The organism is Pseudomonas sp. TWI628 (genome assembly GCF_039673865.1).
In the GTDB taxonomy this organism is placed as follows: Bacteria; Pseudomonadota; Gammaproteobacteria; order Pseudomonadales; family Pseudomonadaceae; genus Aquipseudomonas.
The window spans coordinates 112,290-222,102 of sequence record NZ_JBDJMM010000001.1 but is presented as its reverse complement, the minus strand read 5'-3'; the positions used below and the strand labels follow the sequence as shown (position 1 = coordinate 222,102).

Sequence of the window (109,813 nt, the reverse complement as noted above, 5' to 3'; positions counted from 1 at the left end):
CGCACCAGTTTCCGCTCGGCATGCCGATGAGCGAAGCCCGCCGTCATGCCTTGCTGGCACGGGCCGCCGAGCTTGGCGCGTTGATCATCGAAGATGACTACGACTGCGAATTCCGCTACCAGGGCCCGGCCGCCGATGCCCTGCAGCGCCTCGACCGGCAAGGGCTGGTGGCGTATGTCGGGACCTTTTCCAAGACCTTGCTGCCGGAATTGCGCCTGGGCTACGCGGTGCTGCCCCCGGCGGTGCTCAGCGCCGCCTGCGTGGCCAAGCACCTGAGCGACTGGCACAGCCCGACCTTGCTGCAGTGGGCGTTGGCGCGGTTCATTGGCGAGGGCCACCTGAACAAGCACATCCGCCGCTGCCACGACATCTACAGCGGCCGCCGCGAGCGCATCCTGGCGCGGCTGGACGGCGACCTGGCCCCCTGGTTCAGCGCCGTGCCCGCCAGTGCCGGGTTCCACCTGAGCGCGCTGGCGCGGCCTGGGGTGGATGTCGAGCTGCTGGCCAACCTCGCCCGGAAGGTGGAGGTCGGCCTGTACTCACTGGCGCCGTTCTTCAGCGAAGCGCCCGTGCGCCCGGGGTTGCTGCTGGGGTTCGGCGCCATCGAGCTGCTGGATATCGACCCGGCGCTGGACCGGGTCCGCGATACCTTGCAACGCCTCAGTTGACCAGCGCCGCCTGGCCAGCCTGCCGTGGCCGGGCGATGGCCGTTGCATAGCCGCGCGGGGCGAAACAGGCGGTCACCAGCAACATCGCCAGCACGGTGACGGTCAGTAGCGTCCAGGATGCCTGGAAATCACCGCTGACATCGCGCAACCAGCCGGTGATGTACGGGATGATACCGGTGATGATGAAGCCGATGCCCTGCACGAAGGCGGCCAGGCTGCCGGCTTCAGCAGGCGTCTTCAGGTGCTCCAGGGTCAAGGTCAGGCTCAGGCTGAAGCAGGCGCCCAGGCCAAAGCCGATCATCGCTACCCACACACCCATGGCCAGCGTCGGAGCCAGCAGCAGGCCGAGGAAGCCCGCCAGCTGGATCGACAGCGCCAGCCACAAGCCCGGACGACGGTCGGCAAAGCCGCGCAGCAACAGCGGCAGGCCCAGTGCCCCGCAAACCTGGAAGACGGTCATCAGGCCGACCAGGTCGCCACCGCCCTGTGCCGTGCCACCGTGTTCCAGGTGGTAGGCCGGCAGCCACGCGACCATGCTGGTATAGCCGCCATTGATCAGGCCGAAGTACAGCGCCAGCAACCAGGCCCGGCGCGTGCCGAACCAGTGCCCACCGGTGGCGCCTGCCAGCTTTGGCGCGCGCTCCCGCGGGCGCAGCGCAGCCCAGGCCAGCACCGCCAGTACCGCCGGGATCGCCCACAAGCCAAGCCCGGCCTGCCAGTGGCCGAAGTGCCCGCTGATATGCGGGCCGAGCACCGCCGCCAGGCCGCCACCAGTCATCAACGCCGCCGAGTACAGGCCCATGGTCCCGGCCAGGCGGCTGGGGAACCAGCGATTGACCAGGCCTGGCATCATGCCCTGCACCACCGCCACGCCCAGCCCGGCCAGCACCGCGCTGGCGATCAGTGCCCAGGCGCTGTCCAGTTGCAGCCGCCACAGGCAGGCCAGGGCAATGGCACTCAGGCCGCCGAGCATGCCGCCGTGTTCACTGATCCAGCGCCGCAGCCAGGGCTGCAGCAACGGCACCAGGCCCATGCACAGCACCGGCAACGCCGTCAGCAATGCCGCCTGCTGGTAGCCCAGCCCGGTGCTGGCGCGCATCGGCTCGAGCAACGGGCCGATACTGGTCAGGATCGGCCTCAGGTTCAGTGCCAGCAAGATCACCAGTAACAGGTTCAACGCCCCTCTCATCACGAATCGATACTCCCAAAGCTTGACCCGGCCATTATCCTGTCCAGGCAGTCAGGGTAGAAATGAAGAGATTGGATGCAGGTCAGTGGCCACCTTAATGGCCCGATTGGCCTCCCGGCAAAGCGCGCGATTGGCTATCGGGCCAATGCGCGGTGGGCGCTAAGGTAGTGCCACGTCCACCACACATTCCCTGGAGCACAACCATGCACAACCGTATCGAATGGGCCAAACACTCGCCGGAAGCCTACAAGGCCATGGTCGGTCTGGAGCAGGCCCTGGCCAAGAGCGGCCTGGAAAACTCACTGCTGGAGCTGGTGCGCCTGCGGGCTTCGCAGATCAACGGCTGCGCCTACTGCGTGAACATGCATGCCAATGATGCGCGCAAGGCCGGCGAGACCGAGGCACGCTTGCAGACTTTGTGCGTCTGGCAGGAGACCCATTACTTCACCCCGCGTGAGCGTGCTGCGCTGGCCTGGGTGGAGTGCCTGACCCGTCTGCCCGAGCGTGGCGCCCCGCAAGGGGAATATGAAGCGCTGCAGCAGCACTTCGAGCCGGCCGAGGTGGCCAACCTGACCTTGGCCATTGCCACCATCAATGCCTGGAACCGCTTTGGCGTAGGGTTTGCCATGGTGCCGGCGTGATCGGTGGACGATCCAGACCGTAGAACTTTGGCGCCTGTGAGACCGAGCGCCGCTCGATCTCGCAGGCGCTGCAAACCACAGACTGTCCGCCAATCAAACCACAATCCGCCGCCGGGCCAGGCAGGCGTACCCCATCCCCAGCACGCCAAGCAACAACACCCCCAGCAGCCCCACCAGCTCGCTGCTGTAGCGCGCCACCAACGCCGGGAACCCGGTGACCTCGCGGTAGACCCGCACATCCGCCTCGCCACCGGCAAAACTGACCTCAATGCCGCCCTGGCGAATCTGCGTATAGTCGGCGTCGAAATACACCCAGACCTTGCACGCCCCGCCTCGCTCGATGGCCGGTATCTCCACCTGCGCCGTGGCCGCCTCGTAAAGGGTGTCGTTGCCCGCCCCATCGCGCACCTGCACCAGGCCCTTGGCCGGCAGGCGGATCTTCACCTCGCGCGCGTCATTGGCACCACGGTTGTGCAGCTCAATGAGCAAACCGGTGCGGTGGTCGACCAACCCGGCCTCGAAAGGTTTGGCAAACAGCTGCACGTAGGGTGCCTGGGCCAGTTCGATCAGCTTGTCGACCTGATACGGACTCAACGCACCGCCGCTGATGCTGTTGATGCGCGGTTGCAATTGCTCGTACTTGAGCTGCTCGTTGGCCTTGCCGATACGCTCGCTGAACTGGCTGGGGTAGGTGAGGTAGGCGTAGGTCAGAGTCGCCTCGAGCCGTGACGGGGCCTTGAGCAGCAAATAAGCCGTCAGCATGACCATCAGGCCAAGCAGAAGGGCGACCAGGCGTTTGCCGACTTTGTCCCAACTCAACGGTGCAATTCCTTCTGTTACGGCACGGAAGATCGAAGCGGCGCAAAGGGTGCCAAGTTCAGCGCTGCCAGGCAAGCGCTCAACGGCTCAACAACTGCGGCAGCGACGCCATCAGCATGGCCACCCCCGAGGCCGTGAGCAAACCCAGTACCACGCGGCGAAACGCCAGTTCGCTGATACCCAGGTACACCCGGGTCCCCAGCAGCGCTGGTAGCGCCATGGCCAGCAGCACCACGCCGAACGCGGGCAGCATGTCGCGGGTCACCACCCCGGTGCCAAGGTAGGTGAGCATGGTCACCAGCAGCATCGACAGGTTGAAGTTCTGGATCACCGCACGCTGGGTATCACGCTCGAAGCCGCGCAAGGTACACCACAGTGTAGGCACTGTGCCGGTAAAACCGCCGATTCCGCCGAGCGCCCCGCCTACAAGCCCCACCGCGCCATCGGCCAGGCGGTTGCCCGGCAGCCTTGGCAGGCGCGGCGCCAGCAGCATCAGCGGGCACCACAGCACCAGCAACGTGCCGAACACCGCCTTGAACCAGAGCATGTCCAGGTACGGCAACACCCACACCCCCAGCGGGATGCCGGCCAGGCCGCCGAGCACGAATGGCCACAGCAGCGCCCAGCTGAAGCCGCGCCGTACGCTGAACACGGCGATGAGCTGCCCGGCGAGGCTGCCGAACACGGTCAGCGACGCCGCCAGGCGCGGTTCCAGGCCCCAGGCCCAGAACGACATGGCGACCATGCCGAAGGCAAAGCCGGATAGGCCCTGGACGAAACCGGCGACGATGGCGCCGAGGGCGATGAGATAGAAGGCATCCATGGGGCGATTCGAGCCTGGCGTGAGCGGCGTTCCACCTTGCCAGAGCCGCACGTGAATGTCTGCCTCAGATCCAGCTTGACCCAAACAAGGCGGTCGTTGACGATCAGCACTCCCCCATCAAGGACGAAGCGATGTTACGGATACTGGGCAGGGCCTCATCGATCAACGTGCGCAAGGTGCTGTGGGCCTGCGCTGAATTCAACATCCCCTTCACGCGCGAAGACTGGGGCAACGGCTTCCAGCCCACCGACGCGCCCGAGTTCCTCACGCTCAACCCCAACGCCATGGTCCCGGTGATCCAGGACGGCGACTTCACGCTGTGGGAATCCAACAGCATCATCCGTTACCTGGCCAACCGCTACGGCGACCCGTCCCTTTATCCCGCCGAGGCGCAAGCACGGGCCCGTGTCGATCAGTGGATCGACTGGCAGGCCTCGGACCTGAACCGGGCGTGGAACTACCCGTTCATGTCACTGGTGCGCCAGTCGCCTGCACACCAGGATGCCAAAGCCCTGGCTGCCGGTTGCGCCGAATGGGCCCGGTACATGGGCATCCTCGAGCAACAGCTGGCCAGGACTGGCACCTTCGTTGCCGGCGAGCACTTCACCTTGGCCGACATTCCTGTTGGCCTGTCGGTGCAGCGCTGGTTCGCCACACCGCTGAACCACCCTGGCCTGCCTGCCGTGAGCGCGTACTACGAACGCCTCAGCCAACGCCCGGGCTACCTGGCCCACGGGCGCAACGGCCTGCCTTGACCGGTAAACCCAATTCAGGCTCAGGAGAGGTTCATGACCTGATAATTCTGCCAGGTGTGTGGTGCAAGCCTGGGACTTAGACTCGCCAATGAGCATTTCCCCTCGCTGGAGCCTGCCGATGCGCAACGCCGCACTTGCTGCCCTGCATGCCCATACGCCAGATGTGGTGGCCAAATCCAGCCTCGACATGCCACTGATGGCCCTGCGCCTGTTGCGCTATCCGGATGATGCTCTGGCCCGCTGGCTGCGCACGCGCACCGAGGTGGACCTGCTGATGCGCACAGCCAGGGTGTTCGGCGCACGAGCGCTCAGGGTGGCCCCCGGGTCGCCGCTGCTGCCGGATACCAGCACCGTTGTCCGGCTCGACGGCCAGCAGCTCAAGCTGCATACCGCCGACGGCGACTCCACGTTGACCCTCATCGACAGCGCCGGCCGGCCACTGTGGGCTCAAAATGCCCAGGAGACTTGCACTACCGTCATGTACGAAGCGGCCAACGAAGGGGGGCGCCCGCGTGCAACATTCGAACAGGCAGCGGGTGATGTGTCGCGCCAGCGAGAACGTATTCACTATGCAACGATTGAAGCGGCCAGTCGAAGCCGCAACCTGGCAGGCAGCCCCATCGAACAGTTCGATAATGCTGGCGTGACCCACATCCGGTCGCGGTCATTGACCGATCAGGTGCTGGAAACACGGCGGTACCTGCTGCGTGCCGAGGCGGGCCTGCCAGACTGGGCAGGTGACAGTGAGAATGAGCTGGAGACCTCACCCTGGCTCATGACAGCTCGCCACGACGCCACGGGAGTCGTTCTGCAAAGCACCAATGCCGCCAACGTAACCACCTTGACGACCTATGACCTAAGCGGTGAGGTTTGCGAAGTGCTGCTGCGTGACGCCAAGGCGCAGGCAGTGGTGCTCAAGGATGTACAGCGCCGGGCTGATGGAAAGCTACTGTCACAGACGGCGGGCAACGACGTAGTCGATACCTATGCCTATTCACCCACCACGCATCGCCTGAATCGCCACCTGACGGCACGCCCGGCCAGCCATCGACAAGGCCAGCTGGTGATCTGCGACCTGCATTACCATCACGACCCGGTCGGCAACCTGCTATCGCTCGACGATCAAGGCGCCGACCCGCTGTGGTTCCGCAACCGGCAAGTCAGCGGCCTGCGTGAATTTGGCTATGACTCCTTGTACCGCCTGGCCAGCGCGACCGGCCGCGAGCGTGCGGCGGTCAGTGGCATCTGGTCCGCCGCATTCAGCGCTGCGGACCGCCAGGGCGGCAGGGTATGGATCCGGTACAGCGAGCGGTATGCGTACGATGACGGCGACAACCTGACAACCCTCGACCACAGCAGTGGCTGGCGTAGCCGCAAGCTGATCGTTTCCAGCCGGAGCAACCGGGCGTTACCGCAGGGCCACGATCTGCTGCCTGACACGGGTTTCCTCCCCGGCGGGCTGCAGAAACAATTGGCCGACGGCAGGCCGCTGGAATGGCTGGCAGACAACCAGCTGCGGCAGGTACGCCTGGTGGTCCGTGATGGCGGGGATGCAGACGACACCGAGCGCTACCACTACGCCGATGGCGGCACACGCACGCGCAAGGTCACCACGGCAACCACCGCGAGCGGCCGGCAAACAACGATCACGACCTATCTGGAGGGTTGCGAAATACGCCAGCGATGGCTCGACCGCCAGGCACTTGCGCAGAAGCACGTGGTCATCAGCGAAACCTCTGGCGCACGCTGGGTGCATGACCGCCTGAACGGTAAGGTTCATTTACGCTACGCCTTCAGCGACCACCTGGGCAGCGTGGGCGGCGAAACCGACCAAGACGGCAAGCTGGCCAACCGCGAGGAATACTCCCCCTTCGGCGAAACCACAGGCCTCGACGAAGCAGCGGAGGAAGTCGATGGCCTGACCCAGCGCACGGCGCGCTACTGCGCAAAGGAACTGGACGCTTCCGGTCTGTACTGCTACGGCTCGCGGTATTGCGAAAGAGGCCGCTGGGTCAGTGCGGACCCCGGAGGTACCGTTGATGGTATCAACCTGTATCGGATGGTCAGAAACAACCCATTACGCTATCGAGACGAAACCGGTTTGAATGCTCAGGAGGCAACGCCACCTGGGGCCCCGGGAAACTCGCCACCCAATGATCAGACATCCCTCCCAGACTGGCTTGACCCGACTCGTCCGGAGGTAGTGTTGAGCTTGCTTATCGTCGCTGGAACCCTTGCCTTACTGGGTTTTGTAAACGCCATTGTGCCTCCACTGAACTCACTCAAGTTCGCCTGGCGTGACGGCAATTCCCTGCGCGTGTCCGCAAGCCGTGTCAGGGCTGACCTTTCACGACAGCTCAGCACCCGTACGGGCATAGTGGATGCGATCGAGCTCACTTTCAGGGCACTTACCTTGGCCGCCATCATTTACACCGCTGTGCAAAGGTACGCTTATGGGAACATGACCGAAGCGGGCCGTGCTGGAGTGGTGACCGGCGCTCTCGCGATTGGAACGACTGCAATTCCCGGCTTGAACAGGCTGTACGGATACTGCCGCGACCCTGGAACCCGCAGAAGCCGCCGCCCGATACCCCCCTCGCTGGGCTCAGGCGCAAACTCAGGCCAGATGCCCGACAACCTTGCGATAGCAGAGCAACCGAACGGCAGTACCCATGGGCAGGTAAGCAGAGGACCTACAGGACACTTCTCAACGTCTTCGCACACCATTCTCACCATCGAAAACACTGAAAACACTGAAAACACTGAAAACACTGAAAACGCCGAATATTTTGAGCTTGCAACTCAAACAAGTTTTCTGCACGGCCCCGCCACAGCCACACAAAATGACGACGAGCGCGGACCTTTGCCCCCGCAACAGCCTTCGCACATTTCGCATAGTAGTTCGAGGCGAAGCAGAAGCCGGAGCAGAAGCCCATCCCCCCAGAGTCACAGTACCCGGCTCTAGAAGCCCAGGTCAAAACGCTCCCAACCGTCGATCTGCTTGCTGTTGTCCCGGTCCAGGTACTGCGAGCTGGAGTGGATGCCGCGTGCTGTCAGGGTCAAGCCATTCACCCCGGGAATGGGCTGGCAGGTGCTTTGCAGAAAGTCTTCAGCGCCCTACGCCACCACCCGCGCCCCCGGCACCACCGGCCGCGTCCGCCAGGCGATGGTCAGCACCAGCCCCAGCACCGCCATCCCAGCCCCGGCATACGACACCGCCGGATACCCCAGCCCCGCATTGATCACCGCGCCACCCAGCGCCGCGCCAATCGCGTTGCCCAGGTTGAACGCCCCGATGTTCACCGCCGACGCCAGGTTCGGCGCGTCCTTCGCGGCTTCCATCACGCGCATCTGCAGCGGCGGTACCAGGGCGAAGCTGGCGATGCCCCACACCAGGATCGCCACCGCGGTCGGCAGCGACCAGCCCAAGCTGGCCGGGAATACCAGCAGCACGGCGATCAACACCGCCAGCGACACCATCAAGGTCCGTTCGATCGAGCGGTCCGCCGCCTTGCCACCCCACATGTTGCCCAAGGTCAAACCGATGCCGAACAGCACCAGCATGGCCGTGATGAAGGTCGTCGACGCCTGGGCCTGGGCGTGGAGGATCGGCGCGATGTAGGTGAACACGGTGAACATCGCACTGGAGCCGACCACGGTCAGCGCCAGCGCCGACAATACCGGCCCCCGACCGAGCACGCGGATTTCGGCCAGCGCACCGCCACTTTTCGGCAGCGGCAGGTTGGGCAGCGCGAACCACAGGGAGACCATCGCCACCAGGCCCAGGCCGGCAATACCCCAGAATGCCGTGCGCCAGCCCAGCAGCTCACCGAACCAGGTAGCCAGCGGCACGCCGCCGATAGTCGCCAGGGTCAGCCCCATGAACATCGCCGCCACCGCGCCAGCCCGCTTCTCGGGTGGCACCACGCTGGCCGCGACCACCGAGCCGACGCCAAAGAACGCACCATGGTTAAGCGAGGTGACGATGCGAGCGACCATCAGGCTCTGATAATCGGTGGCCATCGCCGACAGCAAGTTGCCCAGGGTGAAGATCGCCATCAGCCCGATCAGCAGGTAGCGCCGCGGGATCTTGCCGGTGGCCAGGGTCATCAGTGGCGCGCCGAGCAGCACGCCGACCGCGTAGGCACTGACCAGCAGGCCTGCCGCCGGGATCGACACGCCGAGGTCGGCGGCAATACCGGGCAGCATGCCCATGGGGGCGAACTCGGTGACACCGATACCGAAGGCACCGATGGCCAGTGCCACGAGAGGGGGATTGATACGCATACAAGGCTCCTTATCTATGACGGCAATGCTACGATCAGGCTTTCGAATGCACTAGACCGGTTTTACGGCAACCACCTTTGCACTGGAGGCACAGATGGAATTCAACGGGCGCTCCGGGGAGATGGAGGTTTTTGCCAGGGTGGTGGATGCCGGCAGCCTGTCTGCCGCTGGCCGCGAGCTGGGCCTGACGCCCTCGGCGGTGAGCCGCATCATTGCCCGCGCCGAACAACGCCTGGGCACGCGCCTACTGCTGCGCACCACCCGGGCAATCACCCTGACCACCGAGGGCGAGGCGTACCTGCGCGGGGCGCGGCGCATCCTGGCCGACCTGCTGGAGGTCGAAGAAGCGATCACCGATCAGGGCGTACCACGCGGGCGCTTGCGGGTCAGCGCGGCGCTGGGGCATGGGCGGCAGACAGTGGTGCCGTTGCTGACGGCGTTCAGCGCGCTGTATCCGCAGGTGCTGGTGGACCTGACGCTGAGTGACGAAATCGCCGATATCCATGGCGGCCAGGCCGATGTGGCGCTGCGCTTTGGCCAGCTGCCGGACAGCTCGCTGAGTGCACGCTGCATCGGCCATACCGGCCAGGTGGTGGTCGCTTCGCCCGAGTACCTGGCACGCTGTGGCACGCCGCAGGTGCCGGAAGACCTGGCGCAGCACAACTGCCTGCGCTTCAACTTCCGGCGCGCAGCACCGGATTGGCCGTTTCGCCGGGCGGGGGAGGATTTTTCACTGAAGGTGACGGGGAATATCGAGTGCAGCAGTGGCGAGGCGCTGGCGCAACTGGCCAGGCTCGGGGCGGGAGTTGCCCGGATCGGGACCTTTACCGTAGCCGATGAGCTGAAGAACGGCCAGCTGGTGGCGCTGCTGGAGGACTACAACCCAGGTGACCGGGAGCCACTGCACGCGGTGTTCGTCGGCGGGCCGGCGATGCCGGCACGGGTGCGGGTGTTTGTGGATTTTCTGGTGGAGCATCACCAGGGCTGGCCACTGACTTCAGCCTGACACCGTCTTGCAAGAGCACCTCGGCAAGGCCGCGCCGACAAAGACCGCGTTATGCTTAGTCGCAACTCACCTTCAGGACCGAGCAAGATGCGCATTGCCATCCCCGACGACTACCAGGACGTCATCCGCACACTCGACTGCTTCAAGCGCCTGGCCGGGCATGAAGTGAGCGTGTTTCACGACAAGCAGCCTGCCTCGCTGGACGAGCTGGCCGCCCGCTTCGCCGATGCCGACGCCCTGGTCCTCACCCGCGAACGCACGCGCATCGATGCTGCCCTGCTCGATCGGCTGCCCAACCTCAAGCTGATCAGCCAGACCGGCAAGGTCGCGGGCCATCTGGACCTGGACGCCTGCACCGCCCGCGGCATCGTCGTTAGCGAGGGGCGCGGCTCGCCAGTGGCACCGGCGGAGCTTGCCTGGACGTTGATCCTGAATGCGCGGCGCCAGTTGGTGCCGGCGATCGAAGCGTTCAAGCAAGGCCAGTGGCAGGTCAACCTGGGCCAAGCGGTGGCCGGCCAAGTGCTGGGAATCTGGGGCTACGGCAAGATCGGCCAGCGACTCGCCCGCTACGCCCAGGCGTTCGAGATGCCCGTGCTGGTGTGGGGCAGTGAAGGCAGCCGGGCAGCGGCCGAGGCGGATGGGCACCGGGCAGCGGCATCACGCGAGGCATTTTTTGCCGAGGCGGACATCGTAAGCCTGAACCTGCGGTTGTCAGCGACAACGCGCCATGGGGTGACCTCCAACGACCTGTCGCGGATGAAACCTGATGCCCTGCTGGTGAATGTCAGCCGCGCCGAACTGATTGCACCCGGGGCCCTGCTGCAAGCGCTCGACGCCGGCAGGCCGGGCTTTGCGGCGGTGGATGTGTTCGAACAGGAGCCGATACTCGAGCCGCACCACCCCCTGCTCACCCACCCGCGGGTGCTGAGCACGCCGCACCTGGGCTATGTGGAGAAGAACGGCTACGAGCTGTACTTCGGCGATGCCTTCGACAACGTGGTGGCGTTTGCCCAAGGCACTGCGCAGAACGTCGCCAACCCGCAGGCGCTGACGGTGCGGCGCTGATCTGCGGGTTTACGCCCGGTCAGGCAAGGCCATATGCAACAACGGGAACGGCCGGCCTTCGCCGTCCAGCGGCGAACGCCCGGTCTGCACGAAGCCGTAGTGCAGGTAGAAGCCCACTGCCTGCGGATTCTGCTCGTTCACGTCGACACTCAAGGTATCGCGCGTGTTGCGGCAGAAATCCAGCAGCGCCCGGCCAATACCCTGACCACGCAGGTCGGGATCGATGAAGAGCATTTCAACGTGGTTTTCATTGAGCCCGATAAAGCCCAGCGGCTTGTCTTCAGGGTCGACAGCCACCCACAGCTCGACGGCATGCAGGTAGACGTCGCGCAATTGCGGCAGCAAGGCGTCGATGTCGGACGCTTGTAGAAAGTGATGAGTTGCGCGCACGGCGCGCAGCCAGATGTCGACCAGCCGAGGGTGATCGGCAGCGATAGCTTGGCGAATGATCATGGAATCATCCTGAATGTTCTGATGACGGATTATCGGTGCGCCTTGGCAAGGCGACCGTACTCATGTCGGCATCATGTATGCCCGCTTCGCGAATCAACGCCTGGGCGGTGCACGGCAGAACAGCCGGAAAGGTAGGAAGCGACTATGCTACCTACGCTTGCCGGCGAGGTAAAGACGGTTACGGAAGGATGGATGAGGTCGATGAAGGGATCGGTGCGGCACCTTCAGCGTGAAGACCGCCTGCTCACCCAGCAGTTGCCTGATGCAATAACGGGAATGTTCTGCAACATCCGACATGACATTGACCAGCACCAGGCGCACAGCGTGGCTGCCAGGGTAAAGGCAATCAAATTGTCGGCAATGGGCATGCGAATTCGGGCCTTGGCTGAGCTCGGGCGCAGATTCGCATGGCGTTAGCCTATGATGGTGGCTGGCCCACCGCCTTTCTCAGGACAGCCCATGCCCTACCCCATCGAACAGAAACTCGTCGTCGGCGTCGCCTCCAGCGCCCTGTTCGACCTGACCGTCTCCGACAATATCTACCAGGCCGAAGGCGTCGAAGCCTATCGCCTGCACCAGGAAGAAAACCTCGACGTGCCCTTCCCCAAGGGCGTGGCGTTCCCGTTCATCCGCCGCTTCCTGAGCATCAACAAGGCCTTCCCCGAGCAACTGCCGGTGGAAGTGGTGCTGCTCTCGCGCAACTCGCCGGAAACCGGGCTGCGGGTGTTCCGCTCGATCAACCATTACAACCTGGACATCACCCGCGCAGCGTTCATGTCCGGCCGCTCACCGTACGAATACATCCCGGCCTTCAATGCCTCGCTGTTCCTCAGCGCCCATGAAGGCGACGTGCAACGTGCGATCGACGCCGACTACCCGGCGGGCCTGGTGCTGCCGACGAAGATCTACGATGACGAGATCGACACCGAGCTGCGGGTGGCCTTCGACTTCGATGGCGTGATTGCCGATGACGAGGCGGAGAGCGTGTACAAGCAGCGCCTGAACCTGGATGAATTCCAGGCCCATGAGCGCGATCGCAAAGCCATCCCGCACCAGCCGGGGCCGCTGGCAGACCTGTACCGCAAGCTTTCGCTGATTCGCAAACTGGAAGACCGCAAGTTGGCGCAAGACCCAGCGTACCAGCGCATCCTGCGTATCGCGATCGTCACGGCACGCAATGCGCCGGCCCATGAGCGGGTGGTGACGACGCTGAAGAACTGGGGGGTTTCGCCGGATGAGTCGTTCTTCCTTGGCGGGATGCAGAAGGACCGCGTATTGCAGATTCTCAAGCCGCACATGTTCTTCGATGACCAGCGCAGCCACTTGTTCTCGGCCGCCGGGGATCTGCCGATGGTGCATGTGCCATTCGGGATCGCCAATAGAGTGCGGCCAGAAGTGATAACCGATGATTCGATTGCAGAGGAAAAACCCGAAGGCCGGTGCGCCCGGGATGCGTGAGCATTGGTGGGGCTGTGCGCTCGTGAATACGACCAAGCCTCGTTCAGGGTGACTGCCTAGGCATGCACTTCTCCACCAGCGTATCCCGGTTGGGATTGTTGGGGAGTGTCTTCAAACGATCGGGCTGGCAATGCTCATCGGACACCGCATAGTGAGAAGAGTCGTCGCCACAGGCCGCCAGCAAGGCAGCGATGAAAATCACAAGTACGGATTTGCGAATCATCTGCTCACTCACTCCATTGACGGGCGGAGGTTTGGCAAAAGCAAAGACGTTTGCCAAAAGCTTAGCGCGTCACAGGGCGAGTTCAATGCCAGACTGGTACTCATTTCACTCGCGTGAGGTACTGCATGAGCCTGATACCCAACCTCAATGGCCAAGCCAATGTCCTGATAGTCGGCGCCAGCCATGGCATCGGCCTGGCGCTGTGTAGGGCCTTGCTGGCGTGTGAGGAGGTGGCCAGGCTCTGGGCCGTGTCGCGCAACGCCAAAGGCAATGACGACCTGGCAGAACTCACCCGGCAACACGGCGAGCGCCTGGTGCTGATGGATTGCGACGCGCGTGACGAACGAGCGCTCGCGGCACTGGCAACCGAACTCGGGCATGCCTGCGATCACCTGCACCTGGTCATCAGCACCTTGGGCATCCTCCACCAGGGCGGTGCCAAGGCAGAGAAAACATTGGCACAGCTGGACCTGGTCGGCCTGCAGGCAAGCTTCGCGACCAATGCCTTCGCACCGATATTGCTGCTCAAGCACCTGTTGCCGTTGTTGCGCAAGGAGCCCGCCACCTTTGCCGCGCTGTCCGCCAGAGTGGGGTCGATCGGCGATAACCGCCTGGGCGGTTGGTACAGTTATCGGGCCAGCAAGGCGGCGCTGAACCAGTTGCTGCACACCGCCAGTATCGAGCTGAGGCGCCTGAACCCGGCCGCCTCGGTACTGGCGCTGCACCCCGGGACCACTGACACAGCGCTGTCGCGGCCGTTTCAGGGGAATGTGCCAGCGGGCAAGCTGTTTGACCCAGCGTTCGCCGCGCAATGCGTCATCGCGCAAGTGGGGCGGTTGGGGCCTGCGGACAGTGGAGGGTTCTGGGCCTGGGATGGCCAAACCATTGAATGGTAAGCCCCTCGCCAACCGTCAGTGCGCGCTGGAAAGGGGCAAACGCTTCGCCAGTCATCTGGTCTTTTCCATCGGCTGGTAGACCAGCCCGGCAAACTCACCCACATCCCCGGCCAATTCGAAGCCGTAGCTCAGATATGCGGCCACGGAGGGTAAGGAAGCCCTGACGGTCACGACCTGGCTTCTGGCGTGCTTCAGTGCCTCATTCATCAGCCGCGCGCCCACGCCCCGGCGTTGCCATGCGGGCGCCACAAACAGCATGGCTACGTGACGGCCTTCCTTGAGTTCGACCAGGCCGCAGATGTAGCCATCCGCTTCACAGAGCAAGATCAGGTTGTCGCCTTCCATACGTTCGCTGAACGCGCGCTCGGCAGCCACTGCAGCGAACGTCTGCGCGACCTGCTCCGGCAGCGATGGCGCCACTGCCTGCGTGAATGCCTCCAGACACAGGGCGCTGGCGCGGGGCAAGTCTGCGTGGGTCAGTTTGCGTATATGCATGCTTGTCATCTCGGCAGCCGGCTTGTCAGTCGATTAACTCGACATAACTGGACTCGCCGCCTCCCTGCGCACCGGACAACCAACCCCAGACGAAGTGCAGCGTTGTGCGCCCATTAGTGTCCTCGCCCACCTCGCCACGCGACCAGCCAGCAAGCAGCTCACCTTCGGTGGTGATGCACTGAAAAAGCAGTTCGAAGGTATGGGTGCCGGTTACCCGACCGACCTGATTGCCCAGGCGGATGCGGCCGCCTTGGTAAGTGCTGGTGATGGCTTCGCCGTCGACAAAATAGCGGAATACCGTACCGCTACCCGATAACCCCTGGCTGTTGCTGGCGACGGTGAAGCGACGGTTGTGCAAACGCGCGTACAGATAAGAAGAGCTATCCATGACCCTCGTGCCTTCACGTGACATTCCATTTCAGACAACCGAACCCTATCTGAACCGCGTGGCTATTACCATCCGACCGTCCGGACACATTGACCTGTCCCCTCGTCATGAAATGAAAAATCGCTGACGTGCGATGAGAAGTGGCCGCTGCCACTGCTGCCTTAAAGTCGGTGCACAACAAAACCGTGCCCGCAATCCCGAGAGCAGCCATGAGCAGATCCACCCGAAAGAGCGAGACCGCGCGCCCCTCCCCGCGCGCGCACAAGCAGGCCGATCGCCCGGACACCACTCAGCAGCAGGCGTTGATCGGCGCCGCTGCCAACCACACCCCAGCGGCCAACCCGCTGGTCAGCATGCGCCCGGCCGACCTGGCCAGCTGGGCCGGCTGCCTGCTCAAGGCCGTGGGCAAATCGCCGCTCAAGGCGGGGGTTCATGCAGGTGGCTACCTGAATTCGCTGCGCAGCATCGCCAGTGGCCGCTCCTGCATCGCGCCAGACCCGAAGGACAAGCGCTTCACCGATCCAGCCTGGCAATCCAACGCCTTCCTGCGCGCACTGCTGCAGAGCTACCTGGCCGGCCAACGTGAGCTGACCGGCTTCATCGAGGCCAGCGACCTTGCCCCACAAGACAAGAGCCGCGCGCGGTTCATCGCAGCATTGCTGGCCGATGCCCTGGCACCGAGCAACTCACCGCTGACCAACCCGGCAGCGCTGCGCAAGCTGGTGGACACCGGCGGCATGAGCCTGGCCAGGGGCGTGGGCCAATTCGGCCATGACATCCTGAACAACCGCGGCCTCCCGAGGCAGGTCGACAGCGCGCCGTTCAAGGTTGGGGAAAACATCGCCACGGCCAAAGGCGAAGTGGTGTTTCGCAACGAGATGTTCGAGCTGCTGCAGTTCGCCCCCACCACTGAAAGGGTCTATGCCCGGCCTCTGGTGATGTCGCCGCCGCAGATCAACAAGTACTACGCCATCGACCTGTCGCCGGAAAAAAGCCTGATCAAGTGGATTCAGGACAGCGGCGTCAGCCTGTTCGTCATCAGTTGGCGCAACCCCAGCCGCGAGCATCGCGACTGGGGCCTGGCCGACTACGCGCTGTGCCTGGACCAGGCGGTGGACGTGGCGCGCAGCATCACCCGCAGCCCGGATGTGAACATGTGGGGTTCCTGCTCGGGTGGCATCACCCTGGCGGCCTACCTGGGTTGGCTGGCGGCCCGTGGCGAAGGCCACAAGGTCGCCAATACCTGCTGGGCCGTGTGCGTGCTCGACATGCCCTCGGCGCTGGACGACACCGACCTGGGGCTGTTCAACACGCCGTCGGCGCTGCGCGCGGCCAAGGCCAGCTCCCGGCGCAAAGGCGTGCTCAGCGGCCAGGACATGGCCCGCATGTTCGCCTGGATGCGCCCGAACGACCTGATCTGGAGCTACTGGGTCAACAATTACCTGCTGGGCAACAAACCGCCGGCTTTCGATATCCTGGCCTGGAACAACGACACCACGCGGCTACCGGCCCAGCTGCACGCTGACTACCTCGACCTGATTCAGCAGAACCCTTACGTCAACCCGGGTGCCCTGGAGATTGCCGGCGAGTCGATCGACATGCGCCAGGTGCAGGTAGGCGCCTATGTGGTTGGCGGCACCACCGACCACATCACCCCCTGGCAGGGCTGCTACGGCACCGCCCGGCTGTTTGGCGAAGATGCTACGTACGTGCTGTCCAATGCGGGGCACCTGCAGAGCCTGGTGAACCCACCGGGCAACCCCAAGTCGTTCTATTACGCGGCACCGGCCACTGCCGAGGCGCCTGAAGCCTGGCTGCAGAACGCCGGTGAGCGCCAGCAAGGCAGCTGGTGGCCGCACTGGCGCGAATGGATCGGGCAGCGCTCGGGCGACAGCCGGGTGGCGCCGAAGAAGCTTGGTTCGCGCAATTACCGGCCCTTGGGCCCCGCACCTGGTACCTATGTCATGGCGCGTTGAGTCATCAGTTTCCAGGCCTGCGCTGGGCCTGTGGCAGGCCCCCCTGCCAGAGGCCAGGCCCGTAGTCCGTACCTACCAGAACGTATCAGCAAAAAAGCCCAGCATAAGCTGGGCTCTTGGGTACGCTAAGGTTGGTACCGCATCGAAGCTGTCAAATCATCGATCGTTCTTCGAAGAGGACTCGACGGCGTTGGATAGTCCTCTGGAATTGTGATCACCTGGAGTGGTTCGTGAGATGGCAGTGGATTTGGCCAAACCACGAGTGTCCTTGGAGTGCGCAATACCCGAGGTGGTGGTTCCGTGACCCTTGTCACTGTTGCGCGAGCTCCCGTAATGGTTACCGCTTACACCATGGTCGCGTGTGGCCTTGCCAGCGTGATCGCTTTCAGCGCTCTTGCCGTTTCCGCTGGCCCCGCCCATACCACCTGCATGCCCACTTCCATGTCCGCCGCCATTCCCGCCACCGTTACCACCTCCACCGCCATGACCACCACCGCCGCCACCGCCACCGCCACCGCCACCACCTTTGGCATAGGCGGAACCAATAGGTGAGATATCTGCGGGCACGAATGCAGTCATCCCGAGTGCCAATGCGCAGGCAAAGACAGCAACCAGGGGTTTTCTCATTGTTATTCGCCTCCAGAGGCGCGTGGGGGAGCTTAAGTGCTTATCAGACCGAGAGCAGGCACTTAAGTTCTTGAATCCCGACAGAATGCTGGCTACCTCAGATGCATTGCCTTCGCGAGTAAGTTGACTATTCTGTGGTGGGATAAAAAATCAAGGAATGCTCCCATGAGAAGGAAGTTGAATGTCGCCGTAGCCCTCTCTCTGGCACTGGTTGCAAGCCCGATGTTGCTGGCAGACCCCGGAAAAGGGAAAGGCCACGACAAGGGTGGGCAACACGCAAACCAGGGCCATCAGGGCAACAGCAACGACTGGCACAATGGGCCTTCCGTTGACTTGGGCGGGGTGCGCGTCATCCTCAATGACAATCGTGATTACTGGAATCCAGGCCCTTCTTTACCGCCAGGTATCCAGAAGAATCTGGCACGCGGCAAACCTCTCCCACCTGGGATCGCCAAGAAGCTGGACAGCCGTTTAATCGGCCGACTTCCCCGTTACGATGGCTATGAGTGGCAACAAGCCGGAACTGACCTGCTGCTTGTGGCAGTTACCTCAGGTCTGATCTATGAGGTGCTGCATAACGTTCTGGACTAAGCCCCCATCGCCAGCCCTATCAAGAGCCACGCCACATGCCTCCCGTTCATGACGCCGCCCAGGTTTCATGGAGATGGCGCCACAGAACGCGATCTCCCTGAAGGCTGAACAATGCCGTCGAGAGCCGTGTCTTTGCGTCCTGGCCGGGCAGAAGGTGTGTCTCTTGATAGCGGACCACTGCGCCCTCCGGCCATTGCGCCAAGGTTTCCAACCCGGAGAGCTCGATGGTCAACCCCGGCTGGCTACCTGCACGCATTGCGAACAAGGTGGCTACATCCTGCCGGCAAATCTGCAAGCCGGTAGGCGTGATCATGGAGAAGTCTGGCGTGAAGCGCTCGATCATTGCCTGCACCTGGCCCTCCCCTCTGGCGAAGAGCGCCTCGATCAGTACGTGCAGGTCTATGACTTCTTGTAGATAAGGATTCATGGCGTTTCAGTCCTGGTTCGATAGCCGATTATGAATGATTCCCCGGAAGGCTGTAGGGACTGCAATCATCAGTGAACCTTCGTGGCTGGGGGCGTCGCTCTGGGAGATGCTGCGGGCGTCACCGTGGTCGATGCTGAAGGAATAGCGTCGGGCGTGACTGGCCGTTCATTCGCCTGGAGCAACGAGAATGGCACCTACGCTCAGCGCTACGCCGCTGGTCACAAGCAACCGGTGATGAGCGGCTGCTCTCGACCCAGCTGCCCTTCGTGGAGGACAGCTATCGGCCAGAAGTGGACGCTTCTAACTGTTTGTACGGATGGAGCCCTGGAACACCAAGACCTATTCACTCACCAATTGAATGACCGTTTTGCCCTTGCTGCGACCTCCTGCGACCTGGCGAAATGCCTCGTTAACCTCTGCCAGCGCAAAGTGCTGCTGATCGACTCGAATGGTCAGCTGCCCGGCATTGGCCAACAAAGCCGCCTCGCACAGGATGTCCCCATGGTGGTCGCGCCCCGTGCCGGTGAGCAACGGCGTCAGGGTGAACACGCCCGAGTAGGTGGCGCTTTTGAACGATAGCGGCGCGAGGCTGTGCTGGCCCCAGCCGAGGCAACTCAGTACGTGTCCGGTATAAGGCTTCACGGCCTGGAAGGACGCATCCAGCGTGCTGCCACCCACGGTGTCATAAACGATGTCGAACCCCTCACCGGCCGTGTACTGCTCGACATAGGCCTCCACGCTTTGCGTCTGGTAGTCGATTGCCGTGGCGCCCAGCGAGCGAATGAAGTCGAGATTCGCCGCCGAACCGGTGGCGTAGACTTCGGCACCGCGCGCCTTGGCCAGTTGCACCGCGACTTGGCCGACCCCTCCCGCACCGCCATGGATCAGCACCCGCTGGCCGGCATGGACATTGGCGCGATCCACCAAGCCTTCCCAGGCGGTGATGAAGACCAAAGGCAAAGCGGCGGCCTCACGCATGCTGAGCACATGTGGCTTTGCCGCAATCAATCGGGCATCCACGGCGATGTACTCGGCCATGGTGCCTTGAGCACCGCCGATCCCGCCGGCCATGCCGAAGACCTCCTGGCCGGGCGTGAAGCCCTCGACCGCCGCGCCCAGCTCGACGACCGTGCCGGCCAGGTCCAGACCGAGCACCGCCGGCAGTGCCTGGCGGGCGTGTGTTCCCGCGCCAGTGGCGATCTTGGTATCGAGCGGGTTGACCCCCGCGGCGTGAACCTTGACCAAGACCTGCCCCTTACCAGGAACAGGGCGAGCCATGTGGCGGACGGCCAGCGGGGCCTGGGCGGACTCGGCGATAGCGGCAAGCATGGTCTGATTCATGACGGGCACCTCTGAATGAATGGACGCTTACAGGTTGCCCCGTCTTATCCATTCTGATAAGAAACTAAATTCGCATATCACTCATTCCTCAAAGAGGCCTAATGCCGATAGACCTGTTCGACAGCATGCGCATCTTCGTGCGGGTCGTGGAGCGTGGCTCGTTCTCGGCGGTCGCGCGCGAACTGAGCATGGGGCAGCCTGCGGTGAGCAAGCAGATCCGTGCGCTGGAGCAGTATCTGGGCGGGCCAGTGTTCGCCCGCAGCACCCGGCTTCTGGCCCTGACCGACCAGGGGCAAGGCTTTTACAGGCACTGCCAGGAAATTCTCGGCCAGCTCGACAGCGCCACCCGCAGCTTCGCCAGTGGCCAAGAGCAAATTGCCGGTCCCCTGCGAATCGCCGCACCGGTCAGCTACGGAAGGTTGTGCATAGCGCCACTGCTTGGGACCTTTCTACAGCGCCATCCCGATGTGCGGATCGACCTGCGCCTGAGCGATCACAATGAGGATCTGCTCAAGGAAAACATCGACCTGGCGATCCGCATCGGGGTGGTCAAGAGCGAGGGGCTGGTGGCCGTCTCTCTGGGCACCAGCACGCGGCGGGTCTATGCCGCGCCCATCTATCTGGATCGCCACGGCCTGCCAGGCGAGCCCGCCGACCTTGCAAACCACAACTGCATCGCCTTCACCCTGCTGGAGCATTACGATCGCTGGCACTTCACCTGCGGTGCGCAAGCGCTCGATGTCGCCATCAAGGGCAACGTCACCAGCAACAGCAGCGAGGCCATACGTGGGATGGTTCTGAGCGGCCTGGGCGTTTCCCTCTCTCCGGAATGGCTGTTCGCAGCAGACGTCCAGCAGGGCAACGTGCGCAGCGTGCTCGACGATTACCAGACCACCGCGCTGCCAGTCAGCGCCGTGTTCAGCCGCGAGCGACGACGCTCGGCTCGGACGATGGCGTTCGTCGATTTTCTCCGGGAGCATTTGTAGCTGCTCCCAAGCGGGACGAAGGCCCGCGCGCGCTGCCGTAACAGGCAGACCTGTTAGGTCTCATGCCGTGTTCTGCTGCAGCCATTCCCTCGGGCTTGCGCCCACCTTGCGACGAAAGGTGCGGGCCAGCGCAGACGGACTTTCGTAGCCCGAAAATCTAGATAACTTGTCGTCCTCTAAACGTTCAACCCCGGTTATCAGCGTCCACTGTCGAGCCGAGGCGTTTCTCGGCATGTCAGCTATCTGTCGTCGCGCTCACTTGCCCCCAAGGTTCGCCCGAGCCCATTGCTCAGCTGTGGTTACTGGAATCGACTGCTGTTCGTTGAAGGTTCCCGCTTTAGGCCATGCCACACCTCTGCCCTGTGCGAATACCGCACGGTACTTTTTGATGTGATGGGTGGGGTCTTTTCGCAGCTCATCCATCAGGTACGGAACAGTCCACACGTTAGTTTTGAACGGACGACCCAGCGCATGTTCGAGGATGTTCGCGACTTGTCCATACGACACCGTGTCACCTGAGAGATAGACAATTTCGTTGCGCAAGCGAGGTTCGAAGAAGACGATTTCCGCCGTGAGAGCCCCGATGTCGTCTGGTGTGGTGAGCGTCACGCTGTTCTCAAGACTGCCGAGAGCGTTAACGGTGTCATTGTCGAAGTCGACGACCTCAAAAACGGGCTCGAAAAGGAAGCTGGTGAACATGCCCGTCGAGATAATTACCCATTCGGTTTTGTCTTGCGCGCGAAGCGCCTCGCGTACATCGAGTTGAGAATCGAAAAGATCTTGGGGGCTGCCCCGACCGATCACTTCGAAATCCACGCCAAACTGCCACGGGAAGTAGCGCTTCACGCCCGACCTTAGCGCTGCTGTCGCCAGTTTCATGGGAGTTTCTCGACCCGCGACCATGCCGGCACAGCCTATGACAGTATCGAACCGGGCGAACACTTCAGCTAGCTGTTCAATTGAATCGTTCACCAGATCCGCAGCGACCATCTGAATGCCCAGCCCACGAAGCTCGTCGATTTCGGCCTTTTTCTCCGGGGTCTGGGTGTTGATGGTCGACTCCCGGAGAAGAACGCTGATTTGGGAACCAGGTGCGCGTTTGGCCACCCGCGCGAGATTGCGCAAAACCGGGAGACCAAGTTCCCCAGCGCCGAGAACAAGGATGGATTGAGGGGCAAGCGGGGTTGCTTCGGTCATGATTTCTCCTGAGGCGTAATGCCTATAACATGAGCGAATGCTGGCATGATCAGGCAGTACTCGTAAGAAGGCACACGTGTGATACCTAGGAGGAATAAATGACCAATCAGGACGCTCTGAGCCAGGCAGAAGCTATCTGCCAAACGCTCCGAGAAGATGATGATGGCGTCAGGCGGGAAGTCCTCGCTCACGCGGGTAGCCGATGGTCATTGGGCATCCTGCATGCCTTGGGCGTGTACGGCACGATGCGCCACGCCGAGATAAAAAGGCAGATGACTGGGGTGACTCAGCGAATGCTGACCAAGACGCTACGCGCCATGGAGCGAGATGGATTACTGCTTAGACGGGAGTTCGGGGAAATTCCGCCGCGCGTCGAATACGCGTTGACGCCGTTGGGTATGGAACTGTTGGTTCGGATGTCCCCCGTTTGGATGTGGGTGGTCGAAAACGCCGAGGAATTCCGCAAGGCGCGTCGCGCTTTCGACAGTCAGGATGACAAGAGACCCGCCTGGCAAATCCCCACCCCGGCGCGCTTTAATCCAGAGTAATCGATAGCGCGCACTTCTCGTTCAGGTCAGCAGCACTCGATCTGACCTCGCCAAAATCGAACGCCCGCTTTTGGCCTACAGCCGCCCTTCGCGGAGGGCAGCTATGGGTCGATTGCGGTCACTCGCGAGCGGCAGCTGTCAACCCATTGCGGACCGTCCAGCCTAGGAGATGTTTCAGTAGGCTCACGAACTTCCCGGCACATTCCAAGCAATCAGGCCGTTCGAGCATCGCCCCCACAGTTGTTTCCCTGAAAGGCTCCATTGCAGTTGCTTAATTCCACTGCATTTGGCGTCGCCGGTTTTCAGTATCAGCGATCGCCCGCTTTGCAGGTTCCATAGCACTACCGCATCTTCAGGTCCGCCGGTGCCCATTGCCAGCAGTCGACCGTCTGGCGACCCCACTGCGGTATCCAGTGAGTCCTGCCCCGGGAGTGTAAGCGAATAGCGAATCTTGCCACTGGCTATGTCGACAACATGCAGGCCAGGCTTTCGCCGTTGGCCCTCGATCAACACGAAGCCGACGGCAATCCATCCACCTTTGGCCGAACCAAATGGCTCCGGCGTCCACTGCGCCATGCCGCTGTCATCACGCAAGTCGACCTCACCAAAACGCCGAGGCAGCTTCACCACGCGCAGGACATGACCCGTTTTGCCGTCGATTTCGGTGAGCCCGTAAAGGTCTTCAACCCATGCGGTGGGCATCAATCCATCCCAATGTACGGGTTTGATCTGGCTGTTGGTCCGCGATGGCCCCTTCATGATGTCCTGGCGTGGGGAGGCATAGCGCAGCGTATACGTCCATACGCTGCCATCGCCAGCGGGTTGCGCAACCGGCTCCCACATTTCCAGCGTATCCCGATTGCCGCGATAGTTGTGGCGGTAAGTCAGCGGTACGCCATCTCCGTCATGCACGTAGTCGATGTAGTCGTAGCCCAGCCGGTCGGGTGTGTCGTAGGCCACTGGGTGGGTGGCCACCGTTGTGCTTTTCGCGTCAAAACGAATGACCAGACCTTCCAATGCCAGGTACGCCGAAGCCCCACTGACATCACGGGCCAATTGCGACTTGCTGTAACTCCCCGCAGACGTCCAGACCTCGTGCGGCTCGCCACCCGTGGCTGGCGACCAGTAAAGCAGTGCGCGTGGGTAGTCGCGGTATAGCAAAACGCTGTCATCGGCCAATACGGTGAATTTGTCCGTGCTGCGCGCAGCGAGCACGGCGGCTGCCTGGAGTATCTGCGCTTGGCTGTCCGGAAGGGTGAGTTTGGGCTCGCTAACCAGCGGAGGTTGTGTTGCAGGCGCGCGCCACTGTTCCGGCTTTGCTCCCAGTTGCAGATTGGCCTTGGGCAGTGCACTCAACGCGTCGTAGACCGGGCTGAATAGTTCCTGAGGCACACTTTGCCGATGCAACCGATCTGGGGCGGTAGGGCTGAAAATATCCAGTTTGACCAGTTCTCGCAGCCGGCCGGTGAAGTTGGCCTTAGGGTTGGGGAACTCGTCGACTCGCGTCAGGTAGACTGCGCTGGCAGGCTGCCCAAAAACAGCGTCAAGTTGCTTCACGTTGGCGACGAGGACACTTGTACTCCGCCCAAGTGCGCCTTGAGTGCGTCGCACGCTACCGTGCCAGTGCTTATATTGCTCCGTCAAAGGCGCCATGCTCTCGTTGCCGGATTGAAAGCGTAAAGTCCTTTCGATGCGCGCAACATGATCGGGTATTTCGGAACTGGCCAACGCCCCGTCGCGGACATCCTGCTGCAGCTTGGGTAGAACGACCTGAGCGACCAGGTTCTTCACCAAGTCGGGTCGACGCGACAGCAGTACCTCGCCCCACTCGTCGCTAAGGCGCGACAACGGCTGTTGAGCTACCTCGTCGTCCACGGGGCCAAGTTGCCTCAAGGCCGCAGCGACTATCGGCATAACCTGGGTGTATGGCAGGTACACGACGATTTCTACACTTGCAAGCCTGCGCCCGTCTTTGGCTAATTCGAGCGACTGCAAAGCCGAGGGCAGCGCACGTTCCAGGTCTTCGGCGGCAGGCGGACGGATCTGCCATCCCTGTGGTAACGCTGCCGCATGGTTTGAACCACCGCAGCCGATTGCTGCAATGCACACTACGTGCTTCCAGAAATTTGTCAGTTTCATGGAGATTGCCTCCTTGGCAGTATGGCGCTACGGGCTCGCTCCGTGTTGAGACTGCTCAGCCGAAGAAAGGAACCGGTTAGAAGAATGGAATTAACGTGGCAACTGCCGCACCGGCTTGAACTAAGAGCATTACCAAGAGCCATTTTGGCTCCCGCCGGATAAACCAGTAAACCGCGTTCAATATCATTGAAATCAGGTTGGTGAGCCCCAGGGTGGCGAGCGCAAGGATGCTCGAGATCTTGACAGGGGAAGTGGTTGGCGATTGCATCACGTAGACCGCCAGGATCGTGCCCACGATTACGATCGTGATCGAAAGGCCAGCGACCGTGCGGGTAAATCGTAATGCGTCGTCGGGCGTCATGCCGTGGAATATCCTTCTATGATCGGGCTTGGGACATCACTGCCAACTGGTCTATTCTGCGACGTTGACATAAGGGTTCACAAGGACGTCCATGATTCCTGTCGATATGCCGCTCATGTTGCTCGGCTACATGATCTACATCTTTTCCGAGGTATTTCTCTGGCTTTTCATCGCTGGCCTGATCGCCCTCCTGATTCCGCGAAGCCGTCGTTATATGGTGGAGCGGCGCTGGAGGTTCGGTTTGTTGCTGATGTTGCTGGCAGCCGGCAGTGTGCCTTACATCGAGTCCACCAACAGCCTCTGGCAGGATTGGCGTTCGCACAATCCCCGCCTCGAACACGAGGAAGTGCTCGGTGATTTGGTGCTTCCAGCCGGGACGCGAGTCCATCTGCAAAACCTGGAGCCTTTCAACGACCTGTCCGGCGATCCCGTGCCCTATGGCATGCAGAGCCTGGATCATGCTGATTTCGACCGCACGGCAGGTCACATCATGGGCATGCCTGTGCGTCGTCTGAAACTGGCGCAGGGCCATGGATTCGCGACGGTCGAGACCCTGTCGGCCCATGACCTGGCAGGATGGAAATGTGAGCCTGGGGAGATCGAGTTCGACTTTCCGTTCGGTGCTCATTTCAATTTTTCCGAATGGAAGATGAGTCGATGCACGCTGGCGCCAGGTACAGACCTGGGCGGCATCGTCTGGCCTGGACCGGTGACGGTATCCAGCAATACCACTAGTTGGGAGGCTAGGTCCGAGGAGAGCCCGGTCAAGGTACTGGGGATCGAATTGCGCTCACTGATCATGGTTCTGGATCGCCCATATGGGGATGGGCACTGGTGGCGAGGCTACGCAAACCAGCCCTTCACCTTCGGTGCTATTCACTATCCGGCCGATGTCCAGGTCAGCTGTGATCAGGGCCAGATGCAATTTAGCCTGCCACTGGGCGTGCAAGCCCTGGATCAACGCAGCAAAACGTTCATAGAGGGCGGGCAGACAGTGGTGCAGAGCATGGCCGGTATGGTGCTAGGAGTACGTACCAACGGCTCTATGGGTGTTTATTTTCCTGACGAACTCATAGTGCGCTGAGGCTGAATGAATTCATGCGGGTCGCAGAAGTACCTCCGTTTTATGCAGCACTCACTGGCAGCTTTGGGTCGTTAGCCGCTGGCCCTGACAGGCAAAAACTTTTTTTCCTTTCAGTGCATCTGGTCCGGTCGTTCGCGGGTATTGCTTATGGGTGGCCTATGACTGCCCAGCCAAATGTCTTGTCAGGAGCACTACCCATGAGCCTCAAACCCTCCGCCTGCCTGCTCGCCTGCTGCCTCGCCCTGGCGCTGCAACCCGCTCACGCACAATCCGCGCTGCCAGAGGCGGTCAAGGTCCCCGATGGCCATCGCGTCTTGCTCGAGACCGTGGGCGTCGGCGAGATCACTTATGAGTGCCGCGACAAAGCCAACACCCCCGGGCAAACCGAATGGACCTTCGTCGGCCCCAAGGCCGTTCTCAATGACCGCGCAGGCAAACAAGTGGGCGACTACTTCGGCCCGCCCGCCACCTGGCAAGCCAAGGACGGATCGAAAGTCACCGGCATCCAGCTGGCGGTGGCACCTGCAGACAAGGGGGCCATACCCTATCAACTGGTCAAGGCCAATCCGGCCGAAGGCAACGGCGCCATGCAGGGAGTCAGCTATATCCAGCGCCTGGCCACCCGCGGCGGCGTGGCGCCGGCAAGCGACTGCACGGCGCAGAACAAAGGTGCCAAGCAGGTTGTCCAGTACCAGGCCGACTATGTGTTCTGGACAGCCAAGTAAGACGCACTTGAGCAGACACCTTGCAATTGTTCATCTACGCTCGTTGGCAAGCCCCCGGCTGGATGGCCGGGGTACCTTGCATGACTCAAGGAAGCTGCACACGTTGAACTCGCCTGTCGCTCCCTTCGACTTTCACCGCTGCCTGCAGGCCTGCGCACAGGGCGACCGGCGCGCCCTGCAGGCGCTTTACGACCACGAAGGCGCGCGCCTGCTGGGCGTTGCCCGGCGCATCGCGCGTGACCACGCTAACGCGGAAGACATCGTCCACGATGCTTTTATTCGCATCTGGACCCGCGCCGCCAGTTTCGACCCTGCGCGCGGCTCGGCGCGCGGCTGGATCTACAGCATCACTCGCCACCTGGCACTCAATTCGATCCGCGATTCACGCCGTGAAACGGTGCTGGACGAAGCCGATATGGAGACGACGCCTGCATTGCACGGGGGATTGGATGAAATTGACCTCTGGTCTGGTTCGGCGAAGATCTACCGTTGCCTCGAAAAACTGCAGCCTGCACCGCAGCGTTGCATCCTGCACGCCTATGTGGACGGCTGCAGCCACGCCGAGATCGCCGGGCTGCTTGGGGCCCCATTGGGCACTGTCAAAGCCTGGATCAAGCGCAGCCTGAAGGCATTGCGGGAGTGCCTGGAATGAAGCCGGATACCGCCGAGGAAGTGGACAGCCTCGCCGGCGAGTATGTGCTGGGAACCTTGTCGCCACAGCAACATGCCACAGTCATTGAGCGCCTGGGCAGCGATCCGGCTTTGCGCGCCGCCGTGGATGCCTGGGAGGCACGTTTGCTGGAGCTGACCGCGCTGGCTGCGCCGCAACCAGCAAGCGCTCGCCTGTGGGGCCGTATCCAGCGCAGCCTGAGTGAGCTGGCCGCACCCGCCGTACAACAGCGAGTCAAATGGTGGCGACGCCTCGGCCTGTGGCAAGGGCTGAGTGCTGCGGGGCTGGCTGCAAGCGCGGTCCTGGCCTTTACATTGCTTACTGCGCCCGCGCCCACCACTCAATTCGTGGTGGTACTGGTGGCACCGAGCAGCCAGACCGCCGGCTGGGTGGTGCAGACCAGCGACAGCCGCATGATCGAGTTGATTCCGCTTGGCCACGATGTTGTCCCCGAAGGCATGGCCCTTCAGTTCTGGACCAAGGGAGAACAGTGGCGCGCACCAGTTTCACTGGGCCTGGTCAAGCCCGGAGAGCCCTATCGTGTCCCGCTGCAGAGCCTACCACCGCTGGAGGCCAACCAGTTGTTCGAGCTTACACTGGAGAAATCCAGCGGTTCACCTACCGGGCTGCCGACGGGGCCGGTTAAGTTCATTGGCCGCGCGGTAAAAGTGATTTGACCAAAAAGGTCTGCAACCACTGACCGCCATGGGTCGAAAGCAGCCGGTCCTGAATGGCCGCTATCGATCCAAAGCGGACTTTTTACGCCAATTCACGCTGCTAGGTCCGCAGCCAATAGTAGAGGTCGTACTTCGATTGCATATGTTGAGAATGTTGGTTGCCGGACTCGGCATCTGGGATATCAACTCGGCGAGCCCAGAGAGGGAACCACTCGCCATCCCGCACATCGCCATGGCTAGCCACTCGCACATTCTTCGACATGCCTCGCTCGCAGGCACCGAATTGGAAGAAGTTCACCTGCGCCTCAATCAAACTACATCTATTCGGGCCACCTTTCTGGTGAGGGTAGTAGAGTTGGAAGACGTCATCCTCCCAGAAACAAATTGGGCAGATTTCGTATGACCCTGGGGGGGCCTCGAAGACTCCATATCCGCAGCATGGGCAGGTAAACATCAAATCTCACTTATCGATGGCCGTATATTTTTGCTCGATTTTAGCCACATGCCAAACGACTGCAATGGGGCGACAGCGGTCTCTCATCAATTCCAGAAACCAGTGTCCAAGGGGGATGCATCCAACACAGGTTTACGCGTTTAGCGATGTCAGGCGTGCTCACGTCGGAAGATGCTTACATCGCTGGCGGTTGCTATGACCAAGGTCAGTCCTGAGTACGAGAAACCGAAGGCTCTCAACTCGCTCTCTATGGCCAATTTATGAAAGTTCGATGGGCGGTTGTAACGTGCGCCGTACAACCAGGAACCTGGTTCAACCAATAGCAGATGATGATCGGGCCAATCCAGACAGACGGTTTCGGTGACCCACCCATCTACAGTACCTGATGCGAGGCCACCACCACTCATACCGGACATGCGAATTGACTTGCCCGAAAGCGGACCTATGCCTTGGCACTCCAGATAGCGGTCAGTTCTCGGCTCTTCCGAATAATCCCTCGCAATCTTCTCCCCGCGCACGCAATCAATGACACCTCGGCCAGAGCTGGAAACTATGAGGAGATGTTCAGACTCACGACTGAAGCCGACTTCCATCAAGCCCGCAACGGCAAATGTAGCCGTACGTATCCACGGAGAGGGGACCACCACAGACCGCTCCCGGATAGCCGTGCGCAATGAGTCGAGGTGAGTTGTCTGCATGAATCGAATTCCCAAAACGGAGGGTTGCCACTGACACCTCGGTACGTACTTCGGTTGCAGTCAAGCCATGACGGGGACGACACCAACCACTCAATGGCTCGGATAGTCAATCAAACAACCCGGCGTGTGAGCCGGGCTCATAGCCATCAATCACAAGGACCTTCGAGATTTCACAGTCCGGATAGATCCACCTGCCCCAGTTTGCCACAACCCACTCCCTGCTGAGACCCAGGCATCCTGCATGGCTCTCCGCAGGCAGCATTATCAGCGGTAGGCCGGCTTTGTACCCAGTGGTAACCATCAGCCCAAAGCGACGATCCTCCTCCAGTGTTTCAAAAACCATGAAATCCACAACCTCTTCATACGGGTATAAACCCTTGGCTCCGAATACGGTTCCGCGAGCTCACCACAATGTTGGCCAGAAGCAAAAAGCTTCCTCGAACAGGCCTGATACATAGATGCAACCGGGTTCCGATGTTCAAAAGCAGCTAGTCAGTGTGGGCGAGTCCATACATAGGAGCGGATTTATCCGCGATGCACCGCGCGGGCGGCGCTCGATCTCATAGGCGCTGAGTATTTCGCGGCGAACACATCCGAGCACCGCACAAAACCCAAGGCATGCACCGTCAGGTCGTGAGCTACCGCTATCGCTCCAAAGCGCACATCGATACAACGTCAACTCAGATCCAGACGTCATTCACCGCCGTTCGCTCCCCTCCTTCATGACCGGTGTTCAAAACGCCTCGTGGCTCGATCATCATCAGTTTCGTTTCCGCCTGTGCCGCCGTTCTATGTTCTACCCCCCGTGGCACGACATAGAGCTCACCCGGCTGCACATACACGCAGCCCTCTGGCAGATCGATACGCAAGGTGCCTTCAAGCACCAGAAACGCTTCGTCGGTCTCGGGGTGCGAGTGCCAGATGAACTCCCCTTCTATGCGCACGACCTTGAATTGGTAGTCGTTCATTTCCGCGACCACCCTTGGGCTCCACTGTTGCTCGATCAGTGCAGCCTTGTGAGCCAAGTTCACAGGTTGCGATGGGTGTTGCGGGTGTAAGTCGGTCATGACAGATCCTCTGCTGTTAGAGCGATCAGCCTATCGAACGCAAAGCACGCGTCTCTTGTACGATCCTGCAAGTCAGCGGGCAGGCCGCAAGCGTTCCAGCCAGCGCAGCGGCGGCACGCCGTAGGTGCGAGTGAAGTGTCGGGTCATGTGGCTCTGGTCGTGGAAGCCTGCAGCGAGGGCGGCATCGACCAGGGTGAAGCCATCCAGGATCAGCCGGCGAAAACAGTCCAGCCGCCGTAGCGTGACAAAACGGTATGGGCTGGTGCCGTAAAGCGCCCGGAAGTCCCGAGACAAGCTCCATTGCTCACGCCCGCTGGCCTGTTCGAGCATTTCCAGTGTGATGCCGTGCTGAAGGTGCTCCATGATGAACGCCCTGGCGCGCTCGGCCGAGCGGTAGTCCAGGCGTTTGCGGCCACGTGGCTTGCCGCCGACTGCACGCAGCGCCATTGCCAAGTCATAGACGGCGTCCTGCTCCTCCAGTGTTTCCAGAGGATGATCCAGGGCCTGCACGAAGGCCTCGCTGGCGCGATAGAGGCGCGGGTCGCTGGACAGTCCGCCGGCAATGAAAGGCAACGGTTCGCCGCCGAGCACGTTCTGGATCAGCGAAGGGTCGATGTAGGCCATCCGGTAGCGAAAGCCGATATCCGTGCCGGCCATGCCGTCATGGACTTCGTCCGGGTGCAGCACCAGTGTGTTGCCCGGCACGCCGTGGCACAGCGCCCCCTTGTAGTGAAAGCTCTGCACGCCGGCAAGGGTTCGGCCTATCGAGTAGGTATCGTGCCGATGTGGGTCGTAGCCATGGCCGCCAAACCACGCCTCGATACGCTCCACGCTGCCGGGCGTGGCGCTGCGTATGACCCAGTCAGACGCGGATGACAGGTTTGCTTTTCGTTCCATGGATAGGCTTGCTGCCATTGCGCAATGTGGGTTGAGGGGGGCCATCCTATTGCAGATTTGCGTGGGCTCCCAATCCATTTCCGCTCGATGCCCGCCAGGGTCCGTCAGCCAGACGGTCATGGCGCATCGCCTTCAGAGGACTATCGTTGCTTGTCTGGGCAACGACTACCGATCGAGGTTAGCGCCATGAACACCAGTGACTTACTCGAACAGCTACTTCGGGCCGGGCAGAATTCACAAGCGCAACAAGGCAGCGGCGGCATGTCTTCGCAAGATGGCCTGGGCGGTTTGGGTGGTTTGCTGGGCGGCCTGCTTGGCGGCGGTAGCGCAACGGGCGGCGGCAATGGCCTTGGTGGTCTGCTGGGCGGCTTGTTGGGTGGCAGTAGTGGCAGCAGCGCTGGCGGCGCTTCCCAGGGGCGCGCCGCAGGTGGCATCAATTACGCGGCGCTGGCGTCATTGGGCATGATGGCGTTCCAGGCCTACCAAAGCTGGCAGCGCAACCAGGCGGCAGCCCCGCAACAGGCGGTGCGTACGGTCGATCAACTGTCCGGCCCCGAGGCCGAGGATCACAGCCATGCAATCTTGCGCGCACTGATTGCTGCTGCCAAAGCTGACGGGCGCATCGATGAGCAGGAAGAACAGTTGATCTACGCGCAAATCAAACGTCAGACCAGCGACCCACAATTGCAGCAATGGCTGGATGAAGAAGTCAGCAAGCCACTCGACGCGGCCGAGGTGGCGCAGTCAGCGAAAGACCCGGCCATGGCCGCGGAAATGTACCTGGCCAGCGTGATGCTGGTGGATGACCAGCAGGACGCTGAGCGGGCTTACCTTGATGAATTGGCCAGCGCGCTGCAGATTGACCCGGCGTTGCAGGTGCACCTGGAGCAGCAGGCCAAGGGGGCAGCCTGACGGGCAGACGCCCAGGCCCCAACGCCATCAAACTCGATGGCGCAGGGCCGAGCGCGACTGGGCTCAGTCCGCAGGCTGTTCCACTGCGGTTTCGGCGACCGGGGCCGGGGCCGCCGCTTTTGCCTTCGCACGGTCCTTGCGGCCTTTGCCACGCTGCCGCGAAGCCTGCTGCTTGGCATACAGCGCCTGGCCGGCGGTGACAACGCCTGCGGGCTGGCCATTCAAGTCCAGGCGCGGCGCACCTTCCACCATGCTTGCCCAGTAGCGGTTGCCCCGGCACCAGGTCGAAATGCCCAGCTTGAGCTGTTCAACGGTGATACCGAGCAGCTCCAGGTGTTGCTCGGCATCCTTGAAGATGCCCTCTTTGAGCGGCACCTTGGGGGCCGGGTTGACCGGGAAGGCCAACGGGAAATGCTTCTGCAGTGGCCAGATGGCTTCCACCGCCGGGTCCTGCTCACGCGCCTTGGCCTGCGGGGCGGGCTTGCGCTTGGCAGGGCGCGGGGTTTCGGCCTTTGCCTGCTGCTCTTTTTCAGACCGCAGGCGGTCACGTAACTCAGCTAGTTGTTCAAAACCCATCGTTAATTCACTGCTTCTACGTTGATTGCGTGGCGCAAGGATAAGCCATGCAGCGCTTGGTAGCAGCAGAAAGAGGATGAATCGCTGCTGATTTAGTCATCAGGCATGCCCACACGCCCGTTCAAGCGCCACCGCGAAAGCAACTGACGCCCCAGGCGGTGATCTTGAATGGCAAGTGATAGTGCGCCTGCGCATCGCCGATACCGAAGCGGTACACCAGTTCATCCAGAAAGGGTATTTCAGGCAGCTGCGCACCTGTCTCACGATAAAACCGGGCCACCTGCAAACGCACTTCATAGACGCCCACCCCGAATAGCGCGTTCAATTCAGCCAGCCCCGCCCACTGGCCGCGCGCATCGATGATGCCCTGCGCGATCGGCGCGCCGCCCGCTAACCCGATGCTCAGGCGCAGCCCTTGCGCGGCAAGCCCGCTGGCAATGTCGACAACATGCACCGAGACGCCACCGTTCATGCCCAGAAGCCCTGGTGAGCAACCGCGGCCTCTTCCTCAAGCACCGGGCCATGCACCTGCACGGTGCGCTGACCGCGGGCAAACACCTCGCGGCACGGCAGCGAAAAGGTGGGGTTTTCCGGGTGCGCACCGGTCAGCCCGAGCAGGGCGTGCTCCGACAACGCATAGACCACCCGGCCAATCCCGGTCCAGTACACCGCGCCAGCGCACATGCAGCAGGGCTCGGCGCTGGTGTACAGGGTGCAGCCGGCCAGTTGTTCCGGGGTCAGCCGCTTGGCGGCGAGCGCCGCTGCGACCAGCTCGGCATGCTGGGTCGGGTCGCCCTCCGGCGGCATGGAGTTGTTACCGGCGCTGGCGATGATCTGCCCTTGCGCATCGGCCACGAGGGCAGCGAATGGGTGGCGGCCGTCCTTGCGCGATTGCTCGGACAGGCGGATCGACTCGCGCAGCAGGGCCAGGTCCAACTCGGACAGGTCGGCGCCGGGGCGGGTGAACGTCATGGCTGTTACTCCTTGAACGGCAGTTGAAAGCGCGCCAGCTGGCGCGCCGGAAAATACAGGCTCACTGGGCCAGGGGGGTATCGATGGCGTCCTGGCTGCTGGGTTCGGGTTCACGGTTGAGCAGCAGGTTGAGCAGGATGGCGCTGACGGCGGCAAGGAAGATCCCGCTTTCCAGCACCAGCTTCAGCGGGCCGCTGACATGCTCGAACAGCGCCGGCATCGACATCGGCAACACCCCGATGCTGACCGACACCGCCACCACCAGGCCGTTGCGGGTGCCCTCGAAGCGCACGCGGGCCAGTTCCTGGATGCCCGCCACCGTGGTCATGCCGAACATCACGATGGCGCAGCCACCGAGCACAGGCGTCGGCACACTGGCGATCAGCGCGCCCAGTTTGGGGAACAGCCCCATCAACACCATGATGGCGCCCGCTGCGGCGACCACGAAGCGGCTCTTGACGCCGGAAAGCGCGATCAGGCCGGTGTTTTGCGTGAACGCGTTGTAAGGAAAGCTGTTGAACAGGCCCCCCAGCAGGGTCGACAGGCCATCGGCGCGGAACGCGTTGCCTAGGGTGCGCTGGTCGGTAGGCTTGCCGGTCAGCTTGCCAATGGCCAGGCAGTTGCCGGTGGTCTCGGCCATGATCACCAGCATCGCCAGCAGCATGATCAGCACCGGGGTGAAGGAGAACTGCGGCACGCCGAACGCCATCGGCGCGCTGAGCTCGAACCACGCGGCACCGGCTACCCGGCTGAAGTCGGTCATGCCAAAGGCCGCGGCCACCACGCTGCCGGCAATCAGCCCCAGGAGCACGCTGAGGTTGCCGATAAAGCCACGAAACCGTGCGTGGATCACCAGCGTCAGCGCCACCGTGGCCACGCCCAGCATCAGGTTGGCCGGCTTGCCGAAGTCCGCAGTACCTGGCTGCCCTCCCCCCAGCCAGATGGCCGCAGCCGGCATCAGCGAAATGCCGATGACGGTGATCAGGCTGCCGATCACCACTGGCGGGAAGAACCGCAGCAAACGGCTGAACAGCGGCGCGATGGCAATGGTGAGCGCACCGGCCGCGATCACCGCACCGAACACGTGAGGTAGCCCGAACGCCTTGCCGATCATGATCATCGGCGCCAAGGCAATGAACGAGCAGCCCTGGATCAACGGCAAGCGTGCGCCGAAACGCCATAGCCCGAGGGTTTGCAGCAAGGTGGCGACACCCGAGGTGAGCAGGTTGGCATTGATCAACGTCACCACCTGGGCCTGGGTCAGCCCCAGGGCGCTGCCCAAAATCAGTGGCACGGCAACGGCACCGGCGTACATCACCAGCACATGCTGCAGGCCGAAGGTGAACAGCTGCCGCGCAGGCAGTACTTCGTCCACGGGATGGATAACAGGTTGGCTCATGTCGTGAATCTCCTGAAGTGCGGCTCTTTTTATTGTTGAAGGCGCCCGGAGTGACATGCAGCGCAGGGACGCGTGGCAGCTGTCGCCGATGTCGAAGTGAAGATTCCTGTGAAAACACCGATGGAGCAAATGATTAACCATCGTTACTATCGATGGATCGAGCCGTGAACAGGATCAGGTGATGCGCTTTTCACTGGAGCAGTTGCAAGTGTTCGTCAGCGCTGTGCAGGCTGGCTCGTTTTCGGCCGCAGCGCGGCGACTGGGGCGCACCCAGTCGACGGTCAGCGCGGCCATCAGCAACCTGGAAACCGACCTGGGCGTGCAACTGTTCGACCGCTCCAGCCGCATCCCGGCATTGACCGCCGCAGGCCATAAACTGCTGCTGCGCGCCGAGGGCATCCTTGAGCGTTGCTATGCCCTGGAGGGCAGCGCCGACAGCCTGGCCGGCCAGGTGGAAGCCGCGCTGACCCTGGCGATCGAGGTGCCTTATGGGCCGCTGATACCGCCGTTCAAGGACTTTGACGCGGCGTTTCCTTTTGTTGACCTGCTGATCCGCCACCCGCTGCACGGCGATGTCAGCGAGATGATCCTCACCGGCGAGGCGGACCTGGGGGTGAGCTTCGCCCAGCCCCACTACCCGCCGGAGCTGGCCTTCCAGCAGTTGGGCAAGCTGATCATGACCCACGTCTGCCACCCAGGGTTCGCCCTGGCACGGCAGAGCCCGGTGAGCTTTGCCGACCTCAACGCCCATCGCCGGCTGGCCTTCTTCGCCCATGCCGACAAGCTGCCCAGCAGCGAATACCTGCGGGCCGGGCAGCTGTGGCGGGCGGAGAGTTACCTGGCGTTGGTAGAGATGGTGCGCGGCGGGCTTGGCTGGGCGACCCTGCCGCGCCAACTGGTGCAGCAAGAGCTGGACAGCGGGCAGCTGGTGGAGCTGCAACTGGAGGCCTACCCCCACACCGACTGGCTGGTGGGGGTAGACCTGTTGTGGCATCGCAAGCGCCAGCCTGGGCCGGCGGCGCGCTACCTGCGCGAGTGCCTGCAGCGCAGCAAGGTGTTCGAGCTGGACCGCATGGGCAGGTCCACCACCTTGTGAGCGGCGCCGCTTACGCCGCTTCCAGTTCGAGCTGCTGGCGCGGCTGGGCGCCGGAACGCTTGAGCATGGCGGCGGGGATCGCCAGGATCAGCAGGCCGCTGACGAACAGGCACAGGCCCAGCACATAGGTGCCATTGTTGATGTCGCCGGTCAGGGTCTCCGCCATCGCCGTGATCATCGAGCCGGTGAAGCCCGACAGGTTGCCGATGGCGTTGATCATGCCGATCCCCGCCGCCGCCGCGACACCCGACAACACCGTGCCCGGCAGCGTCCAGTAGATCGGCATCAGGCTCAGCACACCCGAGGCCGCCACCGTCAGGAACAGGATCGACAACGTCACGTCATGGGCGAACGCAGCGCTGAGGATCAGGCCGCAGCCACCGATGAACGCGGGAATCGCGGCATGCCAGCGACGCTCGCCGGTGCGGTTGGAGTGGCGTGCGTTGAGGAACATGGCAATGATCGCCACGCTGTAGGGAATGGCGGTCAGCAAGCCGATCTGCAGGGTGCTGGTCACGCCCGCGCTCTTGATGATCGACGGCATCCAGAAGGCCAGGCCATAGAAGCCAGTGTTGAAGGTCAGCAGGATCAGCACCAGCAACCACACCCGCGGGTTGAAGAACACCTCGCTCAAGCGCGAGACCTTGCCGTGCGCTTCCTGTTGCAGGTTGGCCTTGAGCAGTTGCTTCTGCGCCTCCGTCAGCCAGGCGGCCTTGTCGATGTTGTCGCACAGGCAGGTGAACACCACCACGGCCATGATCACCGAAGGCACGCCCTCGATCAGCAGCATCCACTGCCAGCCCGCCATTTCATGCCAGCCATCCAGGCGGGTCATCAGCCAGCCCGACAGCACGCCACCCAGGGTGAGGCTGACCGGCATCGCCATCAGAAAGCCCGACATCACCCGGCTTTGCCGATGGGTCGGGAACCAGTAGTTGAGGTAGAGGATCACGCCGGGGAAGAACCCGGCCTCGCAGATGCCCAGCAAAAAGCGCAGCACGTAGAACATGGTGCTGGACTCGATGTGGAAGAACCCGGCCAACGGCTGGGTGAACGCCACCGCCATCGAGATGATTGCCCAGCTCAGCATGATCCGTGCGATCCAGAAGCGCGCGCCATAGCGATGCAGCAGCAGGTTGCTGGGCACTTCGAACAGGAAGTAGCCCCAGAAGAACACGCTGGCACCAAGGGCATAGACGGTGTTGCTGAACTGCAGGTCGTCGAGCATGCTCAGCTTGGCAAAGCCGATATTGACCCGGTCAAGGTAGGCGGCGATGTAACACAGCAGCAGGATCGGCAGGATACGCAGGATGACCTTTCGGTAGGTGCGGTCTTCGAACGCCTGATCGTGGGTGGGGGCGACAGAGTGATGAGCCATGGCCAAGCCTCTTGGCATGTCGTGCATGCCTGATTGTTGTTATTGGAAGCCCACCGGGTGCATGCGCAGCCGGCGGGTGACTATCAGCAGCGGTAATCAGCGAATCGGGTCACGACTGGGCTGGCCATCGACCAGGCGCAGCAGCCCCAGCGGGTTGGCGTCGCGCAGCGCCTCGGGCAGCAACGCATCGGGGAAGTTCTGGTAGCACACCGGGCGCAGGAAACGGTCGATCGCCAGGCTGCCGACCGAGGTGCCACGGCTGTCGGAGGTGGCCGGGAACGGGCCGCCATGGACCATGGCGTCACACACCTCGACACCGGTCGGGTAGCCGTTGACCAGCACGCGGCCGGCCTTCTGCTCCAGCAACGCCACCAGTGGCGCAGCGTGCGCAAGGTCGCCTGGCTCGCCGATCAGCGTGGCGGTCAGTTGCCCGCCCAGCGCCTGTAGCGCAGCCAGCAACTGGGCCTGGTCGGCAAGCTCGACCACCACAGTGGCCGGGCCGAAGATTTCCTCCTGCAGCAGCGCTTCGCCAGCCAGCAGCAACTGCGCATCAGCCTGGAACAGCTGCGGCCAGGCCTGGTTGCCCTGTTGCTCGGCGCCGGCCAGCAGGCGCACGCCGGCCTGCGCCTTGAGCGTGGCCACGCCGTGGGCATAGCTGGCCAGGGTGCCGGCATTGAGCATGGTCTGTGGCGGCTGCTCGGCCATCTGCGCAGTGAGGTGCTCGACAAAGGCGCTGAAGGCTGGTGAACGCACCCCCAGCACCAGGCCCGGGTTGGTGCAGAACTGCCCACAGCCCAGCACCACCGAAGCCGTCAGTTCGCGGGCCACGGCCTCACCGCGCACGGCCAGCGCCCCGGGCAGCACCAGCACCGGGTTGATGCTGCTCATTTCGGCGAACACCGGGATCGGCTGCGGCCGCGCCGCCGCCATGTCGCACAGGGCACGGCCACCCTTGAGCGAACCGGTGAAGCCCACGGCCTGGATGGCCGGGTGCTTGACCAGCGCCTCGCCGACCCGGCCACCGTAGATCATGTTGAACACCCCGGCCGGCATCGCACAACGCTCGGCGGCGGCGACGATGGCCTCGGCCACCCACTGCGCCGTGGCCATGTGGCCGCTGTGGGCCTTGAACACCACCGGGCAGCCGGCGGCCAGCGCCGCGGCAGTGTCGCCACCGGCCGTGGAAAATGCCAAGGGGAAGTTGCTGGCACCGAACACCGCGACCGGCCCCAGCCCCATGCGGCACTGGCGGATGTCCAGGCGCGGCAGCGGGGTACGTTGGGGCTGCGCACGGTCGATGCGCGCACCGACAAAATCACCGCGGCGCAACACCGTGGCGAACAACCTCAGCTGGCCGCTGGTACGCGCCCGTTCGCCGTGGATTCGGGCTGGCGGCAAGGCTGTTTCCTGGCATACGGTAGCAATGAAGTCTTCACCCAAGGCATCGAGTGCATCGGCAATTGCGTCGAGAAACTCGGCGCGGCGGGCGGCGGGCAAGGCCCGGTACACAGGATAGGCAGCGGCAGCGGCCTGGGCTGCGGCATCGACTTCCTCGTCGCTGGCTTGGTAGAACGCGCCTGGCAGTGGCTGCCCGCTGCGCGCATCGACACTGTACAAGGCCGCCTGACCGGTGGCGCGGCGAACCCCGCCGATGAATTGCTGGCCTGCGTGGGGCGTCATGGATGATTCCTCGGCATTGCGAAAGACATGGGGGGCTAATCTAGGCGGCTCTGCGATGCTTTCCCAATGGCATTTATCGATCATCCGATAACGCCGCGTTATCGCTCCCCTTCCCCGCGGCCCGCGTGGGCCAGCAGGATTTCAGCGAACTCCAGCGCCGCCCCGCTCAACGGCTCGCCTTTGCGGGTGAGGATGCCGTAGTCCTGCGGCGCCAGGTGCAGCGGGGTGTCGAGGTTGACCAGCACGCCGCTGGCCAGGTGCGGCTCGACCATCGCCTGGGGCAACATGCCGATCATCGGCCCGCCCAGCAGCACCTTGAGGAAGGTCTGCATGGAGATGGTATCGATGGTGTTGCGCGGCACGGCCACGCCAGCCTCGGCGAAGGCCCGCTCCATGCGCCCACGAATGGGCGTGCCCTTGGGGTAGAGAATCCATGGCCACTCCAGCAGCTGCGGCAAGGTCACCGGCCCGGCAGCGCTGAGCGGGTGCTGATCGTTGACCACAAAGCAGAACGGTTCCGGCGCCAGCGGCTGGAAGTCGAAGCGCTGGTGCTGGGACACGTCGGTGAAGCGCGCCACGGCCAGGTGCAAGTGCTTGTCTTCGAGCATGGCCATCAGGTGGTCGCTGGTCTGCTCCACCACCTCGATCGCCAGCAGCGGCTTGCGCTGCTTGATCGCGACGATGGCATCGGGCAACGCCACGGCGGTGGCGGCGAAAATGCCGCCCACCTTCAACTGCCCGTGCCCGCCCTGGCGCAGGCTGTCGATCTGGTCGACGAAGTTGCGCGCATCGTTCAAGGCCACCTGGGCATAGCGCAGCACCTGCTCGCCAAGCGCCGTGGGCGGCATGCTGCGCGGCAGGCGTTCGAACAGGGCAAAACCGAGCAGGTGCTCGATTTCCTTGAGCATCTTGCTGATCGCCGGCTGGGTCAGGTTCATCTGCTGCGCCGCGACGTGCATGTTGTGCGTGCGCCCGAGGGTCTCGATCAGCAACAGATGGCGGAACTTGAGCCAGTTGCAAACGTGGGAAAAGGAAAGGTCCGACATGCAAGCCCCTGTCGCTGCGATAACCGCTTGTTATTGAATAGTGAGATTAAGCCATTGGAGTTTATCGCGCCGCTTGCCTAGCGTGCAGCTCTCACGTTCCGAGAGATTGCGATGCCATGCCGATGACCCTCACTCCCGCCAACACCTTGCCTGCGGACGGCCTGACCGGCACCCTGATCGGCCGCGCCTGGGCCCCCGGCGAGCCCGGCGGCCCCTCGCCGATCACCTTGCGCGCCGACGGGGTGTTCGACCTGTCCGAACGCTTCGCCACCCTCAGCCAGTTGCTGGAAAGCGAAGATCCGTTGCACGCCGTGCGCAGCACCCCGGGCCGCTTCCTGGGCAGCCTGGAAGCGTTGCTGGCCAACAGCGGTGAAGCGTTCGACGCCAACCAGCCCTACCTGCTCGCACCGGTTGACCTGCAGGTAATCAAGGCCGCAGGCGTGACCTTCGCCGCCAGCATGATCGAGCGGGTCATCGAAGAGCAGGCAGCCGGTGATGCCAGCAAGGCCGAGGCGGTGCGCGCCACCGTGCACTCGGTAATTGGTAACAACCTGCGCGCAGTGCGCCCCGGCTCACCACAGGCCATGGCCCTGAAGGCGCTGCTGATCGAACAAGGCATGTGGTCGCAATACCTGGAAGTGGGCATCGGGCCGGATGCCGAAGTGTTCACCAAGGCCCCGGTGCTGGCCGCCGTCGGCAGCGGCAGTGCGATTGGCGTGCACCCAGGCTCGGCATGGAACAACCCCGAGCCCGAGGTGGTGCTGGCGGTCGACAGCCGCGGGCGCATCCACGGCGCCACCTTGGGCAACGACGTCAACCTGCGCGACTTCGAAGGCCGCAGCGCGCTGTTGCTGAGCAAGGCCAAGGACAACAACGCCTCGTGCGCCGTCGGCCCGTTCATCCGCCTGTTCGACGACACCTTCGACCTGGACGCGGTGCGCCACTGCGTGGTCGACCTGGAGGTCCAGGGTGAGGACGGCTACCGCCTGGTCGGCAGCAGCTCGATGGACCAGATCAGCCGCGACCCTGAAGACCTGGTGCGCCAGACCCTCAACGCCAACCATCAATACCCCGACGGCTTCCTGCTGTTCCTTGGTACGCTGTTTGCCCCCATCGAGGACCGTGACCAGCCGGGCGCCGGGTTCACCCACAAACTGGGTGACCGGGTACGCATCGCCAGCCCCCTGCTCGGCCAGTTGCACAACCAGGTCACCACCAGCGACCAGGCAACGCCATGGACCTTTGGCCTTGGCGCGATGATGCGCAACCTGGCCGCCCGCGGCCTGCTGCATCGCTAAAACAACAAGAGAGCATGACATGACCGATACCGCGAAACGCCCGCTGCGCAGCCAGCAATGGTTCGACGACCCGAGCCACGCCGACATGACCGCGCTGTACGTCGAGCGCTACATGAACTACGGCCTGACCCGCGACGAACTGCAGTCGGGCCGGCCGATCATCGGCATTGCCCAGACCGGCAGCGACCTTACCCCCTGCAACCGCCACCACATCGAACTGGCCCAGCGGATCAAGGCCGGCATCCGCGATGCCGGCGGCATTCCCATGGAATTCCCGGTGCACCCGATTGCCGAGCAGAGCCGCCGCCCCACTGCCGCCCTGGACCGCAACCTGGCCTACCTGGGCCTGGTGGAAATCCTCCACGGCTACCCGCTGGACGGCGTGGTACTGACCACCGGCTGTGACAAGACCACCCCCGCCTGCCTGATGGCCGCCGCCACCACCGACCTGCCGGCCATCGTGCTGTCGGGCGGGCCGATGCTCGACGGCCATCACAAAGGCCAGCTGATTGGCTCGGGCACGGTGCTGTGGCACGCCCGCAACCTGATGGCTGCGGGTGAAATCGACTACGAAGGCTTCATGGAAATGACCACGGCCGCCTCGCCGTCGGTGGGCCACTGCAACACCATGGGCACGGCGCTGTCGATGAACGCCCTGGCCGAAGCCCTGGGCATGTCGCTGCCGGGCTGCGCCAGCATCCCGGCGCCCTACCGCGAACGTGGGCAGATGGCCTATGCGACCGGCAGGCGCATCTGCGAACTGGTGCTGCAGGACGTGCGCCCGTCCGCGATCATGACCCGCGAAGCCTTCGAAAACGCCATTGCCGTGGCCTCGGCACTGGGCGCCTCAAGCAACTGCCCGCCGCACCTGATTGCCATCGCCCGGCACATGGGCATCGAGCTGTCGCTGGACGACTGGCAGCGCATCGGCGAAGACGTGCCCTTGCTGGTCAACTGCATGCCAGCCGGCAAGTACCTGGGCGAAGGCTTCCACCGCGCCGGCGGCGTGCCTGCCGTGATGCATGAACTGCGCAAGGCCGGGCGCCTGCACGAGGCCTGCGCCACGGTCAGCGGCAAGACCATCGGCGAGGTGGTCAGCGATACGGTCACCAGCAACCGCGAGGTGATCCTGCCGTTCGACGCCCCGCTCAAGCACAGTGCAGGGTTCATCGTGCTCAGCGGCAACTTCTTCGACAGCGCGATCATGAAGATGTCGGTGGTCGGCGAAGCCTTCCGCAAGACCTACCTGGCCGAGCCCGGCAAGGAGAACAGCTTCGAGGCCCGCGCCATCGTGTTCGAGGGCCCGGAGGACTACCACGCGCGCATCGACGACCCGTCGCTGGACATCGACGAGCGTTGCATCCTGGTGATCCGCGGCGCCGGTACCGTGGGTTACCCAGGCAGCGCCGAAGTGGTCAACATGGCGCCCCCGGCCGCCCTGATCAAGCAAGGCATCGACTCGCTGCCCTGCCTGGGCGACGGCCGCCAGAGCGGCACCTCGGCCAGCCCGTCGATCCTCAACATGTCGCCGGAAGCGGCGGTCGGCGGCGGCCTGGCGCTGTTGCAGACCAACGACTGGCTGCGCGTGGACCTCAACCAGCGCCGCGTCGACCTGCTGGTGGACGATGAGGAAGTGGCCCGCCGCCGCGCCGCCTGGAAGCCGAATATCCCGGCCTCGCAGACGCCCTGGCAGGAACTCTACCGCCAGCTCGTGGGGCAGTTGTCCACCGGTGGCTGCCTGGAGCCGGCGACCCTGCACATGCGCGTGATCGCCCGGGAAGGCGGGATGCCGCGGCATTCGCACTAAGAGGGTTGCCGGAAGGGGCCACTGCGACATTTCATTTGCGGGTGTGTGATTTCTCTTGTTCAGTCTGCGTCACAAGCGCAACCCCCTCGCTGTCGTCCGGGGACTGATAACAAGGCCTTCCATGCAAACGCTGTTGAACGAGATTCTCGACGAAGTGCGCCCCTTGATCGGCAAGGGCAAAGTGGCTGACTACATCCCAGCGCTGGCCGACGTGCCAGCCAATCAGCTGGGCATTGCCGTCTATGGCAACGACGGCAGCCACTACTGCGCAGGCGACGCCCTGGTACCGTTTTCGGTGCAGAGTATTTCCAAGGTGTTCAGCCTGGTCCAGGCGATTGGCCACTCCGGTGAAGCCATCTGGGAGCGCCTGGGCCATGAGCCCTCCGGCCAGCCGTTCAACTCGCTGGTGCAGCTGGAGTTCGAGCGTGGGCGGCCGCGCAATCCGTTCATCAACGCCGGCGCGCTGGTGATCTGCGATATCAACCAGTCGCGCTTTGCCGCGCCCACCTTGTCGATGCGCGACTTTGTCCGCCGGTTGTCGGCCAACCCCCACATTGCGATCGATGCCCGCGTCGCCGATTCGGAATACCAGTTTCGCGCGCGCAACGCCGCCATGGCTTACCTGATGCAGTCGTTTGGCAACTTCCATAACGAAGTCGAGACGGTGCTGCGCAGCTACTTCAGTTATTGCGCGCTGCAAATGAGCTGCCTGGACCTGGCGCGAGCCTTCTGCTTCCTGGCCAACGACGGCTTCTGCAAGCACAGCGGTGAGCAGATCCTCAGCCGGCGCCAGACCCAGCAGGTGAACTCGATCATGGCCACCAGCGGGCTGTACGACGAGGCCGGCAATTTTGCCTACCGGGTCGGGTTGCCCGGCAAGAGCGGCGTGGGCGGCGGGATCGTGGCAATCGTGCCGGGGCAATTTACCGTGTGCGTGTGGTCGCCGGAGCTGAACGCGGCGGGCAACTCCCTGGCAGGGATGGCGGCGCTGGAGCTGCTCAGTTCACGGATCGGCTGGTCGGTGTTCTGATCAGGGCAAGGGGCGTTAAACGGTAGACAGGATGACCTCGAATGTCGTCCCCTGCTCCGCTGTTGACGCGACCTCAATCCTGCCGCCATGGCTGGCGACAATCTCGGCCGCGATGAACAGCCCCAGCCCAAGCCCGGCAGCTGAGCCCCTTTCGCCCTCCGCATAGCTGGAATACCTGCCTTCCGGCTTGAACAGATAAGGCATCACTTCTTCGGGAATGGGCGCCCCCGAGTTGTGTACGCTGACACGGGGAACACCGGCTTCATGGGCCAGGGAGACATGGATTGGAAGCGTCGCATCGCCATGGCGCAGGGCATTGCCAATCAGATTGGAAAACACCTGGGCCATCCGTTCTGGGTCAAACTGGCCAGTAATTGACGCGGCCTCCTTCAACACGATGCTCGCCTCAGGGGACGCCGCGCGCAGTTCGTCGATGACTGAACGACAGATCGCATTCAGTTCCACCTGCTGCGGGTGCACCGGAATGCCCGTACCCAGATTGCAGCGCGCCAGATCCAGCAGGTCGTTGACCATGTTGTTGGCCCGGCGAGCACTGTTGCAAACCTGGGACGCAAGCAGCTTCACCTTCTCACCTGAATCATCCTGGTGCAGGATCAGGTCGCCCGCCATGAGCACCGCGCCCAAGGGCGAGCGCAGGTCATGGCCAAGTACGGCCAATACCATTTTCCGGGTTGACTCCACAGCGGCACCGTAGGCTGCAACGGACTCGACCAGCGCCTGGTCTACCGCCTCGTTGAACCGGATCATGTCCTGAACGTGATGCGCATCGCGCAGGGTTTCTTGTGCCAGCCATAGAGAGAGAACACTGGAGCGCAACGCCCGGTATTCAGCGACCATCTGATCCATGGAAAACCCAGCAATCAAGCGAGTGACGGCATGGGACTGGGCTGCCGTGTCACTGGACTGCTGAGGGCCCCTGCCTTGCGCTTTCTCGGCCTGTTGATAAGGGGTTTGAGCAGTGCGCATGTCGGCGGCAACGGAACGCAGAATCTTCTCGGAATGGTTTCTGAGACCGGTTGAATCCTGCGTGGGCAAATCTGTCTCGACCGAACGTGCAAAATCTTCCCAAGCCTGGAGAATGCTCTCCATATCGCTCTCGATGAAGTCGTACAGTCTCATTGCGGCCCTCGTCCCATCTCCCACCAGACGTCAAACCAGACTAGACCAATGCGTGAAACGGGCAAAGAAACCGCTTGCACACTTTGCCTCTGCTTTGGAAACGACTTGTTATAAACCGCACCTCGTTGGCAAGCGCACCTGAGAGTCGCCGGCGTTGACGGTCAAACCAGGCCGCGCTTGATCTCGGCGATATGCTCCGGGCCGATGCCACAGCAGCCGCCGATCAGGCTCGCCCCACGCGCACGCCAGTCGCGGGCCCACACCAGGTAGCCCGGCGGGTCGAGGTCTTCACGCAGCTCATCCAGGCCATCGTTGGCGGTGGCTTCCTTCGGTTGCGGCGGGAAGGCATTGGCGTAGGCGCCGATGGCGATATCCGCCTGGCGGGCTTCGATCACCGAGCGCGCCACATCCAGCGCTGCACCGATGACTTCAGGCTGGCTGCAGTTGAACAGCACCGCCGCAACGCCCAGGCCTGCCACCGCCTCGATGGCATCGGCCACCGGCTCGCCGGAACGCAGGCGCGGCACGGCGTCGACGTCTTCGTCCTGTAAGGTGAACGACACCCAGAACGGCTTGCCGTCCGCTGGCAGATGGCTGTGAATGGCCCGCACCTCGGCGATGGCGCTTTGGGTCTCTGCCAGCCACAGGTCCACATGCGGCGCCAGCCCCTGCAACAGCGGCGTCAGCACCTCGGCCACCCGCTCCGGCTGGAACAGGTCTGGCCGGTAGGAACCGAACAGCGGCGGCAACGACCCCGCCACCTGCACCGGCTGCGCACTGGCATCGGCCGCCCGACGGGCCAGCTGGCCCGCCACCGTGGCCAGTTGCAGGCCCTCCTTGGCAAACCGCTCCTCGCCGATATGGAACGGCACCACCGCATAGCTGTTGCTGGTGATCACCTGCGCACCGGCGGTAATGAACGCCGCATGCACACCGACTACCGCCTCGGGGGCCTCACTCAGGGCCAGCGCCGACCATTCGGGCTGACGGAACGGCGCGCCGCTGCGCTGCAATTCCCGCCCCATGCCACCGTCCAGTACTACCATCGCTCGTTGTTTCATATAACTACTCTGAAGGTTCTTATGAATAAAATTCATTATGTAGGAATCATTTATAACTATTTAATACTCTAATCCAGTTTTGGCCAACTTTTCAGGTATTTACATGCGCGTCCCTGCCCTGCTTGGCGCGAGCCTCCTGTTGCTCGCTACCGCTACTCAAGCCTTTGCCGGCACTACCCTTGAGCGTGTCGAGACGAACAAGGAACTGGTAAACGTGCTGATGGAAAGCTACCCGCCGTTCTCGTTCCTCAACGCGCAGAACCAGCTCGACGGCTTTGATGTGGACGTGGCCAAGGCAGTGGCGCAGAAGCTCGGCGTCAAGCTGCGCCTGGAAACCCCCTCCTGGGACGTGATCGCCGCTGGCCGCTGGAGCGGGCGCTACGACATCTGCATCTGCTCGATGACCCCGAGCAAGGCCCGCGCCGAAGTGTTCGCCTTCCCGGTGGAGTACTACGCCTCGCCCGCCGTCATCGTGGTCAACGCCAAGGATGAGCGCATCCACACCGCCAAGGACCTGGACGGGCGCAAGGTCGGCCTGACCGCCGCCTCCAGCTACGAGAGCTACCTGAACAAGAACCTGGTGATCGAAGGCGCCGAAGACCGCCACATCGACTACCCGTTCGAGGCCGTGCAGATCGCCCCGTACGACACCGACAACGTCGCCTTCCAGGACCTGGGCCTGGGTGCAGGCGTGCGCCTGGATGCCATCCTCACCAACCTGGTGACCGCCAAGCCGCGCCTGGACCAGGACAACCGCTTCAAGCTGGCCGGCGCCCCGCTGTATGAAGAGCCGAACTCGGTGGCCATCGAAAAAGGCGACCCGGAGTGGGATGCCAAGGTGCGCCAGGTGTTCGCCGAGCTGAAGGCTGACGGCACGCTGGCGCAGATCTCGCAGAAATGGATCGGCGCCGACATCAGCAAATGAGCACCTTCCCCCCTGCCCCCAAACCCGTGGCTCGCGCCACGGTTGCCGGCTTGTTCGGCTTTCGCACCCGGCTGTACCTGACCTGGCTGGCACTGTTCGCCCTGTTTGTGGCGTTTTTCCTCAGCTTCGATTTGAAGTTCGCGATCATCCTGGAGAAGTTCCCCAACCTCGCCGGCTTCAAGCTCGGGCCCAACGGCTTTTTGCAGGGCGCGGCCCTGACCCTGTTCCTGTGCCTGTGCTCGATGGTGGTGTCGGTGGCGTTCGGCTTTGCCGCGGCGCTTGCGCGGCTGTCGAACAGCGCGGTGCTGGTGGGCATCGCCAGCTTCTACACCTCGTTCTTCCGCGGCACCCCGCTGCTGATCCAGATACTGCTCATCTACCTCGGGCTACCGCAGCTAGGCCTGGTACCCGGCGCCATCAGCGCCGGCATCATCGCGTTGTCGTTGAACTACGGTGCGTACCTGAGCGAGATCTTCCGCGCCGGCATCCTCGGCGTGGCCCGCGGCCAGCGCGAAGCGGCGCTGGCGCTGGGCATGCGGCCGGTGCAGATCTTCTGCAGCATCGTGCTGCCCCAGGCCATGCGGGTGATCATTCCGCCTACGGCCAACCAGTTCATCTCGATGCTCAAGGACTCGTCGCTGATCTCGGTGATGGGGGTTTGGGAGGTGATGTTCCTGGCGCAGTCGTATGGGCGCTCAAGCTACCGATACCTGGAGATGCTGACCACGGCGGCGGTGATCTACTGGGTGTTGTCGATCTTGCTGGAGCTGGTGCAGGCACGGCTTGAGCGACACTTCGGCAAGGCCTACCAGCGCTGACCTGCCCGCCCCACTCCCCCTGTAGGAGCGAATTTATCCGCGATGGGCCGCAAAGCGGCCCCAACAACCCAAACCCCAGCCCGCCCCCCTTCAATCAGTCTGAGGGCAGCGTCACGGCCCTTTCGAATCCCCTCTTGTCTCTTCAATAGAGATGCAGCCATATGCCATCCTGATCGCTCATCGACAAAGCCCCGTGCCCCCCCACCACCGGCCTTGTCGTTGCCCGGACACTCAGCAAAGGAAAGCCCTGCACATGATTGAAAACGACACCTTCAACCGGGTCGGTACCAACCACCAGATCTCCGCCAACGCCTACAACCTCATCCTCGGTGCCGTGCTGCTGTGGGGTTTTGCGGTGAATTGGTACCTGGTCACCACGGTACCGGCCGAGGTCATGCTGGCCATCCCCCAGATAGCGTTCCTCATTGGCTACTTCGTCCTGGCGATGTCCGGCGTCGCCCTTCTCTCCGCTTCGCAGGAGCCGATGTACAGCTTCCTCGGCTATAACCTGATCGTGTTGCCGGTCGGCCTGCTGCTGGTGGTGGTGCTGCCTGATTACTCGCACGAGATCATTGTCCAGGCGGTGCAGACCACCATCCTGCTCACGGCGGGGATGATGATACTGGGGACCTTGTTCCCGGCCTTCTTCAAACGGATCGAGTCGTCACTGTTCATTGCCCTGTTGGTGTCGATCCTTGTCGAGCTGGGCCAGGCGTTCTTTTTCGGCACCCACCTGGCGGCCATGGACTACATCGTCGCTGCAATCTTCTGCGGCTACATCGGCGTGGACTGGGGGCGTGCCAACCGGATCGAGCGCACCGTCGACAACGCGATTGACAGCGCTGCGGCGCTGTACCTGGACATTATCAACCTGTTCCTGCGCATTCTGCGGATCATGGCCAACAAGAAGTAACGAACGCCGAGCTGACTTATCAAGACGAAGCCAAGTGGGTACCCGGCCAGGTCACAGCCTGCGCTACGATCACGTCCTTCCCGTTGAACGTGAGTGCAGGCCCGCCATGGAGTTGATAGCCCAGCTTCAAGGCATCACTGACCCTGTGGCAAAAGGAGGCATCGTCGGGGCCGGTCAGCACGCGGTAAATCGGTAATCCATCTGGTGGTTGAGTCATTTGATCGGTCCTCGCGATAGTAGGTGTGTTTCGAGAGTACTGTTAACTATCGGGGCATGGCTACGCGCCTGATCATTTTGGGGACAGTCTTCGATACATGCTGTTACGTCTAACGGCCAAGAAAATCGGATTTAGCCCCTTTCTTGTAGGACGCTTCCCAAAGATACTGTCGACGCCTGTTTTCCGTTGCATACGCTAATAGTGGACTCTAGTCTCGGGACGTCGTTGTTATGCAACGACCGGGTTTAGCCGCCCGATATCGTCGGACACCACAGCCATGCAATACCGAGCAATCGGCATTAGCGCCTTTATGGTGGCTGTGCGTGGGGCACCTTCGGGTGCGCCGGGTGCCTGACGTCCCGGTCGGCTAACCCGCGTACAGCTGCCACCTATTCGTTTAGCCGCGGTTGGTGGTTGCTCTATTACGACAGGAGCCACACCATGCTGAAGATCGTTCCCGATCCGCCCCACAATCTCCACTCCCTCGAAGACACGCTGATGATGGCGGCTGACTACGCACTTTGCGCGGAAGTCGTTGCCCAGCAGGCGATGTTGATGCAGCCCAAGTCACCCGTGTCGTTGCTGATCATGACGTCAATGCACGAGCTCGAAACCCTGCGCAAATTGCTCGAATCCGCGCTGGTTCAAATCCAAAAACCAGCCGATCCGCAGACGCTGCATTAACTCGCATCATGATCCTGCCTGGTCTGACGCTTTCGTCTTCGGGTCCCCAGCTTGCGAGCGATTGGGCCAGCCCAGGCAGCTACAACTTCAGGGAGATCAACCAATGGCCACAGAAGAAACCAAATTCACAGTCGGCAAAACCACCTTCTACCAAGGTGATAACCAGACCCATCCCCTCTTCCGCATCGAACCCGGTATCCCTTGCCAAAGCGCCCGCGAACAGGCCTCTGAACTGATGGGCTACGTCCGCGACCTGACCATCGACGGCCTGATGGAAGACAAACCCCAGCTGCTCTGGGCCTCGCACTACCTCAGCGCCCTGGCCAAGGCTCTGCTCGACGATGCCGAACTGGGCATGATGAAAGATTGAAAGAGATTCGCCACCGGCACCGCCGCTTTCATTCATGTGGGAGCCGCGCTTGCCGGCGATGGGCCGCAAAGCGGCCCCAACAATCCAAGCCCCTGCTCCAACCTCCAGGAGAATTAGCCAATGCTCCAAATCAACACCCCGAGCTGTTCAAGCGACAATAGCTCCAGACCATCCCAACGATTGCTAACCGCCATCCCCGGGATACCCACCACCCAAGCCAAAGAACAAGCCTCGAAATTGCTGGACTGCGCCCGCTACCTCAACCACACCGGCGTCATGCTAGGTGACCACCGAAGGGTCGCTGCCTCCCACTACCTAAACATGATGGTTCGGGCCCTGTTTGATGAACTCGAACACAGCCGCCCCCACTCCCGAAGCCGAGCTGACCGGTAGTAACGCCAACCCAGTTCGGCCACAATCGGTCACTCAGTTCAAGCTGGGACGCACCGGATGCTCACCACCCTCGCCATCGGCAACTACCGCTCGATCAATCACCTTGTGTTGCCACTAGGCCAACTTAATCTGGTGACGGGTGCCAACGGCAGCGGTAAATCCAATCTCTACAAGGCCCTGCGCCTGCTCGCCGAAACCGCCCAGGGCGGCGTGATCGAAGCACTTGCCCGTGAAGGCGGACTGGATTCGACCTGGTGGGCCGGGCCTGAGATGAGTGCACGCATGAAGCGCGGTGAGGTGCCCATCCAAGGCCAGCATCCGAGCGACGTCAAACGCCTGCGCTTGGGTTTTGCCACCGAGGATTTCGGCTTTGCCATCTCGCTCGGCCTGCCGATTCCCCTGCCCTATCCCACTGCATTCATGCTCGATCCCGAGATCAAGTCTGAAGCCATCTGGGGTGCTGGAGCCTACCGCCCCTCTTCCTTGTTGGTAGAGCGCAAGAACGCCATGGTGCGTGCCCGGGAGGGCAACAGCTGGACGGTGCTCGATCAACATGCCGATAGTTGTGAGAGCTTCTTCAACATCGTCGGACGCCCCCGCCAAGCGCCAGAGATCGGCGAGCTGCGGGCGTTCATCAACAGCTGGCGGTTCTACGATCACTTCCGCATCGACCGCGATGCGCCCTGCCGCCAGCCCCAGCTGGGCACCCGCTCGCCAGTGCTGCACCACGATGGCCGCAACCTCACTTCGGCGCTGCAGACCATCATTGAGATAGGTGAGGTGGAAGACCTCGTGGCCGCGCTGGAGGATGCATTCCCCGGCAGCCGCCTGGAGATCGACGCGCAACCGGGCGGCCTGTTCAGCGTGAGGTTGCACCACCACAGGCTACTGCGACCGCTGGGCGGTGCCGAGTTGTCGGACGGGACCCTGCGCTATTTGTTGCTGATGGCCGCGCTGCTGACGCCACGGCCGCCATCGCTGATGGTGCTGAACGAGCCGGAGACCAGCCTGCATGCCGACCTGCTTCCGGCGCTGGCGCGGCTGATCATCCGCACTTCGCAACGTAGCCAAGTGTGGGTGGTGTCGCACAGCAGGCCGCTGATCGAGGAGCTGACGGCGTGTGAGGGGTGCAATGTGCTGGAGCTGGAGAAGCACCAAGGACAGACACAGTTACGGGGGGTTGGGTTGCTGGATGAGCCGTTGTGGCGGTGGGTGGAGTGAGCCATGGCGGTGGCCAAGGTCAGTCCAATCCACCTAGGAAACCAAAGACGTCAACTATAACTTCCCCAGAGTCCCTTTCCCATAGTGCCTCCGGGTTTTACCGCGACTGTGCCGGTTCGTATCTGTGCGACACAATGCTTCCGTAGACTACTCGACCAAAGCACAAGCCCCCGTGCTGTCCTTCTGTGCGGTCGCTTTAGCTTCGTCAAACGCCTTCACCTTGCCGGCCAGGATTCGGAACACGACGCCAGCAATTTTGTTTGCAAGGAGCGGAGGCACTGCGTTACCAACCTGATGAAACTGCTCTGTCCTGTTACCTTGGAAGTAATAGTTGTCCGGGAAGGTCTGTATACGTGCAGCTTCACGCACCGATAAACTACGGCACTGAGCAGGGTCGTAGTGGATAAAGTAATGCCCATCCTTGGAGATATGGCTGGTGATAGTGGTTGCTGGATGATTCTTTACCTGTACGCGGAAGCGATCACTGAATACCCCAGTTTCCCAGTTCTTGTGATTTGGTGCCAAACCTTCCAGATTGAATCCTTTGTGCCCTTTGGGTGAGAAGCCATGCAACTTGGCGTAAACGGCAGCAAACATGTAGCGACGTAGGTCACTTTCCATATGGCCACGCGCTTCGTGGTTTAACCAATATTTGAGTTTGCTATCTATGTACCAAGTATCTAGGGCCTTAATACCGGTTGCACCATCTATATGGGCTTCCGATCGCCTAACACGCCGCCCTCCAGCATTTTCGGGCGCCTTGAACTCGCTCTTGATCCTTCCCAGTTCATCCCACATATCCCTGGGAAGTCCAATCTGGCTCCGGAGATAGCTCACCACGTCATTGTCAATAACAGAAGCCCAGCTCTCCCTACTGTCCGGCACCTTGGTCAAACTGCTACGCAGTTTCGGCAAATCATCCAGGATCTGGCCTACAGTGACTCTCCCGCCATCCCCCTCGAGCATCACATGTCTCAGTTCGGCGGGTATGGAGTCTTCCGCGATCCCAAGCAGGATGACACGATGTCGAGCTTGCGGAATTCCATATTTCTCGGCTCGGATGATGAAATCCCTAGGGTCGATTTTGCTGACCTCATCATCAGGCCCAAAATGGGCACCTGTTACAAGTGAGTAGATGTGATAGCGCTTGCCTTCACCAACACCAAGCAAAGCCTTGTGAGGATTGGAGAGGTCTTTCAGGATACTGGAGAAAATCAGCTCGCCGTTAATCTTCGAAGACAGGATACCCTTCACGTTTTCCATCACGAAAACGGTTGGCTGCTTTTCCCGGATGATTCGCAAATATTCCTTATAGAGAAAGTGACGGTGATCTTCCTCCGCCTTGTAGTCTACCTTAGCCTGATTCCGCGCACGACCGACAACCGAATACGCCTGGCATGGTGGCCCGCCGATAAGCACCCAAGGGCGCTTTTCATCCAAGCCAGTGATGGGATCATCCAAGGCTTCATCCAGCTCCTTGTTTCCCTCAAGGCTGCCCAATTCAATGCACCTGGCTTCGCGTGCTGCTTCTTCCCAAAGCGGCAGGGTCTTTTCCGAGGGTGTGAACTCGATCCTCGAAGGGTCGTTGCAGTAGTCGTAGTACTCGTGCAGGCAGTCTTTCTTGTGTTTCCTGAGCAGACGGTAAAACGCTCTGAGACGAAGGGTTTTATGGGCTTTTTCATCCTTCTCTGCGGACACGACGATCTGGAAACATTCACCGTTGCCATATGAGGTAACGCCCTCTCCAAGCCCGCCCGGGCCGGCAAACAGGTCTACTACCTGAATCGGCTGAGCAAGTCTATCTGACAGCTCAACAGGTGTATCCTCAGTGAGGTCTAACGGCATCTGGTCTTGATTCATGGACATAGTCAGTAAGGAAGTCAGGTCTCGCATGATGGCGGGCATCCGGGGCATCAACACGTCACCAGAAATGAAGGTACGACGCATGCTACACCGGCAAGGCTTCAGATATCGCCTTCACCAAGAGGACCTTCCTGGGAAGCCTGATCTGGTGCTACCTCGCTATCGGGTCTGCATTTTTGTTCACGGTTGTTTCTGGCACAGGCATCCGGGGTGCCGCAATGCCACCACTCCACGTACCCGCCAAGATTTTTGGCAAGCTAAATTTGAACAGAACGTTTCACGCGACGCCAGGACAAAGCAGCAACTGCTAGCCCTTGGCTGGCGGGTCATCGAACTGTGGGAATGCGGCATTCGTGGCCCAGAGTCCGGTATGGACTGGCTCTTTGAAGCAATCCTCGATTGTAACCAAAAATGCCTGTCCTGGCCCGACATTCAAGCATAAGCGCCCTCACCAGCAGCCCATTCCTAGCCTCGTGCACTCTCGGCGCACTGCGCCCATATGAAAACGACTATCAATAACAGCAAACAAGCTGCGCTCGACATCATCCCATGCTTGACAATTTACAAACATTTTATAAATATTTCGGAAATGTTGTAGGAAAAAACTGAAAATTCAGAGGGTTCTATGGACGCAAAACGGGAAAAATTCATTCGCCTTGCTGAACAGAGGGTAAACAGATCACTGAATGACCTGAGGCTTATCGGAAACCTTTCGAACAGAAATGCCTACACCTTTACAGATGACGATGTAAAGAAGATTTTCAAGACGCTACAGAAAGAGCTTGATCAGGCAAAAGCTCGCTTCGCCGATGCGGATAACTCTTCAGGTGGCGACTTCAAGCTTTAAGCACGTCAGCAACTGGTTAACTGTACGGACACCTGAATATGAGCACACCAATACTTGAATTCCTGAAAAATGAGGCTGGCGAGCAAGAAGGCCTTTCAGATGCCGGGATCGAAACATTTCGTGACGATCCCTATGCTAGCTGCGCCAGGGAAGCAGGCCAAAACTCTAGGGACGCCGGCCTGAGTAACGGGGCACCAGTCCGCATGACTTTTGACCTCACTCAGGAGCCCTGCAGAAATCTCCCTTTTTACGACACCCTTGCGGCTGCATTGGATTGTTGCTATAGCCAGGCTCACACGGAAAAGGAGAAGGAATTTTTCAAGAACGCGTGTGCCGTCGCGTCCCAAGATACGATTCCTGTGCTCAGGATTTCAGACTACAACACCAAAGGATTGACTGGGCCTCCGGAAAAAATCGGCTCGGTTTTCAATTCTCTCCTCAAGTCTTCGGGAATCAGCACCAAGGACAGTGAGACCTCTGGTGGCTCCTACGGCATTGGGAAGAATGCAACATTTGCGGTTTCTGACCTGCAAACCGTGATGTATTCCACTCTCTACATCGGAGACCAAGGAAAACCATGTTTTGCCGCACAAGGTAAAGTCAAGCTGGTATCCCACCAAGATGAAAATGGCGTCTATCGTCGCGCAACTGGATATTGGGGATATCCAGACGGTTTTCGTGCAATTTCTGAACAATCTCTTGCACCAGCGTGCATGAAAAGATCAGAGATCGGCACCTCCATTCTCAGCGTCGGATTTCGAGACTCTCCGAAATGGGCAGAGCGAATGACCTACTCGCTCGTTTCAAACTTTTTCGTAGCGATTCAGAAAAACGAGATGGAGTTCGAGGTGGACTCCGGAAGAATAAAAATAAACAGCAACACACTTGAAGGCTTGTTATCTCGTCAAGACATCATGGACGCCGCAGATGAGTCAGGCCACCTGAGCGAACTCGAGTTCGCAAGACAGCTTTATCGCTGTTTGGTTTCAGAAGCTGCGACAGAGGAGATAATTGACATACCCGAACTAGGTAAACTCAATGTTCGAATATTGACCGAAGTTGACATGCCAAGACGCGTAGGCTTTGTTCGGAACGGAATGCTGATCACTGATAACCTTCGAAACTTTGGCCATGCATTCTCAAGCTCTCGTTTCTCCGGAGCTGATTTTATCGCACTAATCCAGCCCTGCGATGAAAGTTCTGGAAAACTCCTGAAAAAGCTAGAAAACCCTGCACACAATGCTTTTTCTGCAGAACGAATTTCTGCCCCGGAAATCAGACGCTCTGCTGAAAAGGCTATGCGTAGCTTAGGAAAAAAGCTACGACAAATGATCACGACATCAACCACGGTCCATGCAGAAGACTCATTGGTTCTGGATGAGCTTGGAAAATTTTTTGCCTATCATGGCAAATCAGAACCCGAAGCTGATCCGTTGGCTGAGAATGACCCTGAGACCTACACCTACTCGGCGACGCGGACGAACACTCAAAGGAGAAATATTCCCACTAAGGGAACTGAAGGTTACACGCATTCTGGAAATGGAGGCAATGGTGGACAACGAAGAGGCCGAGGCAATGTTGGCGGCGGCGGCGCAGAAAGGCCAATCAGACGAACTGCAGTCAACCTAGAGGACGTTCGAAACCGTTTGGGTGACACGACCAAAAGGAGGACTTTATATTTCAGCGCCCCAGTATCAGGGCGCTTGGAGCTAAAGATCCAAGCTACCGGCGTTAATACGCCAGAACCTTTGCACCCGAGCAAAGTAGAGGCGGCCATTATCAAGGACGGAAAAATACTAGTAGATGTCATAGAAGGAGAACGCAAGATTATCTCTATTGAATTTGGCGAAGCGTATGACGGCCCCATAGAAGTGGAAGCATTCAGTTCTGAAGAGGTGTCAGCCGAATGAGAATCACAGAAAAAACACGTTTCCCTCATCCGGTATTGAGCCCGAGCACAGGAGACTATGTCTCCGGCGAGTTCAGCATGGACATCCAAGTACAGGAGAACCGCTCCACTGGCTCTGTTACCCTAGAGCACGCTATCACGCTGACTGAGCCAAACATTCGCGCCCTAATAGAAAGCAATCAAGCTACAGTCGGTTGCTTCATAAAATGCGGCGATACATTCTTTACTAGCCTGAGGACCATGGCTTGGCCTACTGGTGTTTCTGACTTTAAACCCGGCTTACTATTGAATCGGGTTACATTTCAACCTATCATTTGGTTAAAATCAGACACAATCCAGTGGGATGCTGAAACCATCCACCCCGAGTTCGCCCCCCCTATTTCACTCAACACCGGTGAAATCTTAGCAGTTGGCGAACAACTTGTAATTAGTGTTGGGCAGGCAAAACTCAAGCCAATCGAGAGCATATTCAACCTCATCAAATCGGAAAAGCTCTCCGATGGCCAGATCAAGATTGAGCTAAACAGCAATCAGATATCCATCCAGGTTGACACGAAAACATTCAATAGCATTGCTCAGCTGAGAGAACAAAAAAACGGCAAGGCAATACTTTTGAATGCTATATACCTACCTGCAGTAATGGAAGTACTGGACATCCTCCGATGCGCAGACGAGTACGAGTCATTCCGCTGGCACCAACCATTCCTTGCAAAGTGTGACGACAAAGGAATTCGCATAGATGAAAGCATGTCCATATTCAATGCTGCGCAGTTGCTATTAGAGTATCCCGGCCGCAACCTTGGCGCACTAACAGGAGAATAACCCTTGACCGCCTCCCCCCTTAAATATGTTGCACAGTCGGTAGTCGATTCTCTTAGAGACAACATCACTACCAATAGAGACAGATATAGCCATGGTGATTTTCTTGTGCTGAGCGAGGAGAACGGCTGGGAGATTACTAGCGACAAAGTCAGAATTGATATTGAAGCGCTCCAATGTTTAGATGGGACTGCCGCGACCGCTGAGGCGGATATAGAAAACTCCCTAATCGTTTACAAAGCCATCGAGGGGATGACGCCCGCCCTAGCAAGGGAGGAAAGGGTCTGGGTGCGCCTTTGCCACATTGAATGCCTGCACTACGCCCGTGCACGCTGGGTAAAGAAGTCTGAGGGCGAAGATCTGGACAAGGCTGTAAAAGATCACTTCTTTGCGCAGGGCCGGACTGGAATTCGTGATGACAATGCCATCTCACGGCTTTGGTGGAATATGCACATCGCTACAATCGCAGAGCCAAACGCCCCAGAGGCAGCCCTTCGCTTGATACTTAAAACAGCAGATATTCGCCAGGCTATTGTTGAACGCCCAAACACTGCATCGAGAGAGCCACTTGTGCGGGCACTAGTTCGCGCAATGCATTTCAACCCTTGGATAACCTCAACAGAGGATTCATTTCGAGAGTTCATGAAAGAAATGAATAGAGATGCGGGAGGAATTCTCTTCGAAGCTATTAGCGATTCAGATGCGGATGCGGCTCTTGAGCAGTATGCAGAAAATGCTAAACGCCGCCTGATATCCTGACCCTACCCCATTGGATTTAAGCCACTCGCTGCCAACCAATAGTTCCTAGTCAACGATCGATATTAATTTTGCGATTACTTCTGCACCTAGCTCGCCGTGTCCTGATTTTTTAGGGAAGTGCAGTCTCACGGCGTTCGTGGTAACTTATTGATACATGTTCAACCGAGGTTTTTTCCAGGTCTGGCGCTTACTTTGCCTGGGAGCAGCTCCGACGCGAGGAACAAACGCTAGCCTCATAGATGCCCTTAAGACTTAAGAATGGTCTACCCTTGTGACGGATTACGCAGCATTCTACATTCATAGCCAGCATCCAATAACCCGTAAATCCTTCACAAACAAAAAAGCCACCCGAAGGTGGCTTAGCTTGTTTAAATCATGGTCGGGACGGATTGACTCGAACACTCACCCCCTTGCACCCCACGCAAGGCCAGCACCTGTAACCACATGATATAACAAGTCTTTCCGTCGTGTGCTCGCTGCAACGAAGCTCAACGGTGACGAACCGATCCGAACGAAGTCACTTCAAAAGTCACTGAGCATTGGTCTGAGCCGATGCCTTCCCAGCCGAAGGTTTCACCAGCTCATTTGTTTTCTGCTCGAGGCATTCCCGCTTTTTGTCGGGGTCAGAAATATTGTCGCATTCGCCAACTGCGTCGATCTGAACGCTTTCGGTCTTGATTTTCATCCACGTGCCGACACCGACGCCGATAGCGAGAACGACCAACAGAATTCTGAAGGGGACATCAACATCTCCTCAATTTTTTGGGCCCTTGAAGTTCCCACACCGTAGCGCACAGCGCAAGTCAATTTCCTCCACGGCGTTCTGCCGACCGTTTCACTTCATTCTATACGCCTACTCGCTGCGATGGCGAATTCCGTTAGGCACCGCCTCGCACGCCTGCCCAGCCACTCGACTTCGGCCAAGTGCTTCGCCGAGGCTTCCCGCCATCTGGTTAAGCTCTACAAGCAATTGGGTCTTGTCTCGCGCTGCTGGGCAAAGATGAGATCACAGGTAGCTCCCCTACCACGCTGCAGTCGATCGATTTGCTGCTGCAGCCCGACACCAGCAGCCCGATACCTAGATTGAATCCCTATCCCCCAAAGGGACCGTTATGAGGAGTTTGACGGAGTTGCTGATTTTTGACACGACTGATTGATTAAGACGCTAACTGTAACCCTCTAAAAGGTCAACAATCCCTTTTTTCTCAAAAAAACTGCACTTGCTGAATGGTTTCGTGACTCCCCATTCTGTGTGCAGCTTGGCGATGCAAATCAAATAAATAATACATGCGGGCAGCATTCGCGTAGCAATTGATATATATTTATCTTTCTCGCTAGCTGGCGCGCTCTCATCAATGAAGGCAAAGAGATTTCCAAAGCTTTTTATCGCATTAAAACAGATATCCCCATGTGTGTCGTCGAGCTCTTGAAATGACTCACTAGGATCATGTCCGTCTTCTCTGCGTTTGGAGAATTCTTTTTCGATGAATTCGAATGCCTTGAGGCCCGCCATGGTTTTTGATCCGTGCGTAACTTCGGCGCTTTTACACTCATCTAGGCAAAGGTTGATAAGATTAAAAAAAGAGCTTTCAAAAATCTGAATTCTAGCTACTAACTTCTGATCTTCAAAGCTCTTTTTTGCGTCCTCCGCCTGTTTTACGGCGACCGCAGTGGCCTTCCTTTGTAGTGCAAGAGTTTCAATTAGCAGTACTGTCGAAATAAAAGTCAGTATGGGGTTTATATTCCCCCCGATGAAGTCACCCATCGTCCCCAGACTGCCGCCGTTAAGTGGTTCATCTAAGAGATAAAAATAGATGAAATACAGGCAGCCTAGCAAGGTGCTTACTATGACTGTTATATTAACCTTCATTGGCAGGCTGGATTTTTTGAATCTGGTGAATGCGGAAATATTTCGTTGACTCATCGTTCAACGTCACACGTGTCACCTCGGCACGTAAAGGTATGAACTCATTGTCGGCTACGCCTCTCAAACTAGCAATTATATCTCGTTTGACTGATCGGGTGAGCGTCATCGAAGGGACGAAGCTGTATGAGTCCTCATCTAAATCAAAAATTAGCCTCCCTGTGCCTGTTCGGGCATTGAATCGACTAATGCCGACAACCAGAACCTCTTTCTCCGCACTTGGGATTTCTTCTTCCAAGTAACTTAGTGATTTTTGGTTGAACACTGCAAGCGGCGTCTGGCCCGCATAAAGTGTGGCCTTATATCCCTGATGCTTTATCGGCGTGTGAACTTCTTTAAGCGAAGTGGTGAGGCGATGTGTGATGTCTTCGCTGAAGTACATCTTGCGCGCTTTTGCTATTGCAGTGCGCCTAGTGATTTCTACATCATTTCCGGTTACTTGGTTGATCGTGTGCTTGAGTAATTGAAGGTAGCTTTTTGCACCTAGCGTTGTAATTTTCGAAACTGTTTCTGGTGAAGTAAAGGTGATTCTGAATCTTTGCTTGAAAGAGCCTTCGAAACTGGTTTTGAAACGATTCTTGAATCCCTTTGCTGCGGTGGACTTACTAATGAAACGCTCGTTGACGATGCCGTGTGTTGCAATGGCGATGGCCTCAGAGATTCCCTGCATTGAGCGGGCGCCGTAATACATGTCGAGACCGTCAAACTCATTTTCGTCTGAGTCATAGACGACCGAAAAATCAAAGTCCATTTAGCTCTATCTCTGTGCTGGCAGTGTTGCACGAAAAGTACCTAAACCGCCAAACCCTGTCCAGCGATGGCTTACGCTTTCAACTCATTTTCTAATAAGGAGGCGTGTGACCCTAGTGTCAAGTCTGGACCCTACTCATCCCGCTCAAAGGGATTTTCGTAAGTTTATCTACCTAGCGTGGAAACACCCTACCCCTTCCCGTACTACTCAAGCCCGCCGACATGCGCGGGCATGGAGAGCTATTGCTACGATCATCGACGACGTGTGGACCGACAAGATCACAATACACGGCCTGGGCTTTGTCTAGGTGCAGCTGCAGGGTGAGCAGCGCCTGCACCTGTGGCACCCAGAGCTGCCCCGCCGCAGCTGCTTTGAGCACTCGGCAATCCACGATCACCGCTTTGTTTCGTCTCGCGAGTGCTTACCGGCGAACAGATCTACCACCGCTATGAGCCTCTGCGCCATGCCGAAGGCGAGTTCGTGATGTACCTGCATGAAGGCAATCGCCAGCAGGGCGGCGGTCGACCATGGACGGCAGACGGCAGAGCCGACATGGTTCACCAAGGCACCGACCTGGTTTACGCGGGTGGCGAGTACCGGACAAGCGCGTATGACTACCACCGCACCGAGCCAGGCAGAGATGGCCGAGTCGCCATGATCATACAGACGCATATAGATGATTAGGCGTTGGCGCCTTTATACGGGTCCGGAAGGCTGACAGCGTGCTGCCGGACGGGACAATAAAGTAGGGAGTGAGCGTGCAATTCGCGTGTTGTGGTTGGCTTGCAGGAAGCGACGGGACGAAGAACGCAGGACTTGGCTCAACAGCAATCCGCTGTTAACCAAGCTCGAGGAGAAGTAAGCGAGCCGAAAGCCATACCCCATGACCTGGTAGGACCAATCGATTATTTTCGAAGAGTTGCCAGACCACCTGCGACGGATGAGCCTGTTCAAGGTGAACACCGACTGCCGAGAGCAGGAGGTATGCAAGCTGAGGTGGGATTGGGAAATTTATGTGCCCGAGCTGGACATAAGCGTCTTTCTTAGCGTGACCTTTCACTACTCCGGCGCGGAGCTTGGTCAGCTGATTGAGGCAGCAAACAAAGTTTCAACTACTGACTCCAGAGGGCCAGTGCTGACGATCTCGAAGTGGAGGACTGGAATGTGAAAAAGGCGAAGTCACTCGAAAGTCACTATGCCCAGAAACAACAAAGCCACCCGAAGGTGGCTTAGTTGTTTAAATAATGGTCGGGACGGAGTGATTCGAACACTCGACCCCTTGCACCCCATGCAAGTGCGCTACCGGGCTGCGCTACGCCCCGACTGGGCTTGAAGCATGTTCTCAATCTTGCCGAGAACGTTGAAGAATGTACCCTAACCTCCTGATAAATGAAACCTTTTTCTCAAAAAATTTCCACTCATCAGAAAAACCCCAGGTCACTTCTTCAACACCACCAACACATCCTCCAACTCGACAATCATCTGCCGAATCAACTGCTTGTACTGGCTCGATTCATCCTTCACCTCATCACTGGAGAGCCGCAACCGCGCCCCGCCAATGGTGAACCCCTGGTCATACAGCAGCGCGCGGATCTGGCGAATCATCAGCACATCCTGCCGCTGATAATACCGCCGGTTGCCCCGCCGCTTCACAGGGTTTAGCTGAGGAAACTCCTGCTCCCAATACCGCAGCACGTGTGGCTTTACGGCACACAACTCGCTCACTTCACCGATGGTGAAGTAGCGTTTGCCCGGTATGGGGGGCAGTTCGTCGTTATGGCTTGGTTCCAGCATAGGCCTCAACCCGGGCCTTCAACTTCTGCCCTGGACGAAAGGTGACGACGCGCCGTGCAGTGATCGGGATCTCTTCCCCAGTCTTGGGGTTGCGGCCCGGCCGCTGGCGTTTGTCGCGAAGGTCGAAGTTGCCGAAACCGGACAACTTGACCTGCTCGTTCTCTTCAAGTGCGTGCCGAATTTCTTCAAAAAACAGCTCGACCAGCTCCTTGGCCTCACGCTTGTTAAGCCCCAGCTCCTCGTACAGCCTTTCGGCCATCTCAGCTTTCGTCAGAGCACCCATGCCGTTATTTCCTTAACGTGGTGTTCAACCTTTGTTCGAGCGAGGTGAGGATGTTTTGCAGGGTAGTGTTCACCTCATCGTCGTTAAGAGTGCGCGATGGATGCTGCCAGGTCAAGCCAACGGCAAGGCTTTTTCTATCTGGATCAATGCCTTTACCTTGGTAGACATCAAACAGCCTGAGGTCTGTGAGCCATTCGCCTGCATTGTCACGAATTACTTCAAGCACGTCTTGAGACGCTACATCACGTCCTGCGATCAAGGCCAGGTCGCGACGGGTTTCCGGGAACTTGGAGAGTTCGCTGAATTTCGGCAGGCGGCCTTCGACCACATCACCCAACACCAGCTCGAAGACGAACACCGGGCGGTCCAGGTCCAGGGCTTTGGCAAGCTCTGGGTGGATGGCGCCGAGGTAGCCGACGTCCTTGCCGTCGCGCTGGATCACAGCGGTCTGGCCAGGATGCAGGGCTGGGTGCTTGCCGGCGGCGAAGGTGAAGTCGCTCAGGGCGCCGCTGTAGCCCAGCAGGGCTTCCACGTCGGCCTTGACGTCGAAGAAGTCGATGGTGTCGCGCCCGTTCGCCCAGCCTTCTGGCAGGCGGCTGCCGGTGACGACGCCGGCGATCATCGGCTGCTGCTGCAGGTTACCGAGCTGGCCGACGAAGCGCAGGCCGCTTTCGAACAGGCGCACGCGGTCTTGCTGGCGGTTGAGGTTGTGCTGCAGTGCCTTGACCAGGCCCGGCCACAACGAGGCGCGCATGGCGGCCATGTCGTTGGAGATCGGGTTGGCCAGCAGCAGCGGCTCGACGCCTGGGCTGAACAGCTCGAACAGCTTCGGGTCGATGAAGCTGTAGGTGATGGCTTCCTGGTAGCCGCGGGCGACCAGCAGGCGGCGCAGGTTTGGCAGCTCGCCGCGGGTTTCCGGGCGGGCTTGCGGCGCGAGGCGGGCTTGCGGGTAGCGCACGGGCAGGTTGTTGTAACCGTACAGGCGGGCCAGCTCTTCGATCAGGTCGACTTCCAGGCTGATATCGAAGCGGTGGCTTGGGACGTTTACCATCCACTGCCCTGCCCCATCTGGCTTGGTGGCCAGGCCGAGGTTGTTGAGCAACTGCTCGACCTGGGCCGGGTCCATCTCCATGCCGAGCATCTGGGTGATGCGGTCGGCGCGCAGGGTGACCGGGGCGACGTTTGGCAGGTGCTGCTCGCTGACGGCTTCGACGATCGGGCCGGCTTCGCCACCGACGATGTCGAGGATCAGCTGGGTGGCACGCTCCATGGCTTCGCGGGCCAGCTGCGAGTCGACGCCGCGCTCGTAGCGGTGCGAGGCATCGGTGTGCAGGCCGTAGGAACGGGCTTTACCGGCCACGGAGATCGGCTCGAAGAAGGCGCTTTCGAGGAACAGGTCGCGGGTTTTTTCGGTGTTCACACCGCTGTGCTCGCCACCCATGACGCCGGCGATGGCCAGGGCGCGGGTGTGGTCGGCGATCACCAGGGTGTCGCCACGCAGGGCCACTTCCTGGCCGTCGAGCAGGACCAGCTTCTCGCCCTCTTCGGCCATGCGCACGCGGATGCCGCCGTTGATTTCGGCGAGGTCGAAGGCGTGCATCGGCTGGCCGAGTTCGAGCATCACGTAGTTGGTGATGTCGACAGCGGCGTCGATGCTGCGCACGTCGCTGCGGCGCAGGCGCTCGACCATCCACAGCGGGGTCGGCTTGCTCAGGTCGACGTTGCGGATGACGCGGCCCAGGTAACGTGGGCAGGCAGCCGGGGCGCTGACTTCGACCGGGCGCACTTCGTCGTGGGCCGGGGCAACGGCGGGCACCACTGGGCGGGTGACCGGGGTGTCGTACAGGGCGCTGACGTCGCGGGCCAGGCCTGCGATGGACAGGCAGTCACCGCGGTTCGGGGTCAGGCCGATCTCGATGCTGGCGTCGTCCAGGCTCAGGTACTGGCGGATGTCGTCGCCCACCGGGGCGTCGGCAGCCAGTTCCAGCAGGCCGTCGTTTTCTTCGCTGATCTGCAGCTCGGCGGCCGAGCAGAGCATGCCGAACGATTCGACGCCGCGCAGCTTGGCCTTCTTGATCTTGAAGTCGCCTGGTAGCTCGGCGCCGATCATGGCGAACGGGATCTTGATGCCTGGGCGGGCGTTAGGCGCGCCGCACACGACCTGGAAGGTTTCCTGGCCGTTGCTCACCTGGCACACGCGCAGCTTGTCGGCGTCCGGGTGTTGTTCGGTGGCGAGGATCTCGCCCACGACGATGCCGCTGAACTGGCCGGCAGCGGGGGTCACGCTGTCGACTTCGAGGCCGGCCATGGACAGGCGGGCGACCAGTTCGTCACGGGAGACTTGCGGGTTTACCCAACCGCGCAGCCACTGTTCACTGAATTTCATGCTGTTCTCCTGGAAAAGTGCGTCGATTGGGCCTAGCGGAATTGCGCCAGGAACCGCAGGTCGTTATCGAAGAACAGACGCAAATCGTTGACGCCATAGCGCAGCATGGCCAGGCGCTCGGCGCCCATGCCGAAGGCGAAGCCCTGGAATTCTTCAGGGTCGATGCCAGACATGCGCAGCACGTTCGGGTGCACCATGCCGCAGCCCATGACTTCCAGCCAGCCGGTCTGCTTGCACACGCGGCAGCCCTTGCCGGAACACATCACGCACTGGATGTCGACTTCGGCGGACGGCTCGGTGAAGGGGAAGAACGACGGGCGGAAGCGCACGGCCAGTTCTTTTTCGAAGAACACGCGCAGGAATTCTTCGATGGTGCCCTTGAGGTCGGCGAAGTTGATGCCGCGGTCGATCAGCAGGCCTTCGACCTGGTGGAACATCGGCGAGTGGGTGATATCCGAGTCGCAGCGGTATACGCGGCCCGGGCAGACAATGCGGATTGGCGGCTGGGTGGACTCCATGGTCCGCACCTGCACCGGCGAGGTGTGGGTGCGCAGCAGCATGTTGGCATTGAAGTAGAAAGTGTCGTGCATCGCCCGGGCCGGGTGGTGGCCGGGGATGTTGAGCGCTTCGAAGTTGTGGTAGTCGTCTTCGACCTCAGGGCCTTCGGCGATGCCGTAGCCGATGTGGGTGAAGAACTGCTCGATGCGCTCGAGGGTACGGGTGATCGGGTGCAGCCCGCCGGTGGTCTGGCCACGGCCTGGCAGGGTCACGTCGATGCATTCGGCGGCCAGGCGAGCACTGAGCTCGGCCTCTTCAAAGGCTGCCTTGCGTGCGTTGAGCACGACGGTGACGCGCTCTTTGGCGTCGTTGATCAGCGCGCCGACTTTCGGGCGCTCATCGGCTGGCAGGTTGCCCAGGGTCTTCATCACCTGGGTCAGTTCGCCCTTCTTGCCGAGGTACTGAACCCGGATCTGTTCCAGGGTATTGATGTCTTCAGCGCGCTCGACGGCCTCTAGGGCTTGGGAGACCAGCGCATCCAGGTTTTCCATGTACAGACTCCAGATACGAAAATAGGGGAAGAGCTTTGAAGGCTCTTCCCCTATCGATGACGTTCAATGCCCGGCGCCGCAAGCGCCGCCGGGTGATTGTCGCGGGTACTTAAGCCAGAACGGCTTTAGCTTTCTCGACAATCGCAGCAAACGCCGCTTTTTCGTTCACTGCCAGATCGGCCAGAACCTTACGGTCGATTTCGATCGAAGCCTTTTTCAGGCCAGCAATCAGACGGCTGTAGGACAGACCGTTGGTGCGGGCACCGGCGTTGATACGAGCGATCCACAGTGCGCGGAACTGACGCTTCTTCTGGCGACGGTCGCGGTAGGCGTATTGGCCTGCCTTGATGACCGCTTGCTTGGCTACGCGGAATACGCGCGAGCGTGCACCGTAGTAACCTTTAGCCAGTTTCAGAATTTTCTTGTGACGCTTACGAGCGATGACGCCACGCTTAACACGAGCCATGAGTAACTTCCTCTATCTAAACCAGAATTAACGTACGCGCAGCATGCGCTCGACTTTTGCCACGTCAGACGGGTGCAGCAAGCTGGCACCGCGCAGTTGACGCTTACGCTTGGTCGACATTTTGGTCAGGATGTGGCTCTTGAAAGCGTGCTTGTGCTTGAAGCCCGAAGCTGTCTTCAGGAAGCGCTTCGCAGCACCGCTCTTGGTTTTCATTTTTGGCATGTTGAACTCCGCATTCGAAAAAAATTACACAATAATCATCAGGCCTGCCGTGCCCGGGAGATTACTTCTTCTTTTTGGGGGCGATGACCATCATAAGCTGGCGTCCTTCCATCTTCGGATGCTGCTCAACGGTGCCGTATTCGGCGAGGTCAGCTTCAACCCGCTTCAACAGCTCCATGCCCAGCTCCTGGTGGGCCATCTCACGGCCACGGAATCTCAGAGAGATCTTGGCCTTGTCCCCATCGGTAAGGAAACGTACCAGGTTGCGTAGTTTTACCTGGTAATCCCCATCCTCCGTCCCTGGACGAAACTTGATTTCTTTAATCTGAATCTGCTTCTGGTTTTTCTTGGCTTCGTTAGCCTGCTTCTTCTTCTCGAAGAGGTGCTTGCCGTAGTCCATGACCTTGCAGACAGGCGGTACCGCGTCTGCAGAAATTTCTACCAGATCCAGCTTCGCTTCATCAGCGATACGAAGCGCTTCATCAATCGAGACGATGCCAACCTGCTCGCCATCAGCGCCAATTAACCGAACCTCGCGGGCCGAGATATTCTCGTTGATCGGGGCCTTCGGTACAGCACGCTTATCGTTTCTCATTTCACGCTTAATAGTCATTACTCCGATTCTTGGCGACCACGCCGGGAAACCGCTTGTGTCAGGAGCTCAGCGAACTGGGCGACGGGCATGGAGCCCAGGTCTGCGCCTTCGCGAGTACGCACTGCAACGGTTCGTGTTTCGACTTCGCGATCCCCTATAACCAAAAGGTACGGGACCTTGAGCAAAGTATGCTCGCGGATTTTAAAGCCGATCTTCTCATTTCTCAAGTCCGACTTGGCACGGAAACCGCTACCGTTCAGAGCATTTTCCACCTCGAGGGCGAAATCGGCCTGTTTGTCGGTGATGTTCATGATCACCGCCTGGGTCGGTGCCAGCCACGCCGGGAACACGCCAGCGTAGTGTTCGATCAGCATGCCGATGAAGCGCTCGAACGAACCGAGGATCGCACGGTGCAGCATGACAGGGCGAACCCGGCTGTTATCTTCGGCGATATAGCTGGCATCCAGGCGCTCTGGCAGGTTCGGGTCGTACTGCAGGGTACCACACTGCCAGTTACGGCCGAGGCAGTCGCGCAGGGTGAACTCGATCTTCGGGCCGTAGAACGCGCCCTCGCCCGGCTGGTATTCCCACTCCAGGCCCGACTCGTTCAGGGCGTCGGCCAGTGCGCCTTCGGCGCGGTCCCACAGCTCTTCAGAGCCCACACGCTTGGCCGGACGGGTGGACAGCTTCATGGCGATGTCGGTGAAGCCGAAGTCCTTGTACACGTCCAGGGTCAGCTTGATGAAGTCGGCGGCTTCTTTCTTCACCTGTTCTTCGGTGCAGAAGATGTGCGCGTCGTCCTGCACGAAGCCACGCACGCGCATGATGCCGTGCAGGGCGCCGGATGGCTCGTTACGGTGGCAGGCACCGAACTCGGCCAGGCGCAGCGGCAGGTCGCGGTAGCTCTTAAGGCCCTGGTTGAACACCTGCACGTGGCACGGGCAGTTCATCGGCTTGACCGCGTAGTCACGGCTTTCCGACGAGGTGGTGAACATGTTTTCGGCGTAGTTCGACCAGTGGCCGGAACGCTCCCAGAGGATGCGGTCGACAACCTGCGGGGTCTTGATTTCCAGGTAGCCGTTGACGCGCTGAACCTGGCGCATGTACTGCTCGAGCACCTGGTACACGGTCCAGCCGTTGGCGTGCCAGAACACCATGCCCGGGGCTTCTTCCTGCAGGTGGAAGAGGTCGAGCTGCTTGCCGATCTTGCGGTGGTCGCGTTTTTCGGCTTCTTCGATGCGCTGGATGTAGGCGGCCAGCTGCTTCTTGTCAGCCCAGGCGGTGCCGTACACGCGTTGCAGCTGCTCGTTCTTGGCATCGCCGCGCCAGTAGGCGCCGGACAGCTTGGTCAGCTTGAATGCCTTGAGGAAGCGCGTGTTCGGCACGTGCGGGCCACGGCACATGTCGACGTATTCTTCGTGGTAGTACAGGCCCATGGCCTGCTCGTCCGGCATGTCTTCGACCAGGCGCAGCTTGTAGTCTTCGCCACGGGCCTTGAACACGTCGATGACTTCGGCGCGCGGGGTGACCTTCTTGACCACGTCGTAGTCTTTTTCGATCAGCTCCATCATGCGCTTTTCGATGGCGGCCATGTCTTCAGGGGTGAAGGGGCGCTCGTAGGCGATGTCGTAATAGAAGCCTTCGTCGATCACCGGGCCGATCACCATCTTGGCGGTCGGGTACAGCTGCTTCACTGCGTGGCCGACCAGGTGGGCACACGAGTGGCGGATGATCTCCAGTCCCTCTGCATCTTTAGGGGTGATGATCTGCAGGGTGGCGTCGTTGTGGATCAGGTCGCATGCATCGACCAGCTTGCCGTCGACCTTGCCGGCCACGGTGGCCTTGGCCAGGCCTGCGCCGATGGAAGCGGCGACGTCGGCGACGGATACGGCGTGATCAAACGAACGTTGACTGCCATCGGGAAGAGTAATAACGGGCATGGCGCCTCCTCTCCTAGTGGTGACCCCTACCAAAGGTCACGTGGGTTGGGATGAGCCAGTACAAGATCCGACCTGCCTTCCCATAAGGGAAGCCTGCCTCACAGTGGCAGAAGCCTTTCGGCTTGCCAGGGACGAACCAGAGTGACTGGAAAGAAAAAAGCTGCAAGCTGCAAGTGGCTAGCTGCAAGCCGAGCATGCTAGCACGCGGGTTGCGTGGCCCGTAGAAATATTTGGAAATTACGCCGCTTCGGTGAACTATCGCGGAAAAATCCCTATCAGACCTTGGGAAGCAACCTACTCTTTATTGAGACCTTAACCCAAGGAGTAACTGGTTATGCGAGTACCGTCTCTTCTGGCCCTGGCGGCCGCTGGCGCCCTGCTGCTGCCGATGGCTGCCAACGCTGGCAACTTCCCTGCCGGGAAGGAGGCCCACTACATGACCCAGTGCCAACAGGTGGCCAGCGGCCAGGGCGTTGACGCTGCGACCGCGAAAAAGCACTGCGACTGCGGTGCCCAGGCCATCAAAAAGAATTTCACCGACGCGGAGATTGCCGACCTGGACAGCACTGACGGCGTAGACGCCAAGCTGATGCAGAAGGCGCAAACCGTGGTGAAACAGACCTGCGCGCCGAAGAGCTGAAACCTTAAAGCCTGAGCAGGCCAGCCATTATTTGCCCTGGATCAATATCCTGCGAAGGTAAAAGGCGCTAGATGCGCAGAATTAGACTATGATGTCCCCCGTGCTCGTAGCCTCGGCCACATTGCACTACTGAAAAATTAAAATGTCTGGAGATTCACCCCATGTCCAATCGCCAAAACGGCACCGTCAAATGGTTCAATGATGAGAAAGGCTACGGCTTCATCACCCCAGCAGGCGGCGGCGACGACCTGTTCGTACACTTCAAAGCCATCGAATCCGACGGCTTCAAGAGCCTGAAAGAAGGCCAGGCTGTTACCTTCGTTGCCGAAAAAGGCCAGAAGGGTATGCAGGCTGCGCAGGTTCGTCCGGAGTAATTCGGGCAGCTGTAAAAAAACCCGCCACTTGTGGCGGGTTTTTTTATGGGCCTTTGCCGCGCCCCCCGCAGGAGCGCAGGCTTCAGGCGCTGGTCAACCGCAGTTGACGCGGGTCACCACACCCTGCTCGTCCACATTCAGGTTGAGGCGTTCGGAGCGGTATTCCAGAGTCACCACGTCGTGCGGCTTGAGAATGCGCGCCATCTGTGAACCACTGGCCTTGCGCGCCTGCTCCAGCAGGTCGGCACTGCCCGGCTTGCCGATGGCGAAGTCGGCACCGCTGGCTTCGCAGCGGCCGTCATTGCCGGCCGACGCCTCAGGCGCCTTGCTACCCCCTGAGTTACCGCCAGTGCTGCAACCAGCCAGGACAGCAGCCACCGCCAGGGTCGCCAGGAAAGCACGGGTACGGAACATGAATCCTCCTAAATCGATCTGGGAACTGCCTGATCCGACAGCTCCGCCAAGAGTTTGTTGCAAAACCGGGAAAGTCTGCCTGATCTGGCCTGCATGGGCCAAAGGCAATCGTGACCGAATTTTACCGCCCAACCGACGAGCCGCTTGGTTTGCGCCGCAAAGTCATGATTTACTTTAGGAAGTGAAGGCACAGTGCCTTCTTCGAACGCCAGGGTCCGGTGTTCGCCCCTTCGCCCCAGGCCCCCAGCGAGAGCCTCTCATGAGCAGCCACAGCATCGACGCCGATATCAAGGTCAAATGGGCCGAAGGCCAGAGTGCCTATAGCCCCAGCACGCCCGAAGAGTTGCTGTTGATCGCCATCGACCTGCTGGTGCGCGACCGCGGCGGCGAGGCGGCGCGCAGCTTCATCGACCAGGTGTTCGAGCGCTACGCGCCGCACACGGCTATTGCAATCGAGCCAGGCGCGCGCTGAGCAGGTCGAAAAAGCCCTGGGCGTCACCCTCGTTGACCCACAGCACATTGGCCGGCTGCTTGAGCACGCCGTACCAGTCGGCGAGGGTCTGGCCGAAGCTCGGGCCTTCGCGGCTGTCGACGCTCATGTGGATGCGCCGGCTGCTGAACAGTTCGGGCTTGAGCAGGTAGGCGATGACACTGGCGTCATGCACCGGGCCACCGGGCATGCCGTACAGGTCCATGTCGTGCTTGATGTACGCCTCGAGGATGTCGACCACCTTGTTGCTGGCCTGGTTGTTCAATGCGGCCAACTGCTTCAGGCGGGCGTCGCTGGTGAGCAGCTTGTGGGTGACGTCCAGCGGCAGGTAGGTCAGTTGCACACCGCTGGCCAGCACCACCTCGGCGGCATGGGGGTCGGCGTAAAGGTTGAATTCCGCCGCCGGGGTGATGTTGCCGCCATTGAAATGGGCGCCGCCCATGACCACCACTTCCTTGATGCCTTTGGCGATCTCTGGGCGCTGGATCAGCGCCAGGGCCAGGTTGGTCTGCGGGCCGAGCATGGCGATGGTGATGCTGTGGGGTTTGGCGTGGCTCAAGGTGTCGACCAGGTACTGCACGGCATTGCCTTCGGCCAAGGGCTTTTTCGGCTCGTGCACGGGCACGCCGGTGAGGCCTTCTTCGCCGTGGACGTCGGCGGCGTAGATGGGCGGGCGCACCAGGGGCCGCCCTGCCCCGGCGTACACCGGGATGTCTTCGCGCTTGGCCCACTCACAGGCCAGGCGGGCGTTGCGCGAGGTTTTTTCCAGGCGCACGTTGCCGGCCACGGTGGTGATGGCACGGATGTTGAGTTCTTCGGGGGAGGCCATGGCCAGGAACAGCGCGACCACGTCGTCGGCGCCGGGGTCGGTGTCGATGATCAGCTCACGCGGGGCGGCCTGGAGGGTGGTGGTGGTGGCTGCGGCCATGAGGGTCAGTCCTTGTAGCAGGGGCTTGAGCATGGGGGCACTCCTGTTGCCTCAGTGGTGTTTTCTGGGGCCGCTTTGCGGCCCAATCGCAGGCGCAGCCCTTGCCTTCAAAAGGTGACGCCGGATATCAGGGCAATGTTGCTGTACGGCTGGCACTCACCGGTGCGCACGATTGCCCGGGCGCTGCGCGACAGCACCTTGAAGTCCTCATGGCTCTGCCACTCGCGCTTGCCCAGCTTGCCTTTCAAGCGCTCGATCTCGACCAGCGCCGGCGGCACTACCTTCTGCATCTCTTCGGCCAGCACATGCCGCTCCACCTGCAGCTCGCTCAACACCGCGCGCAGCACGCTGGCAAAATCCGGTATCCCCGCCGTCAACGCCAGGTCGATCAGCTCGACACCGGGCGGCACCGGCAAGCCGGCATCGCCGATCACCAGGATGTCGCCATGCCCCATCCCGGCGATGGTCCGCGACAGGGCGACGTTGAGCAGCGTGGTCTTTTTCATGGGGTCAGCTCCGCCAGGTAAGGAATCGACGGCTGGGCTCCAGCACGGGTGACCGACAAGGCTGCGGCACGCTGGCCGAACGCGATGGCCTCGCCCTCCCCCTTGCCCTGCACCAGCGCAGCGGCAAAGCCGCCGATGAAGGTGTCGCCCGCCGCCGTGGTATCCAGCGGCTGCACCTGGGGCGCCGGGAAATGCTGGCTGCCGTCACGGCTGACGAACAGCGACCCTTGCGCGCCCAAGGTGATGATCACCTTGCCAGCGCCCAGCTGCAGCAGGCGCTCGCCTGCGCGGCGGGCACTGTCCAGATCATTGACCGGCTCGCCGGTCAACGCTTCGGCCTCGCTTTCATTGGGGGTGAGGTAGTCGATATGGGCGAACCAGTCCGCCGGCAACGGGCCGGTGGCCGGCGCCGGGTTGAGGATCACTTGCTTGCCCAGCTCGCGCCCTCTGGCCAGGGTCCAGGCCACGGTCTCGGCGGGCACCTCGAGCTGGCAGATGATCACTTCGGCTGCCTGCAGCAAGGCATCGAAACGCTGCACCGACGCGGGCGTGAGCAGCCCGTTGCCGCCCGGGATGATGACGATGCAGTTCTGGCTGGCAGCGTCCACGGTAATCAGCGCCACACCACTGGACACGCCCGGGCACACGCTGACCGCCTGGCAATCGATGCCTTCCACTTCCAGCGCCTGGCGCAACTGCTGCCCATAGGCATCATCGCCGACATTGCCCACCATCGCCACACTGCCCCCCAGGCGCGCCACCGCCACTGCCTGGTTGGCGCCTTTGCCGCCGGGCACGGTGAAAAAGCTCTCCCCGGCCAGTGTTTCGCCGGCCCGCGGTAGCCGCTGGGCGCGGGCCACCAGGTCCATATTGAGGCTGCCGACCACCACTACCTTGGCATGCATGGCTATTCCTTAGCGGTAATCATTGAACAGGTCCGGGCGCGGCCCGGTGGATTCGCGCAGCACGATGCGCGGGGCCACGATGCGCTGCTCAGCTGCATCGCCACGCGGCGTGGCGATGCGCGACAGCAGCAAGGCGGCAGCATTCTCGCCCAGCTCGCGAATCGACTGGCCGACCGTGGTCAGCGGCGGGTACACATAGCGGCTCAGTTCGATATCGTCGAAACCGATCACCGACAGCTCGCCCGGCACGTTGATGTTGCGCTCGGCAGCGGCGCGCAATACGCCGAAACCGATCATGTCGTTGCCGGCGAAGATCGCCGTCGGCCGCTCGCCATCAAGCAGCTGCGCGGCGGCAACATGGCCACCGGGGCTGGTGAAGTCGCAATGCAGCACACGGCCCGCCAGCACCTCGGCCTCGGCTTCAGCCATCGCCCGGCGGAAGCCGCTCAGGCGCAGCTGGGTAACGCCGGTTTCGGCCGGGCCGCCGATGTAGGCGATGTCGCGATGGCCCAGCTCCAGCAGATGGCGGGTCGCCAGGTAGGCACCCTGCTCGTGGTCGATACGCACCAGGTCGGCATCGACGCCTTCCAGTTCACGGTCGACGATGACCATCGGCGTGCGCACACAGGCCAGGCTCTGCAACAGGTCGGCATCCTCGCCCACCGACGCCACCACCAGGCCGTCGATGCGCTTTTCCAGCAGCACGCGCAGGTAGCTGCGCTGCTTCTTTGGGTTGTCGTCGGAGTTGCACAGGATCACGCAATAACCATTGCGCTCGCAGGCGTCCTCGATGCCGCGGGCCAGCTCGGCGAAGTACGGGTTGACGCTGTTGGGCACCAGCAGGCCGATGGTGGCCGTGCTGCGTGCCTTGAGCGAGCGCGCCACGGCGCTGGGCACGTAGTCGAGCTCCACGATGGCCGCTTCGACCTTGAGCCGTACCTGCTCGCTGACCGGGCGGGTCTTGTTCAAGACATGGGACACCGTGGTGTAGGAAATGCCCGCAAGGGCAGCGACGTCTTTGATGGTTGCCATGTTTTCAGTTCCGCCGGCCTGCACGCCGGCTGCGATAAGTGTCGAGCACCACAGCGATGACAATCACCGCCCCGGTGATGATGCGTTTGGTGGGTTCCGACGCGCCGATCTGCGCAAGGCCGGCAGCCAGTACGGAAATGATCAGCACGCCGAAGAAGGTACTGATGACCGAGCCGCGCCCGCCCATCAGGCTGGTACCGCCGATCACCACAGCGGCAATCACCTGCAGCTCCAGGCCGGACCCGGCATTGGGGTCGGCGGCTTCCAGGCGCGAGATCTGGAACAAGGCGGCCAGGCCGGCGAGCAGCCCCATCAGGGCGAACACCAGCACCTTGTACGGGCGCGGGTCGATACCGGCCAGGCGCACGGCCTCTTCGTTGGTGCCGATGCCGATCAGGTAACGGCCGAACACCGTGCGGGTCAGCACCAGCTGGGCCAGCACGATCACCAGCAAGGCAATGATGAAGGCCGGCGAGATGCCGAAGGCGAGCGGATTGGAGAACCAGGCGTAGGCATCGCCGATATAGGCGGTGCGCGAGTCGGTGAACTGGTAGGCCAGGCCGCGGGCCATCTCCAGCACGCCGAGCGAGACGATGAACGACGGGATGCGCCAGGCCACGGTGACGCCACCGGTAATGCTGCCGGCCAGGGCAGCGACCGCCATGCCAAGCAAGGCCGCGGGCAGCACGCCCCAGCCCCAGCCGAGGATCGCCACGCTGACCGTTGAGGCCGCCAGGGCCAGTACCGAGCCAACCGACAGGTCGATGCCGCCGATGATCAGCACGAAGGTCATGCCCACGGCCAGCACCATCAGGTCGGGGATCTGGTTGGCCAGGGTGCTGAAGGTGGCGTACGACCAGAAGTGGCTGCTCAGGAACGAGAACAGCACGATCATCGCCAGCAAGGCGCCAGCCAGGCCCAGGTAGGTGCCCAGGCCTAAGTAGGTACCGCTGCGGCGCACGGGGGCGCTGCTCGGGGTGTCGAGGGGTGTGGTCTTCATGCATCCATCCTGGGCGCTGCGTCATGCAGCAGGGCATCACGTTTCTGGTAGCCAGCGAAGGCAGCGGCCAGGAGCTGGTCCTGGCTCCAGTGCTCGCGGTCGAAGGTATCGATCAGGCGGCCGGCGGAGAGCACGGCGATGCGGTCGCAGATCAGCATCAGTTCACGCAGGTCGCTGGACACCACCACCAGGGCCTTGCCCTGGCGCGCCAGCTCGGCCAGCAGGCCATAGATGTCGAACTTGGCGCCAACGTCGATGCCGCGGGTGGGCTCGTCGAACAGCAGCACCTGGCAGTCGCGCTCCAGCCAGCGGCCGATCACCACTTTCTGCTGGTTGCCGCCAGACAGCTCGCCGACTGCCTGCGCCGGGCCGGCACTGCGGATGCGCATGGCGCTGATCTGGCGCTCGGCCAGGGCCTGTTCCGCCTCGCGGTCGAGCACCCCGGCGCGGGACACGGCGGGCAGGTTGCCCAGGGCGATGTTGGCGCTGATCGATTGGCTCAGCAGCAGGCCCTCGCCTTTGCGGTCCTCGGTAATCAGGGCAATACCGGCCTTTACCGCAGCCTTGGGCGAGTCGATGGTAACCGCCTTGAGCGGCTGGCCGATCTCGATGCTGCCGCTGTCGGCGCGGTCGGCGCCGTAGATCAGCCGCAGCAGCTCGGTGCGCCCGGCACCGATCAACCCGGAAATACCAAAGATCTCCCCTGCCCTGACCTGCAATGACACTTCGCGCACCTTGTCGCCGCGGCACAGCTTGTCGACCTTGAGCAACGGCGCGCCGATCGTGCGGCGGCCCAGGTCGATATGCTCGCCCAGTTCGCGGCCGACCATCAGGCTGACCAGCTCAGCACTGCTGTAGCGCTGGATCGGCTCGTCGCACACCAACTGGCCGTCGCGCAGCACAACGATGCGCTGGGCCACGCGCTGCAACTCTTCAAGGCGGTGGGAGATGTAGACGATGGTCACGCCGCGCTTGCGCAGGCGCTCGATCTGGGTGAACAGCAGCTCCACTTCGCGGGCGGTGAGCATTGCCGTGGGTTCGTCGAAGATCAGCACATGGCAGTCGCCGATCAGGTTGCGGGCGATCTCGACCATCTGCTGATGGCCGATGCCCAGCTCGCCGACCGGGGTGTCCGGGTCGATGGCGTCCAGGCCGACCTGGGCCATGGCCGCCGTGGCCAGCTGGCGCAGGCGCTTGTGGCTGATCCAGCCGAAGCGGCTGGGCAGGTTGTCGAGGAACAGGTTTTCCGCCACGGTCAGGGTCGGCAGCAGGTTGAGCTCCTGCATGACCATGCGCACACCGAGGCGTTCGGCCTCGCTGCGGCTGGCCGGCGCGTAGGCCTGGCCGCGGTAGGTCATGTGCCCGGTGGTGGGGGTTTCCAGGCCGCAAATGAGCTTGGACAGTGTGCTCTTGCCCGCCCCGTTCTCGCCGGTCAGCGCCAGCACTTCGCCGGCGCGCAGGGCCAGGTTGACCTCGGCCAGCACCGGCTGGGCGTAGCTCTTGCCCAGGCCGCTGGCGGCAAGCACCACTTCATTGGCCGATGCTGGCATGGCCATCTCTCCTGCTGGGGTCAGGGCTTGGTGACCAGCTTGACCGGGGTCTGGATGACATTTTCGGCGTCGACGTTGGGCTTCTCGCCCTTGACCATTTTCAATGCCGCCTCGATGCCGAACACCGCCTGTTGGCTGGCGGCCTGGTCGAGGGTGGCGAGCACGCGGCCATCCTTGAGCATCGGCTTGATGGCGTTGATGTTGTCGTAGCCCACCACTTGCACCTGGCCAGCCTTGCCGGCAGCGCGCACGGCCGAGACGGCGCCCAGGGCCATGCTGTCGTTGCCGGCCAGCAGCGCCTTGAGGTCAGGGTATTCGTTGAGCATGGACGCGGCGACGGCGTTGCCTTTGTCGATTTCCCAGTTGCCGGACTGCACCGAGACGATCTTCATGCCGGCGGCATCCATGGCGTCTTTGAAGCCGGCGGTACGCTGCTGGGCATTGGTGGTGGTCGACACGCCTTCGATGATGCCAACCTGGTCACCGGCCTTGAGCTTCTGCTTGGCCAGGTAGTCGCCGACCAGGCGGGCGCCCTGGCGGTTGTCGGGGCCGACGAAGGGCACGCTGATGCCTTTGCTCTTGAGCAGTTCAGGGTCCAGGCGGTTGTCGATGTTGATGACGATGACCCCCTGGTCCATGGCCTTCTTCACCGCCGAGACCAGCGCCTTGGAGTCGGCCGGCGCAATCACCAGGGCCTTGGCGCCGGCGTTGACCATCTGCTCGACGATGCGGATCTGTTCACCGGTATCGGTTTCGTTCTTGATGCCGTTGGCAACCAGTTCGAAATCGTCAGGGTGGGCCTTCTGGTAGTCCTTGGCGCCGTCTTCCATGGTGCGGAAGAATTCGTTGGCCAGCGACTTCATGACCAGCGCGACCTTGGTTTTTTCCTCGGCATGGGCAGCAGACAGCGGCATGGCGAGGGACAGCGAGGACATGACGGCGAGCGCCAGCAGACGACCGGGGAACGGCAGTTTCATGGAAGATGACTCCGAATCTTGTGTTTTTTATCGGATCGCAAACGTTTGCGTTGGGTAACTATGGAAACAAGACCTGGTTTTGTCAAATCCGTTTCGCTGGCGGGGGCAGGACGCAGCAGGTGCTGATTATCCAGATTTTTTCCGAAAAACCGAACACCTTTTCCTATGCTTGTTCGGAAATCCGAATGGAATACTGGCCGGACAACGCAGCGCGCCTGGCTCAAGCTTTCTGGTACGAAACCTGCGTTGAGCTTTGCGCGACACAGCAACCAGCTCATTAGGAAGAGAGAGAACAATAATTATGAATGCTGCACTGAAGTCCTTCGCCCCCAGCGCCTTGGCGCTGCTGCTGATCCTCCCCGCCACCGTCTCGGCAAAGGAAGCCGAAACCCAGCAGAAACTGGCCAATGTGGTGATCCTCGCCACTGGCGGCACCATTGCTGGCGCGGGTGCCAGCGCTGCCAACAGCGCTACCTACCAGGCCGCCAAAGTCGGTGTCGACAAGCTGATTGCCGGCGTGCCGGAACTGGCCGACCTGGCCAATGTGCGCGGCGAGCAGGTGATGCAGATTGCCTCCGAAAGCATCACGAACGACGACTTGCTGAAACTGGCCAAACGCGTCGCCGAGCTTGCTGACAGCAAAGACGTCGATGGCATCGTCATCACCCACGGCACCGACACCCTGGAAGAGACCGCCTACTTCCTCAACCTGGTCGAGAAGACCGACAAGCCGATTGTGGTGGTCGGCTCCATGCGCCCAGGCACGGCGATGTCTGCCGACGGCATGCTCAACCTGTACAACGCCGTGGCAGTGGCCAGCGACAAGCAGTCGCACGGCAAGGGCGTGCTGGTGACCATGAACGACGAGATCCAGTCTGGCCGCGACGTGAGCAAGTCGGTGAACATCAAGACCGAAGCGTTCAAGAGCGCCTGGGGCCCGATGGGCATGGTGGTGGAAGGCAAATCGTACTGGTTCCGCCTGCCGGCCAAGCGCCACACCAGCCAGTCGGAGTTCGACATCAAGCAGATCAGCAGCCTGCCGCAGGTGGACATTGCCTACAGCTACGGCAATGTGAGCGATACCGCGTACAAGGCGCTGGCGCAGAGCGGCGCAAAAGCGATCATCCATGCCGGTACCGGCAATGGCTCGGTGTCGTCGCGGGTAGTGCCGGCGCTGCAGGAGCTGCACAAGAACGGCGTACAGATCATTCGCTCGTCCCACGTCAACCAGGGCGGGTTCGTGCTGCGGAATGCCGAGCAGCCGGATGACAAGTATGACTGGGTGGTGGCGCACGACCTGAACCCGCAGAAGGCGCGGATCCTGGCGATGGTGGCAATGACCAAGACCCAGGACAGCAAGGAGCTGCAGCGGATCTTCTGGGAGTACTGATAGCGGTATGACCTTGGGTTGGTGCACGGCCTGCACTGGCCCTTTCGCGGCTAAAGCCGCTCCCACAGGGGGGATGCGATACCTGCGGGAGCGGGTTTACCCGCGAAGAATCCAGCGCTGACCCAGTTGCGAAATACTTTGCCTTGAAATACTGTACGCACATACAGCACAACAAGGAATCGCCTCCGTGGCCAACACCGCCGAAGCAACCGCAAGCAGCTACCAGCAACTGGGCCTGCGCATCCAGAAGATCATCAACAACCCCCTCGCCCAGCGCAGCCGCGCCGCGCTGATCTTCCGCCTGGAACACGAGTCGCCCGATGACTGGGAAACCCTGCTCGAGGAAATCGCCGAGAACGACAACGTCACCCTCGCCCACCGCGACGACGGCGGCGTGCAGATCTTCTGGACCGTACCGAAGGAAGACTGACGCTCAGGCCAGCGCCTGCAGGTAGGCACTGGCCTCGCGGTAACGGGCCAGCCGCGCCAAATCGGCCGGGCCGGGGACGGGAATACGCGAAAGGTCGCTATTGTCGGCCAGGTCGGCCAGCTTGACGGTGCGCGCCAGCGGGTCACTGCCCAGGCGCACGACGAAGTCCTGATAGCTCTCGCCCTTGTTCCGGCTCAGGGCCAGCAAGGCGGCGAGAATTTTCAGGGGGAAGCCCTCACGGGCCAAGTCGGAAAGGGTCAGCGACGTGTCTTCGATCACGTCATGCAGCACCGCGACGATGCGTTGCTCTGGCGTACTGACCCGCATCATCACCCGCAACGGGTGGAGGATATAAGCCGCCCCACCCTTGTCGTATTGCCCTTCATGTGCCCTGGCGGCCACGGCAATGGCCCGCTCCAGCGTAGACATGAGGCCCTCCCTGTTTGGCTAGTCTCAGGCCAAGCATAGCCGGGGAAGACTACAGATTACAGTTAACGCTGCGCACCATGCTGGATGACGATCGAATCGGTACCCAGCTTGGCCATCACCTCAGCCTTGCGTGCATCGGCTTCGGCCTTGCTCGGGAACGGCCCCATCAGCACCACCGGTTTGCCGTCACGGTATTCGACCGAGGACGGGATGCCCTTTTCGATCAGGCGTGCGGTCATGTCGGTCAGCGCACCCATGTTGGCGCCCTGGATCACTTCGACATCCCAACCCTCGGGGGCCGGCTGATCGGCCAGCGCCTCGGCACGGCGCTGCAGGTCGGCACCGCCGCAGTATTCGCGGATACGCAGGTTGTTGCCGCCGTCATCGACGATGATTTCGTATTGGCCATCGGCGCCCTTGATCGCCACGTAGCTGCGGTAGGCCTCGTACTGGCCGGCATCGTCCTTGCCGCGCACCTGGCCGCAAAGGGTGCCCTTGGTGTCGATCCGCACGTTGCCGAACTTGGCGGTCTTGGGGTTGTGCAGGTGCTCGGCAACCTGCTTGTGCACACCTTCGACCTCGTTCTCACAGCCCGCCAGGGCCAGCACTGCCAATACCACTGCCAGTTTGCGCACGCGTGTACCTCCAGATTCGAAGGGGCGGATTCTACCACGCCAGCCCGTGGCACCGCCCGCGACCAAAGGTTACACGCTGCTTCTAGGGGGGCTTTTTCGAGAGGGGCACGGAAAGCAAAAAGGGCGACCCTTGCGGATCGCCCTTTTTGATGCCCGGAGACCGGGACTTTATTTGGTAGGCACAATTGGACTCGAACCAACGACCCCCACCATGTCAAGGTGGTGCTCTAACCAACTGAGCTATGTGCCTGTCGTGTGGTGCGCATATTAGTGATCGAATGCGTACCTGTAAAGCGTTTTTTTCAAAAAAATCAAAAACTTTCAGGAACCTGCCGGCGCCAGCACCGACCACCTCGAACGCGCCCATAATGCAAAAAGGGCGACCCTTGCGGATCGCCCTTTTCGATGCCCGGAGACCGGGACTTTGTTTGGTAGGCACAATTGGACTCGAACCAACGACCCCCACCATGTCAAGGTGGTGCTCTAACCAACTGAGCTATGTGCCTGTCGTGTGGTGCGCATTCTACGCAATCCAAAAACCCTGTCAACACTTTTTTTCGCGCTAACTCACTGAATCTTAAACTGTTTATAGAGAAGGGCCGGCGGGAGACCAGTAAAGGATTTTCAACGGACGACTAGCGGGTGTTTATTATTATTGATAGCATCGGTACATTCGTTAAAAATATAAAACACAGAGGTTCCTGCAGCATGGCTAACACCCCCTACCCCCAGTCCTACTACGCCGCCTCGGCCAACCCGGTGCCGCCACGTCCGGCGCTGCAGGGTGAGGTGGAGACTGATATCTGCATCATTGGCGCCGGCTACACCGGCCTGTCCAGCGCGCTGTTCCTGCTGGAAAACGGCTTCAAGGTGAGCATCGTCGAAGCGGCCAAGGTCGGCTTCGGTGCTTCGGGCCGCAACGGTGGCCAGATCGTCAACAGCTACAGCCGCGACATCGACGTCATCGAGCGCACCGTCGGCCCTAAAGAAGCACAGCTGCTCGGCAAGATGGCCTTCGAAGGCGGCCGTATCATCCGTGAGCGCGTGGCCAAGTACAACATCCAGTGCGACCTGAAGGACGGCGGCGTGTTCGCCGCGCTGACCGCCAAGCAGATGGGCCACCTGGAATCGCAAAAACGCCTGTGGGAACGCTTCGGCCACACCCAGCTGGAGCTGATGGACCAGAAGCGCATCCGTGAAGTGGTTGCCTGCGACAGCTATATCGGCGGCATGCTCGACATGAGCGGCGGCCACATCCACCCGCTGAACCTGGCCCTGGGCGAGGCGGCCGCGGTCGAATCGCTGGGCGGCATCATTTATGAGCAGACCCCGGCCATCCGCATCGAGCGTGGTGCCAACCCGGTGGTGCACACCCCGCAAGGTAAGATCCGCGCCAAGTTCATCATCGTTGCCGGCAACGCCTACCTGGGTAACCTGGTACCGGAGCTGGCCGCCAAGTCGATGCCGTGCGGCACCCAGGTGATCACCACCGAGCCGCTGGGCGAAGAACTGGCCCGCACCCTGCTGCCGCAGGACTACTGCGTGGAAGACTGCAACTACCTGCTCGACTATTACCGCCTGACCAGCGACAAGCGCCTGATCTTCGGCGGTGGCGTGGTGTACGGTGCGCGCGACCCGGCCAACATCGAAGCGATCATTCGCCCGAAGATGCTCAAGGCCTTCCCGCAACTGAAGAACGTCAAGATCGACTACGCCTGGACCGGCAACTTCCTGCTGACCCTGTCGCGCCTGCCTCAGGTCGGCCGTATCGGCGACAACATCTACTACTCGCAGGGTTGCTCGGGCCACGGCGTGACCTACACCCACCTGGCGGGCAAGGTGCTGGCCGAGGCCCTGCGTGGCCAGGCCGAGCGTTTCGACGCCTTCGCCGGCCTGCCGCACTACCCGTTCCCGGGTGGCCAGATGCTGCGTGTACCGTTCAGCGCCCTGGGTGCCTGGTACTACAGCCTGCGCGATCGTCTGGGTTTCTGATGTAGGCAGGCCTGGCCTCATCGCGGGTAAACCCGCTCCTACAGGTTTGATGCAGTACCTGTGGGAGCGGGTTTACCCGCGAAAGGGCCGGTGCAGGTACCGCTATTTATTCAGGCTACGCACAGCCTGCTTCGCCGCAACTTCCTGGCCCGCCCGGGCCAGTTCGTCGGCAGCCTGCAGCCAACGCTGGCGGTCCACCTGGGCCGGCAGCTGGCGCGGGGGCTGCACCAGCACTGCCCAACTCCCCTCCTTCGCCCACGCCGAGGCGAAATCGCCAAACGCCATCAGCTGGCGCCGATTCATCCCTGAGCGCAACAGTACGCGCTTCTTGAAGCTGTCATAACCAATCAGCACCGCGTAACGCGGCTCGCTCCACCACGCCGAACCCTCCTCGTACCGCAGCAGCACCGGATTGCCAGCGGCCACCTGGGCCAGCAAGGCATCCAGCTGCTTGTCCAACGGGTACACCACCATGCCGTACTCTCGCGCCACACGCGGGATGCTGGTTTCCAGCGCATCGGCCCCCTTCGGCAGATTCAGCGGTTTGTCCAGCAACCCGGGGGTAATCGGCGCACCTTGCTGCGAGAGCAGTGCGGCCAGGGCCATCGCCCCGCTGTGGTTGGCATTGCCGCGGTAGAACGGCACGCTGCTGATCTCGACCCGCTGCGGCATGCCCTTGAGGCTTGCAGGTGGTGCGCTGGCGCAGCCGCCCAGGGTCGCGGCCACCAGGCAGGCGACCAACAGCCGACGCGGGACGGTCGCCCAGCTCTTGCAGGAATGTTGCTCCATGGACACTCGCTTGTTCCGATGCCAGGCAGGCAGCGCCCGGCTCTGACCCCCGATCATAGGGTGCCGCGTTGCGCGGGTATAGTCCGACAAGACAACGGAACCAATCGGCTTAAGCAATCGACCTTTGGTCAATGGAACGTCACGGCCGGGCAGCTAGACTAAAGCTGTGTCTGGAGGGCAAACCGCAGGTCGGCCCAAGAGAAGGAGGCACACATGAGCCTGACCATGGCAATCCTCATGCTGGTGGGTATGTGGCTGAGCGTCGCGGCCGCCATGCTGTGGGGTGTTCTGCGTATCCTGCGGCGTCATTCCCAGCCTCACCACCTGCCCCCGCAGGCCCCGGCCAAGGCGCAGCCTGCGCGCAGGGCGCGGCGGCATGCCGGGGTGCACTGAGGTTTTTCACCTGAATGCAAACGGGGCGCCAAGCGCCCCGTTGTTTTTTATCAGCCTTCTGCGGCTTCACGCTTTAGCCGCGCTCGGCGAGCCAGGATGTTGAGGATCTCGATTGCCGTCGAGAAGGCCATCGCCGCATACACATACCCTTTCGGTACATGGGCGCCAAAACCTTCGGCGATCAGCGTCATGCCGATCATGATCAGGAAGCCCAGGGCCAGCATCACCACCGTCGGGTTGTCGTTGATGAAGTTGGCCAGCGGGTCGGCGGCCACCATCATGACGATGACTGCGGTGATCACGGCAATGATCATGATCGGCAGGTGCTCGGTCATGCCCACGGCAGTGATGATGCTGTCGACCGAGAAGACGATGTCCAGCAACAGGATCTGGAAGATCGCCGCCGCAAAGCCCAGGGTGACCGTGTTGGACACCTTGGCTTCTTCCTTGGCGCCGTGCGGGTCGACGTTTTCGTGAATCTCCTTGGTGGCCTTCCACAGCAGGAACAGGCCGCCGGCAATCAGGATCACGTCCTTCCAGGAGAAGGCGTTGCCGAACACTTCGAACACCGGGTCGGTCAACTGCACGATCCAGGCCACGGTGCTGAGCAGGGCCAGGCGCATCACCAGGGCCATGCTGATACCGATACGGCGTGCCTTGGAGCGGTATTCCACGGGCAGTTTGTTGGTCAGGATCGAGATGAAGATCAGGTTGTCGATACCCAGTACCACTTCCATGGCCACCAGGGTTGCCAGGGCGACCCAGGCGGTAGGGCTAGCGGCGAGTTCCAGCAAGTATTCCATTGTTCAAATCCTGATGCGGCAATTGGGGTCAGATTTCTTGGGTGTGTTCTTTCTTCTCGGCGCCCTTGGGCTTTTGGCCCTCGTGACCGATGGCATCGCTCAACGCCTGCTGGGCGGCCTTGTTGGTGTCGTCGATGGCCTGCTTGGCCGACTTCGCGGCCTGGTCGAGCATCTGCTGGGCAGACTTCTCGGCCTGGTCGCAACCGGCCAGGCTGAACAGCGCCAAGGCCAGCACCAGCGGTGTGCCAATGGATTTGAATTGCAGCATGGTGTCCTCGCTTGAAAAAGCCCGGCGGCGCGAAGCGCCTGATGGGGTCGCATTCTAAAGACGCCAATACTTCAGGAAAATTCGTATTTCCAGTGTGTATACTTCGGTTTTTTCGAATCGGGACCCGCGTGCGTGCTCAACTATCGCCAGCTCCACTACTTCTGGGCCGTAGCCAAGACCGGCAGCATCGCCCGCGCCAGCGAGCAGCTGAACCTGACGCCACAGACCATCAGCGGGCAGATCAGCCTGTTCGAGCAGACCTACGGGCTGGAACTGTTCCAGCGTGTCGGCCGGCAACTGGAGCTGACCGAAACCGGCCGTCAGACGCTAGCCTACGCCGAGCAGATGTTACAGATCGGCGGCGAGCTGGAGGCCATGCTCAGGGCCGGCCCGCAGGAGCAGATCCTGTTTCGCGTGGGGGTGGCCGACGTGGTGCCGAAGTCGATCGTCTATCGCCTGCTGGCGCCGACCATGGAGCTGGACGAAGTGCTGCGCATCAATTGCCGCGAAGACAAGCTCGAACGGCTGCTGGCGGACCTGGCGATCCAGCGCCTGGACCTGGTGATTTCCGACAGCCCGATGCCCAGCCACCTGGACATCAAGGGTTATAGCCAGAAGCTTGGCGAATGCGGCCTGAGTTTCTTCGCCACCCCGGCCCTGGCCAGGCTGCATGCCGGCCCCTTCCCGGCTTGCCTGCAGGATGCCCCGCTGCTGATTCCCGGCCCGGAAACCGTGGTGCGCAGCCGCCTGTTGCGTTGGCTGGGTGAGCAGCACGTGCAGCCCCGGATCGTTGGCGAGTTCGATGACAGTGCGCTGATGCAAGCGTTTGGCCAATCTGGCAGCGGGGTTTTCGTTGCGCCCAGCGTGATAGCCGAGGAAGTGTGCCGGCTGTATGGCGTCGAGCTGATTGGCCAGACCGAGGCGGTGCATGAGTCGTTCTATGCCATTTCGGTGGAGCGCAAGGTCAAGCATCCGGGGATCGTGGCAATTACCGAGGGGGCGCGGCGGGAGCTGTTTCATTGGTGACGGTGGTTTACCCACGAAAGGGCGGGGCCTGATTGTGCTAAAGTCCCGCCCTTTGAAGATTCCGAGAATCCGCTGCACATGACGCCCGTTTTCCATCTCCTCAACCGCACCAGCCTGGTCACCCAGATCGTCATCGGCCTGGTCGCCGGCATCGCCATTGCCCTGCTGGCCCCCACCCTCGCCCGCGACCTGGCCTTCCTTGGCAAAGTGTTCGTCAGCGCGCTCAAGGCCGTCGCGCCGGTGCTGGTGTTCATTCTGGTGATGGCGTCGATCGCCAACCACCGTCATGGCCAGGAAACCCACATCCGCCCGATCCTCTGGCTGTACCTGCTGGGTACCTTCGCCGCCGCCGTGGTGGCCGTGGCCGCCAGCATGCTGTTCCCGTCGCAGCTGGCCCTGAGTACCAGCGAGGCGACCCTGAGCGCGCCGGGCGGTATCGGCGAGGTGATGCAGAACCTGCTGCTGAGCGCGGTCGACAACCCGATCAACGCCTTGCTCAACGCCAACTTCATCGGCGTGCTGACCTGGGCCATCGGCCTGGGCGTGGCCCTGCGCCATGCCGGCGACACCACCCGCACCGTGGTCGAGGACCTGTCCAATGGCGTGACCTTGATCGTGCGCGTCGTCATCCGCTTCGCCCCGCTGGGCATCTTCGGGCTGGTCAGCTCGACCCTCGCGCAGTCTGGCCTCAGCGCCCTGCTCGGCTACCTGCACCTGCTGGGCGTGCTGATCGGCTGCATGCTGTTCGTGGCGCTGGTGATGAACCCGCTGATCGTGTTCTGGAAGATCCGCCGCAACCCTTATCCACTGACCTTGCTGTGCCTGCGCGAAAGCGGCATCACCGCGTTCTTCACCCGCAGTTCGGCGGCCAACATTCCGGTCAACCTGGCGCTGTCGGAGCGCCTGGGGCTGCATGAGGATACGTACTCGGTGTCGATCCCGCTGGGGGCGACCATCAACATGGCCGGCGCGGCGATCACCATCACCGTGCTGACCCTGGCGGCGGTGCATACCCTGGGCATTCCGGTCGACTTGCCGACCGCGGTGCTGCTGAGCCTGGTGGCGGCGATCTGTGCCTGCGGTGCTTCCGGGGTCGCGGGTGGGTCGCTGCTGCTGATTCCGCTGGCGTGCAGCCTGTTCGGCATCCCCAGCGAGATTGCCATGCAGGTGGTGGCGGTGGGCTTCATCATTGGCGTGCTGCAGGATTCGGCGGAGACGGCGCTGAATTCTTCGACCGATGTGCTGTTTACCGCAGCGGCGTGCCAAGCCGAAGCGCAGCGTAGCGCTTGAGATGGCCGGGGCCGCTGTGCGGCCCCAATTGCCTTACACCGCGGCATTACCTACGCTAGTGGCCTTCCCCCAGCAATGAGACAGGGCCATGTCAGAACACCAAACCGCAGGCGAAGGCCGCTTCAGCAGTATCGAGATCCGTATTCTCGGCGCGCTGATCGAGAAGCAGGCCACCAGCCCGGAAAGCTACCCGCTGACCCTCAACGCCCTGGTCCTGGCCTGTAACCAGAAGACCAGCCGGGAACCGGTCATGAACCTCACTCAAGGCCAAGTCGGCCAGGCCCTGCGTGCGCTGGAGGGCCAGGGCATGACCCGCCTGCAGATGGGCAGCCGCGCCGACCGCTGGGAACAGCGGGTGGACAAGGCGCTGGAGCTGGTACCGGCGCAGCTGGTGCTGATGGGCCTGATGTTCCTGCGTGGGCCGCAGACCCTCAACGAACTGCTGACCCGCAGCAACCGCCTGCACGACTTCGACGACACCGAGCAGATCCAGCACCAGCTGGATCGTCTGATTTCGCGCGACCTGGCCCTGCACCTGCCACGCCAGGCCGGGCAGCGGGAAGACCGCTATACCCATGCCCTGGGTGACCCGGCGGAAATCGAGGCGATTCTCGCGGCGCGGCAGCAGGAAGGTGGCGCTCGCAGCAGTGGCGGCAGTGTTTCGGAAGAGCGGATCGAAGCCCTGGAGGCGCGGATCGCGGCGCTGGAAGCGCGACTGGCCGAGCTGGAAGGCTAAGGTTCAGGGTCGGGGAAGTTGCGACAGCTCTTGCGCTCGGCCAGCTCCCGGTCACTGGGGCGCTGGTCGACGAACACGGTGCGGCCGTCAGCATAGATTTCGAGGTAGCCCCAGTGCAGGTCCTGCTCTTTCTGCCCGGGCTTGGGGGGGACTAGCCACCAGGGTTCGCGGCTGATCAGGGTCATGGTGACGCTCCTGAGGGGGTCTGCGCTAAGCATAGACACCCTCAAGTTCTGTTTTGCCAGTGCCGGCCCTTTCGCGGCTAAAGCCGCGAAGGGGCCGGTACAGGCTTACGCCGGTGCCGAAGTGCGGATCAGGTGATCGAACGCTGCCAGCGAGGCCTTGGCGCCCTCACCTACCGCGATGACGATCTGCTTGTACGGCACCGTGGTCACGTCACCTGCGGCAAACACGCCCGGCACACTGGTCTGGCCCTTGGCGTCGACGATGATCTCGCCCCGCGGCGACAGCTCGACGGTACCCTTGAGCCAATCGGTGTTCGGCAGCAGGCCGATCTGCACGAAGATGCCTTCCAGCGCCAGGTCATGCACCTCATCGGTGCTGCGATCCTTGTAACGCAAGCCCGTCACTTTCTCGCCATTGCCCACCACTTCGGTGGTCAGCGCGCTGGTGATCACCTTGACGTTCGGCAGGCTGTGCAGCTTGCGCTGCAGCACCGCGTCGGCACGCAGCTGGCTGTCGAACTCGATCAGCGTCACCTGGGCGACGATACCGGCCAGGTCGATGGCCGCTTCCACACCCGAGTTGCCGCCGCCGATCACGGCCACACGCTTGCCCTTGAACAGCGGGCCGTCGCAGTGCGGGCAGTAGGCCACGCCGCGGGCTCGATATTCCTGCTCGCCCGGCACGTTCATTTCGCGCCAGCGCGCGCCCGTGGCGAGGATCACCGTCTTGGCCTTGAGCGAGGCACCGCCGGCCAGGCGCACTTCGTGCAGGCCGCCGTCGGTGGCCGGGATCAGCGCTTCACCGCGCTGCAGGTTCATGATGTCGACGTCGTACTGCTTGACGTGCTCTTCCAGCGCCGTGGCCAGCTTCGGCCCTTCGGTTTCCTGCACCGAGATGAAGTTCTCGATGGCCAGGGTGTCGAGCACCTGGCCGCCGAAACGCTCGGCAGCGACACCGGTGCGGATGCCTTTACGTGCGGCATAGATGGCCGCTGCGGCGCCTGCAGGGCCACCGCCGACCACCAGCACATCGAAGGCGTCCTTGGCGTTGATCTTCTCGGCCTGGCGGCTGCCGGCGTTGGTGTCGATCTTGCCGAGGATTTCTTCCAGGCCCATGCGGCCCTGGCCGAACACTTCGCCGTTCAGGTAGATGCTCGGCACCGCCATGATCTTGCGCGACTCGACTTCATCCTGGAACAGCGCGCCATCAATGGCCACGTGGCGCACATTGGGGTTGAGCACCGCCATCAGGTTCAGCGCCTGGACCACGTCCGGGCAGTTCTGGCACGACAGCGAGAAGTAGGTTTCGAAGGTGAACTCGCCTTCCAGCGCCTGGATCTGCTCGATCACCTCGGCACTGGCCTTGGACGGGTGGCCGCCAACTTGCAGCAATGCCAGCACCAGGGAGGTGAATTCGTGGCCCATGGGGATGCCGGCGAAGCGCAGGCTGATGTCGGCACCCGGGCGGTTCAGCGAGAACGAAGGACGGCGGGCATCGCTGCCGTCCGCGCTGAAGGTAATGAGGTTCGACAGGCCGGCGATTTCCACCAGCAGGTCGCGCAATTCGCGGGACTTCGCGCCGTCGTCGAGGGAGGCAACGATCTCGATCGGCTGGGTGACCCGCTCCAGGTAGGTTTTCAGTTGCGATTTAAGCGTGGCGTCCAACATACGGGCGATTCCTTTTTCAAAACTCGGATACAAAAACGCCCAGGCGAGGTCGCCCGGGCGCTTTTTACGGGGCGGTAGGTGCTTCAGCTTTGGCGGCTGCTCACCGCCCGCGACAGACACATCGGCGGATTTTCGTTCGAGAAGTGCCTGCGCAGCATGATCGTCGCGCAGGCGCTTATCGGGCGAAAATTAGATCTTGCCGACCAGGTCCAGCGATGGAGCCAGGGTGGCTTCGCCTTCTTTCCACTTGGCCGGGCACACTTCGCCTGGGTGAGCAGCTACGTACTGGGCAGCCTTCACTTTGCGCAGCAGCTCGGCTGCGTCGCGGCCAACACCACCGTCGTTCAGTTCGACGATCTTGATCTGGCCTTCCGGGTTGATCACGAAGGTACCGCGATCGGCCAGGCCGGCTTCTTCGATCAGCACGTCGAAGTTGCGCGAGATGACGTGGGTCGGGTCACCGATCAGCGGGTACTGGATCTTGCCGATGGTTTCCGAAGTGTCGTGCCAGGCTTTGTGGGTGAAGTGGGTGTCGGTCGACACGCCGTAGATTTCCACGCCCAGCTTCTGGAACTCGGCGTAGTTGTCGGCGAGGTCACCCAGCTCGGTTGGGCAGACGAAGGTGAAGTCGGCCGGGTAGAAGAACACGACGGACCACTTGCCTTTCAGGTCGGCTTCGCTGACCTGAACGAACTCGCCTTTGTGGTAGGCGGTGGCGTTGAACGGTTTGACCTGGCTGTTGATGATTGGCATGAGAGACGCTCCTTCATGGGGTTGGAATCAGTTGATGGAGAGAATCCTAACCGCTGGTCCCGACAAAGGCTCATTGGCAAAGCTCATGCTTGTGATTGGTTTTGGCTATAACCGCAGATAATTAATAGAAGGGAATGGGCTGAGCAAAGGATTGCGGGGGTATTCATGAGCCTCATCGCCGGCAAGCCGGCAATGAGGCCAGCGGCATCAGCGGGTCACTGTGCGCATGGTGACGAACTCTTCAGCGGCAGTCGGGTGCACGCCAACGGTATCGTCGAACTGCTGCTTGGTGGCACCGGCCTTGAGGGCAATACCCAGGCCCTGGATGATCTCGCCGGCATCCGGGCCGACCATGTGGCAGCCCAGTACCTTGTCGGTCTCGGCGTCCACCACCAGCTTCATCAGGGTCTTTTCCTGGATGTCGGTAAGGGTCAGCTTCATGGCGCGGAAGCGGCTCTCGAAGATCTGCACCTTGTGCCCGGCTGCCAGTGCCTGTTCCTCGGTGAGGCCAACAGTGCCGATCGGCGGCTGGCTGAACACCGCGGTCGGGATGTTCTGGTAATCCACCGGGCGGTACTGCTCTGGTTTGAACAGGCGCCGCGCCACGGCCATGCCTTCGGCCAGGGCCACCGGGGTGAGCTGCACGCGGCCAATCACGTCGCCAATGGCGAGAATCGACGGTGCGGTGGTCTGGTACTGCTCATCGACGCGGATGAAGCCGCGGGCGTCCAGCTCCACGCCGGTGTTTTCCAGCCCCAGGTTGTCGAGCATCGGGCGGCGGCCGGTGGCGTAGAACACGCAATCGGCGACCAGCTCGCGGCCGTCCTTGAGGGTGGCTTTCAGGCTGCCGTCTTCAAGCTTGTCGATGCGCTGGATGTCGGCGTTGAACTGCAGGTTCATTCCGCGTTTTTCCAGCTCTTCCTTGAGGTGGGTACGCACCGAGCCATCGAAGCCGCGCAGGAACAGGTCACCGCGATACAGCAAGGTGGTGTCGGCGCCCAGGCCCTGGAAGATGCCGGCGAACTCGACGGCGATGTAACCACCGCCAACCACCAGCACGCGGCGTGGCAGCGCTTTGAGGTAGAACGCTTCGTTGGAGGTGATGGCCAGTTCCTTGCCCGGAATGTCCGGCACCTGCGGCCAGCCGCCCGTGGCAATCAAGATGTGCTCGGCGCTGAAGCGCTGGCCGTCCACTTCCACTTCGTTGGCGCCGGTGATGCGGGCATGGCCCTGCAGCAAGGTCACGCCGCTGTTCACCAGCAGGTTGCGGTAGATGCCGTTGAGGCGCTCGATCTCGCGGTTCTTGTTGGCGATCAGCGTGCCCCAGTCGAAGTGGCCCTCTTCCAGGGTCCAGCCAAAACCGGCGGCCTGTTCCAGCTCATCGGCAACGTGGGCGCCGTACACCAGCAGCTTCTTCGGTACGCAACCGACGTTGACGCAGGTGCCCCCCAGGTAGCGGCTCTCGGCCACAGCCACTTTTGCACCGAAGCCCGCAGCGAAGCGCGCCGCACGCACACCGCCGGAACCGGCGCCAATCACGAACAGATCAAAATCGTAGGCCATGTATTCACTCTCCTAGGCAGGCGCCCAGCATACCGCCGTTGCCTGGCGCACACAAAAAAGCCACCCCGAAGGGTGGCTCCTTGAACCCGCGTTGGCGTATCAGTACGCCTTGCCGGTCTTGTAGAAGTGCTCGAAGCAGAAGTTGGTCGCCTCGATGTAGCCTTCGGCGCCACCGCAGTCGAAACGCTGGCCCTTGAACTTGTAGGCGATCACGTTGCCTTCGGCAGCCTGTTTCATCAGCGCGTCGGTGATCTGGATCTCGCCACCTTTGCCTGGTTCGGTCTGTTCGATCTTCTCGAAGATGTCCGGGGTCAGGATGTAGCGACCGATGATCGCCAGGTTGGACGGTGCGTCTTCCGGCTTCGGTTTCTCGACCATCGAGTCGACACGGAAGATGCCGTCCTTGATTTCTTCACCGGCAATGACGCCGTACTTGTTGGTTTCCTGCGGATCGACTTCCTGGATGGCGACGATCGAGCAGCGGTATTTCTTGTACAGCGCGACCATTTGCGCGAGCACACCTTCACCTTCGAGGTTGACGCACAGGTCATCCGCCAGCACCACGGCGAACGGTTCGTCACCGATCAGCGGGCGGCCGGTCAGGATGGCGTGGCCCAGGCCTTTCATTTCGGTCTGGCGGGTGTAGGCGAACGAGCACTCGTCGAGCAGGCGACGGATACCGACCAGGTACTTTTCCTTGTCGGTGCCCTTGATCTGGTTTTCCAGCTCGTAGCTGATATCGAAGTGGTCTTCCAGCGCGCGCTTGCCGCGGCCGGTGACGATGGAAATCTCGTTCAGACCAGCATCCAATGCTTCTTCAACGCCATACTGGATCAGTGGCTTGTTGACCACCGGCAGCATTTCCTTGGGCATGGCTTTGGTAGCAGGCAGGAAGCGAGTGCCGTAGCCGGCTGCCGGGAACAAGCATTTCTTGATCATAAACATCCTTAAACATAGGCGAGGCCTGTGGAATTCGGCGCAGTCTAATCAGGCGGCATGCAGCTTACAATGCCTTGCCTGTGACGACCGCTGCCATCATAGAGATAACCCAGTGTAGATAGTTCCAAAAAGTTCGTGAAAATCCCGTCATCCGGCCCTCCCGTAACACCGCGAAAGGGCCGGCTCAACGCCCCGCTCAGCTGCCAGGGCCCTGCCCGATCAGCACCCCGTCAACCTGCTGGCCATACAGGTTGACGCCGTCGTTGGCATGGAACTTCAGCCGTGTTTTTTCGATGGAGCCCTCCACCAGGCGCGGGTCCTGAGGGCGTTCGTGGCGGTTGACCCAGGCGGCCACGTCCCAGGCCTGCTGATCGCTCAGGCTTCCCGGCTTGCCCAGTGGCATGTTGTACTTGATGAACGATGCCGCGGTATTGATCCGGTGCATGCCGGCGCCCCAGTTGTAGGAGTCCTTGCCCCACAGCGGCGGCATCACATATTCACCGGCGACCTTCTGCCCCTCACCGTTGTCACCGTGGCAGATGGCGCACTGCTCGCGGTAGACCTGCTGGCCACGCTTGAAGTCATAGCCACCTTTGGGCTGCGGCACCTCGGGGTAACCGCGACCGGCGATTTCCACGCCGGTGGGCGCCTGGGTCGAAAGCCAGTATGAATACACCGCAAGCGCCGTCATCTGCGGGCTGTCGGCGGCCGGCGGCTTGCCGTTCATGCTGAACTGGAAGCAACCCTGGATGCGCTCGGCGAAGGTGTTCAACTTGTCGTTTTTCTTGCGGTAGGCCGGGTACATCGGATAAGCGCCCCACAGCGGCGCGGAATGCGCCAGGCGGCCCTGGTCGAGGTGGCAGTTACTGCAGTTCATGCCATTGCCCACGGCCTCGGGCATCAACCGGCGGGTATCGACGAACAGTGCGTGGCCCTCGCGGACCATTTTGCCGAATGCATTGTCCGGCAACTCGCTTTCGGCGGGCGGGGCGAATTGTGGCGCGGCCTGGGCACCGGGGACTTTCAGTTGCGACTGGTCTTCCATGGCGATCGGCGCTTGATTGGCAAAGGCAGCGCCCGTGGCCAGCAGCAGTAACGTTGGCATCAAGGTTTTCATGGCTTGACCTCCGGGCTGGCGGGGTGGGCGAAGTACTCGGCAATCGCCTTGACTTCGGCGTCGGTCATGGCCTTGGCCACGCCTGCCATCAACTGGTTGGGGTCATTGCTGCGGCTGCCGTCGCGCCAGCCATTGAGTTGCGCGATCAGGTAGGCGGCGGGCTGCCCGGCCAGCGGCGGGAAGTGCTCGCCAACACCGCTGCCGCCTGGGCCATGGCACTGCACACAGCCGGGGATCTGCCGGCTCCAGTCGCCGTAGAGGGCCAGGCGTTCGGTGGGGTTGCTCGCCATCTGCTGGCGACGCCCGTCTGGGGCAGGGTCACTCGGCAGCGCGGCCAGGTAATGGCTGACGGCCTCGATCTCATCAATGCTCAGGGCTTTGGCCAACGGCGCCATGACCGGCTGCTGGCGGCTGCCACTTTGCCAGTCACGCAGCTGCTTGCTCAGGTAACCGGCAGGCAGGCCAGCCAGGCGGGGGAACCCTGCGGCGGCAACGCCCTTGCCGTCCGGGCCATGGCAGCTCAGGCAGGCCATGGCGGCGGGGTTGGCCCCGCCCTGGGTAAAGACTTTCTGGCCATCGGCGGCATGCGCCGCGGGCCAGGCCAGGATCAGCAGGCTGCCGATCACGACGCGACTCAACGGTGTCATCACGAATCTCCATTTCTTTTGTTATAAGCTTAGGCTTAAAAAACATAAGCAAATGGATACTAGCCCTGTAGGGGAATTCGCAACAACGCCCAAGTCGACCACCGGCTGGCAATTGGCCTGCTAAGGGCCGATCCGTTGAGCCAGATCAACTGCCAGAGATGCACTCGGTCGTTGCCTGGCGTACATCGCCCGGGCGCAGCGGAAAGTTGTTCAGCCGCTCATGCAGCTTGATGCTGCTGCCGCTGCCGCGCTTGCGGATGTCGAGCAACGCTGCCGGCCCGGAACCTGCCGTGAGTTTTTGCGGCACGATCAGGCGCAAGCCCTCATCGTGCTGTTCCTCCACCAAAGGATCACGGCTTTTGGCCAGGTGCGCCTTGACGCAATCGGCGTATTCACGCGGCGTCTTGCCCGACATGACATCCATGGTTTCATGGGATTGCTCAAGTTCCGCCACACTGACACACCCCCCCAGCGCCAGGAACAACGCCGCCACCATCCACTTCATTTCCCGCACCTCGAATGACCAGAGAGCCTAGGACAACAGCCAGGCGGTTTTGCTCCCCGCTTTGGCCGTTTTATCTGCCAAGTACCATCCAGGCGCGGCAGCGCAAGCCGACATCGTGGTATCGTTCGCCTTTGCAGAACCAATCCTTGCGGAGCACCCCATGAAATTCGTACACCAGCGCGAGCACCTCAACGAGGACGATATCGTCGTCATCGAGTGCTCCCAGCGCTGCAACATCCGCCTGATGAACGACGCTAATTTCCGCAGCTTCAAGAACGGCGGCCGGCACACCTACCACGGTGGCCACTTCGAGCGCTTCCCGGCCAAGATCACCGTGCCGAGCACCGGTTTCTGGAACATCACCATCGATACTGTGACCACCCGCCCGATCTCGGTAACGCGCAAACCGACCCTGACCCACAAGATCAAGATCATCCGCCGCTCGTCGTCGAAACTCGGATAAGGCCCACCATGACCCAGAACATCAAATACGTCATCAAGTACAAGCTCGACGGCCAGCGCCGCTGGGACTTCGCCGTGATGGCCGACGCCTCGCACGAACAGGCCATGGAAGCCCTGCGCAAGATTCACGGTGAAGACGCCGAGAAGATCATCGACATCCAGGTGAGCAAAGCACTGTAAGGCAGCAGCGGCAAGGAGAAGCGCATGAGCAACTGGCCCGACCGTCGTATCCTCGATCTGCTGGGCATCGAGTTGCCCATTCTCCAGGCGCCGATGGCCGGCGCCTCGGGTTCGGCCATGGCCATTGCCGTGGCCAGCGCAGGTGGCCTGGGTGCCCTGCCCTGCGCCATGCTCACCGGCGACCAGGTGCGCGCTGAGATCGAGGCCTTCCGCACGGCCTGCCCTGGCCGGCCGCTGAACCTGAACTTCTTCTGCCATCAGCCGCCAGCGCCCGACCCGGAGCGCGACGCCCGCTGGAAGCAGGCACTGCAACCGTACTACGCCGAAGTCGGCGCCGACTTCGATGCGCCTACGCCTGTTTCCAACCGCGCACCCTTCGATGAACAGAGCTGCCTGCTGGTGGAGCAGTTGCGCCCGGAGGTGGTGAGTTTCCACTTTGGCTTGCCGCAAGCTGCACTGCTGCAGCGGGTCAAGGCCACCGGCGCCAAGGTGTTGTCCAGCGCCACCACGGTGGAAGAAGCGCTGTGGCTGGAAGCCAATGGCTGCGACGCGATCATCGCTATGGGCTATGAAGCCGGCGGCCATCGCGGCATGTTCCTCAGCAACGACATCACCAGCCAGATCGGCACCTTCGCCCTGGTGCCGCAGATTGCCGATGCCGTGCGCCTGCCGGTGATCGCCGCCGGCGGCATCGGCGACCACCGCGGCCTGGTGGCGGCCCTGGCATTGGGCGCCAGTGCAGTGCAGATCGGCACCGCCTACCTGTTCTGCCCGGAGGCCAAGGTCTCCCCTGCCCACCGTCGCGCACTGGACACCGCTGCGGCCAGCGACACCGCGTTGACCAACCTGTTCACCGGGCGCCCGGCGCGTGGCATCAACAACCGCATCATGCGTGAACTGGGGCCGATGAGCGAACTGGCCCCGCGCTTCCCGTTGGCCGGGGGCGCATTGATGCCGTTGCGGGCGATTACCGAGGCGCAGGGCAACAGCGATTTCAGCAACCTGTGGTCAGGGCAGGCACTGCGCCTGGGCAGGCACATGCCGGCTGAACAACTGACCCGGGAGATTGCTGACAACGCGTTGGCGCGGATCATGCGCTAAACACACCCTCGCGCCTGCCCAATCGCCGGCAGTAGACGACCCAGAGGTTATAACCCCTGCTCCAGCCCCTTCCCGACCATTGGCCTATCGCTATATAGTTCACACCATAACGATAACCACCTCAAGGAGCTGCCTTCATGCGTATCCGCCTGCCCCACTTGGCCGCCACTGCCCTGGCCAGCCTGATCGCGCTCAACAGCGCCTGGGCCGATGAGGTGCAGGTTGCGGTCGCCGCGAACTTCACCGCGCCGATCCAGGCCATCGCCAAGGACTTCGAGAAGGACACCGGCCACAAACTGGTCGCCGCCTATGGCGCCACCGGGCAGTTCTACGCGCAGATCAAGAACGGCGCACCGTTCGAAGTGTTCCTCGCCGCCGACGACAGCACCCCGAAGAAGCTGGAAGAGGAAAAGGAGATCGTCCCGGGCTCGCGCTTCACCTACGCCACCGGCACCCTGGCCCTGTGGTCGGCCAAGCCGGGCTATGTGGATGACAACGGTGAGGTGCTGAAGAAGAACCAGTTCCAGCACCTGGCCATCGCCAACCCGAAAGCCGCCCCATACGGCCTGGCCGCCACCCAGGTGCTGGACACGCTGAAGCTGACCGAGGCCACCAAGGCCAAGATCGTCGAAGGCCAGAACATCACCCAGGCCTACCAGTTCGTCTCCACCGGCAACGCCGAGCTGGGCTTCGTCGCCCTGTCGCAGGTCTACAAGGACGGCAAGCTCGCAAGTGGTTCGGCCTGGATCGTCCCGGCCAACCTGCACGCGCCGATCCTGCAGGATGCGGTCATCCTCAACAAAGGCAAGGACAACCCGGCTGCCAAGGCCTTGATCGACTACCTCAAGGGCCCGAAAGCCGCTGCGCTGATCAAGTCCTACGGTTATGAAATCTGATGCCACTGGACGCCAGTGACTTCGGCGCAGTCTGGCTGACCATCAAGCTGGCCAGCCTGACCACGCTGATCCTGCTGATTGTCGGCACGCCCATCGCCTGGTGGCTGGCGCGCACGCGCTCGTGGCTGCGCGGGCCGGTGGGCGCGGTGGTGGCGCTGCCACTGGTGCTGCCGCCGACAGTGATCGGCTTCTACCTGCTGATCGCCCTCGGCCCGCACGGCTGGCTCGGCCAGGCGACCCAGGCCATGGGCTTGGGCACCGTGGTGTTCAGCTTCACGGGCCTGGTGATCGGCTCGACGGTGTACTCCATGCCCTTCGTGGTACAGCCGCTGCAAAACGCTTTCGGCGCCATCGGCCAGCGCCCGCTGGAAGTGGCCGCGACCCTGCGCGCCAGCCCCTGGGACACGTTCGTCCACGTGGTGCTGCCATTGGCCCGCCCCGGCTTCGTCACCGCCAGCATCCTCGGCTTTGCCCATACCGTTGGCGAGTTCGGCGTGGTGCTGATGATCGGTGGCAACATCCCCGACAAAACCCGCGTGGTCTCGGTGCAAATCTTCGATCACGTCGAGGCCATGGAATATGCGCAAGCCCACTGGCTGGCCGGTGCCATGCTGGTGTTCTCGTTCCTGGTGCTGCTCCTGCTCTACGCCGGGCGCCGTAGCAAAGCTGGCTGGAGCTGAAATGAGCGGATCGATAGTGGCGCGCCTGAAGCTGGCCCGCGACGACTTCACCCTGGACGTCGACCTGAACCTGCCTGGCCGCGGCATCAGCGCGCTGTTCGGCCACTCGGGCTCGGGCAAGACCTCGTGCCTGCGCTGCCTGGCCGGGCTGGAGCGGGCGGCCAGCGCGTATATCGAGGTCAATGGTGAGGTCTGGGAGGACAGCGCCCGTGGCCACTTCCTGGCACCGCACTTGCGCCCGGTGGGCTACGTATTCCAGGAGGCCAGCCTGTTCCCGCACCTGTCGGTGCGCGGCAACCTGGAATTCGGCTGGCGGCGCATCGCCCCGCCCGAGCGCAAGGTCAGCCTCGACCAGGCATGCCAGCTGCTCGGCATCGGCCACCTGCTCGAACGCAAGCCGGCCACCTTGTCGGGCGGCGAGGCCCAACGGGTCGGCATTGCCCGCGCACTGCTCAGCAGCCCGCGGCTGCTCATGATGGACGAACCGCTGGCCGCACTCGACGGGCCGCGCAAGCGCGAGATCCTGCCATACCTGGAACGCCTGCACGAGGAACTGGATATCCCACTGTTGTACGTCAGCCATGCCCAGGACGAAGTGGCGCGCCTGGCTGACCATCTGGTGCTGCTGGAGCAAGGCCGGGCCATGGCCAGCGGACCGATCGGCGAGACCTTGGCCCGCCTCGACCTGTCACTGGCCCAAGGCGAGGATGCCGGGGTGGTCTTCGAGGGCATTGTGGTCGGCCACGATCCGCACTACGACCTGCTCGACCTGCGCCTGCCCGGCAATGAAGCGCCATTGCTGCGTATCGCCCACCCGGCACACAGCATGGGCAGTACCTTGCGGGTCAAGGTGCAGGCCCGGGATGTGAGCCTGGCACTGCGCGCCGACAGTACCTCGAGCATTCTCAATCGCTTGCCGGTGCGGGTGCGCGAAACGCGCCCTGCGGACAACCCGGCGCATGTGCTGGTAAGCCTGGATGCCGGCGGCAACGCCTTGCTGGCGCGCATCACGCGGTTCTCGGCAGACCAGCTTGGCGTGCATGCCGGCCAGGCGCTGTTCGCGCAGATCAAGTCGGTGGCACTGCTGGGTTGAGCATCCTCGAAGCGGCCGTTGTCCATTGATCAGTGACCTGATCGAGGCCCGCCGCCGATGCTCGACTGCCCTCTGCCACCCAGCCTGCACTATGTCGACGACAGCCAGCCGGGCCTGACCCGGCGCCGCTGGCGCGACCGTTTCATCTACCTCGATGCCCAGGGGCTGCGCATCCGCGACCCACAAACCCTGGCACGCATCGCCGCCCTGGTAATCCCGCCGGCCTACAGCGATGTGTGGATCTGCGCCGACCCGCAAGGCCATCTGCAAGCCACCGGCCGCGATGCCCGCGGCCGCAAGCAGTACCGCTACCACGCCCAGTGGCGCGAACTGCGCGACCAGCACAAGTACGGGCGCATGCTGGCCTTTGCCCAGGCACTGCCAAAACTGCGTGCGCAACTGGAAGCGCACCTGGCCCGCCCGGGCCTGGACCGGGAGAAAGTCATGGCGCTGGTGGTGAGCCTGCTCGACCACACGCTGATCCGCATCGGCAACCAACGCTACCTGCGCGACAACCAGTCCTACGGCCTGACCACCCTGCGCAACCGTCACGTCAAGGTGCAGGGCAGCACCGTGCGCTTCCAGTTCCGCGGCAAGCGCGGCGTGGAGCACAATGTCACGCTGCGCGACCGGCGCCTGGCCAACCTGCTCAAGCGCTGCATGGAACTGCCTGGGCAGGCGCTGTTCCAGTACCTGGATGAAGACGGCCAGCGGCACAGCGTCGGCTCCAGCGAGGTCAACCAGTACTTGCAGCAACTGACCGGCGCCGACTTCACCGCCAAGGACTACCGCACCTGGGCCGGCAGCAGCCTGGCGCTGAGCCTGCTACGGCCGCTGGCCTGGGAGCCGGAGAGCGAAGCCAAGCGCCAGGTCGCGGCCATCGTCAAGCAGGTGGCAACACGCCTGGGCAACACGCCGGCGGTGTGCAGGCGCTGCTATATCCACCCGGCCGTGCTCGAACATTATGCCCTCGGGCGCCTGGCCGACTTGCCCAGGCGCCGGGTGCGCAAGGGCCTGGATGCCGAAGAGGTGGCCCTGTTGCTATTTCTTCAGGCCCTGGAAACAACAGCCGATGATTGAGTCGAACTATTCAGCCCATCATGCAGAGAAATTTCCCATAAAGGCCGAAGCCCCCTATTCTTGCCACCGAGCACCTCGCCGAAACGCTTGACAGCATTTACCTCGGCACCTGCGACTAAAGACACGCAACAGAATTTGTCTTTCGGGGAATTACTATCCGCCGAAAGCGTCTTTAATGAGAAGGAAGAGGGACACGCTCCCACCGCTGCGGCCCAATGGCCCGACGGATTTCTACATTACCAAGGAGAACTACATGCTGATACTCACCCGTAAGGTTGGCGAAAGTATCGTCATCAACGATGACATCAAAGTCACCATTCTGGGCGTAAAAGGGATGCAGGTGAGGATTGGCATCGATGCACCAAAGGATGTCCAGGTGCACCGTGAAGAGATCTTCAAGCGCATCCAGGCCGGCAGCCCGGCTCCGGAAAAGCACGACGACCAACACTGACCTGAGCGCCTCGCTTCAAGCCGCACGGACGCGCTTGATCGAAGGGCCGGCGCAAGCCGCAACCTGAACCTCAGGTGCCGAGCAGTTCGCGCACCTTGGCGATCATCCTGTCCATGTCGAACGGCTTGTCGAAGACCGCAGCAAACAGCTCCGGGCGCCCTTGGCTGGCCTGGGCGCCGCTCATCAGGATCACCGGCAGGTCCAGCAGTTGCAGTTCGTCGCGAATCGCCCGCACCAGTTCCTCACCATTGAGCACCGGCATCATGTAGTCGGTAATCACCAGGTCCACACGCTTTTCCTTCAGCGCCTCCAGGGCCTTGCGCCCGTTGCTGGCCTTTTCCACCAGAAAACCTTCGTCCTCCAGGGCAAAGCCGAGGATATCGGCGATCAGGTATTCGTCATCGACAATCAGGATGGTGTTCATCGGCCGGCCCCGTCAGCCACCCCCTTGCGGCACCGGAGTACCCGAGAGTACGCCTGTGGCGCCTTCGAACGCCTTGCGCAGATGGATGCCCTGCGGGCCGATGCGCAGTTCGTGCAGCGCCGGGTCGTGATGGCTGTCGCGCACCTTCAGGATCGACAGCATGCGCCGCAGCTGCGAGTCCAGCTCAACGAAGCGCATCAGCATGAGGTTGTCGACGATGCTCGACAGGTCTGGCGCCGGGGCAGTGATTTCCGAACCGAAAATATCCCGCATCTCCCAGGTGAGCATGACGCTGACATCACGCGCCCGCAGTTCGCCAACCAAGGCACGGAAAAACGCATTGAGCCGCGCCGGGTCGATCGCCAAGCGGCTGAACGCGCCCAGGCTGTCGATCAACACACGCTTGCTGCCCTGCTGCTCGACGTGCTTGAGCAGACGCGCACCTACCTGGTCCAGCAGGCCTTCGGTAGTCGGTTGCCAGCACAGCTGCAAGGCGCCGGTATGCTCGAGGGCGGCCAAGTCGTAGCCCAGCGCTGCAGCCTTCAGGCGTAACCGGGCGGGCGTTTCGTAAAAACCGAAGTGCAGTGCAGGCTGCTCCACGCTGCCTGCCGCCAGAAAAGCCAGGCCAATCGAGGTCTTGCCAATCCCGGAGGGGCCCATCAGCAGGCTGACCGAACCCAGCGTCAGGCCACCGCCCAGCATTTCGTCCAACGCCTCGACCCCCGTGGACACCCGGTGCAAAGAGGCGGAGCCCAGCTGGCTGGGGTGGCTGTAGAGCGACTCCAGGCGCGGGTAGACGTGCATCCCCGCCTGATCGATCAGGCACTCGTGGCGGCCGGACAACGCCCCGCTGCCCCGCGTCTTGCGCAGCTGTACATGGCGCACCGCGCGGCTGCCGACCAGTTGCTCGCCCAACTCGATCACGCCATCGACCATGGTATGTTCCGGGCTGTTGTCATCCAGGCGGGCGCTGGTCAGCAGCAGCACGGTACAACCGGCGAACGCCGCATGGCCCTGCAATTCCGAGACGAACTTCTTGGTGTCCAGCGCCGTTTCTGCACGTACCCGGGCATTGAGCACGCCATCGACGATCAGCAGGCTCGCCTGCTGCTTGCCGATTTCCTGGCGCAGCAGCTTGACCACCGCGTCCAGCCCTTCCTGCTCGAGGGTATCGAAGGCGCTGACGAACTGGATCTGGTCACCCACCATGCCTGGGTCGAAGAACTCCAGGGTCGCCAGGTACTGGAACAAGCGCTCATGGGACTCGCTGAGCAAGGTCGCCACCAGCACCTTGCCACCGTCACGCACATGGCCGCAGGCCAACTGGTTGGCCAGGATGGTCTTGCCCGCACCGGGTGGCCCCTGAACGATATAGGAAGCGCCTGCGACCAGGCCGCCCTTGAGCAGCGCATCGAGCCCTTCGATCCCCGTGACCAGCCGTTTGAGTGCCTGCACCATGGTGGCTACCTGTCGTCTTGTGCCCCCGCATCGGGCTGATAGGCCGGCAGATACAGGCACATGCACGTGCCCTGGCCGAGTGTGCTGCCGACATGGATGGCGCCATTGCTCTGCTTGGCAAAACCGTATACCTGGCTGAGGCCAAGGCCGGTGCCCTTGCCGAAAGGCTTGGTGGTGAAGAACGGCTCGAAGATGCGCGGCAAAATCTGAGGGTCGATACCTTCGCCGCTGTCACGTACTTCGAAGCACACGAACGTGCCATGCAGGCCCTCGACTTCGCCTGCCAGATCAACCGTGAGCACTGCCAGGTCGATCGTACCCTTCTCGCCAATCGCATCGCGCGCGTTGAACAGCAGGTTGAGCAGCACCATCTGCAGCTGCCCGGTATCCACCTCGATCAGTGGCAGATCGGGCTGCAAGTACGCCTGCAAGACGATTTCACGCGGCAGCGCATGCTCCAGCAGGCCACGGGTGGCCTCTAAAAGCCTGGCCGGGGCGACCAGCGAGACATCGAGTTGCCGGTAGCGGGCGAAGCTGAGCAGTTGCTGGGTCAGCTCGGTTCCGCGATGCCCGGCATCGAGGATGTGCTCAAGCATGCGCTGCAACCGCGCCGGGTCCTGGCTGGTTTGTGCCAGGCGCGCCGAATTGATGATGATGGTCAGCAGGTTGTTGAAGTCATGCGCCAGGCCACCAGTGAGCTGGCCCAGCGCTTCGAGCTTCTGCGCCTGGAACAACTGGGCGCGCACGGCGTCGAGCTGCAGCGCCGATTCGCGCCGGTCGGTGATATCACGGGTGACCTTGGCCAAGCCGACGATCTGCCCCTGTTCGTCGCGGATCACATCCAGCGCGGCCAAGGCCCAGAACTGCGTGCCGTCCTTGCGCACGCGCCAGCCTTCGTCCTGCGCCACGCCTTGCTCCAGGGCCTGCTTGAGCAGGCGCTCCGGGCGCCCTTCGACGCAATCCTGAGGGGTGAAGAACAACGAAAAATGCCGGCCAATGATTTCATCGGCGCGGTAGCCCTTGATCCGCTGGGCGCCTGCGTTCCAGGACACCACGTGGCCGGACGGATCAAGCATGTAGATGGCGTAATCCACCACCGACTGCACCAGCTGCTCATAGCGGCTGGCGGGCATGACAGGGTGATCGATACAGTCGGCTGAAACCATGCAAACTCCACAGGTACTGCAGGAGGGATCTGGATAGCTTAGCCAAGCGTACCCTTCTGCAACAGCACGCGCTGCAACGGATTATCAACGCTCGGGTTCGACCATGAGCGGGCTGATTCGTCGCGGCATCGCTACTTTCAGCAACCACAGGCCCACCAGCAGTATCAGGCCGCCACCCGCCAACGCCATCAGGCGTTGCGATTGCTGCTGCTCAGCATCGAAACCGAGCAGCAGGAGGTAGCCCGCGAGGGTGATCAGGCTGAGGTACAGAAAAGCGCCCAGCAGCAACACCTGCGCGAACAGCAGGCGCCAGAACAACCGGGGGCGGACAGTACGCCCGGGAAGAGCCGCGGTAGTGGCCTGAGACATGGCGTCACACTCATTGGATCCAATGGCAACAGTGGCTTAATGATGGCAAGGTGTCAATTGCCCAATCGATCGACGCCCTCATTCCTTTGATCATAGGTGCTGCGATGCGCTCAACTATAACAATGGGTTATAAAACGCACTTGCATGCACCCTGCAATTGAGGCTGGCTCAACAGGCAGAGCAGTCGTTCGGTAGGGAGGCATAAGGATTCACATAGACCAAGAGGGAATGTGACCATGTTATATTTTGGTCACAACCGGTCACCCGTTTCAGGACACTTCACACATGACGAAATCTTCTCCACCCGCCCCGGCACGCGGGCCAGCCGACCACGATGTGAGGGATCAGATCATCCAGGCTGCCATGGAGCACTTTGCCCACTACGGCTATGACAAGACCACCGTCTCGGACCTGGCCAAGGCAATCGGCTTTTCGAAGGCCTACGTCTATAAATTCTTCGAATCCAAGCAAGCGATCGGTGAGGTCATTTGCTCCGGCCGGCTTGCGCTCATCATGCAGCGCATTGAGACGGCTATCAGCGAAGCCCCTAGCGCATCGGAAAAGCTCAGGCGTCTATTCCGAACGATTGCAGAGGGCGGCGCCGATCTCTTCTTCCATGAACGTAAGCTCTATGACATAGCTGCAGTGGCATCGCGCGATCTATGGCCATCAGTCAAGGCCCACGAAGCCAAGGTCAACCAGGTCATTCAGGCGATCCTGTCTGAAGGGCGCGACACAGGAGAGTTTGAGCGAAAGACGCCAATCGACGAATCGACCTTGGCCATTTTTCTGGTCATGAGGCCCTACATAAATGCCGCGCTGCTTCAGCACAACCTGGACACCCTCGAGGATGCGGTCATCCAACTGCCCGCCCTGATTTTGAGGAGCCTTGCGCCATAACAGTTGTGACCATTGACAATATTGGTCACCAGTATAAAAATTGGGTTCCTATGTCGCCTTTTGAGAACGGGATCCCATGCGCCTGCGCCCTGCCGCCTTAGTCGGTTGTCTACTCCCACTCGCCCTGGTCGCTTGCGGGGCCTCTTCACCGGGAAAAGACCCGCGTGACAAGCCGCCGGTTGTAAAAGCAATCGCGGTACTGAACGCAGTGGATCCTGCGCGGTCGTTTTCCGGGGTAGTGGTCGCTCGCACCCAGAGTGACCTCGGCTTTCGTGTATCTGGAAAGATCCTGCAGCGCCTGGTGGATGCCGGAGAAACAGTTGAACGCGGGCAGCCTCTGATGCGCCTGGACCCGGTCGATCTGACTCTGCAGGCACGCGCGCAGCAGGAGGCTGTTACTTCGGCCAGGGCGAAGGCCAAGCAAACCGCTGATGATGAAGCTCGTTATCGAAGGTTAGTGGCCGAGGGCGCGGTTTCGGCATCGCTCTACGATCAGATCAAAGCTGCAGCTGATTCCGCAAAGGCACAGCTCAGCGCTGCGCAGGCTCAGGCCGACGTTGCCAGGAACGCCACCGGGTATGCAGTCTTGCTGGCCGATGCCGATGGTGTCGTGATGGACACGTTGGCCGAACCGGGCCAGGTAGTCAGTGCAGGCCAGGCGGTTGTGAGACTGGCGAGAGCTGGCCAACGAGAAGCTGTCGTCCACTTGCCAGAAACCCTCCGCCCTGCCCCTGGCTCGACAGCTTTCGCCAGGCTGTTTGGCCAAGGTTCACAGGCCGTGCCCGCAAAACTGCGACTGCTTTCAGAGGCAGCCGACCCAGCCACCCGCACGTTCGAGGCCAGATACGTGCTGACTGGCGCTTTAGCGAGCGCCCCGTTGGGTTCAACCGTGACTGTTGATATTGCTGAACACAGTCGGGACTCCCAAGCCAGGCAAGTACCGATAGGCGCACTTTTTGACCCTGGCAACGGTACGGGTGTGTGGGTAATTAGCGGCCGGCCGGCCAAGGTGGCCTGGTGCCCGGTAGAGGTATTGAGCGTCAGTGACGAGGTAGCTGTGGTAAAGGGCGGCATCAACACCGGGGATCGGGTTGTCACCTTGGGTGCGCATTTGCTCCGCGAGGGTGCTGAGGTCATGGAACAGATTCAGACCGCTCAGACCACGGAGCGGCAGCCATGAGTGAACGCCGTTTTAACCTGTCTGCGTTAGCGGTACGTGAGCGCTCGATCACCCTGTTCCTGATTTTGCTTATCACGCTGGCCGGTACGTTGGCCTTCTTCAAACTGGGCCGAGCGGAAGATCCGCCTTTCACCGTAAAGCAGATGACCATCATCAGTGCCTGGCCCGGCGCTACCGCGCAGGAGATGCAGGACCTGGTGGCAGAGCCGCTGGAAAAGCGCATGCAAGAACTGCGCTGGTATGACCGTACCGAAACCTATACACGGCCTGGGCTGGCTTTCACGATGGTTTCGCTGCAGGACAAGACCCCGCCGTCAGCTGTTCAGGAAGAGTTCTACCAAGCCCGCAAGAAAGCGGGTGATCAAGCCAAGCTGATGCCCCAGGGCGTGATTGGCCCAATGCTCAATGACGAATTCTCGGACGTCACGTTTGCCGTGTACGCCCTCAAAGCCAAGGGGGAACCCCAGCGACAATTGATACGTGATGCTGAAACACTGCGCCAGCAACTGCTGCACGTGCCCGGCGTCAAAAAGGTCAACATCCTCGGAGAACAGCCTGAACGGATATTCGTTTCCTTTTCCCACGACCGGCTGGCTACGCTGGGGATTACACCGCAGGATATTTTCTCCGCTCTGGACAACCAGAACGCCCTGTCTCCGGCCGGATCGGTTGAGACAAGCGGCCCCCAGGTAGTGATCAGGGTCGAGGGTGCCTTTGATCAACTGGAAAAAATCCGCGATACGCCCGTGTTCACGAAAGGCCGCACGCTGAAGCTCTCGGACATTGCGGATGTCGAACGGGGCTATGAAGACCCCGCGACATTCCTGGTACGCAATGGTGGCGAGCCTGCGCTGCTGCTTGGCATCGTCATGCGTGAGGGTTGGAACGGGCTCGACCTCGGCAAAGCCCTGGAGCTTGAAACTGCAGGCATCAACGCAAACATGCCTTTGGGCATGACACTCAGCAAGGTGACGGATCAAGCGGTGAACATCACGTCATCCGTCGATGAGTTCATGGTGAAGTTCTTCGTTGCCTTGCTGGTTGTGATGCTGGTTTGTTTTGTCAGCATGGGATGGCGTGTGGGGGTCGTCGTTGCCGCAGCAGTGCCCTTGACCTTGGCGATCGTCTTCGTCGTCATGGCTGCCACTGGCAAGAACTTCGACCGTATAACACTCGGATCACTGATCCTGGCGCTGGGCCTGCTGGTCGACGATGCCATCATCGCCATCGAGATGATGGTAGTGAAGATGGAAGAAGGTTACGACCGTATCAAGGCATGCGCCTATGCCTGGAGCCATACAGCTGCGCCAATGCTTGCTGGCACCCTGGTAACCGCCATCGGTTTCATGCCTAACGGTTTTGCCCAGTCCACCGCAGGCGAATACACGAGCAACATGTTCTGGGTCGTTGGCATCGCCTTGATCGCGTCCTGGGTGGTGGCTGTAGCGTTCACCCCTTATCTGGGCGTGAAGTTATTGCCTCACATCAAGACCATCGAAGGCGGCCATGCCGCCATTTACAACACCCGTCATTACAACCGCTTCCGCTCTCTGTTGAGCTGGGTGATCTCATACAAATGGCTTGTGGCAGGCACAGTTGTTTCGACATTTGTGGCTGCGGTGCTGGGTATGGGGCTGGTGAAGAAACAGTTCTTCCCAACTTCTGATCGCCCTGAAGTTCTGGTGGAGTTGCAGATGCCCTACGGCACATCCATCGAACAGACGAATGCCGCCGCCATCAAGGTGGAGTCCTGGTTGCGCCAGCAAGAGGAGGCAAAAATTGTCACCACTTACATCGGCCAAGGCCCGCCGCGCTTCTTCCTGGC

The 109,813-nt window shown here is 61.5% G+C and carries 119 protein-coding genes, 3 tRNA genes and 2 pseudogenes (2 of these 124 only partly in view); 55 read left to right on the top strand and 69 right to left on the bottom strand.

Going from position 1 to position 109,813, the window contains the following annotated elements:
* Positions 1-668, top strand: the 3' end of a protein-coding gene (locus tag ABE528_RS01185) for a PLP-dependent aminotransferase family protein (RefSeq protein ID WP_346651913.1). Its footprint begins 766 nt before the window's first position; only the last 668 of its 1,434 coding nucleotides appear in the window; its start codon lies beyond the left edge, outside the window; the stop codon is at positions 666-668.
* Here the strand turns inward: ABE528_RS01185 and ABE528_RS01180 are convergent.
* Entirely contained in the window at positions 661-1,857 is a 1,197-nt protein-coding gene (locus tag ABE528_RS01180) for a cyanate transporter (RefSeq protein ID WP_346651912.1), read from the bottom strand. The genes ABE528_RS01185 and ABE528_RS01180 overlap by 8 nt on opposite strands.
* A 203-nt stretch (positions 1,858-2,060) precedes the next feature.
* On the opposite strand from ABE528_RS01180, the gene ABE528_RS01175 reads away from it, so the two are divergent.
* Positions 2,061-2,498 carry a carboxymuconolactone decarboxylase family protein gene (locus ABE528_RS01175; RefSeq protein ID WP_152957719.1) on the top strand — a complete coding sequence of 146 codons (438 nt, stop codon included), beginning with the start codon at positions 2,061-2,063 and terminating at the stop codon, positions 2,496-2,498.
* Between the two features lie 93 nt (positions 2,499-2,591).
* Here the strand turns inward: ABE528_RS01175 and ABE528_RS01170 are convergent, their stop codons facing one another.
* Both ABE528_RS01170 and ABE528_RS01165 read right to left on the bottom strand, forming a co-directional pair.
* Positions 2,592-3,317: a hypothetical protein gene (locus tag ABE528_RS01170; protein ID WP_346651911.1), complete on the bottom strand. Its 726-nt coding sequence runs from the start codon at positions 3,315-3,317 to the stop codon at positions 2,592-2,594.
* A gap of 79 nt (positions 3,318-3,396) precedes the next feature.
* Complete coding sequence (locus tag ABE528_RS01165; protein ID WP_152957721.1) at positions 3,397-4,140, bottom strand: sulfite exporter TauE/SafE family protein; 744 nt, start codon at positions 4,138-4,140, stop codon at positions 3,397-3,399.
* Between the two features lie 131 nt (positions 4,141-4,271).
* Here ABE528_RS01165 and ABE528_RS01160 point away from each other — a divergent pair, with 131 nt between their 5' ends.
* Positions 4,272-4,895, top strand: a complete 624-nt coding sequence (locus tag ABE528_RS01160; RefSeq protein ID WP_346651910.1) for a glutathione S-transferase — start codon at positions 4,272-4,274, stop codon at positions 4,893-4,895.
* A 118-nt stretch (positions 4,896-5,013) separates the two neighbouring features.
* The gene (locus ABE528_RS01155) at positions 5,014-7,860 is read left to right on the top strand and encodes an RHS repeat-associated core domain-containing protein (protein WP_346651909.1); all 2,847 of its coding nucleotides are present in this window, start codon (positions 5,014-5,016) and stop codon (positions 7,858-7,860) included.
* 152 nt (positions 7,861-8,012) lie between these two features.
* Here the strand turns inward: ABE528_RS01155 and ABE528_RS01150 are convergent, their stop codons facing one another.
* Entirely contained in the window at positions 8,013-9,182 is a 1,170-nt protein-coding gene (locus ABE528_RS01150; protein WP_346651908.1) for an MFS transporter, read from the bottom strand.
* A gap of 94 nt (positions 9,183-9,276) precedes the next feature.
* On the opposite strand from ABE528_RS01150, the gene ABE528_RS01145 reads away from it, so the two are divergent.
* On the top strand, positions 9,277-10,188 hold the full coding sequence (locus ABE528_RS01145; protein ID WP_346651907.1) for a LysR family transcriptional regulator: 912 nt from the start codon (positions 9,277-9,279) through the stop codon (positions 10,186-10,188).
* Between the two features lie 87 nt (positions 10,189-10,275).
* Positions 10,276-11,253: a D-2-hydroxyacid dehydrogenase family protein gene (locus ABE528_RS01140; protein WP_346651906.1), complete on the top strand. Its 978-nt coding sequence runs from the start codon at positions 10,276-10,278 to the stop codon at positions 11,251-11,253.
* A gap of 9 nt (positions 11,254-11,262) precedes the next feature.
* On the opposite strand, the gene ABE528_RS01135 is transcribed toward ABE528_RS01140, so the two are convergent.
* Positions 11,263-11,706: an acetyltransferase gene (locus ABE528_RS01135; RefSeq protein WP_152957727.1), complete on the bottom strand. Its 444-nt coding sequence runs from the start codon at positions 11,704-11,706 to the stop codon at positions 11,263-11,265.
* A gap of 459 nt (positions 11,707-12,165) precedes the next feature.
* On the opposite strand from ABE528_RS01135, the gene ABE528_RS01130 reads away from it, so the two are divergent.
* Positions 12,166-13,164: a 5'-nucleotidase gene (locus tag ABE528_RS01130; RefSeq protein ID WP_346651905.1), complete on the top strand. Its 999-nt coding sequence runs from the start codon at positions 12,166-12,168 to the stop codon at positions 13,162-13,164.
* Positions 13,165-13,207: 43 nt separating this feature from the next.
* Here ABE528_RS01130 and trbK read toward each other — a convergent pair whose 3' ends face one another.
* Entirely contained in the window at positions 13,208-13,387 is a 180-nt protein-coding gene (gene trbK, locus ABE528_RS01125) for an entry exclusion lipoprotein TrbK (protein ID WP_152957728.1), read from the bottom strand.
* A gap of 125 nt (positions 13,388-13,512) precedes the next feature.
* Here trbK and ABE528_RS01120 point away from each other — a divergent pair, with 125 nt between their 5' ends.
* Positions 13,513-14,283: an SDR family NAD(P)-dependent oxidoreductase gene (locus tag ABE528_RS01120; protein ID WP_346651904.1), complete on the top strand. Its 771-nt coding sequence runs from the start codon at positions 13,513-13,515 to the stop codon at positions 14,281-14,283.
* A 51-nt stretch (positions 14,284-14,334) separates the two neighbouring features.
* On the opposite strand, the gene ABE528_RS01115 is transcribed toward ABE528_RS01120, so the two are convergent.
* On the bottom strand, positions 14,335-14,778 hold the full coding sequence (locus ABE528_RS01115; RefSeq protein WP_346651903.1) for a GNAT family N-acetyltransferase: 444 nt from the start codon (positions 14,776-14,778) through the stop codon (positions 14,335-14,337).
* 25 nt (positions 14,779-14,803) lie between these two features.
* Positions 14,804-15,166, bottom strand: coding sequence for a hypothetical protein (locus ABE528_RS01110; RefSeq protein WP_346651902.1), 363 nt, complete (start codon positions 15,164-15,166; stop codon positions 14,804-14,806).
* A 209-nt stretch (positions 15,167-15,375) separates the two neighbouring features.
* Here ABE528_RS01110 and ABE528_RS01105 point away from each other — a divergent pair, with 209 nt between their 5' ends.
* Positions 15,376-17,142, top strand: a complete 1,767-nt coding sequence (locus tag ABE528_RS01105; protein WP_346651901.1) for an alpha/beta fold hydrolase — start codon at positions 15,376-15,378, stop codon at positions 17,140-17,142.
* A 156-nt stretch (positions 17,143-17,298) separates the two neighbouring features.
* Here ABE528_RS01105 and ABE528_RS01100 read toward each other — a convergent pair whose 3' ends face one another.
* Positions 17,299-17,769 carry a hypothetical protein gene (locus ABE528_RS01100; protein WP_346651900.1) on the bottom strand — a complete coding sequence of 157 codons (471 nt, stop codon included), beginning with the start codon at positions 17,767-17,769 and terminating at the stop codon, positions 17,299-17,301.
* A 165-nt stretch (positions 17,770-17,934) separates the two neighbouring features.
* On the opposite strand from ABE528_RS01100, the gene ABE528_RS01095 reads away from it, so the two are divergent.
* Positions 17,935-18,360 carry an anti-virulence regulator CigR family protein gene (locus ABE528_RS01095; protein WP_346651899.1) on the top strand — a complete coding sequence of 142 codons (426 nt, stop codon included), beginning with the start codon at positions 17,935-17,937 and terminating at the stop codon, positions 18,358-18,360.
* Between the two features lie 46 nt (positions 18,361-18,406).
* On the opposite strand, the gene ABE528_RS01090 is transcribed toward ABE528_RS01095, so the two are convergent.
* A complete protein-coding gene (locus ABE528_RS01090) occupies positions 18,407-18,787 on the bottom strand; it encodes a hypothetical protein (RefSeq protein ID WP_152957733.1) in 381 nt (126 codons plus the stop codon).
* A 339-nt stretch (positions 18,788-19,126) separates the two neighbouring features.
* The gene (locus ABE528_RS01085) at positions 19,127-20,128 is read right to left on the bottom strand and encodes a zinc-dependent alcohol dehydrogenase family protein (RefSeq protein ID WP_346651898.1); all 1,002 of its coding nucleotides are present in this window, start codon (positions 20,126-20,128) and stop codon (positions 19,127-19,129) included.
* 107 nt (positions 20,129-20,235) lie between these two features.
* Between ABE528_RS01085 and ABE528_RS01080 the strand changes: the two genes are divergently transcribed.
* A complete protein-coding gene (locus tag ABE528_RS01080) occupies positions 20,236-21,114 on the top strand; it encodes a LysR family transcriptional regulator (protein ID WP_152957741.1) in 879 nt (292 codons plus the stop codon).
* Between the two features lie 60 nt (positions 21,115-21,174).
* On the opposite strand, the gene ABE528_RS01075 is transcribed toward ABE528_RS01080, so the two are convergent.
* Both ABE528_RS01075 and ABE528_RS01070 read right to left on the bottom strand, forming a co-directional pair.
* Entirely contained in the window at positions 21,175-21,348 is a 174-nt protein-coding gene (locus ABE528_RS01075) for an AraC family transcriptional regulator (RefSeq protein ID WP_346651897.1), read from the bottom strand.
* Between the two features lie 21 nt (positions 21,349-21,369).
* Positions 21,370-22,311 (bottom strand): aromatic alcohol reductase, encoded by a 942-nt coding sequence (locus tag ABE528_RS01070; RefSeq protein WP_346651896.1) that lies wholly within the window; start codon positions 22,309-22,311, stop codon positions 21,370-21,372.
* Positions 22,312-22,409: 98 nt separating this feature from the next.
* On the opposite strand from ABE528_RS01070, the gene ABE528_RS01065 reads away from it, so the two are divergent.
* Positions 22,410-22,859 (top strand): helix-turn-helix domain-containing protein, encoded by a 450-nt coding sequence (locus ABE528_RS01065; protein ID WP_346651895.1) that lies wholly within the window; start codon positions 22,410-22,412, stop codon positions 22,857-22,859.
* 183 nt (positions 22,860-23,042) lie between these two features.
* Here ABE528_RS01065 and ABE528_RS01060 read toward each other — a convergent pair whose 3' ends face one another.
* The gene (locus tag ABE528_RS01060) at positions 23,043-24,998 is read right to left on the bottom strand and encodes a WD40 repeat domain-containing protein (RefSeq protein ID WP_346651894.1); all 1,956 of its coding nucleotides are present in this window, start codon (positions 24,996-24,998) and stop codon (positions 23,043-23,045) included.
* Between the two features lie 76 nt (positions 24,999-25,074).
* Positions 25,075-25,359, bottom strand: a complete 285-nt coding sequence (locus tag ABE528_RS01055; protein WP_346651893.1) for a hypothetical protein — start codon at positions 25,357-25,359, stop codon at positions 25,075-25,077.
* Positions 25,360-25,450: 91 nt separating this feature from the next.
* Between ABE528_RS01055 and ABE528_RS01050 the strand changes: the two genes are divergently transcribed.
* The 4 genes from ABE528_RS01050 (at position 25,451) to ABE528_RS01035 (ending at position 28,515) form a co-directional block, all read left to right on the top strand.
* The gene (locus ABE528_RS01050; protein WP_346651892.1) at positions 25,451-26,443 is read left to right on the top strand and encodes a hypothetical protein; all 993 of its coding nucleotides are present in this window, start codon (positions 25,451-25,453) and stop codon (positions 26,441-26,443) included.
* Positions 26,444-26,640: 197 nt separating this feature from the next.
* Positions 26,641-27,168, top strand: coding sequence for a DUF3455 domain-containing protein (locus tag ABE528_RS01045; RefSeq protein WP_346651891.1), 528 nt, complete (start codon positions 26,641-26,643; stop codon positions 27,166-27,168).
* A gap of 103 nt (positions 27,169-27,271) precedes the next feature.
* Positions 27,272-27,820: a sigma-70 family RNA polymerase sigma factor gene (locus tag ABE528_RS01040; protein WP_346651890.1), complete on the top strand. Its 549-nt coding sequence runs from the start codon at positions 27,272-27,274 to the stop codon at positions 27,818-27,820.
* Complete coding sequence (locus ABE528_RS01035) at positions 27,817-28,515, top strand: anti-sigma factor (protein WP_346651889.1); 699 nt, start codon at positions 27,817-27,819, stop codon at positions 28,513-28,515. The genes ABE528_RS01040 and ABE528_RS01035 overlap by 4 nt, the downstream gene beginning before the upstream one ends.
* A gap of 100 nt (positions 28,516-28,615) precedes the next feature.
* Here ABE528_RS01035 and ABE528_RS01030 read toward each other — a convergent pair whose 3' ends face one another.
* The 4 genes and pseudogenes from ABE528_RS01030 to ABE528_RS01015 form a co-directional block, all read right to left on the bottom strand.
* A complete protein-coding gene (locus tag ABE528_RS01030) occupies positions 28,616-28,969 on the bottom strand; it encodes a CPCC family cysteine-rich protein (protein WP_152958364.1) in 354 nt (117 codons plus the stop codon).
* Between the two features lie 804 nt (positions 28,970-29,773).
* Positions 29,774-30,055, bottom strand: a pseudogene (gene imm45 / locus ABE528_RS01025) (Imm45 family immunity protein); the annotation flags it as partial.
* Positions 30,056-30,347: 292 nt separating this feature from the next.
* Positions 30,348-30,734: a cupin domain-containing protein gene (locus ABE528_RS01020; RefSeq protein ID WP_346651888.1), complete on the bottom strand. Its 387-nt coding sequence runs from the start codon at positions 30,732-30,734 to the stop codon at positions 30,348-30,350.
* Between the two features lie 72 nt (positions 30,735-30,806).
* Entirely contained in the window at positions 30,807-31,631 is an 825-nt protein-coding gene (locus tag ABE528_RS01015) for an AraC family transcriptional regulator (protein ID WP_152958367.1), read from the bottom strand.
* Between the two features lie 186 nt (positions 31,632-31,817).
* Between ABE528_RS01015 and ABE528_RS01010 the strand changes: the two genes are divergently transcribed.
* Positions 31,818-32,543, top strand: a complete 726-nt coding sequence (locus tag ABE528_RS01010; RefSeq protein WP_346651887.1) for a tellurite resistance TerB family protein — start codon at positions 31,818-31,820, stop codon at positions 32,541-32,543.
* A 63-nt stretch (positions 32,544-32,606) separates the two neighbouring features.
* Here the strand turns inward: ABE528_RS01010 and ABE528_RS01005 are convergent, their stop codons facing one another.
* From ABE528_RS01005 to ABE528_RS00990, 4 genes are all read right to left on the bottom strand, one after another.
* Complete coding sequence (locus tag ABE528_RS01005; protein WP_152958372.1) at positions 32,607-33,119, bottom strand: ProQ/FinO family protein; 513 nt, start codon at positions 33,117-33,119, stop codon at positions 32,607-32,609.
* A gap of 121 nt (positions 33,120-33,240) precedes the next feature.
* The gene (locus ABE528_RS01000; RefSeq protein WP_346651886.1) at positions 33,241-33,591 is read right to left on the bottom strand and encodes a hydroxyisourate hydrolase; all 351 of its coding nucleotides are present in this window, start codon (positions 33,589-33,591) and stop codon (positions 33,241-33,243) included.
* On the bottom strand, positions 33,588-34,091 hold the full coding sequence (locus tag ABE528_RS00995; protein WP_346651885.1) for a nucleoside deaminase: 504 nt from the start codon (positions 34,089-34,091) through the stop codon (positions 33,588-33,590). The genes ABE528_RS01000 and ABE528_RS00995 overlap by 4 nt, the downstream gene beginning before the upstream one ends.
* A 61-nt stretch (positions 34,092-34,152) precedes the next feature.
* On the bottom strand, positions 34,153-35,490 hold the full coding sequence (locus ABE528_RS00990) for a nucleobase:cation symporter-2 family protein (protein WP_346651884.1): 1,338 nt from the start codon (positions 35,488-35,490) through the stop codon (positions 34,153-34,155).
* A gap of 181 nt (positions 35,491-35,671) precedes the next feature.
* Here ABE528_RS00990 and ABE528_RS00985 point away from each other — a divergent pair, with 181 nt between their 5' ends.
* Positions 35,672-36,586, top strand: a complete 915-nt coding sequence (locus ABE528_RS00985; RefSeq protein ID WP_346651883.1) for a LysR family transcriptional regulator — start codon at positions 35,672-35,674, stop codon at positions 36,584-36,586.
* Positions 36,587-36,596: 10 nt separating this feature from the next.
* Here the strand turns inward: ABE528_RS00985 and ABE528_RS00980 are convergent, their stop codons facing one another.
* The 3 genes from ABE528_RS00980 to ABE528_RS00970 form a co-directional block, all read right to left on the bottom strand.
* Positions 36,597-37,964: an MFS transporter gene (locus tag ABE528_RS00980; protein ID WP_346651882.1), complete on the bottom strand. Its 1,368-nt coding sequence runs from the start codon at positions 37,962-37,964 to the stop codon at positions 36,597-36,599.
* Positions 37,965-38,060: 96 nt separating this feature from the next.
* Positions 38,061-39,644, bottom strand: coding sequence for an aldehyde dehydrogenase (NADP(+)) (locus ABE528_RS00975; RefSeq protein ID WP_346651881.1), 1,584 nt, complete (start codon positions 39,642-39,644; stop codon positions 38,061-38,063).
* 98 nt (positions 39,645-39,742) lie between these two features.
* A complete protein-coding gene (locus ABE528_RS00970) occupies positions 39,743-40,690 on the bottom strand; it encodes a LysR family transcriptional regulator (protein ID WP_152958383.1) in 948 nt (315 codons plus the stop codon).
* Between the two features lie 116 nt (positions 40,691-40,806).
* On the opposite strand from ABE528_RS00970, the gene ABE528_RS00965 reads away from it, so the two are divergent.
* The 3 genes from ABE528_RS00965 (at position 40,807) to glsB (ending at position 44,825) form a co-directional block, all read left to right on the top strand.
* Entirely contained in the window at positions 40,807-41,988 is a 1,182-nt protein-coding gene (locus tag ABE528_RS00965) for a fumarylacetoacetate hydrolase family protein (RefSeq protein ID WP_152958384.1), read from the top strand.
* Positions 41,989-42,007: 19 nt separating this feature from the next.
* Positions 42,008-43,795 (top strand): IlvD/Edd family dehydratase, encoded by a 1,788-nt coding sequence (locus ABE528_RS00960; RefSeq protein ID WP_346651880.1) that lies wholly within the window; start codon positions 42,008-42,010, stop codon positions 43,793-43,795.
* 121 nt (positions 43,796-43,916) lie between these two features.
* On the top strand, positions 43,917-44,825 hold the full coding sequence (glsB, locus tag ABE528_RS00955) for a glutaminase B (protein WP_103446817.1): 909 nt from the start codon (positions 43,917-43,919) through the stop codon (positions 44,823-44,825).
* A 15-nt stretch (positions 44,826-44,840) separates the two neighbouring features.
* Here the strand turns inward: glsB and ABE528_RS00950 are convergent, their stop codons facing one another.
* Complete coding sequence (locus tag ABE528_RS00950) at positions 44,841-45,965, bottom strand: sensor histidine kinase (RefSeq protein WP_152958386.1); 1,125 nt, start codon at positions 45,963-45,965, stop codon at positions 44,841-44,843.
* Positions 45,966-46,126: 161 nt separating this feature from the next.
* A complete protein-coding gene (locus tag ABE528_RS00945; RefSeq protein WP_346651952.1) occupies positions 46,127-47,011 on the bottom strand; it encodes a homocysteine S-methyltransferase family protein in 885 nt (294 codons plus the stop codon).
* 118 nt (positions 47,012-47,129) lie between these two features.
* Between ABE528_RS00945 and ABE528_RS00940 the strand changes: the two genes are divergently transcribed.
* From ABE528_RS00940 to ABE528_RS00930, 3 genes are all read left to right on the top strand, one after another.
* A complete protein-coding gene (locus ABE528_RS00940) occupies positions 47,130-47,951 on the top strand; it encodes an ABC transporter substrate-binding protein (RefSeq protein WP_346651879.1) in 822 nt (273 codons plus the stop codon).
* A complete protein-coding gene (locus tag ABE528_RS00935; RefSeq protein WP_346651878.1) occupies positions 47,948-48,769 on the top strand; it encodes an amino acid ABC transporter permease in 822 nt (273 codons plus the stop codon). Before ABE528_RS00940 ends, ABE528_RS00935 begins: the two co-directional genes overlap by 4 nt.
* 253 nt (positions 48,770-49,022) lie before the next feature.
* Positions 49,023-49,682 carry a Bax inhibitor-1 family protein gene (locus ABE528_RS00930; RefSeq protein ID WP_346651877.1) on the top strand — a complete coding sequence of 220 codons (660 nt, stop codon included), beginning with the start codon at positions 49,023-49,025 and terminating at the stop codon, positions 49,680-49,682.
* Positions 49,683-49,701: 19 nt separating this feature from the next.
* Here the strand turns inward: ABE528_RS00930 and ABE528_RS00925 are convergent, their stop codons facing one another.
* Positions 49,702-49,899 carry a DUF1737 domain-containing protein gene (locus tag ABE528_RS00925; RefSeq protein WP_346651876.1) on the bottom strand — a complete coding sequence of 66 codons (198 nt, stop codon included), beginning with the start codon at positions 49,897-49,899 and terminating at the stop codon, positions 49,702-49,704.
* A gap of 441 nt (positions 49,900-50,340) precedes the next feature.
* On the opposite strand from ABE528_RS00925, the gene ABE528_RS00920 reads away from it, so the two are divergent.
* The 4 genes from ABE528_RS00920 (at position 50,341) to ABE528_RS00905 (ending at position 52,567) form a co-directional block, all read left to right on the top strand.
* On the top strand, positions 50,341-50,583 hold the full coding sequence (locus ABE528_RS00920; protein WP_060513428.1) for a hypothetical protein: 243 nt from the start codon (positions 50,341-50,343) through the stop codon (positions 50,581-50,583).
* Between the two features lie 103 nt (positions 50,584-50,686).
* Entirely contained in the window at positions 50,687-50,953 is a 267-nt protein-coding gene (locus tag ABE528_RS00915; RefSeq protein WP_079228827.1) for a DUF3077 domain-containing protein, read from the top strand.
* 120 nt (positions 50,954-51,073) lie between these two features.
* Positions 51,074-51,346: a DUF3077 domain-containing protein gene (locus ABE528_RS00910; protein ID WP_346651875.1), complete on the top strand. Its 273-nt coding sequence runs from the start codon at positions 51,074-51,076 to the stop codon at positions 51,344-51,346.
* 57 nt (positions 51,347-51,403) lie between these two features.
* A complete protein-coding gene (locus ABE528_RS00905; protein ID WP_346651874.1) occupies positions 51,404-52,567 on the top strand; it encodes an AAA family ATPase in 1,164 nt (387 codons plus the stop codon).
* Positions 52,568-52,714: 147 nt separating this feature from the next.
* Here the strand turns inward: ABE528_RS00905 and dcm are convergent, their stop codons facing one another.
* Complete coding sequence (dcm, locus tag ABE528_RS00900; RefSeq protein WP_346651873.1) at positions 52,715-54,514, bottom strand: DNA (cytosine-5-)-methyltransferase; 1,800 nt, start codon at positions 54,512-54,514, stop codon at positions 52,715-52,717.
* Between dcm and ABE528_RS00895 the strand changes: the two genes are divergently transcribed.
* The 5 genes from ABE528_RS00895 to ABE528_RS00875 all read left to right on the top strand — a co-directional run bounded on the left by ABE528_RS00895 (position 54,426) and on the right by ABE528_RS00875 (position 58,764).
* Complete coding sequence (locus ABE528_RS00895; RefSeq protein ID WP_346651872.1) at positions 54,426-54,872, top strand: very short patch repair endonuclease; 447 nt, start codon at positions 54,426-54,428, stop codon at positions 54,870-54,872. The two genes, dcm and ABE528_RS00895, sit on opposite strands and share 89 nt — an antisense overlap.
* Positions 54,873-55,055: 183 nt before the next feature.
* Entirely contained in the window at positions 55,056-55,277 is a 222-nt protein-coding gene (locus tag ABE528_RS00890) for a hypothetical protein (protein ID WP_346651871.1), read from the top strand.
* 38 nt (positions 55,278-55,315) lie between these two features.
* Positions 55,316-57,187, top strand: a complete 1,872-nt coding sequence (locus ABE528_RS00885) for a hypothetical protein (protein WP_346651870.1) — start codon at positions 55,316-55,318, stop codon at positions 57,185-57,187.
* Positions 57,184-58,008, top strand: coding sequence for a hypothetical protein (locus ABE528_RS00880; protein ID WP_346651869.1), 825 nt, complete (start codon positions 57,184-57,186; stop codon positions 58,006-58,008). The genes ABE528_RS00885 and ABE528_RS00880 overlap by 4 nt, the downstream gene beginning before the upstream one ends.
* Positions 58,009-58,011: 3 nt before the next feature.
* A complete protein-coding gene (locus ABE528_RS00875) occupies positions 58,012-58,764 on the top strand; it encodes a DUF6339 family protein (protein ID WP_346651868.1) in 753 nt (250 codons plus the stop codon).
* A 529-nt stretch (positions 58,765-59,293) separates the two neighbouring features.
* On the opposite strand, the gene ABE528_RS00870 is transcribed toward ABE528_RS00875, so the two are convergent.
* From ABE528_RS00870 to ABE528_RS00860, 3 genes are all read right to left on the bottom strand, one after another.
* Complete coding sequence (locus tag ABE528_RS00870) at positions 59,294-59,449, bottom strand: hypothetical protein (protein ID WP_346651867.1); 156 nt, start codon at positions 59,447-59,449, stop codon at positions 59,294-59,296.
* Positions 59,450-59,929: 480 nt separating this feature from the next.
* Positions 59,930-60,634, bottom strand: a complete 705-nt coding sequence (locus ABE528_RS00865; protein ID WP_346651866.1) for a hypothetical protein — start codon at positions 60,632-60,634, stop codon at positions 59,930-59,932.
* Positions 60,624-61,439 carry a hypothetical protein gene (locus tag ABE528_RS00860; RefSeq protein ID WP_346651865.1) on the bottom strand — a complete coding sequence of 272 codons (816 nt, stop codon included), beginning with the start codon at positions 61,437-61,439 and terminating at the stop codon, positions 60,624-60,626. The genes ABE528_RS00865 and ABE528_RS00860 overlap by 11 nt, the downstream gene beginning before the upstream one ends.
* Positions 61,440-62,193: 754 nt before the next feature.
* On the opposite strand from ABE528_RS00860, the pseudogene ABE528_RS00855 reads away from it, so the two are divergent.
* Positions 62,194-62,607: pseudogene (locus ABE528_RS00855) on the top strand (hypothetical protein); the annotation flags it as partial.
* Positions 62,608-62,684: 77 nt separating this feature from the next.
* On the opposite strand, the gene ABE528_RS00850 reads toward ABE528_RS00855, so the two are convergent.
* The 9 genes from ABE528_RS00850 to thrS all read right to left on the bottom strand — a co-directional run bounded on the left by ABE528_RS00850 (position 62,685) and on the right by thrS (position 70,174).
* Positions 62,685-62,761, bottom strand: a tRNA-Pro gene (locus ABE528_RS00850).
* A gap of 115 nt (positions 62,762-62,876) precedes the next feature.
* Positions 62,877-63,233 carry a MerR family transcriptional regulator gene (locus tag ABE528_RS00845; protein ID WP_008100384.1) on the bottom strand — a complete coding sequence of 119 codons (357 nt, stop codon included), beginning with the start codon at positions 63,231-63,233 and terminating at the stop codon, positions 62,877-62,879.
* Positions 63,214-63,516 carry an integration host factor subunit alpha gene (ihfA, locus tag ABE528_RS00840; RefSeq protein ID WP_003250679.1) on the bottom strand — a complete coding sequence of 101 codons (303 nt, stop codon included), beginning with the start codon at positions 63,514-63,516 and terminating at the stop codon, positions 63,214-63,216. The genes ABE528_RS00845 and ihfA overlap by 20 nt, the downstream gene beginning before the upstream one ends.
* A gap of 4 nt (positions 63,517-63,520) precedes the next feature.
* Positions 63,521-65,902 (bottom strand): phenylalanine--tRNA ligase subunit beta, encoded by a 2,382-nt coding sequence (gene pheT / locus ABE528_RS00835; protein ID WP_346651864.1) that lies wholly within the window; start codon positions 65,900-65,902, stop codon positions 63,521-63,523.
* A gap of 32 nt (positions 65,903-65,934) precedes the next feature.
* The gene (gene pheS, locus ABE528_RS00830) at positions 65,935-66,951 is read right to left on the bottom strand and encodes a phenylalanine--tRNA ligase subunit alpha (RefSeq protein ID WP_054887103.1); all 1,017 of its coding nucleotides are present in this window, start codon (positions 66,949-66,951) and stop codon (positions 65,935-65,937) included.
* Between the two features lie 109 nt (positions 66,952-67,060).
* The gene (gene rplT, locus ABE528_RS00825; RefSeq protein ID WP_003250671.1) at positions 67,061-67,417 is read right to left on the bottom strand and encodes a 50S ribosomal protein L20; all 357 of its coding nucleotides are present in this window, start codon (positions 67,415-67,417) and stop codon (positions 67,061-67,063) included.
* Between the two features lie 27 nt (positions 67,418-67,444).
* Positions 67,445-67,639 (bottom strand): 50S ribosomal protein L35, encoded by a 195-nt coding sequence (rpmI, locus tag ABE528_RS00820; RefSeq protein WP_003250667.1) that lies wholly within the window; start codon positions 67,637-67,639, stop codon positions 67,445-67,447.
* 61 nt (positions 67,640-67,700) lie between these two features.
* Complete coding sequence (gene infC / locus ABE528_RS00815; protein ID WP_012052879.1) at positions 67,701-68,252, bottom strand: translation initiation factor IF-3; 552 nt, start codon at positions 68,250-68,252, stop codon at positions 67,701-67,703.
* Positions 68,252-70,174 carry a threonine--tRNA ligase gene (thrS, locus tag ABE528_RS00810; RefSeq protein ID WP_079228837.1) on the bottom strand — a complete coding sequence of 641 codons (1,923 nt, stop codon included), beginning with the start codon at positions 70,172-70,174 and terminating at the stop codon, positions 68,252-68,254. The genes infC and thrS overlap by 1 nt, the downstream gene beginning before the upstream one ends.
* Before the next feature lie 334 nt (positions 70,175-70,508).
* Here thrS and ABE528_RS00805 point away from each other — a divergent pair, with 334 nt between their 5' ends.
* Together ABE528_RS00805 and ABE528_RS00800 are read left to right on the top strand one after the other, a co-directional pair.
* Positions 70,509-70,814 (top strand): hypothetical protein, encoded by a 306-nt coding sequence (locus tag ABE528_RS00805; protein ID WP_152953859.1) that lies wholly within the window; start codon positions 70,509-70,511, stop codon positions 70,812-70,814.
* 161 nt (positions 70,815-70,975) lie between these two features.
* On the top strand, positions 70,976-71,188 hold the full coding sequence (locus ABE528_RS00800; protein ID WP_011533204.1) for a cold-shock protein: 213 nt from the start codon (positions 70,976-70,978) through the stop codon (positions 71,186-71,188).
* Between the two features lie 93 nt (positions 71,189-71,281).
* On the opposite strand, the gene ABE528_RS00795 is transcribed toward ABE528_RS00800, so the two are convergent.
* On the bottom strand, positions 71,282-71,602 hold the full coding sequence (locus tag ABE528_RS00795; protein WP_346651863.1) for an I78 family peptidase inhibitor: 321 nt from the start codon (positions 71,600-71,602) through the stop codon (positions 71,282-71,284).
* Positions 71,603-71,861: 259 nt separating this feature from the next.
* On the opposite strand from ABE528_RS00795, the gene ABE528_RS00790 reads away from it, so the two are divergent.
* Complete coding sequence (locus tag ABE528_RS00790; protein ID WP_103446789.1) at positions 71,862-72,074, top strand: hypothetical protein; 213 nt, start codon at positions 71,862-71,864, stop codon at positions 72,072-72,074.
* Here the strand turns inward: ABE528_RS00790 and ABE528_RS00785 are convergent.
* The 7 genes from ABE528_RS00785 to ABE528_RS00755 form a co-directional block, all read right to left on the bottom strand.
* Positions 72,046-73,053, bottom strand: coding sequence for a nucleoside hydrolase (locus ABE528_RS00785; RefSeq protein WP_346651862.1), 1,008 nt, complete (start codon positions 73,051-73,053; stop codon positions 72,046-72,048). The genes ABE528_RS00790 and ABE528_RS00785 overlap by 29 nt on opposite strands.
* 74 nt (positions 73,054-73,127) lie before the next feature.
* Complete coding sequence (rbsD, locus tag ABE528_RS00780) at positions 73,128-73,526, bottom strand: D-ribose pyranase (protein ID WP_152953855.1); 399 nt, start codon at positions 73,524-73,526, stop codon at positions 73,128-73,130.
* Positions 73,523-74,431, bottom strand: a complete 909-nt coding sequence (gene rbsK, locus ABE528_RS00775) for a ribokinase (protein ID WP_346651861.1) — start codon at positions 74,429-74,431, stop codon at positions 73,523-73,525. The genes rbsD and rbsK overlap by 4 nt, the downstream gene beginning before the upstream one ends.
* Before the next feature lie 9 nt (positions 74,432-74,440).
* On the bottom strand, positions 74,441-75,463 hold the full coding sequence (locus tag ABE528_RS00770; RefSeq protein ID WP_346651860.1) for a LacI family DNA-binding transcriptional regulator: 1,023 nt from the start codon (positions 75,461-75,463) through the stop codon (positions 74,441-74,443).
* Between the two features lie 4 nt (positions 75,464-75,467).
* Positions 75,468-76,463, bottom strand: coding sequence for an ABC transporter permease (locus ABE528_RS00765; RefSeq protein ID WP_152953852.1), 996 nt, complete (start codon positions 76,461-76,463; stop codon positions 75,468-75,470).
* Complete coding sequence (locus tag ABE528_RS00760) at positions 76,460-78,013, bottom strand: sugar ABC transporter ATP-binding protein (RefSeq protein WP_346651859.1); 1,554 nt, start codon at positions 78,011-78,013, stop codon at positions 76,460-76,462. The genes ABE528_RS00765 and ABE528_RS00760 overlap by 4 nt, the downstream gene beginning before the upstream one ends.
* 20 nt (positions 78,014-78,033) lie before the next feature.
* Positions 78,034-78,990, bottom strand: coding sequence for a sugar ABC transporter substrate-binding protein (locus ABE528_RS00755; RefSeq protein ID WP_346651858.1), 957 nt, complete (start codon positions 78,988-78,990; stop codon positions 78,034-78,036).
* A 301-nt stretch (positions 78,991-79,291) separates the two neighbouring features.
* On the opposite strand from ABE528_RS00755, the gene ABE528_RS00750 reads away from it, so the two are divergent.
* Positions 79,292-80,380: an asparaginase gene (locus ABE528_RS00750; protein WP_152953849.1), complete on the top strand. Its 1,089-nt coding sequence runs from the start codon at positions 79,292-79,294 to the stop codon at positions 80,378-80,380.
* 187 nt (positions 80,381-80,567) lie between these two features.
* A complete protein-coding gene (locus ABE528_RS00745; protein WP_054884963.1) occupies positions 80,568-80,810 on the top strand; it encodes a DUF1654 domain-containing protein in 243 nt (80 codons plus the stop codon).
* A gap of 3 nt (positions 80,811-80,813) precedes the next feature.
* Here ABE528_RS00745 and ABE528_RS00740 read toward each other — a convergent pair whose 3' ends face one another.
* The 4 genes from ABE528_RS00740 to ABE528_RS00725 all read right to left on the bottom strand — a co-directional run bounded on the left by ABE528_RS00740 (position 80,814) and on the right by ABE528_RS00725 (position 82,380).
* Positions 80,814-81,239 (bottom strand): GTP pyrophosphokinase, encoded by a 426-nt coding sequence (locus ABE528_RS00740; RefSeq protein ID WP_054884962.1) that lies wholly within the window; start codon positions 81,237-81,239, stop codon positions 80,814-80,816.
* A gap of 62 nt (positions 81,240-81,301) precedes the next feature.
* Positions 81,302-81,874: an SPOR domain-containing protein gene (locus ABE528_RS00735; protein ID WP_346651857.1), complete on the bottom strand. Its 573-nt coding sequence runs from the start codon at positions 81,872-81,874 to the stop codon at positions 81,302-81,304.
* Positions 81,875-82,047: 173 nt separating this feature from the next.
* A tRNA-Val gene (locus tag ABE528_RS00730) sits at positions 82,048-82,124 on the bottom strand.
* Between the two features lie 179 nt (positions 82,125-82,303).
* Positions 82,304-82,380, bottom strand: a tRNA-Val gene (locus ABE528_RS00725).
* Positions 82,381-82,582: 202 nt separating this feature from the next.
* Between ABE528_RS00725 and ABE528_RS00720 the strand changes: the two genes are divergently transcribed.
* Positions 82,583-83,866 (top strand): FAD-binding oxidoreductase, encoded by a 1,284-nt coding sequence (locus tag ABE528_RS00720; RefSeq protein WP_152957063.1) that lies wholly within the window; start codon positions 82,583-82,585, stop codon positions 83,864-83,866.
* 102 nt (positions 83,867-83,968) lie between these two features.
* On the opposite strand, the gene ABE528_RS00715 is transcribed toward ABE528_RS00720, so the two are convergent.
* Positions 83,969-84,712 (bottom strand): peptidase C39 family protein, encoded by a 744-nt coding sequence (locus ABE528_RS00715; protein ID WP_152957064.1) that lies wholly within the window; start codon positions 84,710-84,712, stop codon positions 83,969-83,971.
* Between the two features lie 156 nt (positions 84,713-84,868).
* Here ABE528_RS00715 and ABE528_RS00710 point away from each other — a divergent pair, with 156 nt between their 5' ends.
* Positions 84,869-85,048 carry a hypothetical protein gene (locus tag ABE528_RS00710; RefSeq protein ID WP_152957065.1) on the top strand — a complete coding sequence of 60 codons (180 nt, stop codon included), beginning with the start codon at positions 84,869-84,871 and terminating at the stop codon, positions 85,046-85,048.
* A 50-nt stretch (positions 85,049-85,098) separates the two neighbouring features.
* Here the strand turns inward: ABE528_RS00710 and ABE528_RS00705 are convergent, their stop codons facing one another.
* Complete coding sequence (locus ABE528_RS00705) at positions 85,099-85,851, bottom strand: TerC family protein (protein ID WP_152957066.1); 753 nt, start codon at positions 85,849-85,851, stop codon at positions 85,099-85,101.
* Positions 85,852-85,879: 28 nt separating this feature from the next.
* Positions 85,880-86,119: a hypothetical protein gene (locus tag ABE528_RS00700; protein ID WP_152957067.1), complete on the bottom strand. Its 240-nt coding sequence runs from the start codon at positions 86,117-86,119 to the stop codon at positions 85,880-85,882.
* Positions 86,120-86,251: 132 nt separating this feature from the next.
* Between ABE528_RS00700 and nhaR the strand changes: the two genes are divergently transcribed.
* The 3 genes from nhaR to ABE528_RS00685 all read left to right on the top strand — a co-directional run bounded on the left by nhaR (position 86,252) and on the right by ABE528_RS00685 (position 89,171).
* Positions 86,252-87,145 carry a transcriptional activator NhaR gene (nhaR, locus tag ABE528_RS00695; protein WP_346651856.1) on the top strand — a complete coding sequence of 298 codons (894 nt, stop codon included), beginning with the start codon at positions 86,252-86,254 and terminating at the stop codon, positions 87,143-87,145.
* 78 nt (positions 87,146-87,223) lie between these two features.
* Complete coding sequence (sstT, locus tag ABE528_RS00690) at positions 87,224-88,435, top strand: serine/threonine transporter SstT (protein ID WP_346651855.1); 1,212 nt, start codon at positions 87,224-87,226, stop codon at positions 88,433-88,435.
* Between the two features lie 88 nt (positions 88,436-88,523).
* Positions 88,524-89,171: a DUF480 domain-containing protein gene (locus ABE528_RS00685; protein WP_346651854.1), complete on the top strand. Its 648-nt coding sequence runs from the start codon at positions 88,524-88,526 to the stop codon at positions 89,169-89,171.
* Here the strand turns inward: ABE528_RS00685 and ABE528_RS00680 are convergent.
* The 8 genes from ABE528_RS00680 to ABE528_RS00645 form a co-directional block, all read right to left on the bottom strand.
* Entirely contained in the window at positions 89,168-89,356 is a 189-nt protein-coding gene (locus ABE528_RS00680) for a hypothetical protein (RefSeq protein ID WP_041166543.1), read from the bottom strand. The two genes, ABE528_RS00685 and ABE528_RS00680, sit on opposite strands and share 4 nt — an antisense overlap.
* Positions 89,357-89,461: 105 nt before the next feature.
* Positions 89,462-91,024 (bottom strand): alkyl hydroperoxide reductase subunit F, encoded by a 1,563-nt coding sequence (gene ahpF / locus ABE528_RS00675; RefSeq protein ID WP_346651853.1) that lies wholly within the window; start codon positions 91,022-91,024, stop codon positions 89,462-89,464.
* Between the two features lie 189 nt (positions 91,025-91,213).
* Entirely contained in the window at positions 91,214-91,777 is a 564-nt protein-coding gene (ahpC, locus tag ABE528_RS00670; protein ID WP_054884952.1) for an alkyl hydroperoxide reductase subunit C, read from the bottom strand.
* Between the two features lie 207 nt (positions 91,778-91,984).
* Positions 91,985-93,340 (bottom strand): glutathione-disulfide reductase, encoded by a 1,356-nt coding sequence (gorA, locus tag ABE528_RS00665; protein ID WP_152957071.1) that lies wholly within the window; start codon positions 93,338-93,340, stop codon positions 91,985-91,987.
* 99 nt (positions 93,341-93,439) lie between these two features.
* Positions 93,440-94,279 carry a UTP--glucose-1-phosphate uridylyltransferase GalU gene (galU, locus tag ABE528_RS00660; protein ID WP_152957072.1) on the bottom strand — a complete coding sequence of 280 codons (840 nt, stop codon included), beginning with the start codon at positions 94,277-94,279 and terminating at the stop codon, positions 93,440-93,442.
* Positions 94,280-94,475: 196 nt separating this feature from the next.
* Positions 94,476-95,396 (bottom strand): c-type cytochrome, encoded by a 921-nt coding sequence (locus tag ABE528_RS00655; protein WP_346651852.1) that lies wholly within the window; start codon positions 95,394-95,396, stop codon positions 94,476-94,478.
* Entirely contained in the window at positions 95,393-96,043 is a 651-nt protein-coding gene (locus ABE528_RS00650; protein ID WP_346651851.1) for a c-type cytochrome, read from the bottom strand. The genes ABE528_RS00655 and ABE528_RS00650 overlap by 4 nt, the downstream gene beginning before the upstream one ends.
* 145 nt (positions 96,044-96,188) lie before the next feature.
* Entirely contained in the window at positions 96,189-96,548 is a 360-nt protein-coding gene (locus ABE528_RS00645) for a hypothetical protein (RefSeq protein WP_152957075.1), read from the bottom strand.
* Between the two features lie 160 nt (positions 96,549-96,708).
* On the opposite strand from ABE528_RS00645, the gene ABE528_RS00640 reads away from it, so the two are divergent.
* From ABE528_RS00640 to csrA, 8 genes are all read left to right on the top strand, one after another.
* Complete coding sequence (locus ABE528_RS00640) at positions 96,709-97,011, top strand: DUF1883 domain-containing protein (protein WP_008090281.1); 303 nt, start codon at positions 96,709-96,711, stop codon at positions 97,009-97,011.
* Positions 97,012-97,019: 8 nt separating this feature from the next.
* Positions 97,020-97,190 carry a hypothetical protein gene (locus ABE528_RS00635; protein ID WP_178120097.1) on the top strand — a complete coding sequence of 57 codons (171 nt, stop codon included), beginning with the start codon at positions 97,020-97,022 and terminating at the stop codon, positions 97,188-97,190.
* 24 nt (positions 97,191-97,214) lie between these two features.
* A complete protein-coding gene (locus ABE528_RS00630; RefSeq protein ID WP_152957076.1) occupies positions 97,215-98,291 on the top strand; it encodes a nitronate monooxygenase in 1,077 nt (358 codons plus the stop codon).
* A gap of 137 nt (positions 98,292-98,428) precedes the next feature.
* A complete protein-coding gene (modA, locus tag ABE528_RS00625) occupies positions 98,429-99,187 on the top strand; it encodes a molybdate ABC transporter substrate-binding protein (RefSeq protein WP_346651850.1) in 759 nt (252 codons plus the stop codon).
* Positions 99,187-99,867, top strand: coding sequence for a molybdate ABC transporter permease subunit (modB, locus tag ABE528_RS00620; protein ID WP_152957078.1), 681 nt, complete (start codon positions 99,187-99,189; stop codon positions 99,865-99,867). Before modA ends, modB begins: the two co-directional genes overlap by 1 nt.
* Position 99,868: 1 nt before the next feature.
* Entirely contained in the window at positions 99,869-100,960 is a 1,092-nt protein-coding gene (gene modC / locus ABE528_RS00615) for a molybdenum ABC transporter ATP-binding protein (RefSeq protein WP_346651849.1), read from the top strand.
* A 57-nt stretch (positions 100,961-101,017) separates the two neighbouring features.
* Positions 101,018-102,040 (top strand): DNA topoisomerase IB, encoded by a 1,023-nt coding sequence (locus tag ABE528_RS00610; protein WP_152957080.1) that lies wholly within the window; start codon positions 101,018-101,020, stop codon positions 102,038-102,040.
* Positions 102,041-102,293: 253 nt separating this feature from the next.
* Complete coding sequence (gene csrA / locus ABE528_RS00605) at positions 102,294-102,491, top strand: carbon storage regulator CsrA (protein ID WP_012315047.1); 198 nt, start codon at positions 102,294-102,296, stop codon at positions 102,489-102,491.
* A 70-nt stretch (positions 102,492-102,561) separates the two neighbouring features.
* On the opposite strand, the gene ABE528_RS00600 is transcribed toward csrA, so the two are convergent.
* The 4 genes from ABE528_RS00600 to ABE528_RS00585 form a co-directional block, all read right to left on the bottom strand.
* Positions 102,562-102,915, bottom strand: coding sequence for a response regulator (locus ABE528_RS00600; protein WP_346651848.1), 354 nt, complete (start codon positions 102,913-102,915; stop codon positions 102,562-102,564).
* Positions 102,916-102,927: 12 nt separating this feature from the next.
* Positions 102,928-104,373 carry an ATPase domain-containing protein gene (locus ABE528_RS00595; RefSeq protein ID WP_152957082.1) on the bottom strand — a complete coding sequence of 482 codons (1,446 nt, stop codon included), beginning with the start codon at positions 104,371-104,373 and terminating at the stop codon, positions 102,928-102,930.
* Between the two features lie 5 nt (positions 104,374-104,378).
* Complete coding sequence (locus tag ABE528_RS00590) at positions 104,379-105,539, bottom strand: ATP-binding protein (protein WP_346651847.1); 1,161 nt, start codon at positions 105,537-105,539, stop codon at positions 104,379-104,381.
* A gap of 84 nt (positions 105,540-105,623) precedes the next feature.
* Entirely contained in the window at positions 105,624-105,908 is a 285-nt protein-coding gene (locus tag ABE528_RS00585) for a hypothetical protein (protein ID WP_346651846.1), read from the bottom strand.
* A 285-nt stretch (positions 105,909-106,193) separates the two neighbouring features.
* Between ABE528_RS00585 and ABE528_RS00580 the strand changes: the two genes are divergently transcribed.
* The 3 genes from ABE528_RS00580 to ABE528_RS00570 form a co-directional block, all read left to right on the top strand.
* Complete coding sequence (locus ABE528_RS00580; protein WP_152957085.1) at positions 106,194-106,808, top strand: TetR/AcrR family transcriptional regulator; 615 nt, start codon at positions 106,194-106,196, stop codon at positions 106,806-106,808.
* A gap of 76 nt (positions 106,809-106,884) precedes the next feature.
* Positions 106,885-107,988, top strand: coding sequence for an efflux RND transporter periplasmic adaptor subunit (locus ABE528_RS00575; RefSeq protein ID WP_346651845.1), 1,104 nt, complete (start codon positions 106,885-106,887; stop codon positions 107,986-107,988).
* Positions 107,985-109,813: the 5' portion of an efflux RND transporter permease subunit gene (locus tag ABE528_RS00570; RefSeq protein WP_346651844.1), read on the top strand. It continues 1,264 nt past the right edge of the window; only the first 1,829 of its 3,093 coding nucleotides appear in the window; its start codon is at positions 107,985-107,987; its stop codon lies off the right edge, out of view. The genes ABE528_RS00575 and ABE528_RS00570 overlap by 4 nt, the downstream gene beginning before the upstream one ends.

Coding starts and splice junctions, on each gene's coding strand:
- ABE528_RS01180 (WP_346651912.1), bottom strand. CDS start 1,857: ATGAGAGGGGCGTTGAACCTGTTACTGGTGATCTTGCTGGCACTGAAC.
- ABE528_RS01175 (WP_152957719.1), top strand. CDS start 2,061: ATGCACAACCGTATCGAATGGGCCAAACACTCGCCGGAAGCCTACAAG.
- ABE528_RS01165 (WP_152957721.1), bottom strand. CDS start 4,140: ATGGATGCCTTCTATCTCATCGCCCTCGGCGCCATCGTCGCCGGTTTC.
- ABE528_RS01160 (WP_346651910.1), top strand. CDS start 4,272: ATGTTACGGATACTGGGCAGGGCCTCATCGATCAACGTGCGCAAGGTG.
- ABE528_RS01155 (WP_346651909.1), top strand. CDS start 5,014: ATGCGCAACGCCGCACTTGCTGCCCTGCATGCCCATACGCCAGATGTG.
- ABE528_RS01150 (WP_346651908.1), bottom strand. CDS start 9,182: ATGCGTATCAATCCCCCTCTCGTGGCACTGGCCATCGGTGCCTTCGGT.
- ABE528_RS01145 (WP_346651907.1), top strand. CDS start 9,277: ATGGAATTCAACGGGCGCTCCGGGGAGATGGAGGTTTTTGCCAGGGTG.
- ABE528_RS01140 (WP_346651906.1), top strand. CDS start 10,276: ATGCGCATTGCCATCCCCGACGACTACCAGGACGTCATCCGCACACTC.
- ABE528_RS01135 (WP_152957727.1), bottom strand. CDS start 11,706: ATGATCATTCGCCAAGCTATCGCTGCCGATCACCCTCGGCTGGTCGAC.
- ABE528_RS01130 (WP_346651905.1), top strand. CDS start 12,166: ATGCCCTACCCCATCGAACAGAAACTCGTCGTCGGCGTCGCCTCCAGC.
- trbK (WP_152957728.1), bottom strand. CDS start 13,387: ATGATTCGCAAATCCGTACTTGTGATTTTCATCGCTGCCTTGCTGGCG.
- ABE528_RS01120 (WP_346651904.1), top strand. CDS start 13,513: ATGAGCCTGATACCCAACCTCAATGGCCAAGCCAATGTCCTGATAGTC.
- ABE528_RS01115 (WP_346651903.1), bottom strand. CDS start 14,778: ATGCATATACGCAAACTGACCCACGCAGACTTGCCCCGCGCCAGCGCC.
- ABE528_RS01110 (WP_346651902.1), bottom strand. CDS start 15,166: ATGGATAGCTCTTCTTATCTGTACGCGCGTTTGCACAACCGTCGCTTC.
- ABE528_RS01105 (WP_346651901.1), top strand. CDS start 15,376: ATGAGCAGATCCACCCGAAAGAGCGAGACCGCGCGCCCCTCCCCGCGC.
- ABE528_RS01100 (WP_346651900.1), bottom strand. CDS start 17,769: ATGAGAAAACCCCTGGTTGCTGTCTTTGCCTGCGCATTGGCACTCGGG.
- ABE528_RS01095 (WP_346651899.1), top strand. CDS start 17,935: ATGAGAAGGAAGTTGAATGTCGCCGTAGCCCTCTCTCTGGCACTGGTT.
- ABE528_RS01090 (WP_152957733.1), bottom strand. CDS start 18,787: ATGAATCCTTATCTACAAGAAGTCATAGACCTGCACGTACTGATCGAG.
- ABE528_RS01085 (WP_346651898.1), bottom strand. CDS start 20,128: ATGAATCAGACCATGCTTGCCGCTATCGCCGAGTCCGCCCAGGCCCCG.
- ABE528_RS01075 (WP_346651897.1), bottom strand. CDS start 21,348: ATGCCGAGAAACGCCTCGGCTCGACAGTGGACGCTGATAACCGGGGTT.
- ABE528_RS01070 (WP_346651896.1), bottom strand. CDS start 22,311: ATGACCGAAGCAACCCCGCTTGCCCCTCAATCCATCCTTGTTCTCGGC.
- ABE528_RS01065 (WP_346651895.1), top strand. CDS start 22,410: ATGACCAATCAGGACGCTCTGAGCCAGGCAGAAGCTATCTGCCAAACG.
- ABE528_RS01060 (WP_346651894.1), bottom strand. CDS start 24,998: ATGAAACTGACAAATTTCTGGAAGCACGTAGTGTGCATTGCAGCAATC.
- ABE528_RS01055 (WP_346651893.1), bottom strand. CDS start 25,359: ATGACGCCCGACGACGCATTACGATTTACCCGCACGGTCGCTGGCCTT.
- ABE528_RS01050 (WP_346651892.1), top strand. CDS start 25,451: ATGATTCCTGTCGATATGCCGCTCATGTTGCTCGGCTACATGATCTAC.
- ABE528_RS01045 (WP_346651891.1), top strand. CDS start 26,641: ATGAGCCTCAAACCCTCCGCCTGCCTGCTCGCCTGCTGCCTCGCCCTG.
- ABE528_RS01035 (WP_346651889.1), top strand. CDS start 27,817: ATGAAGCCGGATACCGCCGAGGAAGTGGACAGCCTCGCCGGCGAGTAT.
- ABE528_RS01030 (WP_152958364.1), bottom strand. CDS start 28,969: ATGTTTACCTGCCCATGCTGCGGATATGGAGTCTTCGAGGCCCCCCCA.
- ABE528_RS01020 (WP_346651888.1), bottom strand. CDS start 30,734: ATGACCGACTTACACCCGCAACACCCATCGCAACCTGTGAACTTGGCT.
- ABE528_RS01015 (WP_152958367.1), bottom strand. CDS start 31,631: ATGGAACGAAAAGCAAACCTGTCATCCGCGTCTGACTGGGTCATACGC.
- ABE528_RS01010 (WP_346651887.1), top strand. CDS start 31,818: ATGAACACCAGTGACTTACTCGAACAGCTACTTCGGGCCGGGCAGAAT.
- ABE528_RS01005 (WP_152958372.1), bottom strand. CDS start 33,119: ATGGGTTTTGAACAACTAGCTGAGTTACGTGACCGCCTGCGGTCTGAA.
- ABE528_RS01000 (WP_346651886.1), bottom strand. CDS start 33,591: ATGAACGGTGGCGTCTCGGTGCATGTTGTCGACATTGCCAGCGGGCTT.
- ABE528_RS00995 (WP_346651885.1), bottom strand. CDS start 34,091: ATGACGTTCACCCGCCCCGGCGCCGACCTGTCCGAGTTGGACCTGGCC.
- ABE528_RS00990 (WP_346651884.1), bottom strand. CDS start 35,490: ATGAGCCAACCTGTTATCCATCCCGTGGACGAAGTACTGCCTGCGCGG.
- ABE528_RS00985 (WP_346651883.1), top strand. CDS start 35,672: ATGCGCTTTTCACTGGAGCAGTTGCAAGTGTTCGTCAGCGCTGTGCAG.
- ABE528_RS00980 (WP_346651882.1), bottom strand. CDS start 37,964: ATGGCTCATCACTCTGTCGCCCCCACCCACGATCAGGCGTTCGAAGAC.
- ABE528_RS00975 (WP_346651881.1), bottom strand. CDS start 39,644: ATGACGCCCCACGCAGGCCAGCAATTCATCGGCGGGGTTCGCCGCGCC.
- ABE528_RS00970 (WP_152958383.1), bottom strand. CDS start 40,690: ATGTCGGACCTTTCCTTTTCCCACGTTTGCAACTGGCTCAAGTTCCGC.
- ABE528_RS00965 (WP_152958384.1), top strand. CDS start 40,807: ATGCCGATGACCCTCACTCCCGCCAACACCTTGCCTGCGGACGGCCTG.
- ABE528_RS00960 (WP_346651880.1), top strand. CDS start 42,008: ATGACCGATACCGCGAAACGCCCGCTGCGCAGCCAGCAATGGTTCGAC.
- glsB (WP_103446817.1), top strand. CDS start 43,917: ATGCAAACGCTGTTGAACGAGATTCTCGACGAAGTGCGCCCCTTGATC.
- ABE528_RS00950 (WP_152958386.1), bottom strand. CDS start 45,965: ATGAGACTGTACGACTTCATCGAGAGCGATATGGAGAGCATTCTCCAG.
- ABE528_RS00945 (WP_346651952.1), bottom strand. CDS start 47,011: ATGGTAGTACTGGACGGTGGCATGGGGCGGGAATTGCAGCGCAGCGGC.
- ABE528_RS00940 (WP_346651879.1), top strand. CDS start 47,130: ATGCGCGTCCCTGCCCTGCTTGGCGCGAGCCTCCTGTTGCTCGCTACC.
- ABE528_RS00935 (WP_346651878.1), top strand. CDS start 47,948: ATGAGCACCTTCCCCCCTGCCCCCAAACCCGTGGCTCGCGCCACGGTT.
- ABE528_RS00930 (WP_346651877.1), top strand. CDS start 49,023: ATGATTGAAAACGACACCTTCAACCGGGTCGGTACCAACCACCAGATC.
- ABE528_RS00925 (WP_346651876.1), bottom strand. CDS start 49,899: ATGACTCAACCACCAGATGGATTACCGATTTACCGCGTGCTGACCGGC.
- ABE528_RS00920 (WP_060513428.1), top strand. CDS start 50,341: ATGCTGAAGATCGTTCCCGATCCGCCCCACAATCTCCACTCCCTCGAA.
- ABE528_RS00915 (WP_079228827.1), top strand. CDS start 50,687: ATGGCCACAGAAGAAACCAAATTCACAGTCGGCAAAACCACCTTCTAC.
- ABE528_RS00910 (WP_346651875.1), top strand. CDS start 51,074: ATGCTCCAAATCAACACCCCGAGCTGTTCAAGCGACAATAGCTCCAGA.
- ABE528_RS00905 (WP_346651874.1), top strand. CDS start 51,404: ATGCTCACCACCCTCGCCATCGGCAACTACCGCTCGATCAATCACCTT.
- ABE528_RS00895 (WP_346651872.1), top strand. CDS start 54,426: ATGGACATAGTCAGTAAGGAAGTCAGGTCTCGCATGATGGCGGGCATC.
- dcm (WP_346651873.1), bottom strand. CDS start 54,514: ATGCGTCGTACCTTCATTTCTGGTGACGTGTTGATGCCCCGGATGCCC.
- ABE528_RS00890 (WP_346651871.1), top strand. CDS start 55,056: ATGGACGCAAAACGGGAAAAATTCATTCGCCTTGCTGAACAGAGGGTA.
- ABE528_RS00885 (WP_346651870.1), top strand. CDS start 55,316: ATGAGCACACCAATACTTGAATTCCTGAAAAATGAGGCTGGCGAGCAA.
- ABE528_RS00880 (WP_346651869.1), top strand. CDS start 57,184: ATGAGAATCACAGAAAAAACACGTTTCCCTCATCCGGTATTGAGCCCG.
- ABE528_RS00870 (WP_346651867.1), bottom strand. CDS start 59,449: ATGAAAATCAAGACCGAAAGCGTTCAGATCGACGCAGTTGGCGAATGC.
- ABE528_RS00865 (WP_346651866.1), bottom strand. CDS start 60,634: ATGAAGGTTAATATAACAGTCATAGTAAGCACCTTGCTAGGCTGCCTG.
- ABE528_RS00860 (WP_346651865.1), bottom strand. CDS start 61,439: ATGGACTTTGATTTTTCGGTCGTCTATGACTCAGACGAAAATGAGTTT.
- ABE528_RS00845 (WP_008100384.1), bottom strand. CDS start 63,233: ATGCTGGAACCAAGCCATAACGACGAACTGCCCCCCATACCGGGCAAA.
- ihfA (WP_003250679.1), bottom strand. CDS start 63,516: ATGGGTGCTCTGACGAAAGCTGAGATGGCCGAAAGGCTGTACGAGGAG.
- pheT (WP_346651864.1), bottom strand. CDS start 65,902: ATGAAATTCAGTGAACAGTGGCTGCGCGGTTGGGTAAACCCGCAAGTC.
- pheS (WP_054887103.1), bottom strand. CDS start 66,951: ATGGAAAACCTGGATGCGCTGGTCTCCCAAGCCCTAGAGGCCGTCGAG.
- rplT (WP_003250671.1), bottom strand. CDS start 67,417: ATGGCTCGTGTTAAGCGTGGCGTCATCGCTCGTAAGCGTCACAAGAAA.
- rpmI (WP_003250667.1), bottom strand. CDS start 67,639: ATGCCAAAAATGAAAACCAAGAGCGGTGCTGCGAAGCGCTTCCTGAAG.
- infC (WP_012052879.1), bottom strand. CDS start 68,252: ATGACTATTAAGCGTGAAATGAGAAACGATAAGCGTGCTGTACCGAAG.
- thrS (WP_079228837.1), bottom strand. CDS start 70,174: ATGCCCGTTATTACTCTTCCCGATGGCAGTCAACGTTCGTTTGATCAC.
- ABE528_RS00805 (WP_152953859.1), top strand. CDS start 70,509: ATGCGAGTACCGTCTCTTCTGGCCCTGGCGGCCGCTGGCGCCCTGCTG.
- ABE528_RS00800 (WP_011533204.1), top strand. CDS start 70,976: ATGTCCAATCGCCAAAACGGCACCGTCAAATGGTTCAATGATGAGAAA.
- ABE528_RS00795 (WP_346651863.1), bottom strand. CDS start 71,602: ATGTTCCGTACCCGTGCTTTCCTGGCGACCCTGGCGGTGGCTGCTGTC.
- ABE528_RS00790 (WP_103446789.1), top strand. CDS start 71,862: ATGAGCAGCCACAGCATCGACGCCGATATCAAGGTCAAATGGGCCGAA.
- ABE528_RS00785 (WP_346651862.1), bottom strand. CDS start 73,053: ATGCTCAAGCCCCTGCTACAAGGACTGACCCTCATGGCCGCAGCCACC.
- rbsD (WP_152953855.1), bottom strand. CDS start 73,526: ATGAAAAAGACCACGCTGCTCAACGTCGCCCTGTCGCGGACCATCGCC.
- rbsK (WP_346651861.1), bottom strand. CDS start 74,431: ATGCATGCCAAGGTAGTGGTGGTCGGCAGCCTCAATATGGACCTGGTG.
- ABE528_RS00770 (WP_346651860.1), bottom strand. CDS start 75,463: ATGGCAACCATCAAAGACGTCGCTGCCCTTGCGGGCATTTCCTACACC.
- ABE528_RS00765 (WP_152953852.1), bottom strand. CDS start 76,463: ATGAAGACCACACCCCTCGACACCCCGAGCAGCGCCCCCGTGCGCCGC.
- ABE528_RS00760 (WP_346651859.1), bottom strand. CDS start 78,013: ATGCCAGCATCGGCCAATGAAGTGGTGCTTGCCGCCAGCGGCCTGGGC.
- ABE528_RS00755 (WP_346651858.1), bottom strand. CDS start 78,990: ATGAAACTGCCGTTCCCCGGTCGTCTGCTGGCGCTCGCCGTCATGTCC.
- ABE528_RS00750 (WP_152953849.1), top strand. CDS start 79,292: ATGAATGCTGCACTGAAGTCCTTCGCCCCCAGCGCCTTGGCGCTGCTG.
- ABE528_RS00740 (WP_054884962.1), bottom strand. CDS start 81,239: ATGTCTACGCTGGAGCGGGCCATTGCCGTGGCCGCCAGGGCACATGAA.
- ABE528_RS00720 (WP_152957063.1), top strand. CDS start 82,583: ATGGCTAACACCCCCTACCCCCAGTCCTACTACGCCGCCTCGGCCAAC.
- ABE528_RS00715 (WP_152957064.1), bottom strand. CDS start 84,712: ATGATCGGGGGTCAGAGCCGGGCGCTGCCTGCCTGGCATCGGAACAAG.
- ABE528_RS00710 (WP_152957065.1), top strand. CDS start 84,869: ATGAGCCTGACCATGGCAATCCTCATGCTGGTGGGTATGTGGCTGAGC.
- ABE528_RS00705 (WP_152957066.1), bottom strand. CDS start 85,851: ATGGAATACTTGCTGGAACTCGCCGCTAGCCCTACCGCCTGGGTCGCC.
- ABE528_RS00700 (WP_152957067.1), bottom strand. CDS start 86,119: ATGCTGCAATTCAAATCCATTGGCACACCGCTGGTGCTGGCCTTGGCG.
- sstT (WP_346651855.1), top strand. CDS start 87,224: ATGACGCCCGTTTTCCATCTCCTCAACCGCACCAGCCTGGTCACCCAG.
- ABE528_RS00685 (WP_346651854.1), top strand. CDS start 88,524: ATGTCAGAACACCAAACCGCAGGCGAAGGCCGCTTCAGCAGTATCGAG.
- ABE528_RS00680 (WP_041166543.1), bottom strand. CDS start 89,356: ATGACCCTGATCAGCCGCGAACCCTGGTGGCTAGTCCCCCCCAAGCCC.
- ahpF (WP_346651853.1), bottom strand. CDS start 91,024: ATGTTGGACGCCACGCTTAAATCGCAACTGAAAACCTACCTGGAGCGG.
- ahpC (WP_054884952.1), bottom strand. CDS start 91,777: ATGCCAATCATCAACAGCCAGGTCAAACCGTTCAACGCCACCGCCTAC.
- gorA (WP_152957071.1), bottom strand. CDS start 93,340: ATGGCCTACGATTTTGATCTGTTCGTGATTGGCGCCGGTTCCGGCGGT.
- galU (WP_152957072.1), bottom strand. CDS start 94,279: ATGATCAAGAAATGCTTGTTCCCGGCAGCCGGCTACGGCACTCGCTTC.
- ABE528_RS00655 (WP_346651852.1), bottom strand. CDS start 95,396: ATGAAAACCTTGATGCCAACGTTACTGCTGCTGGCCACGGGCGCTGCC.
- ABE528_RS00650 (WP_346651851.1), bottom strand. CDS start 96,043: ATGACACCGTTGAGTCGCGTCGTGATCGGCAGCCTGCTGATCCTGGCC.
- ABE528_RS00645 (WP_152957075.1), bottom strand. CDS start 96,548: ATGAAGTGGATGGTGGCGGCGTTGTTCCTGGCGCTGGGGGGGTGTGTC.
- ABE528_RS00640 (WP_008090281.1), top strand. CDS start 96,709: ATGAAATTCGTACACCAGCGCGAGCACCTCAACGAGGACGATATCGTC.
- ABE528_RS00635 (WP_178120097.1), top strand. CDS start 97,020: ATGACCCAGAACATCAAATACGTCATCAAGTACAAGCTCGACGGCCAG.
- ABE528_RS00630 (WP_152957076.1), top strand. CDS start 97,215: ATGAGCAACTGGCCCGACCGTCGTATCCTCGATCTGCTGGGCATCGAG.
- modA (WP_346651850.1), top strand. CDS start 98,429: ATGCGTATCCGCCTGCCCCACTTGGCCGCCACTGCCCTGGCCAGCCTG.
- modB (WP_152957078.1), top strand. CDS start 99,187: ATGCCACTGGACGCCAGTGACTTCGGCGCAGTCTGGCTGACCATCAAG.
- modC (WP_346651849.1), top strand. CDS start 99,869: ATGAGCGGATCGATAGTGGCGCGCCTGAAGCTGGCCCGCGACGACTTC.
- ABE528_RS00610 (WP_152957080.1), top strand. CDS start 101,018: ATGCTCGACTGCCCTCTGCCACCCAGCCTGCACTATGTCGACGACAGC.
- csrA (WP_012315047.1), top strand. CDS start 102,294: ATGCTGATACTCACCCGTAAGGTTGGCGAAAGTATCGTCATCAACGAT.
- ABE528_RS00600 (WP_346651848.1), bottom strand. CDS start 102,915: ATGAACACCATCCTGATTGTCGATGACGAATACCTGATCGCCGATATC.
- ABE528_RS00595 (WP_152957082.1), bottom strand. CDS start 104,373: ATGGTGCAGGCACTCAAACGGCTGGTCACGGGGATCGAAGGGCTCGAT.
- ABE528_RS00590 (WP_346651847.1), bottom strand. CDS start 105,539: ATGGTTTCAGCCGACTGTATCGATCACCCTGTCATGCCCGCCAGCCGC.
- ABE528_RS00585 (WP_346651846.1), bottom strand. CDS start 105,908: ATGTCTCAGGCCACTACCGCGGCTCTTCCCGGGCGTACTGTCCGCCCC.
- ABE528_RS00580 (WP_152957085.1), top strand. CDS start 106,194: ATGACGAAATCTTCTCCACCCGCCCCGGCACGCGGGCCAGCCGACCAC.
- ABE528_RS00575 (WP_346651845.1), top strand. CDS start 106,885: ATGCGCCTGCGCCCTGCCGCCTTAGTCGGTTGTCTACTCCCACTCGCC.